At 56.5% G+C, this 113,655-nt stretch carries 113 protein-coding genes, 1 tRNA gene, 1 pseudogene, 1 CRISPR repeat array, 1 riboswitch and 1 other annotated feature (2 of these 118 running past the window's edge); of the genes and pseudogenes, 38 read left to right on the plus strand and 77 right to left on the minus strand.

Annotated elements, in window-relative coordinates:
- The 7 genes in view from accC to QOX26_RS00610 are tightly spaced (at most 44 nt apart) and all read right to left on the minus strand, a layout consistent with a single transcriptional unit that may run on beyond the window.
- Positions 1-97: the 5' end (the start) of an acetyl-CoA carboxylase biotin carboxylase subunit gene (gene accC, locus QOX26_RS00580; RefSeq protein ID WP_283672944.1), read on the minus strand. It extends 1,250 nt beyond the left edge of the window; 97 of the gene's 1,347 nt are visible here — the first part of the coding sequence; the start codon lies at positions 95-97; the stop codon falls past the left edge of the window.
- A 13-nt stretch (positions 98-110) separates the two neighbouring features.
- The gene (gene fabZ, locus QOX26_RS00585; RefSeq protein ID WP_283672945.1) at positions 111-536 is read right to left on the minus strand and encodes a 3-hydroxyacyl-ACP dehydratase FabZ; all 426 of its coding nucleotides are present in this window, start codon (positions 534-536) and stop codon (positions 111-113) included.
- Positions 537-551: 15 nt separating this feature from the next.
- Positions 552-1,004, minus strand: a complete 453-nt coding sequence (locus QOX26_RS00590) for an acetyl-CoA carboxylase biotin carboxyl carrier protein (protein WP_283672946.1) — start codon at positions 1,002-1,004, stop codon at positions 552-554.
- A 4-nt stretch (positions 1,005-1,008) separates the two neighbouring features.
- Positions 1,009-2,238 (minus strand): beta-ketoacyl-ACP synthase II, encoded by a 1,230-nt coding sequence (gene fabF / locus QOX26_RS00595; RefSeq protein ID WP_283672947.1) that lies wholly within the window; start codon positions 2,236-2,238, stop codon positions 1,009-1,011.
- A 44-nt stretch (positions 2,239-2,282) separates the two neighbouring features.
- On the minus strand, positions 2,283-3,011 hold the full coding sequence (gene fabG, locus QOX26_RS00600) for a 3-oxoacyl-[acyl-carrier-protein] reductase (protein WP_283672948.1): 729 nt from the start codon (positions 3,009-3,011) through the stop codon (positions 2,283-2,285).
- Positions 3,012-3,023: 12 nt separating this feature from the next.
- On the minus strand, positions 3,024-3,971 hold the full coding sequence (fabK, locus tag QOX26_RS00605) for an enoyl-[acyl-carrier-protein] reductase FabK (RefSeq protein WP_283672949.1): 948 nt from the start codon (positions 3,969-3,971) through the stop codon (positions 3,024-3,026).
- Positions 3,972-3,987: 16 nt separating this feature from the next.
- The gene (locus tag QOX26_RS00610; RefSeq protein WP_283672950.1) at positions 3,988-4,971 is read right to left on the minus strand and encodes a beta-ketoacyl-ACP synthase III; all 984 of its coding nucleotides are present in this window, start codon (positions 4,969-4,971) and stop codon (positions 3,988-3,990) included.
- Between the two features lie 155 nt (positions 4,972-5,126).
- On the opposite strand from QOX26_RS00610, the gene fabD reads away from it, so the two are divergent.
- Positions 5,127-6,044, plus strand: a complete 918-nt coding sequence (gene fabD, locus QOX26_RS00615; protein WP_283672951.1) for an ACP S-malonyltransferase — start codon at positions 5,127-5,129, stop codon at positions 6,042-6,044.
- Positions 6,045-6,093: 49 nt separating this feature from the next.
- Here fabD and QOX26_RS00620 read toward each other — a convergent pair whose 3' ends face one another.
- The 33 genes from QOX26_RS00620 to QOX26_RS00780 form a co-directional block, all read right to left on the minus strand.
- Positions 6,094-6,936, minus strand: coding sequence for a MetQ/NlpA family ABC transporter substrate-binding protein (locus tag QOX26_RS00620; protein WP_283672952.1), 843 nt, complete (start codon positions 6,934-6,936; stop codon positions 6,094-6,096).
- Between the two features lie 50 nt (positions 6,937-6,986).
- Entirely contained in the window at positions 6,987-7,649 is a 663-nt protein-coding gene (locus QOX26_RS00625) for a methionine ABC transporter permease (protein ID WP_283672953.1), read from the minus strand.
- The gene (locus QOX26_RS00630; protein WP_442870193.1) at positions 7,636-8,658 is read right to left on the minus strand and encodes a methionine ABC transporter ATP-binding protein; all 1,023 of its coding nucleotides are present in this window, start codon (positions 8,656-8,658) and stop codon (positions 7,636-7,638) included. The genes QOX26_RS00625 and QOX26_RS00630 overlap by 14 nt, the downstream gene beginning before the upstream one ends.
- A 285-nt stretch (positions 8,659-8,943) precedes the next feature.
- A complete protein-coding gene (nrdR, locus tag QOX26_RS00635) occupies positions 8,944-9,399 on the minus strand; it encodes a transcriptional regulator NrdR (protein ID WP_283672955.1) in 456 nt (151 codons plus the stop codon).
- Positions 9,400-9,518: 119 nt separating this feature from the next.
- Positions 9,519-10,310, minus strand: a complete 792-nt coding sequence (locus QOX26_RS00640) for a sugar phosphate isomerase/epimerase family protein (RefSeq protein ID WP_283672956.1) — start codon at positions 10,308-10,310, stop codon at positions 9,519-9,521.
- A gap of 122 nt (positions 10,311-10,432) precedes the next feature.
- Entirely contained in the window at positions 10,433-11,341 is a 909-nt protein-coding gene (secF, locus tag QOX26_RS00645; protein WP_283672957.1) for a protein translocase subunit SecF, read from the minus strand.
- An 18-nt stretch (positions 11,342-11,359) separates the two neighbouring features.
- Positions 11,360-12,685 carry a protein translocase subunit SecD gene (gene secD / locus QOX26_RS00650; RefSeq protein WP_283672958.1) on the minus strand — a complete coding sequence of 442 codons (1,326 nt, stop codon included), beginning with the start codon at positions 12,683-12,685 and terminating at the stop codon, positions 11,360-11,362.
- A 135-nt stretch (positions 12,686-12,820) separates the two neighbouring features.
- Positions 12,821-14,251 carry an adenylosuccinate lyase gene (gene purB / locus QOX26_RS00655; protein WP_283672959.1) on the minus strand — a complete coding sequence of 477 codons (1,431 nt, stop codon included), beginning with the start codon at positions 14,249-14,251 and terminating at the stop codon, positions 12,821-12,823.
- 128 nt (positions 14,252-14,379) lie between these two features.
- Entirely contained in the window at positions 14,380-15,573 is a 1,194-nt protein-coding gene (locus QOX26_RS00660; protein ID WP_283673300.1) for a pyridoxal phosphate-dependent aminotransferase, read from the minus strand.
- A gap of 161 nt (positions 15,574-15,734) precedes the next feature.
- On the minus strand, positions 15,735-16,379 hold the full coding sequence (locus QOX26_RS00665; RefSeq protein WP_283672960.1) for a thiamine diphosphokinase: 645 nt from the start codon (positions 16,377-16,379) through the stop codon (positions 15,735-15,737).
- The gene (rsgA, locus tag QOX26_RS00670) at positions 16,349-17,242 is read right to left on the minus strand and encodes a ribosome small subunit-dependent GTPase A (protein ID WP_283673301.1); all 894 of its coding nucleotides are present in this window, start codon (positions 17,240-17,242) and stop codon (positions 16,349-16,351) included. The genes QOX26_RS00665 and rsgA overlap by 31 nt, the downstream gene beginning before the upstream one ends.
- Before the next feature lie 22 nt (positions 17,243-17,264).
- Entirely contained in the window at positions 17,265-19,307 is a 2,043-nt protein-coding gene (pknB, locus tag QOX26_RS00675; RefSeq protein WP_283672961.1) for a Stk1 family PASTA domain-containing Ser/Thr kinase, read from the minus strand.
- Positions 19,308-19,313: 6 nt separating this feature from the next.
- Positions 19,314-20,075 (minus strand): Stp1/IreP family PP2C-type Ser/Thr phosphatase, encoded by a 762-nt coding sequence (locus QOX26_RS00680; RefSeq protein WP_283672962.1) that lies wholly within the window; start codon positions 20,073-20,075, stop codon positions 19,314-19,316.
- Between the two features lie 16 nt (positions 20,076-20,091).
- Positions 20,092-21,123: a 23S rRNA (adenine(2503)-C(2))-methyltransferase RlmN gene (gene rlmN / locus QOX26_RS00685; protein ID WP_283672963.1), complete on the minus strand. Its 1,032-nt coding sequence runs from the start codon at positions 21,121-21,123 to the stop codon at positions 20,092-20,094.
- Positions 21,120-22,469, minus strand: a complete 1,350-nt coding sequence (gene rsmB, locus QOX26_RS00690) for a 16S rRNA (cytosine(967)-C(5))-methyltransferase RsmB (protein ID WP_283672964.1) — start codon at positions 22,467-22,469, stop codon at positions 21,120-21,122. The genes rlmN and rsmB overlap by 4 nt, the downstream gene beginning before the upstream one ends.
- The gene (locus QOX26_RS00695; RefSeq protein ID WP_283672965.1) at positions 22,462-23,169 is read right to left on the minus strand and encodes a zinc metallopeptidase; all 708 of its coding nucleotides are present in this window, start codon (positions 23,167-23,169) and stop codon (positions 22,462-22,464) included. Before QOX26_RS00695 ends, rsmB begins: the two co-directional genes overlap by 8 nt.
- 13 nt (positions 23,170-23,182) lie before the next feature.
- Positions 23,183-24,106, minus strand: coding sequence for a methionyl-tRNA formyltransferase (gene fmt / locus QOX26_RS00700; protein ID WP_283672966.1), 924 nt, complete (start codon positions 24,104-24,106; stop codon positions 23,183-23,185).
- Entirely contained in the window at positions 24,103-24,603 is a 501-nt protein-coding gene (def, locus tag QOX26_RS00705) for a peptide deformylase (protein WP_283672967.1), read from the minus strand. Before def ends, fmt begins: the two co-directional genes overlap by 4 nt.
- A gap of 50 nt (positions 24,604-24,653) precedes the next feature.
- The gene (gene priA, locus QOX26_RS00710; RefSeq protein ID WP_283672968.1) at positions 24,654-27,110 is read right to left on the minus strand and encodes a replication restart helicase PriA; all 2,457 of its coding nucleotides are present in this window, start codon (positions 27,108-27,110) and stop codon (positions 24,654-24,656) included.
- Positions 27,111-27,135: 25 nt separating this feature from the next.
- Positions 27,136-28,341 carry a bifunctional phosphopantothenoylcysteine decarboxylase/phosphopantothenate--cysteine ligase CoaBC gene (gene coaBC / locus QOX26_RS00715; protein WP_283672969.1) on the minus strand — a complete coding sequence of 402 codons (1,206 nt, stop codon included), beginning with the start codon at positions 28,339-28,341 and terminating at the stop codon, positions 27,136-27,138.
- A 3-nt stretch (positions 28,342-28,344) separates the two neighbouring features.
- Positions 28,345-28,707 carry a DNA-directed RNA polymerase subunit omega gene (gene rpoZ, locus QOX26_RS00720; RefSeq protein WP_283672970.1) on the minus strand — a complete coding sequence of 121 codons (363 nt, stop codon included), beginning with the start codon at positions 28,705-28,707 and terminating at the stop codon, positions 28,345-28,347.
- 47 nt (positions 28,708-28,754) lie between these two features.
- Entirely contained in the window at positions 28,755-29,315 is a 561-nt protein-coding gene (gene gmk, locus QOX26_RS00725) for a guanylate kinase (RefSeq protein ID WP_283672971.1), read from the minus strand.
- Positions 29,308-29,571 (minus strand): extracellular matrix/biofilm regulator RemA, encoded by a 264-nt coding sequence (gene remA, locus QOX26_RS00730; protein WP_283672972.1) that lies wholly within the window; start codon positions 29,569-29,571, stop codon positions 29,308-29,310. The genes gmk and remA overlap by 8 nt, the downstream gene beginning before the upstream one ends.
- A 30-nt stretch (positions 29,572-29,601) precedes the next feature.
- Positions 29,602-30,477, minus strand: coding sequence for a YicC/YloC family endoribonuclease (locus tag QOX26_RS00735; RefSeq protein ID WP_283672973.1), 876 nt, complete (start codon positions 30,475-30,477; stop codon positions 29,602-29,604).
- A 16-nt stretch (positions 30,478-30,493) separates the two neighbouring features.
- Complete coding sequence (locus tag QOX26_RS00740; RefSeq protein ID WP_283672974.1) at positions 30,494-31,030, minus strand: hypothetical protein; 537 nt, start codon at positions 31,028-31,030, stop codon at positions 30,494-30,496.
- Positions 31,031-31,645 (minus strand): J domain-containing protein, encoded by a 615-nt coding sequence (locus tag QOX26_RS00745; protein WP_283672975.1) that lies wholly within the window; start codon positions 31,643-31,645, stop codon positions 31,031-31,033.
- Positions 31,632-32,516, minus strand: a complete 885-nt coding sequence (locus QOX26_RS00750) for a DUF5685 family protein (protein ID WP_283672976.1) — start codon at positions 32,514-32,516, stop codon at positions 31,632-31,634. Before QOX26_RS00750 ends, QOX26_RS00745 begins: the two co-directional genes overlap by 14 nt.
- Before the next feature lie 140 nt (positions 32,517-32,656).
- On the minus strand, positions 32,657-33,070 hold the full coding sequence (locus QOX26_RS00755; RefSeq protein ID WP_283672977.1) for a SoxR reducing system RseC family protein: 414 nt from the start codon (positions 33,068-33,070) through the stop codon (positions 32,657-32,659).
- 15 nt (positions 33,071-33,085) lie between these two features.
- Entirely contained in the window at positions 33,086-34,675 is a 1,590-nt protein-coding gene (locus tag QOX26_RS00760) for an NAD(P)/FAD-dependent oxidoreductase (RefSeq protein WP_283672978.1), read from the minus strand.
- Entirely contained in the window at positions 34,672-35,979 is a 1,308-nt protein-coding gene (locus QOX26_RS00765; protein WP_283672979.1) for a CdaR family protein, read from the minus strand. The genes QOX26_RS00760 and QOX26_RS00765 overlap by 4 nt, the downstream gene beginning before the upstream one ends.
- A gap of 8 nt (positions 35,980-35,987) precedes the next feature.
- Entirely contained in the window at positions 35,988-36,878 is an 891-nt protein-coding gene (cdaA, locus tag QOX26_RS00770; RefSeq protein ID WP_283672980.1) for a diadenylate cyclase CdaA, read from the minus strand.
- A gap of 96 nt (positions 36,879-36,974) precedes the next feature.
- Positions 36,975-38,102, minus strand: coding sequence for an aminotransferase class V-fold PLP-dependent enzyme (locus QOX26_RS00775; protein WP_283672981.1), 1,128 nt, complete (start codon positions 38,100-38,102; stop codon positions 36,975-36,977).
- Entirely contained in the window at positions 38,099-38,332 is a 234-nt protein-coding gene (locus tag QOX26_RS00780; protein WP_283672982.1) for a DUF3343 domain-containing protein, read from the minus strand. The genes QOX26_RS00775 and QOX26_RS00780 overlap by 4 nt, the downstream gene beginning before the upstream one ends.
- A 64-nt stretch (positions 38,333-38,396) precedes the next feature.
- On the opposite strand from QOX26_RS00780, the gene QOX26_RS00785 reads away from it, so the two are divergent.
- Complete coding sequence (locus QOX26_RS00785; protein ID WP_283672983.1) at positions 38,397-39,647, plus strand: ATP-binding protein; 1,251 nt, start codon at positions 38,397-38,399, stop codon at positions 39,645-39,647.
- Positions 39,648-40,242: 595 nt separating this feature from the next.
- On the opposite strand, the gene ispF is transcribed toward QOX26_RS00785, so the two are convergent.
- The 8 genes from ispF to QOX26_RS00825 all read right to left on the minus strand — a co-directional run bounded on the left by ispF (position 40,243) and on the right by QOX26_RS00825 (position 45,720).
- Positions 40,243-40,716 (minus strand): 2-C-methyl-D-erythritol 2,4-cyclodiphosphate synthase, encoded by a 474-nt coding sequence (ispF, locus tag QOX26_RS00790; RefSeq protein ID WP_283672984.1) that lies wholly within the window; start codon positions 40,714-40,716, stop codon positions 40,243-40,245.
- Complete coding sequence (gene ispD, locus QOX26_RS00795) at positions 40,713-41,435, minus strand: 2-C-methyl-D-erythritol 4-phosphate cytidylyltransferase (RefSeq protein WP_283672985.1); 723 nt, start codon at positions 41,433-41,435, stop codon at positions 40,713-40,715. The genes ispF and ispD overlap by 4 nt, the downstream gene beginning before the upstream one ends.
- A 39-nt stretch (positions 41,436-41,474) precedes the next feature.
- The gene (locus QOX26_RS00800; protein ID WP_283672986.1) at positions 41,475-41,954 is read right to left on the minus strand and encodes a CarD family transcriptional regulator; all 480 of its coding nucleotides are present in this window, start codon (positions 41,952-41,954) and stop codon (positions 41,475-41,477) included.
- 41 nt (positions 41,955-41,995) lie between these two features.
- Entirely contained in the window at positions 41,996-42,544 is a 549-nt protein-coding gene (locus tag QOX26_RS00805; protein ID WP_283672987.1) for a peptidase M50, read from the minus strand.
- Positions 42,545-42,555: 11 nt separating this feature from the next.
- Positions 42,556-43,308, minus strand: coding sequence for a M23 family metallopeptidase (locus QOX26_RS00810; RefSeq protein WP_283672988.1), 753 nt, complete (start codon positions 43,306-43,308; stop codon positions 42,556-42,558).
- 95 nt (positions 43,309-43,403) lie between these two features.
- Positions 43,404-44,771 (minus strand): MATE family efflux transporter, encoded by a 1,368-nt coding sequence (locus QOX26_RS00815; protein ID WP_283672989.1) that lies wholly within the window; start codon positions 44,769-44,771, stop codon positions 43,404-43,406.
- Complete coding sequence (gene udp, locus QOX26_RS00820) at positions 44,768-45,532, minus strand: uridine phosphorylase (protein ID WP_283672990.1); 765 nt, start codon at positions 45,530-45,532, stop codon at positions 44,768-44,770. Before udp ends, QOX26_RS00815 begins: the two co-directional genes overlap by 4 nt.
- On the minus strand, positions 45,529-45,720 hold the full coding sequence (locus QOX26_RS00825) for a DUF951 domain-containing protein (protein ID WP_283672991.1): 192 nt from the start codon (positions 45,718-45,720) through the stop codon (positions 45,529-45,531). The genes udp and QOX26_RS00825 overlap by 4 nt, the downstream gene beginning before the upstream one ends.
- 140 nt (positions 45,721-45,860) lie before the next feature.
- On the opposite strand from QOX26_RS00825, the gene QOX26_RS00830 reads away from it, so the two are divergent.
- Both QOX26_RS00830 and QOX26_RS00835 read left to right on the plus strand, forming a co-directional pair.
- Positions 45,861-46,796, plus strand: a complete 936-nt coding sequence (locus QOX26_RS00830) for a S1 RNA-binding domain-containing protein (RefSeq protein WP_283672992.1) — start codon at positions 45,861-45,863, stop codon at positions 46,794-46,796.
- 222 nt (positions 46,797-47,018) lie between these two features.
- Positions 47,019-47,933, plus strand: a complete 915-nt coding sequence (locus tag QOX26_RS00835; protein ID WP_283672993.1) for a class I SAM-dependent methyltransferase — start codon at positions 47,019-47,021, stop codon at positions 47,931-47,933.
- Between the two features lie 7 nt (positions 47,934-47,940).
- Here the strand turns inward: QOX26_RS00835 and QOX26_RS00840 are convergent, their stop codons facing one another.
- Positions 47,941-49,191, minus strand: a complete 1,251-nt coding sequence (locus QOX26_RS00840; RefSeq protein ID WP_283672994.1) for a replication-associated recombination protein A — start codon at positions 49,189-49,191, stop codon at positions 47,941-47,943.
- A 152-nt stretch (positions 49,192-49,343) separates the two neighbouring features.
- On the opposite strand from QOX26_RS00840, the gene hisC reads away from it, so the two are divergent.
- On the plus strand, positions 49,344-50,399 hold the full coding sequence (hisC, locus tag QOX26_RS00845; RefSeq protein ID WP_283672995.1) for a histidinol-phosphate transaminase: 1,056 nt from the start codon (positions 49,344-49,346) through the stop codon (positions 50,397-50,399).
- 40 nt (positions 50,400-50,439) lie between these two features.
- On the opposite strand, the gene QOX26_RS00850 is transcribed toward hisC, so the two are convergent.
- The 6 genes from QOX26_RS00850 to metK all read right to left on the minus strand — a co-directional run bounded on the left by QOX26_RS00850 (position 50,440) and on the right by metK (position 57,525).
- A complete protein-coding gene (locus QOX26_RS00850) occupies positions 50,440-51,087 on the minus strand; it encodes a pentapeptide repeat-containing protein (protein ID WP_283672996.1) in 648 nt (215 codons plus the stop codon).
- Entirely contained in the window at positions 51,087-51,353 is a 267-nt protein-coding gene (locus tag QOX26_RS00855) for a metal-sensing transcriptional repressor (protein WP_283672997.1), read from the minus strand. Before QOX26_RS00855 ends, QOX26_RS00850 begins: the two co-directional genes overlap by 1 nt.
- Positions 51,350-53,854 carry a heavy metal translocating P-type ATPase gene (locus QOX26_RS00860; RefSeq protein ID WP_283672998.1) on the minus strand — a complete coding sequence of 835 codons (2,505 nt, stop codon included), beginning with the start codon at positions 53,852-53,854 and terminating at the stop codon, positions 51,350-51,352. The genes QOX26_RS00855 and QOX26_RS00860 overlap by 4 nt, the downstream gene beginning before the upstream one ends.
- A 152-nt stretch (positions 53,855-54,006) precedes the next feature.
- Complete coding sequence (locus QOX26_RS00865) at positions 54,007-55,170, minus strand: MFS transporter (RefSeq protein ID WP_283672999.1); 1,164 nt, start codon at positions 55,168-55,170, stop codon at positions 54,007-54,009.
- Between the two features lie 19 nt (positions 55,171-55,189).
- Complete coding sequence (locus QOX26_RS00870) at positions 55,190-56,071, minus strand: aldose 1-epimerase family protein (RefSeq protein WP_283673000.1); 882 nt, start codon at positions 56,069-56,071, stop codon at positions 55,190-55,192.
- A gap of 269 nt (positions 56,072-56,340) precedes the next feature.
- Positions 56,341-57,525, minus strand: coding sequence for a methionine adenosyltransferase (gene metK, locus QOX26_RS00875; RefSeq protein WP_283673001.1), 1,185 nt, complete (start codon positions 57,523-57,525; stop codon positions 56,341-56,343).
- A 74-nt stretch (positions 57,526-57,599) separates the two neighbouring features.
- A riboswitch (SAM riboswitch) is annotated at positions 57,600-57,702 on the minus strand.
- A 177-nt stretch (positions 57,703-57,879) separates the two neighbouring features.
- Between metK and QOX26_RS00880 the strand changes: the two genes are divergently transcribed.
- Positions 57,880-60,834, plus strand: a complete 2,955-nt coding sequence (locus QOX26_RS00880) for an acyl-CoA dehydratase activase (RefSeq protein WP_283673002.1) — start codon at positions 57,880-57,882, stop codon at positions 60,832-60,834.
- Entirely contained in the window at positions 60,815-62,074 is a 1,260-nt protein-coding gene (locus tag QOX26_RS00885; RefSeq protein WP_331488458.1) for a 2-hydroxyglutaryl-CoA dehydratase, read from the plus strand. Before QOX26_RS00880 ends, QOX26_RS00885 begins: the two co-directional genes overlap by 20 nt.
- 44 nt (positions 62,075-62,118) lie before the next feature.
- On the opposite strand, the gene QOX26_RS00890 is transcribed toward QOX26_RS00885, so the two are convergent.
- Complete coding sequence (locus tag QOX26_RS00890) at positions 62,119-64,518, minus strand: ATP-dependent helicase (protein ID WP_283673003.1); 2,400 nt, start codon at positions 64,516-64,518, stop codon at positions 62,119-62,121.
- Between the two features lie 121 nt (positions 64,519-64,639).
- Between QOX26_RS00890 and QOX26_RS00895 the strand changes: the two genes are divergently transcribed.
- Entirely contained in the window at positions 64,640-65,476 is an 837-nt protein-coding gene (locus QOX26_RS00895) for an MBL fold metallo-hydrolase (protein ID WP_283673004.1), read from the plus strand.
- 56 nt (positions 65,477-65,532) lie between these two features.
- Here the strand turns inward: QOX26_RS00895 and QOX26_RS00900 are convergent, their stop codons facing one another.
- The 5 genes from QOX26_RS00900 to QOX26_RS00920 form a co-directional block, all read right to left on the minus strand.
- Positions 65,533-66,243, minus strand: a complete 711-nt coding sequence (locus tag QOX26_RS00900; protein WP_283673005.1) for a sigma-70 family RNA polymerase sigma factor — start codon at positions 66,241-66,243, stop codon at positions 65,533-65,535.
- Positions 66,240-66,677 (minus strand): anti-sigma F factor, encoded by a 438-nt coding sequence (gene spoIIAB, locus QOX26_RS00905; protein WP_283673006.1) that lies wholly within the window; start codon positions 66,675-66,677, stop codon positions 66,240-66,242. Before spoIIAB ends, QOX26_RS00900 begins: the two co-directional genes overlap by 4 nt.
- 2 nt (positions 66,678-66,679) lie before the next feature.
- A complete protein-coding gene (locus QOX26_RS00910) occupies positions 66,680-67,000 on the minus strand; it encodes an anti-sigma factor antagonist (RefSeq protein WP_283673007.1) in 321 nt (106 codons plus the stop codon).
- 76 nt (positions 67,001-67,076) lie between these two features.
- Complete coding sequence (locus tag QOX26_RS00915; RefSeq protein ID WP_283673008.1) at positions 67,077-68,381, minus strand: bifunctional folylpolyglutamate synthase/dihydrofolate synthase; 1,305 nt, start codon at positions 68,379-68,381, stop codon at positions 67,077-67,079.
- Between the two features lie 96 nt (positions 68,382-68,477).
- Positions 68,478-71,090: a valine--tRNA ligase gene (locus QOX26_RS00920; RefSeq protein WP_283673009.1), complete on the minus strand. Its 2,613-nt coding sequence runs from the start codon at positions 71,088-71,090 to the stop codon at positions 68,478-68,480.
- 73 nt (positions 71,091-71,163) lie between these two features.
- Positions 71,164-71,407 (minus strand) — a binding site (T-box leader).
- Positions 71,408-71,569: 162 nt separating this feature from the next.
- On the opposite strand from QOX26_RS00920, the gene QOX26_RS00925 reads away from it, so the two are divergent.
- From QOX26_RS00925 to QOX26_RS00970, 10 genes are all read left to right on the plus strand, one after another.
- On the plus strand, positions 71,570-72,400 hold the full coding sequence (locus QOX26_RS00925; protein WP_442870198.1) for a transporter substrate-binding domain-containing protein: 831 nt from the start codon (positions 71,570-71,572) through the stop codon (positions 72,398-72,400).
- An 84-nt stretch (positions 72,401-72,484) separates the two neighbouring features.
- Entirely contained in the window at positions 72,485-73,129 is a 645-nt protein-coding gene (locus QOX26_RS00930) for an amino acid ABC transporter permease (protein WP_283673011.1), read from the plus strand.
- A gap of 13 nt (positions 73,130-73,142) precedes the next feature.
- Positions 73,143-73,931 carry an amino acid ABC transporter ATP-binding protein gene (locus QOX26_RS00935; protein WP_283673012.1) on the plus strand — a complete coding sequence of 263 codons (789 nt, stop codon included), beginning with the start codon at positions 73,143-73,145 and terminating at the stop codon, positions 73,929-73,931.
- Positions 73,932-74,223: 292 nt separating this feature from the next.
- Positions 74,224-75,405: a 4-hydroxybutyrate dehydrogenase gene (locus QOX26_RS00940; RefSeq protein WP_283673013.1), complete on the plus strand. Its 1,182-nt coding sequence runs from the start codon at positions 74,224-74,226 to the stop codon at positions 75,403-75,405.
- A gap of 145 nt (positions 75,406-75,550) precedes the next feature.
- Positions 75,551-76,996, plus strand: a complete 1,446-nt coding sequence (locus tag QOX26_RS00945) for a 4-hydroxyphenylacetate 3-hydroxylase family protein (RefSeq protein ID WP_442870194.1) — start codon at positions 75,551-75,553, stop codon at positions 76,994-76,996.
- An 83-nt stretch (positions 76,997-77,079) separates the two neighbouring features.
- Positions 77,080-77,355: a hypothetical protein gene (locus QOX26_RS00950; protein WP_283673014.1), complete on the plus strand. Its 276-nt coding sequence runs from the start codon at positions 77,080-77,082 to the stop codon at positions 77,353-77,355.
- Between the two features lie 18 nt (positions 77,356-77,373).
- Complete coding sequence (locus QOX26_RS00955; protein WP_283673015.1) at positions 77,374-78,942, plus strand: acyl CoA:acetate/3-ketoacid CoA transferase; 1,569 nt, start codon at positions 77,374-77,376, stop codon at positions 78,940-78,942.
- A gap of 105 nt (positions 78,943-79,047) precedes the next feature.
- Positions 79,048-80,262 (plus strand): acetyl-CoA C-acetyltransferase, encoded by a 1,215-nt coding sequence (locus QOX26_RS00960; protein ID WP_283673016.1) that lies wholly within the window; start codon positions 79,048-79,050, stop codon positions 80,260-80,262.
- An 88-nt stretch (positions 80,263-80,350) separates the two neighbouring features.
- Positions 80,351-81,166, plus strand: coding sequence for an enoyl-CoA hydratase-related protein (locus QOX26_RS00965; protein ID WP_283673017.1), 816 nt, complete (start codon positions 80,351-80,353; stop codon positions 81,164-81,166).
- A gap of 34 nt (positions 81,167-81,200) precedes the next feature.
- On the plus strand, positions 81,201-82,076 hold the full coding sequence (locus QOX26_RS00970) for a 3-hydroxyacyl-CoA dehydrogenase family protein (RefSeq protein ID WP_283673304.1): 876 nt from the start codon (positions 81,201-81,203) through the stop codon (positions 82,074-82,076).
- Positions 82,077-82,231: 155 nt separating this feature from the next.
- Here QOX26_RS00970 and QOX26_RS00975 read toward each other — a convergent pair whose 3' ends face one another.
- Complete coding sequence (locus QOX26_RS00975) at positions 82,232-82,750, minus strand: nucleoside recognition domain-containing protein (RefSeq protein ID WP_283673018.1); 519 nt, start codon at positions 82,748-82,750, stop codon at positions 82,232-82,234.
- 139 nt (positions 82,751-82,889) lie between these two features.
- Positions 82,890-83,474: a nucleoside recognition domain-containing protein gene (locus QOX26_RS00980; protein WP_283673019.1), complete on the minus strand. Its 585-nt coding sequence runs from the start codon at positions 83,472-83,474 to the stop codon at positions 82,890-82,892.
- 88 nt (positions 83,475-83,562) lie between these two features.
- Between QOX26_RS00980 and QOX26_RS00985 the strand changes: the two genes are divergently transcribed.
- Complete coding sequence (locus QOX26_RS00985) at positions 83,563-83,805, plus strand: AbrB/MazE/SpoVT family DNA-binding domain-containing protein (protein ID WP_283673020.1); 243 nt, start codon at positions 83,563-83,565, stop codon at positions 83,803-83,805.
- A gap of 56 nt (positions 83,806-83,861) precedes the next feature.
- Here the strand turns inward: QOX26_RS00985 and QOX26_RS00990 are convergent, their stop codons facing one another.
- The 5 genes from QOX26_RS00990 to QOX26_RS01010 all read right to left on the minus strand — a co-directional run bounded on the left by QOX26_RS00990 (position 83,862) and on the right by QOX26_RS01010 (position 87,528).
- Positions 83,862-84,119: a sporulation transcriptional regulator SpoIIID gene (locus tag QOX26_RS00990; RefSeq protein WP_283673021.1), complete on the minus strand. Its 258-nt coding sequence runs from the start codon at positions 84,117-84,119 to the stop codon at positions 83,862-83,864.
- A gap of 131 nt (positions 84,120-84,250) precedes the next feature.
- Complete coding sequence (locus tag QOX26_RS00995) at positions 84,251-85,420, minus strand: sodium ion-translocating decarboxylase subunit beta (protein WP_283673022.1); 1,170 nt, start codon at positions 85,418-85,420, stop codon at positions 84,251-84,253.
- Between the two features lie 15 nt (positions 85,421-85,435).
- The gene (locus tag QOX26_RS01000) at positions 85,436-85,816 is read right to left on the minus strand and encodes a biotin/lipoyl-containing protein (RefSeq protein WP_283673023.1); all 381 of its coding nucleotides are present in this window, start codon (positions 85,814-85,816) and stop codon (positions 85,436-85,438) included.
- Positions 85,817-85,830: 14 nt separating this feature from the next.
- A complete protein-coding gene (locus QOX26_RS01005) occupies positions 85,831-86,148 on the minus strand; it encodes an OadG family transporter subunit (RefSeq protein ID WP_283673024.1) in 318 nt (105 codons plus the stop codon).
- 3 nt (positions 86,149-86,151) lie between these two features.
- Entirely contained in the window at positions 86,152-87,528 is a 1,377-nt protein-coding gene (locus tag QOX26_RS01010; RefSeq protein ID WP_283673025.1) for a pyruvate carboxylase subunit B, read from the minus strand.
- Between the two features lie 221 nt (positions 87,529-87,749).
- Between QOX26_RS01010 and QOX26_RS01015 the strand changes: the two genes are divergently transcribed.
- From QOX26_RS01015 to mscL, 3 genes are all read left to right on the plus strand, one after another.
- Positions 87,750-87,826: transfer RNA gene (locus tag QOX26_RS01015), tRNA-Arg, on the plus strand.
- 67 nt (positions 87,827-87,893) lie between these two features.
- Positions 87,894-88,571 carry a 4'-phosphopantetheinyl transferase family protein gene (locus QOX26_RS01020; RefSeq protein WP_283673026.1) on the plus strand — a complete coding sequence of 226 codons (678 nt, stop codon included), beginning with the start codon at positions 87,894-87,896 and terminating at the stop codon, positions 88,569-88,571.
- Between the two features lie 41 nt (positions 88,572-88,612).
- Positions 88,613-89,026: a large conductance mechanosensitive channel protein MscL gene (mscL, locus tag QOX26_RS01025; protein WP_283673027.1), complete on the plus strand. Its 414-nt coding sequence runs from the start codon at positions 88,613-88,615 to the stop codon at positions 89,024-89,026.
- Positions 89,027-89,067: 41 nt separating this feature from the next.
- On the opposite strand, the gene QOX26_RS01030 is transcribed toward mscL, so the two are convergent.
- Genes QOX26_RS01030 through QOX26_RS01040 form a run of 3 tightly spaced genes read right to left on the minus strand, consistent with a single transcriptional unit; the run spans position 89,068 to position 90,615 of the window.
- Positions 89,068-89,325, minus strand: coding sequence for a TIGR03905 family TSCPD domain-containing protein (locus tag QOX26_RS01030; RefSeq protein ID WP_283673028.1), 258 nt, complete (start codon positions 89,323-89,325; stop codon positions 89,068-89,070).
- A gap of 5 nt (positions 89,326-89,330) precedes the next feature.
- Complete coding sequence (locus tag QOX26_RS01035; protein ID WP_283673029.1) at positions 89,331-90,047, minus strand: HAD family hydrolase; 717 nt, start codon at positions 90,045-90,047, stop codon at positions 89,331-89,333.
- Positions 90,048-90,054: 7 nt separating this feature from the next.
- Positions 90,055-90,615 carry a TIGR01440 family protein gene (locus QOX26_RS01040; protein ID WP_283673030.1) on the minus strand — a complete coding sequence of 187 codons (561 nt, stop codon included), beginning with the start codon at positions 90,613-90,615 and terminating at the stop codon, positions 90,055-90,057.
- A 312-nt stretch (positions 90,616-90,927) separates the two neighbouring features.
- Here QOX26_RS01040 and QOX26_RS01045 point away from each other — a divergent pair, with 312 nt between their 5' ends.
- The 5 genes and pseudogenes from QOX26_RS01045 to QOX26_RS01065 all read left to right on the plus strand — a co-directional run bounded on the left by QOX26_RS01045 (position 90,928) and on the right by QOX26_RS01065 (position 93,307).
- Positions 90,928-91,125 (plus strand): spore coat associated protein CotJA, encoded by a 198-nt coding sequence (locus QOX26_RS01045; RefSeq protein WP_283673031.1) that lies wholly within the window; start codon positions 90,928-90,930, stop codon positions 91,123-91,125.
- Entirely contained in the window at positions 91,122-91,379 is a 258-nt protein-coding gene (locus QOX26_RS01050; RefSeq protein WP_283673032.1) for a spore coat protein CotJB, read from the plus strand. Before QOX26_RS01045 ends, QOX26_RS01050 begins: the two co-directional genes overlap by 4 nt.
- A pseudogene (locus QOX26_RS14315) lies at positions 91,379-91,435 on the plus strand (manganese catalase family protein); the annotation flags it as partial. The gene QOX26_RS01050 and the pseudogene QOX26_RS14315, both read left to right, overlap by 1 nt.
- A gap of 40 nt (positions 91,436-91,475) precedes the next feature.
- Entirely contained in the window at positions 91,476-91,715 is a 240-nt protein-coding gene (locus tag QOX26_RS01060; protein ID WP_283673315.1) for a hypothetical protein, read from the plus strand.
- Between the two features lie 68 nt (positions 91,716-91,783).
- The gene (locus QOX26_RS01065; RefSeq protein ID WP_283673033.1) at positions 91,784-93,307 is read left to right on the plus strand and encodes a 4Fe-4S dicluster domain-containing protein; all 1,524 of its coding nucleotides are present in this window, start codon (positions 91,784-91,786) and stop codon (positions 93,305-93,307) included.
- A gap of 61 nt (positions 93,308-93,368) precedes the next feature.
- Here QOX26_RS01065 and QOX26_RS01070 read toward each other — a convergent pair whose 3' ends face one another.
- From QOX26_RS01070 to QOX26_RS01085, 4 genes are all read right to left on the minus strand, one after another.
- Positions 93,369-94,442, minus strand: coding sequence for a M23 family metallopeptidase (locus QOX26_RS01070; protein ID WP_442870195.1), 1,074 nt, complete (start codon positions 94,440-94,442; stop codon positions 93,369-93,371).
- Positions 94,443-94,601: 159 nt separating this feature from the next.
- A complete protein-coding gene (locus QOX26_RS01075) occupies positions 94,602-95,345 on the minus strand; it encodes an N-acetylmuramoyl-L-alanine amidase family protein (RefSeq protein ID WP_283673034.1) in 744 nt (247 codons plus the stop codon).
- A 74-nt stretch (positions 95,346-95,419) separates the two neighbouring features.
- The gene (locus tag QOX26_RS01080; protein ID WP_283673035.1) at positions 95,420-95,827 is read right to left on the minus strand and encodes a phage holin family protein; all 408 of its coding nucleotides are present in this window, start codon (positions 95,825-95,827) and stop codon (positions 95,420-95,422) included.
- A gap of 73 nt (positions 95,828-95,900) precedes the next feature.
- Positions 95,901-96,317 carry a putative ABC transporter permease gene (locus QOX26_RS01085; RefSeq protein ID WP_283673036.1) on the minus strand — a complete coding sequence of 139 codons (417 nt, stop codon included), beginning with the start codon at positions 96,315-96,317 and terminating at the stop codon, positions 95,901-95,903.
- Positions 96,318-96,491: 174 nt separating this feature from the next.
- On the opposite strand from QOX26_RS01085, the gene QOX26_RS01090 reads away from it, so the two are divergent.
- A complete protein-coding gene (locus QOX26_RS01090; protein ID WP_283673037.1) occupies positions 96,492-96,650 on the plus strand; it encodes a rubredoxin in 159 nt (52 codons plus the stop codon).
- 94 nt (positions 96,651-96,744) lie between these two features.
- Positions 96,745-96,906, plus strand: a complete 162-nt coding sequence (locus QOX26_RS01095) for a DUF6774 domain-containing protein (RefSeq protein WP_283673038.1) — start codon at positions 96,745-96,747, stop codon at positions 96,904-96,906.
- Between the two features lie 17 nt (positions 96,907-96,923).
- On the opposite strand, the gene QOX26_RS01100 is transcribed toward QOX26_RS01095, so the two are convergent.
- The gene (locus QOX26_RS01100; protein ID WP_283673039.1) at positions 96,924-97,190 is read right to left on the minus strand and encodes a hypothetical protein; all 267 of its coding nucleotides are present in this window, start codon (positions 97,188-97,190) and stop codon (positions 96,924-96,926) included.
- A gap of 102 nt (positions 97,191-97,292) precedes the next feature.
- Between QOX26_RS01100 and QOX26_RS01105 the strand changes: the two genes are divergently transcribed.
- Both QOX26_RS01105 and QOX26_RS14355 read left to right on the plus strand, forming a co-directional pair.
- Positions 97,293-98,723 carry a recombinase family protein gene (locus QOX26_RS01105; protein WP_283673040.1) on the plus strand — a complete coding sequence of 477 codons (1,431 nt, stop codon included), beginning with the start codon at positions 97,293-97,295 and terminating at the stop codon, positions 98,721-98,723.
- Positions 98,724-98,804: 81 nt separating this feature from the next.
- Positions 98,805-98,969: a hypothetical protein gene (locus QOX26_RS14355; protein WP_442870199.1), complete on the plus strand. Its 165-nt coding sequence runs from the start codon at positions 98,805-98,807 to the stop codon at positions 98,967-98,969.
- Here the strand turns inward: QOX26_RS14355 and QOX26_RS01115 are convergent.
- The gene (locus QOX26_RS01115) at positions 98,893-100,479 is read right to left on the minus strand and encodes a recombinase family protein (protein ID WP_283673041.1); all 1,587 of its coding nucleotides are present in this window, start codon (positions 100,477-100,479) and stop codon (positions 98,893-98,895) included. The two genes, QOX26_RS14355 and QOX26_RS01115, sit on opposite strands and share 77 nt — an antisense overlap.
- 225 nt (positions 100,480-100,704) lie before the next feature.
- On the opposite strand from QOX26_RS01115, the gene cas3 reads away from it, so the two are divergent.
- From cas3 to cas2, 7 genes are read left to right on the plus strand one after another with little or no spacing between them, the layout of a single operon-like run.
- Positions 100,705-103,095 (plus strand): CRISPR-associated helicase Cas3', encoded by a 2,391-nt coding sequence (gene cas3 / locus QOX26_RS01120; protein WP_283673042.1) that lies wholly within the window; start codon positions 100,705-100,707, stop codon positions 103,093-103,095.
- A 2-nt stretch (positions 103,096-103,097) separates the two neighbouring features.
- Positions 103,098-103,826 (plus strand): type I-C CRISPR-associated protein Cas5c, encoded by a 729-nt coding sequence (cas5c, locus tag QOX26_RS01125; protein ID WP_283673043.1) that lies wholly within the window; start codon positions 103,098-103,100, stop codon positions 103,824-103,826.
- 3 nt (positions 103,827-103,829) lie between these two features.
- Entirely contained in the window at positions 103,830-105,668 is a 1,839-nt protein-coding gene (cas8c, locus tag QOX26_RS01130) for a type I-C CRISPR-associated protein Cas8c/Csd1 (protein WP_283673044.1), read from the plus strand.
- Between the two features lie 2 nt (positions 105,669-105,670).
- On the plus strand, positions 105,671-106,507 hold the full coding sequence (gene cas7c, locus QOX26_RS01135; protein WP_283673045.1) for a type I-C CRISPR-associated protein Cas7/Csd2: 837 nt from the start codon (positions 105,671-105,673) through the stop codon (positions 106,505-106,507).
- A complete protein-coding gene (gene cas4, locus QOX26_RS01140; protein WP_283673046.1) occupies positions 106,497-107,171 on the plus strand; it encodes a CRISPR-associated protein Cas4 in 675 nt (224 codons plus the stop codon). The genes cas7c and cas4 overlap by 11 nt, the downstream gene beginning before the upstream one ends.
- Positions 107,155-108,186, plus strand: a complete 1,032-nt coding sequence (gene cas1c, locus QOX26_RS01145) for a type I-C CRISPR-associated endonuclease Cas1c (RefSeq protein WP_283673047.1) — start codon at positions 107,155-107,157, stop codon at positions 108,184-108,186. Before cas4 ends, cas1c begins: the two co-directional genes overlap by 17 nt.
- Before the next feature lie 12 nt (positions 108,187-108,198).
- On the plus strand, positions 108,199-108,489 hold the full coding sequence (gene cas2, locus QOX26_RS01150) for a CRISPR-associated endonuclease Cas2 (protein ID WP_283673048.1): 291 nt from the start codon (positions 108,199-108,201) through the stop codon (positions 108,487-108,489).
- Between the two features lie 184 nt (positions 108,490-108,673).
- Positions 108,674-113,655: direct repeats of the CRISPR family, unit length 32 nt; unit sequence GTCGCACCCTTCACGGGTGCGTGAGTTGAAAT; it runs 281 nt beyond the window's last position.

Raw genomic sequence — 113,655 nt, forward strand, 5'->3', positions numbered from 1 at the left:
AATAAACAGCGACCGAAACGATGCCCATATCGCGGCAGGCCTGAATCACGCGCACCGCGATTTCGCCGCGGTTTGCGATTAATACCTTTTGAAACATTGTCTCTCCTGCCTCAGTCCATGATGACCATGCACTTGATCTCGGCCTCGGCGGCCTTCTGGTCGCCCACCCAAGCGATGCCTTCCGCAACCGCCATCGGGCCGCGGCGCTTGGTAAAGGTAATCTCCATGCGCAGGGTGTCACCCGGCTTTGCCATCGCGCGGAATTTCGCCTTGTCAATGCCGGTGTAGACCGCCGTCTTGCCCTTATATTCAGGGATGGACAGCAATGCAACCGCGCCGACCTGTGCCAGCGCTTCCAGACGGAACACGGCGGGCATGATTGGGTTTCCGGGAAAGTGTCCCTGGAAAAAGAACTCGTCGCCCGTCAGGTGCAGCGTGCCGACCGCGTGCGTCTCGTCCATTTCGATAATCTCATCGACCAGCAGCATCGGTGCACGGTGCGGGATGATCTCCATGATCTGTTCCTTGTTCAGCATTTTGATCTTCCTTCCTTATTCCTCGATCACAACGACCGTCTGCTTATATTCCACCATATCGCCGGGCTGCGCAAGAATGCGCACGACTGTGCCGTCGCAGGGCGATTTGATTTCGTTCATTGTCTTCATAGCTTCGATGATGAACAGGGTATCGCCCTTTTTCACCTTCTGCCCGACCAGCACAAACGGAGGTGCATCCGGCGATGCAGACGAGTAAAACACACCGACCAGCGGCGCTTCCACCGCCCGACCCGCAGGCAGTTCCGCCGCCTGCGCGGCCGCGGTCTCGATATTCGGCACTGCTGTCGGTGCAGCGGACACAGTTGCCGCAGGAGCTACCGTGGCAGACTCGGCCGCGCGAACCTTAATCTTCACGTCCTCCGCCTCAATCACAACCTCGCCCAGTCCTCTGGCCTTCAGCGCGTCCATCAGCTCGATGGCGGCCTGCTTCAGTTCGTTGATATCCATGCCCTTACACCTTCTTAATCAGCACGGTCGCATTGTGACCGCCAAAACCCAGAGAGTTGGAGATCGCAACGCGAATCGGCATTTCGACCGCCTTGTTGGGCGTGATGTCAAGGTCGCACTCAGGGTCTGCTTCCTTGTAGCCGATAGTCGGCGGGACAACGCCCTCTTCGATGGCCTTGACGCAGGCGATTGCTTCAATTGCAGCCGCGCCGCCGAGCAGATGGCCGGTCATCGACTTGGTCGAAGAGACCTTGACCTTATATGCATGGTCACCGAGCGCTTTTTTGAGAGCAATGGTCTCATACTTCTCATTAAGCGGCGTCGACGTACCGTGAGCATTCACATAATCCACATCGGCAGGTGTAAGACCGGCATCGGTAATCGCGCCCAGAATGGCGCGGGAAGCCGCTTCGCCCGACGGGTCGGGGCTTGTAATGTGATACGCGTCGCCCGATGCGCCGTAGCCCGCGACCTCCGCCAGAATGGCAGCGCCGCGCGCCTGTGCGTGCGACAGGCTCTCGAGCACGAGACAACCCGCACCCTCACCCATGACAAATCCGGAGCGGCGTGCGTCAAACGGGATGGAGGCCGCTGCGGGATCGTCGCCCGTGTGCAGTGCCTTCATATTCTGGAAACCGGCGACCGCAATCGGGATGATGCCGTTTTCCGTGCCGCCGCAGACCACGATGTCCTGATAGCCGTGGCGAATGGCACGCATGGCCTCACCGATGGCGTGATTGCTCGACGCACAAGCCGAAACCGGGCAGAAATTTTCGCCCTTAAAGCCAAAGCGCATCGAAATGTGTGCCGCGGCCATGTTGACAATCATTTCAGGGATGCAGACCGGCGAAACACGACCCGGCCCTTTTTCATTGAGCTTTGCGCTCTCGATTTCCACAACATGCAGACCGCCCACACCCGCGCCAAAAATCACGCCGGTACGGTAGGGATCGAAGTTGCCCTCGGTCAGTCCTGCTTGCTCGACCGCCTGCTGCGCGGCGGCAAGCGCGAAGTGACAGTTTTGATCCATGCGGCGCGCTTCCCGCTTGTCCACATACTGCTCCACGTCAAAATCCTTGACCTCCGCGGCCAGTTTTACTTTATAATCAGAAGGGTCAAACTTGGTGAGCGGCCCAATGCCGCACTTGCCCGCCTTGAGCGAGGCCCAAAAGCTGTCCACATCGTTGCCGACAGGCGTGATTGCGCCCATACCGGTGATAACTACTCGTTCCATAAGCATTTTTCCTTTCCTGTGTCGTTCCCTCTGCCGATTGCGTGTTAAATCATGCCGCCGTCCGCGACAATCACCTGTCCGGTGATGTAGGACGCCGCGTCGGACGTGAGGAAGGACGCGATGCTCGCGATTTCCTCCGGCTTGCCGCAGCGCTTCATGGCAATTTGGCTCAGCATGGCATTTTTCACATCCTCGGGCAGCACATCGGTCATGTCGCTCTCGATGAAGCCCGGTGCAATCGCATTGACGCGCACGCCGCGCGCGCCAAGCTCCTTGGCGGCCGACTTGGTCAGACCGATTACACCTGCCTTGGAGGCCGAATAGTTGGCCTGTCCCGCGTTGCCCGAAATACCAACGACCGAGCTTAAATTGACAATGCTGCCCGCCTTGGCGCGCATCATCATGGCGCCGACCAGCTGGAGCATGTTGAACGTGCCCTTGAGGTTGACCGACAGCACAGCGTCAAACTGGTCAGGCTTCATGCGGACGAGCAGACCGTCGCGCGTAATGCCGGCATTATTAATCAGGATGGTCGGCACGCCGAGCTCCTCCTTGATTTCCTTCACCGCCTTATCGCACGCGTCATAATCGGCAACGTCCCACTGCTTGGCAAGCACCCGAACGCCGTGCGCCCGGCACTGATCCGCGACCGCCGCGGCCTTTTCGACCGAGGACGCGCAGTTGATGACGATATCATGACCATCCGCGGCCAGTTTCTCGGCGATCGCCGCGCCAATGCCGCGCGAAGCGCCGGTTATAATTGCAATTCCCATCAAACGATCTCCTTATTCAAAGCGTGCAAAGCCTGCGCGAAGCAGCGCTTCCGCATCCGCGGTCATAGATTTAAGCACGTCCTCGCACGAGCGCAGCTCCCGCAGCATGCCCGCAATCTGGCCGGACATAAAGGTGCCCTCTTCGTAGTTGCCATCCTGCACGGCCTTCCGCAGCGAACCCGCGGTTGCGGCTTCGATCTCCTCGAGCGACTGATCGGTCACTTCCTTCTCAAGCTCCAGACACTTGCGCGTCAGCGGCGTCTTGAGTGCGCGCACCGGATGTCCCGACGGGCGGCCGGTCACAACGGTGGAAATATCGCTGGCTTTCAGCACCAGCTCCTTGTACTTTTCGGAAATTTGGCACTCGGGCGTGGCGAGAAACACCGTGCCGCACTGCACGCCTTCTGCGCCCATAAGGAGCGCCGCCGCCATGCCGCGACCGTCTGCAATGCCGCCTGCGCCGATGACCGGAATATCCAACGCATCTACCACCTGCGGCAGAAGCGCCATAGTGGTCAGCTCGCCGATGTGTCCGCCGCCCTCCATGCCTTCCGCGATGACGGCATCCGCGCCCGCGCGCTCCATGCGCTTAGCAAGCGCGACAGAGGCGACTACCGGCATTACCTTAATACCCGCCTGTTTCCAGTTTTCCATATATTTTCCCGGATTACCCGCACCAGTGGTTAAAACCTCAATTTTTTCATCAATTGCGAGCTGTGCAAGGTCGTCCGCATTGGGAGAGAGCAGCATGATGTTCATACCAAGCGGCTTGTCCGTAATTTCGCGTGCACGGCGGATTTCCTGACGAATCACATCGACCGGCGCTGCGCCGCCCGCGATGATGCCAAGACCGCCCGCTTTGGAGACCGCCGCCGCCAGATGGTGCTCTGCAATCCAAGCCATCGCGCCCTGTACAATCGGATATTCAATGCCCAGTAATTCGGTAATTTTCGTTTTCATATCACTCATGCTCCTTTTACAGTCTGACCACAAAGGCACCATAGGTCAGGCCGCCACCAAAACCGGTGCATACAACGGTCTGTCCCTCGTGCAGCAGACCCTTCTGCCGCATCTCGTCCATGCACAGCGGAATACTGGCCGACGAGGTGTTGCCGAAGCGATCCAGATTGACATAAATTTTTTCCTTGGGCAGGTTATACTTTTTTGCAATGACGTCCAAAATACGCAGGTTGGCCTGATGCGGCACTACCCAGTCGATGTCCGCCGCGGTAAGACCCGCACGGCTGAGCGCCTCATCAATCGCGCTGGGCACAGCCGTGGCGGTAAAGCGCACAACCGGCGCACCCTGCATCTTGAGAAAACGCGCGGTGTGGTCGAAGGTGCGATCCGAATGCAGAGGATCTTCCTCCAACGGCAGCGCCTCCATATAAAGGTACTCTGCACCCGAGCCGTCCGCTGCGATATAAGAGGACAAAATGCCCTTATCCGCCTCTTCGGTCGCGGTGTAAACCGCAGCACCTGCCGCGTCGCCAAACAGCACGCAGGTGCCGCGATCGGTATAATCGGTGATGCGGGACAGGGTTTCCGCCGATACAACCAGCACGGTCTTGGCCTTGCCACACTTAATATAGCTGTCCGCAATGTCGGAAGCGTTGATAAAGCCGGTGCAGCAGGTGTTCACGTCCATCGCCGCACACTTTGCGCCCAGCTTGTCCTGGATGACACTGGCTTCAATCGGCGAATACGTATCCGGCGTGCAGGTGCTGACGATAATCAGGTCGATCTCATCTACCGAAACGCCCGCATCCTCCAGCGCACGCTCGGCAGCCTTCAGTCCGAGTTCCCACGTGTGCATGCCCTTGGCAATGCGGCGCTCGCGTATGCCGGTGCGCTTGACGATCCATTCGTCGTTCGTATCGACCAGCTGCTCCAACATTTCGTTGGTCAGCACGAAATCAGGCACATACGAACCTGTTCCGATCATCTTGCAGTTCATCATATCCACACTCCCTAAAGTTCAAATCGCTTCTCCCGTTGATTCGTGGAAAAGCGACAATAGTTTGATTGACAAAGTAATACTTGTCTATTATAATGAATACCAATGGAATTGTCAACCTTTTCCCACGGCTGACGAATTTGGGAGGCAAAAGAAGAATGAATTACGGCTTTGCATTTTTCCCCGGTCAGGGCGCACAGGCACCCGGCATGGGCAAGGAACTATACGAAGGCAGCGCCGCGGCGCGTCTGATTTTTGAAGAAGCGAGCGACAGCGCTAACATGGATGTTGCACGGCTTTGCTTCGAGAGCGACAAGGACATGCTTTCCCGCACGGAAAACAGCCAAATCGCTATTTTCACGCACTCAATGGCTGCTCTCGCTGCCCTAAAGGAAGCAGGCGTGACCTTTTCGGCATGTGCCGGTTTTTCTCTCGGCGAGTACACCGCTTTGGCTGCGGCAGGCGTGGTTTCGCTTGCGGATGGCGTTAAAATCGTCTCAATGCGCGGCAAGCTGATGCAGCAGGCGGCGGACAGCTCCGACGGCGGCATGGCGGCCGTTCTTGGACTGGACGACGCACTGGTCGAAGAGGCCTGCGCCAAGGTGACGAGCGGCGTTGTGCTGCCCGTTAACTACAACTGTCCGGGACAGCTCGTCATTGCGGGCGAGCGCGCGGCGCTGAACGAGGCGATTGAAAACTGCAAGGCCGCAGGCGCGCGCCGTGCACTGCCGCTCGCGGTTTCGGGCGCATTTCATACGCCGCTGATGGCAAAGGCAGCCGCAGAACTGCGTGCCTTCCTGTCCGATTTCACATTCGCACAGCCATCTATGGCGCTTTACTCCAACCTCGACGGCAAGGTGCTCGAAACAGCTGATATGCCCGCGCATCTTGAGCAGCATATGATTTCTCCTGTACGCTGGAAGGCGCTTGTCGTAAACGGCATGTCCAATGGGCTCACCAGTGCGTGCGAGGTCGGCCCCGGCAAAACGCTGACCGGCTTTGCGGGAAAAATCAGCAAAGACCTTGTCTGTAAGCCTGTGTTTGACATGGCCGGCGTGCTGGCCGCAGCGGAGTAAATCAAATAAAGCATAAAAAAGGAAGCCTTACGGCTTCCTTTTTTCATTCTTAGAACGTGGGAACAACAGCGCCCTGATAGGTGTCCTCAATAAACTTCTTGACCGTATCAGAGTGCAGCGCGTCGACCAGCGCCTTAATCTTCTCCGAGTTCTCCTCGCCCTCGCGCACGGCGATGACGTTGACGTAAACCGAACCGTACTGCTCGGACTCGGCGGCAACCGCATCATCGTTGACGTTCAGGTCAAACTGCAGCGCGTAGTTGCCGTTAATGACCGCCATGTCAACATCCTGCAGCGAACGCGGAATCTGCTCGGCAGCCAGCTCCTTGATGCTCAGGTTCTTCGGGTTCTCCACGATGTCGAGCACAGTGGCGGACTTGGTCGCGTCGATGCCGTCCTTGAGCTTAATCAGGCCCTGATCCTGCAGCAGCAGCAGTGCGCGGGTCTCGTTTGTGTCGTCGTTCGGCACAGCGATGGTGCCGCCTTCCGGAATGTCCGCAATCGCTGCGGTCTTTCCGGGATACAGGCCGTACGGCTCATAGTGCATCTCGGCCGCGCTGACCAGCTTATAGCCCTCCTCCTGGCACTTCTTCTCCAGATAGGGCAGGTGCTGGAAGTAGTTTGCGTCCAGTTCGCCGTCGTTCAGCGCCACGTTGGGCTGAATGTAATCGGTGAACTCAACTACCTTGAGCTCGTAGCCCTGCTCGGCAAGGACGTCCTTCGCAGCGTTCAGGATTTCCGCGTGGGGTGTGGGCGAAGCGCCGACCGTGATGGTCTTGTCCGCAGCGTCGCCGCCGTTTGCGGCCGTCTGCCCATCGTTCTTTGCGCCGCAGGCCGTCAGTGCGGTCAGGCACAGTGCACCGGCAAGCAGTGCTGCAATTTTCTTCTTCATGTCAATCTCTCCTTTTTGATATTTATCAATATAATATAATGATAACAGGGTTAACGGTTGCGCTTATCCAGCTTCTTGGCCAATCGCAGGCCGATGGTCTGGAAAATCTGCACAATGATGACGAGCAGCACAACGGTGACAATCATCGGTGGGGTTTGGTTTCGGTTATAGCCGTAGTTCTGTGCAATCGTGCCCAGACCGCCGCCACCGATAAAGCCGGCCATCGCCGAGTAACCGAGAATGGTGACGATCGAAATCGCCGCACCGACCAGAAGCGAGGGTTTCGCCTCCGGCACAAGCACCTTGGTCACAATCTGCCACGGCGATGCGCCCATCGACTGCGCCGCCTCAATCACGCCGAAGCCGACCTCCTTAATGGATGATTCGACCATGCGCGCCACATAGGGTGCAGCTGCAATAATCAGCGGTACGACCGTCGCGGTCGAACCGATTGTCGTACCGATAATAGCACGTGTGACCGGCATGACCAGCACGGCCAGAATCAGGAACGGAATCGAGCGCAGAATGTTGACAATGACGCCGACAACGGCGTTGAGCGCGCGCATTGGCCGCACGCCGTCTTTATCCGTTGCCACGAGCAGCAGGCCGAGCGGCAGGCCGATCACATATGAGCCGACCGTCGACAGGATGACCATGTAAAGCGTTTCGAGGATGCCCTGGCCAATCAGGCCCCATAATTCAGGTGAAATCATCTGACAGCCCCTCCTCTACATGCACATTCTGGGTTTCAAGATACGCAAGCGCGCGGCTTGCGGCGCGTTCATCATCCGGCAGCTGCAAAATCATCTGGCCATAGGCCTTGCCGTCCATATCCTTGGTATCGGCAAACATGATGTTCACAGGCGCCTTGCATTCGAGCACCATATTAGAAACCACCGGTTCGAAGGACGAATTGCCGTCAAACACGATGCGACAGTAGCGCTTGCCGGTCGCAAGACGCTCACGCTGCTTGCCATCCGGATAAATCAGCTGCTTTGCCATCGTGGACTGCGGGCGGGTAAACACCTGATCGACCGCGCCGATTTCGGCGATATGGCTCGCGTCAATGATGGCGACGCGCTGACAGATTTCTTCAATGACCGCCATTTCATGCGTAATCACGATAATCGTAATACCCAGTTTGCGGTTGATTTCCTTGAGCAGCGACAAAATAGAGCGCGTGGTCGTCGGGTCGAGCGCACTGGTTGCTTCATCGCACAGCAGGATTTTCGGATTGGTAGCCAGTGCACGCGCGATTGCGACGCGCTGCTGCTGCCCGCCCGACATCTGGGACGGATAGGCGTTTGCGCGGTCGCTCAGACCGACAATGCCGAGCAGCTCCTCTGCCCGCTTTTCCGCCTCCGCCTTTGGCGTTCCCGCAATTTCAAGCGGAAAGCAGATGTTCTGCAGCGCGGTGCGCTGCTGCAGCAGGTTGAACTGCTGAAAAATCATGCCCATCGAACGGCGCGCATCCAGCAAGTCGCGTTTGGAGAGCTTGCCGAGCTCCTCTCCATCGACCGTGACCGTGCCTGCGGTCGGCACTTCCAGAAAGTTGATGCAGCGCACCAGTGTGGACTTGCCTGCGCCCGACAAACCAATGATACCGAAAATCTCGCCGCGCATGATATCCAAACTAATATCATCCAGTGCAACCACCGTACCTGCGCGCCCGCGGAAGGTCTTATTCAGATTACGAATTTGTACAATAGCATCCTGTCCCAAAATCATTCCCCCTAAAATTTCAAAATAAAAGCGGAAAGCATACACGCTTTCCGCTCGTTTTCTGCAAATTTGCGCAAAACCGCATCACAAGCGGCCCGCGCTATGTGTTCAAGGTTACACCTGTCCCTGAACCGTAGCAAAACGAGCAAAACCACACATCTCACACATGTACATTCGCATGATCATCATGTCGGTCTTCCTCCTTTTCCTACAATTTCGATAGAATATCACTCAGTGGTTCTAGTTTAGACCAGAGCGCACGGTTTGTCAAGGTTTTTTTATCGGTTACTTTTCCCGAATCAATGTATTGAGCTCTTCCATGAAGGTATTGATGTCCTTAAACTGTCGGTACACCGAGGCAAAACGCACATAGGCGACCTCATCCACCTTGCGGAGCTGATCCATGACCAATTCACCGATTACCTTGCTCGATACCTCGCTTTCCAGCGAGCCAAACACCTTTTGCTCTACGCGATCGACCATCTGCTCGAGCTGAAGCAGTGACACCGGGCGTTTTTCACAGGCCTTAATCAGGCCGCTCAGCAGCTTCTGACGATCATAAGCCTGACGGGTACCATCGCGCTTAATCAGCATCAGCGGCATACGCTCGACAGTTTCATAGGTGGTAAAACGCTTGAGACATTTGAGGCATTCCCGACGGCGTCGGATGCTGGTTCCCTCGTCGGTAGGACGGGAGTCGACAACCTTACTGTCCTCAAAACCGCAAAACGGACATTTCATCCGAACTTCACCCTCACATTCATAGTTTTACAAGCCGAGGCAGTTTGATACAACGCCTCAATGGCATCATTATACCATGTCTTGTGGCTGGAAGTCAACGCCGCACCATATATTTTGCATCAAATCGGTGCATATCTGCCGAGTACACGCAGGGCACGCGACATATCCTCCGGGGCACCGAAATTCGATCGGTAAACCTCAATCAGCGCCTGCCCCTGATAGCCGAGCGCATGCATACGATGAAAAAAGTCATCATAGTCCATATCACCCTCCCCCGGCAGCAGGCAGCTGTGCGCGGCGGAATAATCGTTAATATGCACATTCACGATGCGGTCGCCGACGACATCGACAAAATCGCGCCAATACCGTCCTGCGCGGCCCGCCTGTTTGATGTCCAGCGTATAGCGCAGCTCGGGCACATTGTCGTATAACCAGCGCAGGTAGGCCGGGTTTTCCGATTTGCACCATGCCACATTCTCCTGCGCAAGCGTCACGCCGCATGAGCCAGCCAGACTACACAGCCGGCGGTATGCCTTCAGCTTGCGCTCAGCACGCGCCGGATCATCAACACCGCCCAGATTGCGTTCTCCGTGAAAGGTGAAAAAGCGTGCCCCAACAGACGCTGTAAACTCAAAATACCGCTGATACTGCGCCATACCGTCTTCGGTGCGGCGGGGGTAATCCGAAAGCAGCATCATCCCCTCCATCAGCGAGGTGTACGGATGAACGGACACAATATCGACCCCGCAGCTGTTGGCAATGCTCGACAGCTGTCTGGCAAAAGCGGGCGAAAACTCACTTTCCGTGTTGACAAACACCTCGATCGCACGCACGCCGAGCCCCGCAAGGAGCGGCACGACCTCCTCAACCGGCTGCGGATAAAAGCAGGCGGTTGAAACACCGATGCGCATAAAAACCCTCCTTCATTTGAAAACGAGGATGCCCGAAAGCATCCTCGTTTTATTCTGTGCAGATTTACGCAAATTTGTGCGTCAAACATTGGTTTTCTGTTTGCATCTGCGCGGTATCTCACTTAAGCGTGCTTCTTGCGAAACACCTTGCGGAAGAAGTTCCACAGCGATGCCGACAGGAAGATAGACGAGTATGCGCCTGCCAGAATGCCGATAATCAGCGGCAGCGTGAACTCCTTGAGCGAGCTGACACCCAGAATGAAAATCATGCCGATGGTGAACAGCGTGGTCAGCGTGGTATTGATGGTACGACCCATGGTCTGCCAAACGCTGCGCTCTGCGATTTCTTCAAACGGTTCCTTGCGCGCAGCACGCAGGTTTTCACGAATGCGGTCGAATACGATAATCGACGCATTGATGGAATAACCAAGAATGGTCAGCGCTGCGGCAATAAAGTTTGTGTTGAGCGGAAGCTGGAAAATGATATAGCACGACAGCATAATCAGCAAATCGTGTACCAGGCAGCAGACTGCCGCCATGCCCGAGGTCAGCTCAAAGCGGAACGTGATATAAATCATCATCAGGATGATTGCAACAATCGCGCAAATAAAGGCTGCTGCCTTCAGGTCGTTGCCGACAGATGCGGACACGTCCTCGTTGGCGTAAAGATCATCGTCAGTCAAGCTGTACTTGCTCTTCATCGCCTCAATGACCTTGGAACGGGTTTCGGAATCAATTGACTTGGAGCGAATCAGAACCTGCTGATTATTATCGCCCGCAGAGGTAACCGACGAAGCCGACTGGCCCGTCGTTTCTGCAAACAGTGCGCCGACTTCATTCTGAATGTCCTGCGTCACGGTCTGCTTCATGTTGAACTCCATCTCGGTGCCGCCTGCGAAATCGATGTCCAGATTGAACAGATTCACACCAAACGGCAGTGCCAGCAGGCCAACCAGGCCAACCGCACACAGCAGGACGGAGATAATGCCGAAAATTTTAAAATTCTTTAATACAGGAAACTTGGGATTCATAATTTATCTCCTCCTTTCTTATGCGCCGTAAGCCTTGGGGTTGCGGATGTGGAAATCAACCATACGATTGAGCAGGAAGTGCGTAATCGTCAGCGCGGTGAACATCGACACCAGAACGCCGATGCCGAGCGTGGTCGCAAAGCCGACAATCGTGCCGGTGCCCTTCCAGAGCAGCACAGCGGCAGCAATCAGCGTGGTCACGTTGGAGTCCAGAATTGCGGAGAACGCACGCTTGAAGCCGGAATCGATGGCGCTCTTAACCGTCTTGCCCGCGCGCAGCTCTTCCTTGATGCGCTCGAAGATGACGACGTTGGCGTCAACCGCCATACCGATTGACAATATGATGCCGGCGATGCCGGGCAGCGACAGGTTGACGCGAACCCAGCTGAAAATGATGCATTCAATCACAATGTAGAAGCCGAGCGCCATGCAGGCAACCAGACCGGGAATGCGGTAAACGATCAGCATGAACAGGCAGACCAGCATAATACCAATCAGGCCTGCAATCAGGCTGGTGCGCATTGCGTTTGCGCCCAGCTGCGGGCCGACCGAACGCAGCTCCGCCTGCTTGAGGTCGAACGGCATCTGACCGACATTAATCAGGTCTGCCAGTTCGTTGGCACTTTCATTGGTGAAGTTGCCGCCCTCAATGACACAGGTCTTTTCATTGAGCTGGCTCGAAACCGTCGGCATCGAAATGACAGAGTTGTCCATGATGATGCCGAGAACATTCGTGCCGTCGGTACGTGCTGCGATAGAAGCCGTTGCCTCGGAGAATTTCTTGACGCCCTCGTCGGTGAACTCAATCTGTACATAGTACGAGCTGCCCAGCGAGGAGTTGGTCTTGCCATACATCGCGGTTGCGCGCTCGATGTCCTTGCCGGTCAGCCATTCCTTGCCGTCCGCGTCGACAAATGTCAGCTGAGCGGTCGTGCCGAGCGTCTGCACGGCTTCTTCGGGGTTCGTAATTTCGGGGATTTCAACCGTGATGCGGTTTTCATCGCGCAGTGCGACGGTCGCTTCGGTAAAGCCCTTGTTGGTCAGTCGCTGACGAATCATCGACTGGGCGATCTTCATGTCGTCCGCAAGGTTGGCGTGGTCGTAGCCCTCAGGCAGTACGGCCTCATACGTGATAGACGAGCCGCCGACCAAATCAAGGCCAAGGCGGATACCGTTTTCCGAGTCGGTTACGGCCGGAATGAGTGCGCGCACCTGCGTGGTGTCGTCCTCAGCCAGCTCCGGCTTGCTAAAGCCCCCCGGAATATACAGTCCCGTTATCGCTGTCACGCCCAGAAAGACGATCACGAGCATGACCGCGATAAAGGAAATCACACTCTTCTTCAATGTTTTACAGCCTCCTTTTTTTCTTACACAACTGCTAGTTAGTATAGTCTTTTCAAGTGACAAAGTCAATGCTAAAGCTCCTTAAAACAGACACACTTCGCCCCTTGCAGGAATGGAGTTCTCCTTCAAAGCACCTTACAAGTTGATTTCCACCGTAACATCCGTGCCATCGAGATACTTGTCGATTTTTGGGTGTACACACTCGGTCAGGAAATCGGTGACCTGCGCCGGGCTGCGGCCGATATAGGCCGACGGATCAAGGTGCTCCAGAATCTGCTCGCGGGTCATGCCGAACATCGGGTCGGCAGCGATCCGGTCAATCAAATCATTGTCAAGGCCGTCCTCCTTGATGCGCTTTCCGGCAGCCATCGAATGCTCGCGGATGCGCTCGTGCAGCTCCTGACGGTCGCCGCCGCGCTTGACCGCGCTCATCATAATGTTTTCGGTCGCCATGAAGGGCAGCTCGTTCATCACGCGCTGACGGATGACCTTGGGGTAAACGACCAGTCCGGAAACCACATTAATCATGATGTTCAGGATTGCGTCCACCGCGAGAAAGGCCTCGGGCACGGAAATTCGCTTGTTGGCCGAGTCGTCGAGCGTACGCTCGAACCACTGAGTCGCCGAAGTGAACGCCGGGTTCAGGCTGTCGCAGATCACATAGCGCGAAAGCGCACAGATGCGCTCCGAACGCATCGGATTGCGCTTATAGGGCATCGCGGAAGAACCGATCTGGTTCTTTTCAAACGGCTCTTCGACTTCCTTGAGGTGCTGGAGCAGACGCAAATCGGTGGCAAACTTGGAGGCCGACTGGGCAATGCCCGACAGCGTCGCAAGCGCCTGCGCGTCAATCTTGCGCGAATAGGTCTGGCCGGAAACCGGAACCACGCCCGCAAAGCCGAAATCATCCGCAATACGGCGTTCGAGCTCCTTCACCTTGCTGTCGTCGCCGTCAAACAGCTCGACAAAGGATGCCTGCGTGCCGGTTGTGCCCTTCGACCCGAGCATCTGGAGGTTGGCGATGCGGTACTCGACCTCGTCCAAATCCATCAGCAGCTCGTTCATCCAAAGCGTCGCGCGCTTGCCGACCGTGGTAAGCTGCGCAGGCTGGAAATGGGTAAAGCCGAGCGTTGGCTGTGCCTTATGCTCGTCCGCAAACTTGCCCAGACGGTCGAGCACGGTGACCAGCTTCTGGCGAACGATCTTCAGACCTTCGCGCAGCTGGATGATATCGGTATTATCGCCCACGTAAGCGCTCGTCGCGCCGAGGTGGATGATACCGGCGGCTGACGGTGCAGCCTTGCCGTAAGTGTACACATGTGCCATGACGTCATGGCGGACTTCCTTCTCACGCTTGCGGGCGGTCTCATAGTCGATATCGTCGATATGAGCCTCCATTTCGGCGACCTGCTCCGGGGTAATCGGCAGACCAAGCGCCAGTTCGGCCTTGGCCAGCGAGACCCAAAGGCGGCGCCAGGTCGTAAATTTCATGTCGGGTGAGAAAACGTACAGCATCTCCTCCGAAGCGTAGCGCGCGGAGAACGGGCTTTCGTACACGTTGTTCATGCGGTTCTTCCTTTCGATGTTCTCTATTTTCCTCTTTCCAAAGACAAAAGAACGGACCGTGACAGTCCGTTCTTAGTTTATCACTTTACGCTGTTTTTTTCAAGAAAATCCGGCGCATGAGGTCGTTTTTACGCGTTTTTTATGAACTGCTCCAAACGGTCGAGTCCTTTGTCAATCTCCTGAAGCGAAGTTGCATAACTCCAACGCAGGAAACCCGGAGCAGCAAAGGCCGTGCAGGGCACGGTCGCAACCAAGCCCTTTTCGAGAAACAGCTGCGCAAACTCCTCAGCCGACTGAATCATCCGGCCGTACATGCTTTTTCCAATGAAGTTCTGCATATTCATCATGACATAGAACGCACCCTGCGGCTTGATGCAGGAAACGCCGTCAATATGGTTCATTCGCTCTACCAAATGATCGCGTCGAGCCTCAAACGCGCGGCACATCTCATGAATATCCTCCTGCGGGCCGACCAATGCGGTAATAGCCGCCTGCTGCGAAATGGTAGACGGCGCCGAGGTCGAGTGGCTCAAGTAGTTGGACATGACCTTGGCAAGCTCGCGGTTGGAGGCGGTGTAGCCAATGCGCCAACCGGTCATGGCATAGGACTTGGACACGCCGTTGACGACAATCGTGCGCTCCTTAATATCCGCACCGAGCGACGCGAAGGAGACGAATTCCAGATTGTCATACACCAGATTGCAGTAAATTTCGTCCGCAATTACGTAAACATTGCGGCGGCAGCAAACCTCTGCAATGGACTCCAGCTCTGCACGGGTATAGACCATGCCGGTCGGGTTCGAGGGCGAGTTGAGCATGAACACCTTTGTGTTATCCGTAATCGCAGCATCCAGCTGTTCGGCGGTGATTTTAAAATCCTGCGCCTCGGTGGCCGAAACAATCACCGGAATCGCGCCCGCCTGCTTAACCATCTCGCTGTACGACACCCAATAGGGCGCGGCAATGACAACCTCGTCCCCCGGGTTGCACAGCGTCATCAGCGCAATATAAACAGAGTGCTTTGCGCCGGAAGCCACAACAATCTCCTCCGGCTCGTAATCCAAACCGCAGTCCGCTTTCAGACGGTAGCACGCGGCGCGGCGCAGCTCCATCAATCCGGCTGCCGGGGTGTAGCGGGTCAGGTTATTGTCAATCGCGTCAATACCCGCCTGCTTGATGTGCATCGGCGTGGGAAAATCAGGCTCGCCCGCGCCAAAGCCGACAACATCCAGTCCATCCGCCTTCATTTGCTTGAACATGGAATCAATTACGAGCGTGGTCGATGCCTGTACGCCCGCGGCAATCTTAGAAATCGGTTTCAGTGCCACCGGTTTTCACTCCTTACATCTCTCTTGCTACCTTATTATATGCTCCCTTTGCCGACTTTGCAAGTCCGAGGTAGGAAAATTGCAAAATTCACAAGGTAGAAAAAAGCCGCCCCTCAGGGCGGCTCTCGTGTCGAATTTTCACAAAAAGGAGGTGCTCAATCGTGTGTAAAGACGATGAGTGCACGTCCCTGCTCGATTTCCACCACAAACTCGGGTGCGGTTGCTTCATTTGAGATCGTAATCATACCCGCGCGGGTTACCGTGACGGAATGCAGCGGATACTTGGCATTTTCTATCGTTACGCCTTTCAGTACCGAGTCAAGCGGCACGATGGAGAAGTAATGATAGTTTTCCGTCATTTTGAATTTCTGATGACCGCCTTCATGCAAAACGATTTTATTCTGCCTGTCGAGCACGGTCAACTGTCCGCCCATGGCGTACGCTTCCTCCAAAAGGGAGAGGTTTGCAAGCATATGATCGATTCGTCCGCCCGTCGCGCAGACCAGCGTCACCTCGGTACACCCGCGGCGAAACACCTCGCGCAGACAGGACTGCGTGTCGGTATCGTCCTTCTCCGGCTTAAGCCGCAGCACCTCTGTCCCCTCGGTCTCACTCAGCGAATCGCAGTCGCTGACCATGAAATCCGGGTGCAAACCGAGCTTTCGCGCATGCCGCAGTCCGCCGTCGGCGCACACAATTATCGCATGCGGATGCTCACGCAGAAAATCCCTGATGTAGTCATATTCAGTTTCGGGTGCAGCCGCAAAAATCAGCGCGTGCCGCCCTTGGAAAGTTCCCATTCTTTTAAATCCTTTACGCTTTCATAGAGCTTCACATAGCTGTCATGCCGGCTTTTCGCAATTTCACCCGCTTCGACTGCCGCAATGACGGCGCAGCCCTTTTCCTTGACATGTGCACAGCCGGTAAACTTACACTGCCCGATATACGGCGCAAACTCACGGAACGCATATTGCAGCTCGTCCGCGAGCACCAAGTCCATCTGCTCGGTGTCAAACGAGGAAAAGCCGGGCGTGTCCGCAATGTAGCCGCCGCACGCCAGCTTCATCAGCTCGACGTGGCGGGTGGTGTGCCGTCCGCGGCCGATGCGGTCGGAAATTGTGCCGACCTCGGCCTCGAACCGATTGTCCAGACGGTTGAGTACGCTCGACTTCCCCACGCCCGAATTGCCTGCGAAAGCCGCGACCTTACCTGCGAGATGCGCCCGCAGCTCGTCGATACCCTCACCGGTCAGTGCGGAAACGCGCATGGTTTCAATACCGCTTTTGCAGTAGGTTTCGTACAGTTCATCGCCCGCATTCTCATCGGTCTTGTTGATGACGACCAATACGTCCATGCCCTTATGCTCCGCAATCGCCGTAACCTTGTCAATCAGGAACGGGTCGGTGACCGGCGGCGCAGCCGAAGCCACAGCGACCAGCAAATCGATATTCGCAACCGCCGGACGCACTAGCGTATTGCGCCGCTCGGCGATTTCCTGCAGATAGCCCGTGCCTTCCGGCTGCAGGTCAAGCTCTACCCGATCGCCCACAATCGGCTTGCCGACTGTCTTGCGGAATTTGCCGCGCGCTTTACACTCGATTACACCCTGCGGCGTATCCACGTAGTAAAATCCGCCGATGCCCTTTAAAATGATGCCCTGAATCAAAAAGCGTATCTCCTTTTCGTCAGTTGAACGTATACGTGCCGCCGCCGGCTGACTGGCCGTCGACCGTAATCGTCACCTCGTGCGAACCGGCAGGGCCGGTAATGGGAATGGTGACCGTGCTGTTTGCCGTGGCGTGATCGCCCTCATACAGCGTCTGCCCGCCCGACGAGATGACAACGTGCGCCGTCTCAATATCAGTCGGCAGTACGACGGTCACACTGGCTGTGCCGGTTGTCGGTGTCGTCGGTTGCTCCTCCCCGCCGGACGGCTGCTCGCCATCCCCGCTGCCGGATCCCGGGGGTTCGGTCGTCGGCGGTGTGACCGTCGCCGGCCCCTTCGACACCTTCAAATCGATTGCGGTACCCTTACTCACCTCGTCGCCGGTCTTGACCGACTGTTCGACAATCGTATCAATTGCCATATTGCTTTCAACCGGCTCGACCGTGCCCATCTTCAGGCCGTTGCTCTCCAGAATCTGTCGAGCTTCGTCCTGCGAGCGTCCGGTAAGGCCTGGCATTTTGATCTTTTCCTGTCCCTTGCTGACCCAGACGACCAGCGTTTGTCCCTCTGCAAGGCTTGCGCCCGCAGCAGGTTCGGTGCGGGTGACACTGCCGGATTCCACGTCCGCAGAGTCCTCCTGCTCCACGCGGAACAGAACTCCCTTTTGTCCCAGCACCGTGGTGACATAATCAATTTTTTCGCCCTTGAAATCCTGAATCGGATAGCTATTGTCCACATCAGGCCCGCCTGCGGACACCGTAAGGACAATATTTGTGCCCTTTTTCACCTGTTTGCCCGCGTCGACGCTCTGTTTAATGACCGTACCCTCAGGCTTGTCCGACTCTACCCGCTTATCGGCTTCACTGACGTTGAAGTTGTCCTTCCACGAATCGTCCGCCATGACAGCGGAAATATCTTGAAACACAAAGTTCGGCACTTCGACCTTGTCATTGCCCGAACCGCCGGTCAGCACCAATGCCCCGACTACAATCAGCGCAATCACCGCAACGACAACAACCGAGATGATTGCCGCGACCGCCGGACGTTCACCGATGCGCTCGAGCAGCGTCTCCGGCTCATGAACAGCCACCGCTTTTCGCTCCTTGGGCGCCGTGGCACGGTCACGCTCGGGCGAAACAGGCGTCCGCCGTGCAGCCATCTGCACCTCGCGGTCAAGCACCTGCGTTTCACCTTCGTCCTGCTGCATGGTGCATTCATAGCCAAACCGTACCTCGGGATTGGCCTTGATGCGCTCCAAATCGGTACAAAGCTGTTCTGCCGATGCATAGCGCTTATTAATGTTGGCGCACATTGCGTGCATGACGATGTCATCCATGCCGCGCGGCACGCCCGCCTGTATTTCGCTGGGCAGCAGCGGCACGGCGTTGAGGTGCTGCATGACGACCTGCAAAGCAGTTTCTCCCTCAAAGGGCAGCTTGCCGGTCAGCATTTCGTAAAGCACCACGCCGAGCGAGTAAATATCGGTGCGGAAATCAATCGTCGAGCCCTTGGCCTGCTCCGGCGAAATATAGTGCACCGAGCCAATGGCCTCCTGCACCACCCGGGTTTCCTGCGTCGTCGCAAAGGAGGCGATGCCGAAGTCGGTCAGCTTGGCCGAACCGTCGCGCAGGATGATGACGTTCTGAGGCTTAATGTCCTGATGAATGACGCCGCGCGAATGCGCATGCATCAGCGCGCGGGAGATTTGCTGGGCAAAGAACAACGCCTCCTGCCACGACAGATTTCCCTTCTTCTGCATATATTCCTTGAGCGTAATGCCCTCAATCAGCTCCATCACGATATAGTCCACGCCGTTATCATTGCCAACGTCGTACACCGACACGATATTGTGATGGCTCAGCTTGGCAACCGCCTGCGACTCAATCGAGAAGCGGCGGCGGATATCCGGATCCTTGGCAAATTCGTCCTTCAGGATCTTAACCGCGACAAAACGGTTGAGTACATGACAGCGCGCACGGTAGACCACAGCCATACCGCCAACGCCGACCACGTCGATAATCTCATACCGACCGCCGAGCAGCTTTCCTATGTATTTGTCCATATGGGGTTACGCCTCCTCTTCTGCCGTTGTCCCGCCGCGGCAAAACAGTGCGACTGTAATGTTATCCCGTCCACCCGCCTCCAGCGCCAGGTTCAGCAGTGCATCCCCAGCGATTGCGAGCGTTTTTGAAGTATGCAGTGTCTGTGCAATTTGATCGTCTTCCACCATACCGGTGAGGCCGTCTGTACATAGAAGCAGGATTTCCTCTGGATTCAGATGCACCTCAAACAAATCTCCGTCCACCGTCGGATCGACGCCGACCGCACGGGTAATCAGGTTTTTCTGCGGATGCGTGCGCGCCGCGGCCTCGGTAATTCGGCCCTGCCGGCGCATTTCCTCCACATAGGAATGGTCCTCGGTCAACTGGTGCAGCGTTTCGCCGTCAAATAGATAGGCGCGGCTGTCGCCGACATTGATAATCGTGACCTCCTCGCCCTTGACGAGCGCGGCGACCAGTGTTGTACCCATGCCACGGAATTCCGGCTGACGCTTGGCCAGCATAAATACTGTGTCATTGGCACCGGTAAGCGCTTCGCTGAGCAGCTGCCGGCGTTTTTCACTTGCCAACTCGTCCGCCAGCGCCTCGCGGATGATTGCAACAAACGAGTCGGCGGCAAAGCGACTGGCCACGTTTCCCGCGTTGGCTCCGCCCATGCCATCGCACACAATCAGCAGTGCGGCAGCGTTTTTCTCGTTCGTCTCGATACGGTAAATGTCCTGATTGGTCGGGCGCACACGGCCCTTATCGGTCATACCGAACCATTCCATCTTGTCTTTCACCTCATTACGGCGTTTGATTTAACTCTCTTCTTCGCAGCTGTCCACAGGCCGCATCAATATCCGGCCCGAGTTTGCGGCGCACAGTCGCGGTCACACCGCGTTTTTCGAGCGCCTGCTGAAACCGCCGCACACTCTCCTTAGTCGATGGCTGCAGCGGACTTTCCGCCACTTCATTGAGCGGAATCAGGTTGACATGCGACGGACGTCCCCGCAGCAGCTTTGCCAGTTTTTCGGCCTGCCACGGTTGATCGGTTTTATCGCGCGCCATCATGTACTCATATGAAATGCGGCGGCCGGTGGTATCGAAATAGTAATTGCAGGCTCGCATCAGCCGCTCGACGGGATACGCATCGTTAACCGGCATGATTGAGGAGCGTGTCTCATCGTCTGGTGCGTGCAGGGAAACAGATAAGGTAATCTGCAATTTTTCGCCTGCTAACTTTTCTATTTTATCAGCAATTCCACTCGTTGACAAGGAAATATGGCGCTGACCAATACAGATACCTTCTGGGCGAGTTACCAGATTTAGGAATTTGAGAACATTATCATAGTTATCAAGCGGCTCACCTGTGCCCATGAGCACAATATTGTTGATTTTTTCACCGCTGTCGCGCTGCATAAATAAAACTTCATCCAAAATTTCTCCGGCCGATAGATGGCGTTTAAGCCCGCCAAGTCCCGATGCGCAGAATTTACAGCCCATGCGGCAGCCTACCTGTGTGGAAACGCAGGCCGTGTTGCCGTGCTCATAGTGCATCAGCACCGACTCAACACAGTCTCCATCCCGCATTTTCCAGAGGTATTTGACTGTACCGTCAACCTGAGATACCTGCTTGCACGCCACCTCGGGCACGGTCAGTAAAAAGTGCTCCGCCAGCTTTGCACGCAGCTCCTTCGAAATATTGGACATCTCTTCAAAGGACTGCACGCCCTCGTGCAGCCATTTGAAGATCTGTCCGGCGCGGAAGGGCTTTTCGCCCATATCCTTCAGCGCGCTTTTCAGTTCTTCCAGCGTCAGGGATTTGATTTCTGTCATGCCTTTTTCCTCATTTTTGCGATAAAAAATCCATCCGTGCCGTGCAGGTGCGGCAACAGCGTCACCATGCCGTTTTCACGCGTTCCGCAGACCGGATGCGACCACGAAACCGCTTCAAAATCATCGTGCTCCGCAAGGAAGGCACGGACAACATCCTCATTTTCGCGCGCCAGAATCGTGCAGGTCGAGTAGACCAGCGTGCCGCCTGCTTTGACGTACTGCGCGCAGTTTTGCAGGATGGCTGACTGGATTACGGGCAGTCCCTCGATCTCGTGTTCGTCTTTGAAACGGATCTCAGGCTTTTTGCGGATGATGCCAAGACCCGAGCACGGCACGTCGCACAGCATAAAGTCGGCCTTGCCCTGCCATTCGGCGTTTGGTTTGGACGCATCAGCCAGTGTGGGCCGCACATTGGTCAGCCCCAGACGCTGTGCACCGTCCGCGATTTTTTGCAGCTTGTGCTCATAAATATCGCACGAAATCACCGTGCCGGTGTTCCGCATCCGCTCCGCCATGGCAAAGCTCTTGCCGCCCGGCGCGGCGCAGCAGTCAAGCACGAAGCTGTTTTCCGTGGGATCAACGACCGCCGCCGCGAGTGCGCTCGCCGCGTCCTGCACAGTCACACGTCCCTCGATAAACGCGGGAAGCGCCGCCACATCGCCGCCCGAAACAAGCAGAATCTCCGCAAAGGACGGATGCACCTCGACAGTCAGACCTGCCTGCACCAGCTCTGCCTGCGCATCGGCAGGTGTGGTTTTCAGCAGATTGACCCGTACCGAGGTCGGCGCGTCGGCATTGTTCGCCTGACAAATGCGCTCCGTTTCCTTTTGGCCGTACTGCGCGGACAGCAGCCGCACCAGCCACTCCGGATGGCTGTATTTGAGGGAGTAATAGCTTTCCTTGTCCGGGCAGTCAAGCACAGGCAGCGTGCCCTGCTGTACGGCTGCCGCGGCGCTGCGCAGCACACCATTGGCGAAGGATACGGTGCGCTCGTTTGCATGGCACCGGCGGCGCACCAGCTCGACGGTTTCAGAAACCGCCGCGTGTGAAGGTATTTTATCCATCAGCACCAGCTGATAAACGCCAAGCCGCAGGCAGGCCAGCACGCGCGGTGCAATCTTTTTGAGCCGCACCGAGGAAAAGCGACGCAAATAATAATCGCACAGCAGCTCGTTTTGCACCGTGCCATACAGCATGCGTGTAGCAAGTGCCGCATCGCGCGAATCGAGCTTTGCGCGGTTCAAATAATAATGCAGCGCTCCGTCCGACCACGCGCCCTCTTCGGCCATGGAAAACAGAGAAAACGCCGCAACCTCGCGCGGGGTGCGCGGACGAACATCAATCATCGCGTCTCCGTCCTCCGAAAAGCAGCAGCAGACGCAGCAGCTGCGCGAGCGAGGTTGCCAATGCGGCAACATAGGTCATCGCGGCGGCGGACAGCGTCTTTTTCGCCATCGGGTACTCGTCCGCCGTGAGCAGGCCGCCCTGCTCGATTGCGGACAACGCCCGATTGGAAGCGTTCAGCTCCACCGGCAGTGTGACCAGCTGAAAGATGGTCGACAACGCAAACGCCCAAATGCCGAGCTGAATAAACAGGTCGTTCGACAGGAAAATGCCGAGCAGCAGCAGCGGCCACGAAGCGGTTGAGCCGAACTGCGTCAGCGGTACAATCGCCGAGCGGATACGGATGGGCACATAGCCGACCGCGTACTGCACAGCGTGCCCTGCTTCATGCGCGGCAACGCCGATTGACGCGACCGAGGTCGAGTCATACACCGAGTCTGATAAGCGGATCACATTGCTTCGCGGGTCAAAGTGGTCGGTCAGATTGCCATGTACACGCTCAATGCGCACGTCACTGACACCGTTCTGACGCAGCACGGCAGCGGCGGCCTGCGCCCCGGTCAGTCCGCGCATGCTTCGCACGCCCGAATACTGGCGGAACGTCGAGCCGACCTTCATCTGCGCCCATGCCGCCAGAATGATGCAGGGCACAATCAGCACCAGATAGTACATGTCGATTCCGTAAAAACCATAATAAGGCATAACTTATCTCCTTTTATTCTCCGAGAACCGTTCCGGCTGCGACCGCGTGACCGCGCAGGAAGGCCGCACTATCCATCCGCTTGCCGCCGACCAGCTGAATATCGTCCAGACGGAGCGCACCCTCGCCGCAGGCAACAACCAGCCCGGACTTGGGATCGCTCTTCAGCACCTCGCCCGGTGTGCCGCGCCCCTCGCACGGGGTAGCGGAGTAGAGCTTGATGCGCTCGCCCGTGAGCATGCTCAGCGCCACCGGCCAGGGGTTCAGGCCTCGAATCAGGCAGTCAATCTCCCGCGCGGTTTTTGACCAATCGACCACGGCAAGCTCCTTATTGAGCATGCTCGCGTAACAGCTTTGGCTGTCGTCCTGCGGCTGCGGGGTAATGGTATCGAGTTTGACGATGGTATCGGTCAGAAGTTCCGCACCCGCCGCCGCCAGACGGTCGAACAGCTCGCCTGCCGTCTCCCGCGCGCCGATTTCGGTTTCAAACTTCAGCAGCATATCGCCCGTATCCAGTCCCTCGGTCATCTGCATCGTCGTCACGCCGGCTGTTTTGTCGCCTGCAATGACCGCCCATTGGATGGGCGCCGCCCCGCGCCAGCGCGGCAGGAGCGAGCCGTGCACGTTGATGCAACCGCGCGGCGGAATTTCAAGCACCGCCTTCGGCAGCAGCTTTCCATAGGCCACAACGACGATTAGTTCCGGGGCGAGCGTGCGAAGCTGCGCCTGCTCGTCCTCGTTTTTCAGTGTATTCGGCTGAAATACCGGAATGCCCTGCGCAAGCGCCAACGCCTTGACGGGTGGCGCGGTCAGCACCTGCTTGCGTCCCTGCGGCTTGTCGGGCTGGGTGTAAACCGCGCAGACCTCGTGCCCTGCGTCAATCAGCGCCTGCAGGCTCGGCACGGCAAAATCCGGCGTGCCCATGAAAACGATTCTCATTCGCCGTCCGCCTCGTCTTCTGCCTGCAAGGCATCCATGTCGACATATTCCTCCACCTTTTCGGTGAACAGGTGGCCGTCGAGATGCTCGGTCTCATGGCAGAAGCACTGTGCTACCATGCCCTCGCCCTCGCGCTCAAACCAGTTGCCGTCGCGATCCTGCGCGCGAATCTTTGCCCATGTTGGGCGCGTGACATAGCCGTAAACGCCGGGAACGGACAGGCAGCCTTCGATGACCCGCTCTTCATCGCGCTTTTCGATGACTTCAGGATTGACAAGCTCAATCAGCTCTTCCGGCTCGGTATTGACGTCGAGCAGTACAACCACGCGGCGCAGCACACCGACCTGCGGCGCGGCCAGGCCAACACCGCCCGAATTTTCGAGTGTCTCGCGCATGTCGTCAATCAGCTGGTGCAGGCGATCGTCAAACTTTTCTACCTTGCGGCTGCGCTTGAGCAGCTGCTCATCACCCTGCGTTAAAATCTTGCGAAGTGCCATAATCGTGTTCTCCTTTTATCTAAAAAATGCAGTGTTTTCCGGATGTATTCCTATAAATCGGGGTTGCAGTCAGCAAAAAGTGTCACGCCGCGGTTCTTGCTGTCGGTCATGAACTCGCGAATCACGCCCGCAATCAGCTGTCTGCGCCGTGCGTTCTCCACGCCGCGCAGAGTCAAATGATAGCGATACCGCCCCATCACGCGCACGACCTGCGCCGCCGCCGGTCCCAACACCGGCGCCTTCACGTCGGCATACTGACCCGCCATCAGGCTTTGCAGCCTTGTTTTGAGCGCGAGCAGTGAGGACAGCACCTGCTGCTCAACCTCGCCCACCGCGGTCAGCACGAGCAAATCGGCCACCGGCGGACAACATAGCGCCTGCCGTGTTTCCAGTTCGGTTTCAAAGAATTTTTCATAATCCTGCCGCGCCGCAGTCAAAATCACCGAATGAGTCGGGCTGTATGTCTGGATAATCGCACGGCCTTCGTCAAACCGCCGCCCCGCGCGGCCGACTACCTGTGTGATGAGCGAAAAGGTGCGCTCCCGCGCACGGTAATCCTGCGCATATAGGCTTTGATCCGCGTCCAGCACGCCGACCAGCGTGACGTTTTCAAAATCCAGCCCCTTGGTTACCATCTGTGTGCCGAGCAGGATGTCTGCCCCGCCCCGCCCAAACTGGCTGAGCAGCTTTTCATGGGCGTTTTTGGTGTTCATCGTGTCTGCATCCATACGCAGCACGCGGGCGTGCGGGAACTTCTCATGCAGTTCCTCCTCCACCTTCTGCGTGCCCGGTGTTTCGGTGAACAGCTCGCTGCCGCCGCACTGGGGACACGCGCCCGTCACCTTGACCGAAGCGCCGCAATAGTGGCACATCGCGCGACCGGACGCCGAATGGTAGGTCATTGTCGTCGAGCAGGAGGGGCACTCTGGCACCCACCCGCAGATTGCGCAGCCGATGACCCGGCTGTTGCCGCGGCGGTTGAGAAAGAGGATGGTCTGCTTGTGCGCTTCTAAGGTCCGCTCAATCTCCTCGGCGAGCTGCGAGCCAATCATGCCGGAATAGCCTTCTCGAGTCAGACCGCGCATGTCCGAAATCACAACCTCGGGCAGTGACGCGCCCATGAAACGCTCGGTCAGACGAAAAACAGGATATTTGCCCTGCTGCGCACCGTAATAGGTTTCCACCGATGGAGTTGCCGAACCCAGAACGAGCAGTGCTCCGTGTTGAGCAACGCGGTATTTCGCTATGTCCCGCGCGTGATAGCGCGGAGACTGCTCAGATTTATATGCGCCATCCTGCTCCTCGTCCACGATGAGCACACCGAGATTCTGAACCGGCGCGAAAACAGCCGACCGCGTGCCGATCACGACACGGGCGCGACCTGATTTAATCTTTTTAAAGCTGTCATACCGCTCGCCCACCGAAAGTGCTGAGTGTAAGACCGCAACCTCATCCCCAAACAGGCCGACGAACTGGCGCAGCACCTGCGGGGTCAGACCTATTTCCGGCACGAGCACAATCGCGCTTTTGCCGTCTGCCAATGCCTTCTCAATGAGCTTCAGGTACACCTGCGTCTTTCCGCTGCCGGTCACGCCGAATAACAGGGCGGCGCGGGGCGCGTTTTCGTCCATCAGCGGGGCAATCCCGTCGAACACCTCCTGCTGCGCATTGGACAGCACAGACGACGCGGCACGCGGAATTTCCGAAAAGTCAGGTGCACGCAGCCGTTCCTCATACCGCACGCACAGAAATCCCTTTTTTATCATATCTCGCACGGTCGCGTCCGACGCGCCGGTCATATAGCAAAGTTCCTTCTGGCTCATCTGCCCGCCGTCGCCCAAAACGGATATAATATCTGCCCGCACCGCACTTCGACCCGCGGCAACCCGCGCCATCGCCTGCTCGTATTCCATGTCAAGAGCAAGCATTTTTTCGGTCGCATCATTAGATTTGCGCGTGGTGTTGCTGTGATACGACAATACTCCCTCGGCGGTCAGTTCATCGAGCACGCGGGTCATGCTTTTGCCGCCGCTTCTGGCACGGATGTCCTCAAGCGCAAGCGTCTGTCCGGGTTCGGAAAAGAGCCGCAGCACCTCGCCGTGCACGCCCTCTCGGGCATGCAGCGCGGCAAGGTCGGCCGTTTGACTGAGCGTATAGGTTTCCCGCCGTTTAAACCACAAACCGGCGGGCAGCATGATGCGCACGCAGTCGAAGAACGTGCAGTACAGCCGCTCCCGCATCCATGCAGCAAGCTTTAGCTGCTCGCCCGTCAGAATCGGTTCATCATCGAGCACCTCAACGACAGGCTTTAGCTTTCGGTCGGGTGCGCCGTCCTTAAACGCCAGCACCACGCCTTCCGCCCGTTTATTGCCAAAGCCGAACGGCACGAGGACGCGGCTTCCGATTTTGGCCTGTCCCCGCAGCTCGTCCGGCACACGGTAAGAATATAATTTGTCGATTGCATAGGTCGCCGCGTCCACGGCGACCGCACATATGGTATCCGCCACAGAACCCCTCCCTATACGGATTTGGTTATTGTACGCTTTCGCGCAGCACGAGCAGACGGTCAAGGATGCAGTCTGCCAGCTCCTCTTTCTGCATCAGCGGCACGGTTTCCTGCCGGCCGTCGGCAAACAGCAGGGTCGCGGCGTTGGTGTCATGCTGAAAGCCCGCCCCCGCTTCGCGCAGGGAGTTGGCAACCAGCATATCGCAGTTTTTGCGCCGCAGCTTATCGGCGGCGTTTTGCAGCAGATTCTGTGTCTCCATCGCAAAGCCGCACAGCAGCTGCCCCGGACGCTTTTTCCGTCCCAGCTCGGCCAGAATATCGGGGTTTCGCGTCAGCGCGATATTCATCTCGTCGTTGCTCTTTTTAAGTTTGTCCTGCGCTTCGGTTTCCGGACGATAATCCCCCACGGCAGCCGCCTTGATAATTATATCCTGACGATCCGCACGAGATACGACCGCGTCAAACATCTCACGCGCCGAGGTGATATCGACCCGCGTGACCCCCGCCGGAGTGGCGAGCGCGGTCGGACCGGAAACCAACGTCACCTTCGCGCCGCGAAGCGCGGCACGGGCAGCGATCGCATAGCCCATCTTGCCGGAGGAGTGGTTGCTCAGAAACCGAACCGGATCGAGCGCTTCCTGCGTCGGCCCTGCGGTGACCAGCAGGCTCAAATCCGCCAAATCCTGCACTGTGAGCGCCTGCTCGATTGCATGCAGGATTTCGTTGGTGTCGGCCAGCTTGCCGCGGCCGGTGTCGCCGCAGGCGAGGCGACCGCAGGCAGGCTCTACCATGTGAACGCCGCGCCCGCGCAATGTCTCCAGATTCTGGCCGGTGACCGGGTTATCGTACATACCCGTATTCATCGCGGGCGCGATAACCACGGGCGCACGGGTTGCAAGCAAAGTGGTAGACACCATATCATCCGCAATGCCGTGCGCGGCTTTTGCAATGATATTTGCGGTCGCAGGTGCGATGACGAACACATCAGCCGCTTTGGCCAGCGAAACATGCTCCACTTCCCACGAAAAATTGCGGTCAAACGTGTCCACAACCGCACGGTATCCCGAAAGCACCTCAAAGGTCATGGGCGTGATGAACTGCGTGGCCGATTCGGTCATCAACACGCGCACCTGTGCGCCTGCCCCCCGCAGCTTCGAGGTTAAATCAGCGGCTTTATAGGCCGCGATGCCGCCCGTCACGCAAAGGACAATGGTTTTTCCGCCGAGATTCATGACTTATTGGTCCTCGTCCGACATATCGCCGTCATCGAGTTCGTCGGCATATTCGTCCTCGACGCGCTCTTCCTCGTCCTCAAACGCTTCTTCCTCTTCATCCAAGTCAAGTGAATCCACGTCGACCATAGCAACGGCAATCGGATGATTTTGCGGCAGCACCGGCTCAACGCGCGGGCCGGGACGGTACACGATAGATCCGTCAGCAATTTCGTCGAGCGCCAGCTTGACGGCTTTATCCGTAAGCGGATCGCCGTTTTCCTCAGCCTGATCGGCCAAATCGCGGGCACGCTGTGCGGCCAGATTGACCAACAGATAGCGGTTTCCTACTCGTTTCATCAGTTCCTGCATAGACGGTTTCAGCATAATAATTTCTCCTTATATCTCCATGAAATGTGTCTGCTAAGTAAAATTCAGGCGCGGCGTGCATCAATAATCGCACGAAGCTCGCGCGCGGCACGCTCAATTTCATCGTTTACGACGACAAAATCAAAGCGGTCAATGCTTTTCAGCTCCTGCTGCGCGATCGACAGGCGCTTCTGCACCTTTTCTTCGTCCTCCGTGCCGCGTCCGCGCAGACGCGCGGCCAGCTCCTCAAACGACGGCGGTGCGATGAATACCATCACGGCATCCGGTCGCTTGGTTTTGACCTGCATCGCGCCCTGTACCTCAATTTCGAGAATGACATCCTTGCCGTCCTCAAGCATGCGGTCGACCGGCGCGGCCAGCGTACCATAGTAATTATCCACGTATCCGGCATATTCCAAAAAAGCATTTTCCGAAATTTTATTCTCAAAATCAGCCTTTTTCAGAAAATAGTAATGCACGCCGTCAATCTCGCCCGGACGCGGCGCGCGCGTGGTGGCCGAAATGGAGAGAAACAGTCGGTCGTCTCCCTTACGGATTTCGGACAGCAGTGTGCCCTTGCCCGCGCCCGACGGCCCGGTAAATACATACAGCGTTCCCTTACGCATCCTCGGCTCCCCCTTCTTCTGCGCCGCCCTCAAAGCGGGCGGCTACGGTTTCCGGCTGCAGCGCACTGAGCACGACGTGATCGCTGTCCGTAATCAGCACGGCGCGGGTACGGCGGCCGTAAGTGCCGTCAATCAGCACACCGCGGTCGCGCGCTTCCTGCACGATACGCTTAATCGGCGCGGACTCCGGACTGACGATTGCAATCAGCCTTCCGGCTGCAACCATATTGCCAAAACCGATATTAATCAGCTTCACAGCAAATCTTCCCCCTTCGCGGTAAAGCGTTTATTCGATGTTCTGAATCTGCTCGCGGATTTTCTCGATTTCGCTCTTGATGTCCACCACAGTGCGCGCCATTTCCACATCGTTCGCCTTAGAGCCGATGGTGTTGGCCTCGCGGTTCATCTCCTGCACGAGAAAATCAATTTTGCGGCCGATTGCCTGTTTTTCTGCCAACATAAGCTCGAGCTGATGCAAATGGCTGCGCAGACGAACGGTTTCCTCATCCACCGCGGTCTTATCCGCAAAAATAGCGGCTTCGGTCAGGATGCGCTGCTCATCGATTGAGGTATCGGCCAGTACTTCATGCATACGGGCAAGCAGCTTTTCGCGGTGCTCGCGCACGCGCTCGGGCGAGCGCTTTTCCACCTCAGCCACCATGCCTTCGATTGCCTCGCATCGGCTGCGCACGTCGGCGGCGAGCTTTTCGCCCTCTCTCACGCGCATTTCATCAAAGCTGTCTACTGCTTTTTGAAACACGGCCAGTACGTCGCGTGTGACCTCGTCTGCGTCCTGCTCAACACGGTCGGAACCGAGTACATCGGGCAGTCTGGCAAGGCTCATCGTGGTCACATCATCGGCAAGGCCGTATCGGTCGCGCAAATCGTTCAGTGCGGCCAGATAGTGGTCTGCCAGTGCATGATTGACGGTGACCGAGATGTCGCCCGCCTCCTGCACCTCAACGGCGATATAGACTTCAACCTTACCGCGCGCAATGCGTGCGGCGGCGGCCTTTTTCACCGCTTCTTCCAAAAATCCGTACATGCGCGGCGCTTTTACCGTGCAGTCCAAATAGCGGTGATTGACCGCGCGCAGTTCAACCGTGATTGTGCGCTCGCCAATCAGTTCCTTGCATCGGCCGTAGCCAGTCATACTCTTCATCGTTTATTATTCCCCTTTATTGCATCGGCGGCAGTGTTCTGCGCAGTGTCGCGATCAGGCGCGACAGGCCGATGTCGTAAATCGCAAAAATCAGGTTGGCCGGAAGCAGCATACCGAGCCACTGCACGGCAGCACGTACCGAATCGGGCAGCGCGCCAAAATAGGGTTCTGCGCTCGGCAGAAAGACGAAATACGCGAGCATTGCGCCCACCGCAAACACCACGTTAAAATACAGAAGCTTTAGCAGCCACTCCGTCCTGCGGCGAAAGCGGTACTCCACACCGTACTTAATGATGGGGTAGAGTCCGGTAAAGCCAACATAGCACACAGCCATGCCCTTGCGTGGCACAATCAGCATCGCAAGCACGGCAGCCGCCAGATAAAGCGCGATTGCAACCTTGACCCGGCCGCCGCGCAGCAGCGGCACCGCCGAGCATACGCCTGCCGCAATGCAGGCTGCAAGACCAATCCAAGGCGTCAGCCCGCCAAGATAGAGCAGTGCGACCGCTGCCGCCGCAAGCAGTCCGCCCCGTGCAATTTCACGCGATTTCACTTAGCATCCGCCTCCGCAGCAGGCATTCATGCAGCAATTGAGGCAGGCCATCTGGACACAGCAGTCACACATGCTGGCCTGCGCCATCGGCCGATAGCCGCCGTAGCCGCCGGAAAGGTTGAGATTGTTCAGCGCCGTGCGGTATTCGGCATTGTTCGGGTCCATCTGACAGGCCTGCGTATAGGCGCGGCCGGCTTCGTCGTACCAACCCTTGCGGTAATAGACTGTACCCATCAGGTAAAACCATTCCGCGTCGCGCGTCGACACGCGCTGCAGAAGCGATTCGGCCAGACCGAGGTTTCCCTGGTTGACTGCCTGCCGCACCTGACTGTAAACCGAGGCATTCGGGCCGGAATAGGCGCCCTGCTGCGAGCCGTACGAGCCATAGCTGCCCGCACTTCCCTGCTGAGACGCACCCGCGGTCTTGCCCGAGCGCTCGTTCATAATCATATCATAAGCCTCGTTGATCTCCTTCATACGAGTCTCGGCCAGATCAGCGAGCGGATTGTTGATGTAATTATCGGGATGGTATTTGCGCGCCAACTCTCGGTAAGCGCGTTTTACGTCATCATCGCTCGTTTGCGGTGTGACGCCCAGTACTTTATAGGGATCCATGTTTGCCCCATCCTCCGTTCGTTTGGTAAGTTCCGTCGAGCACCTGACGGGTGACGAGCGGCATGCCGAGAAATATGATATTCCGAATCAGATCCGCGTCCCGCGCGGCATCGAGCAGGTCGAAGCACATGCATACATCGGCGAGCGAGCGTTCCAGCGTGCGCTCGAGCGGCTCACTGATTTCATCGATTGACGGCGTGGTCAGTCCGTAACGGCGCACCACCGGATTATAGTTGCCGTCCGCCATATCCTCGGAAACGTCGGCGCAGGCGTCGAGCAGATAAACCCAACGGCCGACGTGGTAAAACAGCTGGTAGAGCACACGCTCCCGGTCGTCTCCCGTTTGGGGAACGACCGCGGCGGTCAGCCGTGCGGAAGCATCCGCGGCGCGATCCATCGAATCGCAGTTTTCCCGCTCGAGTACCTGCAAATCGTCCAGTGCGGCGACCATTGCCAAATCGGCTTCCGGCAGTCGCTCCCGCGCCTTTTGGTAGCCGCGTTTGCCGATTGCGCACAAAAGCTTCGCTGCGAGACGTTTGAGTCCCCTGTCGTCCTGCACCGTGTCGCGTAGCTTGTGATAGCTGAGCAGCACGGATAAATCGGCGGCACGCTCGGTTGCTTCATCCGGTGCGGCGCATGCTCGCTTGAACAGCGGATGGGCATCGCATCGTTTGCGGCAGGGCGGCTCCGTCTCGGTCTGATCGCAGCCCTGCACCAGTGCATAAAAAGTCATGTCATAGCTGAGAAAAAAAGTGTAAAACCGGCCGTACCGTGCGCGAATCGCATGACACAGGCCGCAATAGACCTGCTGGAAGCGGTCAGCCTCCTTGACACGCAGCTCGGGTTTGACCGGTCGGATAAAGCCAAACATTGCAAAATCCTCTCGTCGCCGCCCGGCAAATCGCGCGGCGCATAACCGTATTCAATATATTCTACCGAATATTCTGCCATAAGACAAGAGAAATCCCGCCGTTTGGTTTGAAAATTAACAGAATGTTCAGGAGCGCCGGGTCAGATCAGGCCGGTAATGGTAAATGTAACCTTATTCTGATGCTTCATATGACGACTGTAAGCGATGGCCAGCAGAATGCCCGCCACAAACAGCACGCCGCCGATGAGCGCGGCCGTGCCTTCGCCAAGCCGCATGCTTGCGCCAAGCGCATAACCGATGAAAAACAGCACAATCGGAAGCGCATAAACCAATGCGGCAAGACCAAGCACCTGGCGGGTTTCTCCCTCGATGCTGACCTGATCGCCGGGCTGTGCCCCTGCCGTGTTGCGCGCGGTGACGGTAATCAGCTGTGTTTCCATGCCGCCGCAGCCGCCGCATTTTTTGCAATCGTGTCCGCAGGCCGAACGCCGCGTGACCTCGACCTCAGCCATATTATGCGTCAGCAGACGCTTGACCGTTGCTTGTTGGGTCATTTTTGTCTATCTCCTTTATCCTTCAAGGGGTGAAAATTCTTCCATGATGCGGTATGCCGCGCGAATGCCGTCAACCGCGGCCGACATGATGCCGCCCGCGTAACCTGCACCCTCGCCGCAGGGAATCAGTCCCGCGCTTGACAGACCGAACAAATCCTCGCCGCGTTTCATGCGCACCGGCGAGGAGGTGCGGGTCTCCGGGCCGGTAAGCAGTGCATCCGCCGCGTCAAAGCCGCGAATTTTGCGGCCAAAGTACGGCAGGCTGTCCCGCAGCATATCCTGCACGAATACAGGCAGACACGCTGCCGCTTCGCCAAACTCCACGCCAATCGGGTAGCTTGGCTGCACCGTTCCCGGCGCTTTACTCGGCAGCCCCTGCAAAAAATCGCCCACGCGCTGACAAGGTGCGCGGTACGAGCCGGACTGCGCAAAGGCAGCATGCTCAATCTGCCGCTGCAGCGCGACGCCGCCAAAGGGTGTGCCGTTTGCGAAATCCTCCGGATCAACTGAAACTGCAAGCGCGGAATTCGCATTTTTGCCGTCCCGCGCGTGATAGCTCATGCCGTTGACCACGACCGTGTCCTGCTCGCTCTGCGCCGCGACGACCACGCCGCCCGGACACATGCAGAACGAATAGCAGGCTCGTCCCCCTTCTCGGCGGGACAGATTATATTCCGCGGGCGGAAGCAGCGGATGACCGCTGAACTTGCCGTACAGGGCATGATCGAGCTCACTTTGCAGATGCTCGATGCGCACGCCGATCGAAAACGCTTTCGGTTCGAAGTATACCCCGTTTTCATGCAGGGCAAAAAAGGTGTCTCGCGCCGAATGGCCGACCGCGAGCACCGCGCGCTCACACGCAAACGCACCCGCATCCGTCCGCACCGCGCACAGTGTTCCGTTTTGCAACTGCACGCCGGAAAGTGCAGTGTCAAAATGCACCTCGCCGCCGTTTTTGACAATTTGCCTGCGCATGTCGCGCACCACGCCCTTGAGCACGTCGGTGCCGACGTGCGGCTTGGCCTTTTGCAGGATATCATGTGGTGCGCCGTGTGCCGTGAGCGTTTCCAAAACGATTTCACACAGTGGGTCGCCGATGCGAGTGGTCAGCTTGCCGTCGGAATATGCGCCCGCGCCGCCTTCTCCGAACTGAATATTGCACGCGGTATCGAGCACGCCACCTGCCCAGAAGGCTTCCACCTTGCGGTCGCGCGTATCCAAATCGCTGCCGCGCTCTAGTACGATGGGGGCATAGCCATGCTGCGCGAGCACATAGGCCGCAAACAAGCCGGCAGGCCCCAATCCGACCACGACCGGCCGGTGTTCCATGCGCCGCGCACCGCGCGGAACAGGTGCGACGGCATTGGGTTTAAAACGCACGAAGGGCATTTGCAGAGATTCTGCAAATGCCTTTTCGTCAAACGGCGCGTCAATGCGCACCGAATACACCCTGTCAATTTTACCGCGGCGTGCATCCAGACTGGAGCGATAAACCGCGGCAGAGACCTCATCTTCGGTAAAGCCGCAAAGGCGCAGCGCCTTGTCAACCGCAGACTGCTCCGCCTCATCAAACGGCTGGCGGATATTGCTGATCATCAAGCTCATTGTGCCGCCTCGCTTCCCGCTATAACGCCTTCCGCGTCCTGTATGCCGCCGGGTTCAAAGGCCGCGCCCGATTCAATCAGCACCTGCACCTCAACCTTATCTTCAATCAGCATCACGTCTTCCGGCAGGCCGTTTGCCGTAACCAGTCCGGTTACGGTATGCGTTCCCTCGCCCAGAGCGGACGAGTCAACTGCGATTGCGACCGTGAACATCGATGCTTTGATTTGATCCAAATCCGTTCGGCTGCCGCGCAACTGGATTTCCACGTTTTCACTCATGACGCGGACGTTCAGCCGCGGTTCATCCGCCGTATCGGTCACGATGATATCGTCCTTGGCGATTTTAAGCGCCTGCGTATCCACGCCGTCAATCGTGACGGTAACGAGTGCTGTGACCGGCTGCCCGGTCTCCAGTTCCACGCCCTTGGGCAGGCGCGAGGAAATGCTCAGCGATTTTGCCGATCCCGTTTCCACACTGGCCAGATCGATGTCACCGAGATTAATCTCCGTCAAGGTGGCAAGCTGATTCTGGTCGCCATATACACGGACGCTTTCCGGCTCGATGCGCACCTGCGCCATATCGGCCTTGACCGTATCGGATTCCTTCAAGGTGACCTTGAGCGGCACCGTACCGCGCTGGTAGACGCCAAGCGTTACGCTGACCGTCTTGGTCTGGCTGCGGATATGGGTCGACTCGACCGGCTCGCCGGCCTCGTTATACAGCACAACTTCACAGTCCTGTTTGACCGCACTGGAAACACCCGCGACCTCAATCACTGCGTATGCATAAGCGACCTGATCCAGTTCACTTTCCGGGCCTTCGACAACAACCTTGGTTGTCGGCGAGGTGGGATCCTTGAGCAGATAATCCGCCGCCGCCGTACTGCCGCCCTTACCCAGACGAACCTCAACCTCCTTGGTCGCCAATCGGTCAATGCGGACATGTATCGTAGCGTTGCGCCCCGGTGACAGCACCTGTACCGTGCCGGGCGCGCTGACCACCACAGGCACGTCGTATTCACCGGGATTCGTGCAGGAGGACACGTCGGCCGTCACCGTAATGTTTTTCCGCAGTGATGCGACGATGCTTCGCTGACCGTTGACCGTGACATTGACCAGCTGATCCATGCCCTCAATCACGCTCAGCCCGAGATCCTCTTTGAGTATCAGTTCTCCCGTCAGCGTGACGGGAACATCGTTATAGGTGTAGGACTTATTGGGGTCCTCCTGATCCATGACCACGGCCCACAGCACGACAGCCAGCACCAGCGAAAGCAGGCGCAGCCAAACGTCGTGTTTTTTCATAAACTCTCTCACTTGCTGCCTCCCTTCCAGATATTGCGCAGGGCGGCAACACGGCTCTTATCGGCAGCCGGTTCGGTGAGCAATTCGTTTTCCAGTACCTTTTGCAGCATTTCAGCCGACAGATGCCGCTTGAGCATGCCGCCGATTGCGACCGAAATCGCACCTGTCTCTTCCGAGACGACGACGAGCACACTGTCCGCCGATTCACTCATGCCGACGGCGGCACGGTGGCGCGTGCCCAAATCACGCGACAGGTTCTGGCTGCCCGATAGCGGCAGCACGCAGCCTGCGGCGTAAACGCGGCCGCCGCGCGAAATCATCGCACCGTCATGCAGCGGACTGTTGTGGAAAAAGACGTTTTTAATCAGCTCTGCCGAGGGTGCGGCATCGACCAGCGTGCCGGTTTTGATGACTTCCCCCAGCTTTTCGGTGCGTTCAAACACAATCAGCGCACCGGTTTTGGTTTTGGACATGTCGGCGCAGGCAGAAACCGTCGCGCCAATCATGGCCTCGATAGAATCAGGATCGCTCGCAGTGACAAAAAAACGACTGACGCTGCCCTGACCAAGCTGCTCCAGAATACGGCGCAGCTCCGGTTGGAAGATGACCACCAGCGCAAATACGCCGTAGAAGAACGCGTTGCGCAGAATATAGCTGATTACCGTCAACTGCAGCTGCGCCGCAAGCAGTAAAATCAGCGCGAGCACCAGTACGCCCTTGACCAGACGTTCGGCGCTCGTGTCCTTCAGCAGCTTCATCACCCGGTACAGCACATAGGCGACGATCAAAATATCAATCACGTCGGTCAGCGTAGCCGTTTTAAAATAATCGAAGCTTGATATGATGTTGCTCCAGTTAAACGTCCAGTCGGACGTTAAAATATTTTGGAAATTCGTCATTTCTCTCCCTGTCCCATCTTAACGCGCAGAATGCCGCAGCGGCACGTGTTCATATGAAATAATATTACCACAATGTGCCCATTCTGTATAGCGTATTCACAGATTTTTCACATATTCTTTGAGCATTTCGCTGCATCGCTCCACCTGCCGGCTCGTGTTGTAAAATGAGAAGGAAAACCGGACGGTGCCCGTATCCTCCGTGCCCGCTGTGCGATGCGCAAGCGGTGCGCAGTGCAGACCGGCCCGCACCGCCACATCGCGCTCTGCAAGGAACTCGGCCGTGGTTTCGCTGGGCACGCCGTCAACGCGGACCGACAGCACGCCCGCCTGATTTTTTCCGGTGAAGCACTCGATATGCGGCAGCGGCTCCAGGGCACGCACGAATTCCGTCAACAGGCTCTGCTCGTGCCGCAGCATCTGGGTCGGATCAATCGCACGGACAAACTGCAGTCCCGCCGCAAGACCTGCGATGCCGGGTACGTTGGGCGTGCCGCTCTCCTGCGCATCGGGCAGGAAATCCGGCTGCGTCAGCTCCTCCGACAGGCTGCCTGTGCCGCCCGCAAGCAGCGGATGCTCTGCGATTCGGTCATCAAGTGCGAGCAGCATGCCGGTTCCCTGAGGCCCGTACAGCGCCTTGTGTCCGGGCATGCACACCGCCGCGCAGCAGGGGTACCGCCGCACATCAATCGGAATGACACCCGCCGACTGCGAAGCATCGAGAATCAGCGGCACACCCCGCTCGGTCAGCAGCGCTGCCAGCTCATCGAGCGGCGCAATAAATCCAAATACATTGGATACATGGTTTATGATAAACAGCTCGGCACCCGCGTCAAGCGCCTGCTTTGCCTTTTCGACCATCGCTTTGCCGTTCCAGAGCGGACTGTCCAACACGATCGGGTCGATGCCGCGAAGCTTGAGCGGCCGCATCACCGCATTGTGTTCATATCCGCTGACTGCAACGCGTGTTCCGGGCGGAACCAGCGCGTGAATTGCAAGATTGAGTGCATGCGTGGCATTCATTGTGAATACAACGCGCGCCGGATCGTCCAATCCGAAAAAATCGGCCGCCAATTCACGACAGGCATATACGGTTTCTCCCGCCCGCACCGCCGCCGCGTGGCCGCCGCGTGCATAACCCGCCGCCTGCCGCATCGCGCGCGTGACCGCCTCGAACACAGCACGCGGCTTGACCAGCGTGGTCGCCGCATTGTCCAGATAAATCATACACTTCCTCCATCCTCGGCGACACGGCACGGACTGATTCCCAGCTTACGCAGGTACCGCACCGCGTCCTCCGCCTGGTCGGACGGCACACGCACCGCAAACGAGCAGGACTCGGTACGTTCCTTTCGCGGCGGGCGTGTTACCTCTGCAGTAATTCCCATTCCCAACAAATGGCGCCGCAGTCCCATTGCTTCGGTCTGGCTGCGGCATATCAATAAAGCATTGCGCATTACTTGTCTCCTCCTATTTCCATGTGTAGTTCATGTTATGTTGAAAAGAGGTATCAAGTGTGTTATGCTGAAACGGAACAAAAAACGACAACTGGAGCTGATACAAATGGAGCTTTCCGCCCTTTCTTTGCGCTTGCACGCGCTTTCCGTACTGCGCGGACTGAAAAACAATCCGCTCATCAAGGCCTATGGCAGCACAATTGACGCCCTGCGCAGCGATGCGCATACGTTTGCCGACTGCTACGGCGCACTGTGCGAACAGGTGTTTTCCTGCGCCGACACACACGATGCGCTGCTGCGCGCGGTGCACTTCGACGTAAACACCCTGACCGATTCCATTCACGCGCCCTCCGCCGTCGTACTCAGCGCAGCGACACGCGATTTGGAAACGCTTGGTGCCCTGCTTACCTTGGACGGTGCGACGCTCAAAAACGAGGCGCGTGTGCGTTTTTCGGCCGATGCACTCGCTTCACTTGCTGATTTTCCTGCCGCTGCCCCGCTTCCGTTCCAAAACGGCGGCGAGCTGGCCAGCTACTACCGCGCACAAGGCTACGGTTTCTTCGCCCAGTCTTCCGCTTTTGCGGTGGAGGACGACGGAACGATTACGCCTATCGTTCATCCGGATACCATCCGCCTGTCCGAGCTGCCGGGCTATACCCATCAGAAAAATCAGATTCTGAAAAATACCCGCGCCTTTCTCGACGGGCGGGATGCGAATAATATTTTACTCTACGGTGATAAGGGTACGGGAAAATCCTCAACGGTGAAGGCCGTTGTCAACGAATACGCGGGCCGCGGACTGAAGATTATTGAAATGTCCCCACGACACATCACGCTCTTCCCGCGTATCTTTGCCGAAACACTGCGCTCCCCCTTCCGCTTTATCGTATTCCTGGACGACTTGTCCTTTAACCGCGAGGATGATAATTTTGCTGCGCTCAAGGCGTTCATTGAAGGCGGCCTTGCCGGCAAACCCGAAAATCTCGTGCTTTATGCAACCTCCAACCGCCGCCATCTCGTCCGCGAGAGCTTTGCAGACCGTCAGGGCGACGAGGTCAGCATTCGGGACGCACTCGAAACCTCAACCTCGCTTTCCGACCGGTTTGGTCTGGAAATCACCTTTTCTGTGCCTGACCGCGACGAGTATCTCTACATCGTTGACCGCCTGGCCGAGGAAAACGCGCTGACTTTGCCCGCAGAGCAGCTGCATCTGCTTGCCGAACGCTTTGCGCTGCGCCGGAACGGCCGCTCGCCGCGCACCGCGCGCCAGTTTATCAGCCAACAGCTGGCAGAACGCTACGACAATCAAGCCTGACAGAAAACAAAAAGGACACATACACAATTGTGTATGCGTCCTTTTCTTTTTTCTGATGTATATCCTTTTTTCATGACGTTTTGAATTTCGACAGCATTCGTCAAAATATTTAAAATGCTTCTATGACACCAAAACCGTCTCAAAGTTGCGTAAAAACCGCTCGCGCAATTCATCATGGCATTTTATTGACATCTTAATGCAACCATTAACTGCTACATTCCTCTTGCAAAGGTACGCTTCATCCGTTATAATTATTTCCAGAGAAGCATAAATGCGGCAGGCGCGGAGTGCGGGAACACCCCACGCCCTGCATATGAGACAGCACCTCATACGCAGCGGTTCAAAACCACACCGATAAACTCAGTATAGCAGATTTGAAACCTTTCTACAAGCGCTCTATTTGCCTGCTATCGCGTGGTTCGCTGTATGCATGAATTCGATTATCATGCGATGTATGAGCATTTCTTCATGCATCGCATTTGTGTTTCTCAAACACGTCTGCCGCGCGGCCACCACCGCGCGGTGATGGTTTGAGATTCCATAACAAAAAGGCCGCACCTGAATGCGGCCTTTTTGCGTATCTGTCCGATTGGACTTAGATTTTCTCAAGCAGGCACACGCAGTGCGCGGCAATGCCTTCCTTAGCTCCGGTAAAGCCCAGTTTTTCCTCCGTCGTCGCCTTGACGGACACGCGCGATACCTCGCAATTTAGCGCCGCGGCAAGGTTTTCCCGCATCTGTCCGATGTACGGTGCAAGCTTGGGCGCCTGCGCCAGCAGTGTCGCATCCAAATTGCCAAGCCGATACCCCTGCGCCGTTATCAGACCCGCCACGTGGCGCAGCAGAGCGATGCTGTCCGCACCTGCGTAGCGCGCGTCCGTATCCGGAAAGTGCTTGCCGATGTCGCCCAGCGCCAATGCACCAAGCAGCGCATCCATGACCGCATGGGTCAGCACATCCGCATCCGAATGACCAAGCAGTCCCACGTCATGCGGAACATCCACACCGCCCAGAATCAGCTTTCTGCCCGCGGTCAGGCGATGCACATCGTAGCCGTGTCCAATCCTCATTCGTATTCCCTCCCCTGTAAAAAGGCCTCGCCCACCAGAAGATCTTCGGGCGTGGTGATTTTAATATTCTCGTAGCTGCCCGTCGTCGCACGCACGCTTTTCCCAAAGTCCTCAACCGCCGCGCAGTCGTCGGTAAAGGTTTTGCCGTCGCGCTCGGCGGTGCGCAGCGCACGGTCAATCAGCTCAATCTGGAACACCTGCGGCGTCTGCACCGCGGCAATCTTCTCACGCGGCACATCGGCTGCGATAAAGCCGTTATCAATCCGCTTGATGCTGTCCTTCATCGCCACGACCGGCGCGGCGGCGCCATGCTGCATGGCGGTCTCCACCGCCTCCGCGATGACCGCAACCGGCACAAGCGGACGCGCGCCGTCATGGATGGCAACGATGCCCGTGCCCTCCGGGCAGGCATGCACGCCGGCAAGCACCGAAGCGGTCCGGCTGTCGCCGCCGCGAACGGCTGTGCGCAGCTTGCTCACCGCAAAATCCTGCGCGAGCTGGCTGTAGGGCACGATGTCCTCTTCGCGGCAGACGAGCACAATATCGTCTATCACATCGCAGCGCTCAAACGCCATGAGCGTGTGTGCGAGCACCGGAATGCCGCCGAGCTCCATCATCAGCTTATTTTCTCCGCCCATGCGCCGCGACGAACCCGCCGCAACCAACACCGCGCACACACGCGGCCGCTCCGCCCCGCTGTTTTTCTTTTTTCCGAACATATTCAGCATTCCTCCAATCGAAAAAGGCTTTGCGTCGTTTCAGATGCAAAGCCTTTCGTTAATCAATTTTCCGGCCTGTTCCGTGGTTTTTCCCAGTGCGAACGCCACCTCGGATTCAATAATCTGTCTGGCGGACAGCAGCATTTTCTTTTCGCCCGTCGACAAACCGCGCTCTTTTTCGCGCTCTGCCAAGTTTTTAATCACCTGCGCAACCTCGACCAAATCGCCCGAGCGGATGCGCAACATATTTTCACGATAACGCTGATTCCAACCCTTATCCTCGCTGCGTGCGAGTTCATCAAGCTGGTTCAGCAGCTCTTCCGCCTGTTTTTTACTGCACACAGGGCGTATGCCAAGTGTTTCACAATTGTCCACAGGCAAAAAAAGTACAACATCATCAAGCGCCAGCTTGAGGGCATAATACTTTGCGCTTTCTCCGTCAATGGTACGCTCAACTATTTCCTCAATAACGCCCGCGCCATGCAGGGGATGAACAATCTTATCGCCAGCACGAAACATGTAGCCTCCGATCCCGCATTACATCTGTTGTCATTTTTAGTTTACACCCGATTCCGGCTTTTTGCAAGGGCTTTCCCCTCCTGTCCTGCAGTCAGCGCACCAATCAGCAGCAGCCAGATACCCCCGCCCTGCCACGCAAGCCACGCGCCGCCGCCGAACAGCAGCAGCGCCGTACCCGCGCCGAACAGGCCGCGCAGCAGAACAAGCCCGCCGTCCGCCAGATGGTACAGTGCCATTCCGCCGTCAAGCGGCTGCATCGGCAGCAGATTAAACGCTCCAAGCAGCACGCTGGCACCGGCCAGTGTAAAAAAGCCCCCCTTCATGGCGCCGGCGGCGAGCAGAAAGCTCGCCGCCGGCCCGGCCAAACACACTGCTGCCCGCGCACATCTGCCCTCCGGCAGCGTGCAGCGGATGACTGCGCCGCAGAGAGTAAGTGTCAGCCGGTGCAGCCGTCCGCCCGACAGATGCAGCACCAGCAGATGCCCCCCCTCATGCACAGCCGCAGCCAGCAGGAACAACGGCATGACGCCTGCCTCGTCCACAAACCACAGTGCGGCAATCAGCACCAGAAAGCCGTCCCGTACCTCCAACCGCCCGCAACTCATGCCGCAGTCAGATATTCTGACGGATTTAATGCCGCGCCATCCTTCCACAGCTCCAAATGCAGGTGGGGGCCGGTCGCATTGCCCGTCTGTCCGACGCGCGCAATCTCATCCCCACACTTGACCTTATCGCCCACCTTGGCCGAAATGCTGCTGCAATGGGCATACAGCGTTGCAAAGCCATCGTCGTGGTCGACGATTAGATATTTGCCGTAGCTGCTTTCGCCAACCTCACGCACCGCGCCGTCCGCGAACGCACCGATGACCACGCCCTCGTCCGCTGCGATATCCAGTCCGTAATGGAAGCCGGGCTGACCCGTAATCGGACTGAGCCGGCTGCCGAAGGACGAGGTCAGCGTTCCCTCTGTCGGCTGCTTGTGGTCAAACTCCATTGGGTAGACCGTCTCGTCCACCTTGTCGGGAAAGAGTGTTTGTTCACGACCCAGAATGTCGTCCGCGCCGCCGGACGAAGCTGCATACTCGCCATCCGCCAGCATGGGTTGACTTTCCGATGCCGTGCCTGTCTGCGGCGAAAACACCTCGCTCACGCCGTCATCTCCTCCGCCGATTGCCGTCAACACGCGGTCCAGTCCCAGTGTTTCACCAAACACCGCTGTCACTTTTTCCCGTGCCGTCCGTGCAAAGGGCGTATCCGCGTATTTGAGTGCGAACAAACCGACGATGAGCAGTACACAGAGCAAAAGCCCTATACCGCCCCCGCTTTTTTTGCGCACCGGCCTTCTTACCGCCATGCACACCGCCTCCTTTTTTCACTCGATAAACGGTATGCGGAGGCGGACAAAAAAAGACCTCCCAACAAGGGAGGTCTTCTGCGATTTTGCTTAGATTACTCGGGCTCGTTTTGTTCCATTTTTCGAGTGATTTGCCGGAAACGGAGCAAAAACAGCACGGTCGTCGTCGCCGCGGCGAGAAAATCCGCTACCGGCTCGGCAAAGAACACGGCAAACAGCTGATCTTCCATAAACTGCGGCAGAATCAGAATCAGCGGAATCAGCAGGATAACCTTGCGCTCCAACGCCAGAAAGAGCGAAATCTTCGCCTCGCCCAGTGCCACAAAGGACTGTTGAAAACCGGTTTGGAAGGCCATGACAAAGCCGGCGGCCAGATAAATCCGCAGCGCCCAGGACGCAAGCTGCACCAGCTCCGGATTGCGATTGAACATCCGCACAATCAGCTCGGGCGACAGCATGACGAGCAGCCAGACCGCCGCCGCATAGACCGCTGCAATCAGAATGTTGTACCGCACAACCTGCTTCATGCGATCGACCCGACCTGCGCCGTAGTTGTAGCTCAGAATCGGCTGCGCGCCCTGCGCCAGACCGAACAGCGGCATCTGAATCATCTGCGCAACCGACACCAGAATCGTCATTGCGCCGACCGCAAGGTCGCCGCCGTAGGTGAGCAGCGAGCGGTTGAAGGTGATGGTCAGCAGACTCTCTGTGGCCTGCATGACAAACGGCGCCGCACCCAGCGCAATCGCGGGCAGCAGCAGCTCTTTGCGCGGCTTGAGATGTTCGCGGCGCAGGCGCAGCTCGCTTTTGGGACTTGCCAGAAAACGAACCACCCACAGCGCCGAAACTGCCTGTGAAATGACCGTCGCAACCGCCGCGCCGCGCACGCCCATGCCGAATACAAAGATAAAAACAGGGTCGAGCACCACGTTCAGTCCCGCGCCGATCAGCACCGTTTTCATGGCGACCGACGATTTTCCCTGCGCGGTGATAAAGCCGTTAAGCCCCAGTGCGGTCATGACAAAAATGGTGCCGAGCACATAGATATTCAGGTAATCCATCGCATAGGGCAGTGTGTTTTCCGATGCACCGAACAACATCAGCAGCGGCTCCTGCCACAGCAGGAACGCGCCGGTCAGCACCAGTGCCAGAATCCACAGTGCGCCGGTGCAGGAGCCGAGCGTACGCTCCGCCTTGTCATGCTCCCCCGCTCCCATCGCGATTGACGCACGCGGCGCGCCACCCATGCCAATCAGCGCGGCAAAGGCTGAAATCAGCGTGATGACCGGAAAAGTAACGCCCATGCCGGTCAACGCCGCCGTATCCGGCAGCTGACCGATATAGATGCGGTCGACGATACTGTACAGGAGGTTTACCACCTGTGCGCAGATGGTCGGCAGCGCCAAACGCATCAGCAGAGGGCCGATCGGATCGCGCCCCAAATCATTTTGCTTGTGACTCATTTTGCTGCGGCATCCTCCCGAATCAGGATACGCAGCGCTTCAACCGCCGTCCTGACGCCGCGCTCCGCCGCGTCGGGCGGGATGCTGGGCGCTTCATCGTTATCGGCGTTCCACAGCACATTGAGCACCGCGCCGCAGCGCACGTGCAGCACCTGTGCCGCAATAAAGAGAGCGGCCGTCTCCATCTCACTGGTCAGCGCGCCCGCAGCCTTCCACGCCTTCCATTTGGCGAGCAGTTCGTCGGCAATCGCCTGCGCCGCAGGACGAATTTCGCCATAAAAACTATCCTTAGACTGAATAACGCCTATGTGGTGGCGCAAACCAAGCGTGACCGCTGCATCCCGCAGCGCGGAGACCACCGGAAAGCTTGCCGCCGCCGGAAACTCGATGGGCAGGTATTCGCGGCTCGTGCCCTCCTGCCGGATGGCCGCCGTTGCGATGACAACATCGCCGCCGGAAACCTCATCCACAATGCCGCCCGATGTGCCGACGCGGATAAAGGTATCCGCTCCGCACTCGACCAGCTCCTCCAGCGCAATTGCCGCCGACGGGCCGCCGATGCCGGTCGAGCATACCGCGACGGGCACGCCGTCCAACGTGCCTGTGAATACCGTATATTCCCGGTTGGACGCGATTTTCTGCGGCTGATCGAAATAAGCTGCGATTTTCTCGCACCGGCCGGGGTCGCCCGGCAGAATCACATATCGGCCGATATCGCCCTTTTTAATATGCAGATGCATCTGCTTGCCGTCGATTATCATAGCACTTTGCCCTCCCGTTCGATTTGTCTGATATTTTTCTCCGCTTTGCTGCGCGGCACCATGATTTCATGTCCGCAGCCCTCACACCGCAGCCGAAAATCCATGCCGATGCGCAGTACCTTCCAGCATTTCGAGCCGCAGGGATGTGGTTTTTTCATGGTCAAAACATCGCCTAGCTGTATATCCATCGTTCCATAAACTCCTTTCAGGAGCCGACTTACCGGCTGCCGCACTACTCTTTTCCGTTTCCATGATACCACATTTGGAGTGCTATTCATAGCCGATTTTTCATATAGTGGCAATGATCCCAAAGGAGGCTCGGCTATTTATGAAAACAAGCGAATGCTATCTGCCCGAGGGCAGCAACGGAACGCTGACTGCATCCCGCGCGGCGTTTCAAACCCTTGACGCGCTCAGCCGGGCGCAGTCAGAGGGCTCGATTCTGGAGGCCGTCGCCGAACGCTGTACAGCGGCGCACGACCTGCTGTTCGATCTGGGTGCGGCACAAGGGGTGATGCCGCGCGCGGAATGTGCGCTCGGCATTGCCGAGGGCGAAACAAGGGAAATCGCCATTTTATCCCGCGTCGGCAAATCCACATGCTTTGTCATCACCGAGATTGACGAGACGACCGACCCGCCGACCGCTTATCTGTCCCGCAGCCGCGTGCAAAAGCGTGCGCAGGACGATTTGCTCGACTCTCTCGAACCGGGGGATGTGATCCCCGCCCGCGTGACTCATCTGGAGCCCTTCGGCGCCTTCGTCGATATCGGCTGCGGCGTGGTATCGCTCATCGGCATTGAGAATCTGTCGGTCTCCCGCATTTATCATCCGCGAGACCGCCTGTGCGTCGGGCAGGACATTTTTGCCGCCGTGCGCGCAATCGACATGGATGCCAAACGCATCACCCTGACCCACCGCGAGCTGCTCGGCACATGGGAGCAAAATGCCGCACTCTTTTCTCCTGGCGAAACGGTGCGCGGCGTCGTCCGGTCGATTGAGCCGTACGGCGTATTCATCGAGCTTGCGCCCAATCTGTCCGGTCTGGCTGAACCGCGCCGCGATCTTGCGGTCGGTGAGGTGGTTTCGGTTTACATCAAATCCATTTTACCCGCTCGCATGAAAATCAAACTGACCGTCATTGATGTGCTGGCGGAGCACGAGGCACCGCCGCCGCCCCACTATTTCATCACCGACGGCCGCATCATCGAATGGATCTACACACCGGAGGCCTGCGAACATAAGTATATCGCAACGGAGTTTTAGCAGACTTTTCCCTCATGTTACCAATGCAAACCGCCACAGGCTGCTTTTCAGCATCCTGTGGCTTTTGTCTGTCGGTAAGTAATAAAAAAACCGTCACAGCATTTGTGACGGAATTGTTAATTTTCACTTTTCTGTCGTCTATTATACCACAAATCGCGTCAAAAATCAAGTCTCGCTATTTTCTTTGTTTCGGTGTATGAACTATAGTGAGGTGATAAAAAAATGGAACAAACCAGCATGACTGCCCGCATCAGCGCGTTTGCGCGAGCCTATCATTCCGAAAACAACACGGTCAAAATTTTTGACGACAGTGTGGCACGGAGACTCCTAACCGACGCTGAGTACGAACAAATCTCGCGCAATATGACAGACGGCATCGCTTTTTTCAACCCATCCTTCGTCGGCAGCGGAGCAGATGCGCTGCGATGGGTGGTTGACCATCAGCTGTCTCCCTCCCCGCTCGGCAGAGCCGCCTTTGCAGAGCGTGCACTGGAAAACGCGGTTTGCATCGGAGCCGCGCAGTATTTGATTCTGGGGGCAGGATGCGATACCTTTGCCCTCCGTCAGCCCCAATGGGCGGACAAGCTGCAAATCTTCGAGCTCGACCATCCGGCCACAGCAAGCGACAAGCGCCTGCGGCTCCAACGCGCAGGGCTGGCATTTCCTGCAAATGTTCATACAGTCGAGGCTGACTTTACTTCTGCGCACTGGCTGACGGCGCTCACCCAAACTTCCGCGTTTGACAGCAGCCGCATCAGCTTTTGCAGCGCGCTAGGACTGACCTACTACCTTGCCGCGCACACGTTTGACGCACTGCTCTGCGCCCTTTCCTCTGTTTTGCCCATAGGAAGTGCTCTTGTGTTTGATTACCCGGACGAAAGCACGGGAACGGAGCAATCAGGCGAACGCGCACGAAAGCAGTCGATGTTGGCAAAGGCCGCAAACGAGCAGATGCTTGCCGGCTACTCCTGCCGCGATATCGAGCAGCTGCTCGCCGCGCACGGTTTTCTGGTTTATGAGCATCTGACCCCGCCCGAAATAACGAGTCAGTATTTCAGCGTCTACAATCAAGCCAATCCTGCGCATCCGATGACCGCGTTTGACCATGTAAACTACTGTCTCGCGGTCAAGCAATAAGCAGCGCTCACTTGCCTTTGACCTTGTCCCAGTAGGCCTTGGCCGCCTGCTCAGTCTTATTCGGGCCATAGTCGTAATAATGTGCGTTTTTAATCGCATCCGGCAGGTACTGCTGCTCGGTCCAGTGATTGGGGAAATCGTGCGGGTACCGATAGGTGAGCCCGCGCCCCATCTTGGACGCACCGCCATAATGCGCGTCCTTAATATGCGCCGGTATATCACCGATGTCCTGCCCCGCGCGCACGTCTGCCATCGCGGCGTCAATGGCCATCGCAGCGCTGTTAGACTTGGGCGCGGTCGCCATGAGCAGAACGGCCTCCGCCAATGGAATGCGTGCCTCGGGCAGGCCAAGCTGGAACGCGCTGTCAACACAGGCTTTGACGATAGCCATGCACTGCGGATAGGCCAGACCTACATCCTCCGCCGCGATGACCAGCATCCGGCGCGCCGCCGAAATCATGTCCCCCGCTTCGAGCAGCCGCGCAAGATAGTGCAGCGCTGCGTCCGGGTCGGAGCCGCGGATGGACTTCTGCAGGGCGGACAGAATATCGTAATGGCTGTCGCCGTCCCGGTCGTAGCGCATGTTGGAGCGCTGCGCCACCTGTTCCGCATCCGCGAGCGTCAGCCCATCCTTGCCCGCACCGAGCGCGAGCAGCTCGACCGCGCTCAACGCCTTGCGCACGTCCCCGCCGCACGAGCGGGCGATATAAGCTGCCACGCCGTCCTCAACAGGCGCGCCGCTTTCGCCGACCGTCAGCCCCAGCGCACGCTCAACTGCTTTTTCGATTTCGGCTGCTTCGACCGGCTTGAACTCGAACACCGTGCAGCGGCTCAGAATAGCATTGTAAATATAGAAATACGGATTTTCGGTCGTAGACGCAATCAGCGTCATTTTGCCGGTCTCAATAAATTCGAGCAGACTTTGCTGCTGCTTTTTATTGAAATACTGAATCTCGTCGAGATAAACAAGCGCCCCCTTCGGCGCGAGAAAGGTGTCCAGCTCGTCGATGATCGCCTTGATGTCGGCGATGCCCGCCGTGGTCGCGTTCAGACGATACAGCTTGCGTTCGGTCTGCTGGGCGATGATCGAGGCAACCGTCGTCTTGCCGACACCCGAAGGGCCGTAGAAAATCATATTAGGGATGCTGCCACTTTCGATGACGCGGCGCAGCATGCCGTTTTTGCGCAGCAAATGCGTCTGCCCGACGACCTCGTCGAGCGTTTTAGGGCGGATACGATCCGCCAAAGGCTGGTACATTTCGCCCGCCCTCCCTGTCTTTTCGAATGTGCTTGTTCGTTTCACACGTATTTGCTAAAATGATACCATACTTTTTTACAGAAAACAATTGACTTCACCGGTTTATCGTGTTAAACTATGAAACATCCAATAACAACAAGGTGGTCTTTCCGATGAACAAGCCCTTTTTGAATAAGCTGCGCAAAATCGACCCCTATGTGCCGGGCGAGCAGTCGCAGGCGGCAAATCTGGTCAAATTAAACGCCAATGAGAACCCCTATCCGCCGTCCCCGCGCGTGACCGAGGTGCTCCGCACGTTTGATGCCGCGAAACTCGCGCTTTATCCGGATGCCAACGGCCTGCGCCTGAAAAACGCGCTGGCGGCACGCTTTTCCGTCAAAAACACACAGGTTTTCCTCGGAAACGGCTCGGATGATGTGCTCGCGCTTGCGTTCCAGTCTTTTTTCTGCTCCGACCTGCCCATTTTGTACCCGGACATCACCTATTCGTTTTATCCGGTCTGGTGCGATTTGCTGCGCGTGCCGTATGAAACCGTGCCGCTCGACGACGATTTTTGCGTCAACGTCCGCGATTACGATAAGCCGAACGGCGGCGTCATTCTGCCCAATCCCAACGCGCCGACCGGACAGGGCGTGACGCTTGATTTCATCGAAGATTTGCTGCAGCACAATGCGGATTCCGTCGTCATTATTGACGAAGCCTATGTGGATTTCGGCGCGCAAAGCGCAGTGGCGCTGATTGACAAATATGAAAACCTGCTCGTCGTGCAAACGATGAGCAAGTCGCGGTCGCTCGCGGGACAGCGCATCGGCTACGCGCTCGGCTCGGAAACACTGATTTCAACCCTTGAAGCGGTCAAAAACTCCTACAATTCCTACACGATGGACATGATTGCGCTGGAAACCGGCGCCGCTTCGGTTGAAGATGAGACGTATTTCCGGCAAACCTGCGATCAGGTCATCGCGACCCGCACGCGTTCCGCAAAGGCGCTTGCGGCGCTTGGCTTTACCGTGCTGCCCTCTCAGTCGAACTTTCTTTTCGTCACGCATCCGAACAAGGCCGCCAAGGCGATTTTCGAGGCACTGCGTAAGCAGAATATCTTCATTCGCTACTTCAGTCTGCCGCGCATCGACAATTACCTGCGCATCACCATCGGCACGGATGAGCAGATGGACAAACTCTTTTCCGCATTAAAAAGCATTCTTTAACATAGAAACCGCCCCGAGCAGACTGCCCGGGGCGGTTTTTTCATTCTTTTATCACAATGCCGAGTCGTTTTGCCAGTCCCACCGCCTGCATCGGCGACACAATCGCACCGCGCAGCTCGGTGTTGAAATCAGACACGACAATACCCTCTAAATCACATCCGGTCAGGTCGATTCCGGCAAGCATCGTCTGAAACAGACTCGCCCCGCACAGCCTGACCTCGGACAAAACAACGTGCTTCCATGTACACTCGGTCAGCGACGCATGGGAAAAATCAGTGTTTGACGCCGCTATGTCACGCAGATCCGCGCGGTCGAAGCCCGCGTAATCGAAGCGGCTGTCGCGCAATGCGCACTGCCGCCAACGGCTCTCCGGGAAATTCGCACCAACCGCCTTGCTCGCGTCAAAGCCAACGCGCTCAAAATACCCGTCTCGCCAGTCGCTGCCCGACAGGTCGCAGCTGCGAAACACCACGTCCGCACAGTCAGCACGCTGCCAGCGGCATTCGGTCATGCGGCAGTTTTCAAACAGCACCCCTCTGAGCCGCAGCCCGTCAAAGCGCGTGTCCGATAGATCGGCGCCGCGAATTGCAACGCCCTCAACCGTGCGCTCTTCCCGCTCGGCCAGCGCAAACAGCTCGGCCGCGTCCGGTGCATCCGGCATACTGTGCGGCAGTTTAATCTCTTTCATCACTTTTTCTCCAACAGACGCATGATTTCGTCTATTTTTTCGTCTCGCGCCAGTCCGTCGTCCGTCTCAAATGCCTGCTGCACGCAGCCTGCTAAATGCGCGCGCAGCACCTCGCGCTGGGCCTTGTGCACCAAGGATTCAACCGCCTGCAATTGTGTGGCAATGTCCATGCAGTAGCGGTCGTCCTCAATCATTTTGAGCACGCCGTCGAGCTGCCCCCGCGCGGTGCGCAGGAGCGGCTCGACCTTCTTTTTGTCCGCTCTCATTGAAAACCGACCACCTTATAGCCGGCTTTTTCCACGGCTTCGGTCAGCTTTGCTTCGTCCGGCAGAGCGCCCTGTACGATGGCCTTGCCGTTCTCCAGGTCGATTACCGCGCTCACGCCCGGGAACGCCTGCAGCGCCTGCTGCACATGGTCGGCGCAATGCGCGCACATCATACCTTCGATTTGAATGGTCTTGGTCATAGTCGGTTCCTCCTTCGGTACCACAATCACAGGTTTGGACTTCACTTCGGGTTTCGGGGTCGGTGCAAAAAATTTCAAACGCAATGCGTTGGAAACCACACAAACAGAGCTAAGGCTCATCGCCGCCGCGGCGAACATCGGGTTGAGCCGCAGTCCGAACACGCCTGCTGCAAGCGGAATGCCGATGCAGTTATAGAAGAACGCCCAGAACAGATTCTGACGGATGTTGCGCATAGTCTGGCGCGACAGACGAATCGCGTCCACCGCGTCCATCAGGTCGCTCTTCATCAGCACCACGTCAGCCGACGAAATGGCGACATCGGTGCCCGCACCGATTGCAATGCCCACGTCCGCACGCGCCAGCGCCGGCGCATCGTTAATGCCATCGCCGATCATGGCGACCTTTTTGCCCTGCTCCTGCTTTTCGCGCACCGCACGTTCCTTGTCCTGCGGCAGCACCTCGGCCACAACGTTGTCGATGCCCAGTTCCTGCGCAATCGACTCAGCGGTCGCGCGGTTGTCGCCCGTCAGCAGTGTCACCTCAAGGCCAAGTGCGCGCAGGGCGGCAACCGCCGCACTGCTTGTCGGCTTGACCACGTCGGCGATTGCGAACACGCCGACCACCTGCCGACTCGCCGCAAAGAACAGCGGCGTTTTGCCCTCGGCTGCGAAGCGCTCGCCTACCTGCTTGGCCTTAGGCGAGAGCGCAAGACCGTTTTTCAGCAGCATCCGGCGGTTGCCCGCCATGCAGGGAATCCCATCAACCGATGCGGACACGCCCTGTCCCTCTGCCGCCTGAAAATCGGTCGCGCGGCGCACTGTGGCATCCCGCTCGCGGGCATAGCGCACGACCGCGTCCGCCAGCGGATGATCGCTCATCTGCTCGAGCGATACCGCGAGCGAGAGCAAATCCTCCTGCTCCACGCCCAGCGGCATAATGTCGGTCACGACCGGGCGACCCTCGGTCACTGTGCCCGTTTTATCCAGAATGACCGCCTGCACGCCGTGCAGGTTTTCCAGTGCTTCGGCCGACTGGAACAGCACGCCGTTGCGTGCGCCCACACCAGTGCCGACCATGATAGCGACCGGCGTTGCAAGGCCGAGTGCGCACGGGCAGGAAATGACCAGAACCGTGATTGCGCGCGTCAGCGCGAAACCGACGGTCTGCCCCAGCAGCAGCCAGATCACCGCGGTCACCGCCGCGATAATCAGCACGACCGGCACGAATACACCGGCCACCTTATCGGCCAGCTTTGCGATGGGCGCCTTGCTCGCGCCCGCTTCCTCAACCAGATGAATAATCTGACTGAGCGTTGTATCATCCCCCACGCGGGATGCTTTCAGGATAAAATAGCCGTTTTTGCTCACCGTTGCGCCGATGACCGTGTCGCCCACGACCTTTTCCACCGGCATGCTTTCTCCGGTCAGCGCACTCTCGTCCACCGAAGCACGGCCTTCGACGATTTCGCCGTCCACCGGCACCGACTGTCCGCCACGCACGACAACCAAATCACCCAGCTGCACGTTTTCAATCGGAATGGTGAATTCTTCGCCGCCGCGCACGACGGTCGCCGTCTGCGGCCGCAAATCCATCAGCGCCGCGATGGCCTCGCCTGTTTTGCGCTTGGCGCGTGCTTCAAAGAACTTACCAAGCGTTACGAGTGTCAGAATCATGCCCGCCGATTCAAAATACAGGTCGTGCATGAAGGCATGTACGGTTTCGGTATCGCCCGCTGCGGATGCAAAGCCAATCTGCGCCAGTGCGTACACGCCGTAAATCAGCGCCGCGCCCGAACCGACCGCAATGAGCGCGTCCATCGTCGGCGCGCCGCGCAGCAGGGTCTTGATGCCGTTGGTAAAGTATTTGTGGTTAATCACAACGATGGGCAGTGTCAGCACGAGCTGCACGACGGTCAGCATCAGTGCGCCCTCCGTGCCGCTCAGCAGCGCGGGCAGCGGCAGGCCAAGCATCGGCCCCATCGAAAAGTACATCAAAATTAACAGAAATGCAGCGGATACGATGATTCGCCGTTTCATTTCACTCAAATCATCATCAGCTTCTTTGGTGCCGGCCGGCGTATCGTTTCGTCCGTCGCTCACCGCCGCTGTGTAGCCGCCCTGCTCGACCGCGTGGATGATATCCTCCTCACCGCAGACGACCTCGTCATAGTCGACCATCATGCTGCCCGCGAGCAGGTTTACCTGCACCCCGAACACGCCCGGCAGTGCGCCGACCGCCTTCTCCACATGCGACGAGCACGACGCACAGCTCATGCCGCCGACTCGAAATTGTTTCTTCATACCTTCGCTCCTTATCCTCACCCTCCCCCGGGGAGGGGTGTCTTTCTGCCATCAGTATAGCCTGCAACAAAAGCTTTGTCAAGTAGCGTTTACGAAAAAATCAATTCATATTCAAAAAGCGCCCTCTCCACGGTCGGAAAGGACGCTTTTTCTTATTCGGTGCGTCGTTCAGAAACCTCGCGCGGAATCAGCCGTGCGACAGTTAAGCCCATCAGCGCAAACACCGCCGCGGTTGCGAAAATCGCGTAGGACATGCCGCAGCGCTCGCCAATCTGACCGACGGCATAGGGGATAATGGACGAGCCGAAATAGCCGAACATCAAGATAATCGACAAAATCGTGCCGCCATTCTCATTCACACCGAGGCCGGTGGACGCAATCAGCGGCCACATGCCCGAAATACCCGCGCCGATGCCAATGAGTGCAAGCCATAGCGACCACTGCCACGGCAGCAGCACAGCGGCAAAAATTGAAACAATACAAATAACCGCCAGCGTGCAAACGATGCGCCGCACGGTGTAGCGCAGAACCAACCGCGCGCAAAGCATGCGGCCGACCGTGACCATCGCCCAAATGAGCGCAGTGCCGAGTGAGGCGGTCAGTGCCGAATAGCCGACGCGATCGGTCATGTAGGTGGCCATCCATCCGGTGACGCCGGCCTCCGCGCCGACATACAAAAATAGTGCCAGAAAAGTTGGATATAAGGTGCGATTGCGCAGAATACCCGTTACTTCGTGCAGACTGCCGGAGGATTTCGTCTCCATTTTGGGAAACCGTGTCAGGCAGAACGCCAGTGTGACCGCAGCAACCGCAAACGACAGCACGGTGTAAATCATCCGCCAATCGTAGCCGAGCGCGAGCATCACGCCCGAATAGGTCACACCGAGCACCGAGCCTACGCCCGCAAAGCCATGCGTCACCGCGAGGTTTGAGGCGGCCGCATCCGCGGCGAGCGTGTCGACAATGTCCATGCCAACGGCTTCAATGAAGGTCGCCAGCGCACCCATGCAGGAAATCAGCACGCAGGCGAGCCAGAACGAGTGCGCATGTGCAAACGCAAAGGTCACGACGGCGTACAGTCCGACACCGCCCGCCATTGCGGCGCGCTTTCCCATCAGGCCAATAATTTTGCCCGAAACCAGACAGAAAAACAGATTCGAGATGTAGTACGCGGTAAACAGCAGCCCGGATGCCCCCAATCCACGGTCAAAGTCCGCGCCGATTAAGGTAATCAGCGGAGCGAGCATGGTCATGGATACGGCAAATATGCATACCGCAATGCGGGTGACAAAGATGGGCAGGGTGTTTTTCTGCATGGCTGTCGGTTTCTCCTGTTCAGTCCGTAATAGTCACGGAAAATACTAAATTTTCGGTTTCGCCGGGCGCGAGTTTGCGCACGCCGACCTTGTTTTCAATCGCGTGATCGAGATAGCTGCCGTCGGGCAGCGTGCTCCACGGCTCGAGGCAGACATAGGGCACATCAAAGTCCTTATAAGCGCTCCAAAGCGCAAAATACGGCCAATCGGCAAAGTCCATCGTGATGCGCTTTGCATTTTTGACAGAGCCGATGGTCGCACGGCGCACCGGCAGATCGTCGAGAATGATGGCGTCGTCCTTGAAGGTCTCGCGTGTGATGGCCAGGCGGCCGTTTTGCAGCGCGATTTCTCCGTGCTCCTGCGAGAGCATGACCGTTTCATCGGTCAGAATGGGATGCAGCGCCTGCGTTCCCTCAAACTCCACGTAGTAGTCGGTAATCTGCTCTCCTGGGCACAGGCACAGGTTGTATGCATCGTGCCCGCCGACCTCGTAATACAGGTCGGATATATCGGTATTGTGGGTGATATGTTCCTTTTTGAGCGTTGCACCGTCCAGTGTATAGCGCACGGTGAAGTTGAAATCCCACGGGTACATGCCCTTGGTGTACGCACTTTGGACGAGCGTAAATTCCGCGCACGCCGCATGCAGGCGATTCACCGTAAATTCCAAATCGCGGCCAAAGCCGTGCTGGGTAATCTCATACGCCTTGCCGCCGACGGTGTAGGTTTTGTCCTTCAGCCGCCCGACAATCGGGAACAGAATCGGCGCGTGCCGCTTCCAGACGGCAGGGTCGGCCTGCCAGACATACTCGGTGCCGTCTTTTTTGCTCACCCAGGAGCTGAGCTCAGCGCCCATTTCATTGATTTCCACGCGAACCAGTTCGTTTTCCAGTACCTGCATTTTGCAATCCTCCTGCTGATTTTTGGTATCTTCAGCATAGCGGTTTTCATGTGCAAAGTCAACCGAACGCCGGTGTTTTGAGCCGTTAACAGCATACCGCAAAATCCGATTGCACGCATTCACTTTCTTGCGCTGTCTTTTTATGGATGTTGACAGCCTGCTTGGTAATAGCGTACAAAATAAATCCTCTGTTTTTTACATCTTCGTATTCTTGCGGTCAACGAAAAAAGCACCGCCCTCTCGGGCGGCGCTTTGGGTTTCAACGATGCTTATCGGACTGCGTCGCGGAGCGCATCGACCTTATCGGTCTGCTCCCACTTGACGCCCAGCTCTTCGCGGCCCATGTGGCCATAGGCGGCGAGCTGACGGTAAATCGGGCGGCGCAGGTCGAGCGCCTCGATGATTGCGGCGGGACGCAGGTCAAACACGTGCTTGACCGCATCGGCCAGCTTGTCCTCCGCAACAACGCCGGTGCCGAAGGTCTCTACCATGATAGAAACCGGCTCTGCCACACCGATGGCGTAAGCCAGCTGTACCTCACAGCGATTTGCAAGTCCTGCGGCGACAATGTTCTTAGCGACCCAGCGCGCGGCATAGGCCGCCGAACGGTCCACCTTGGTCGGGTCCTTGCCGGAGAACGCACCGCCGCCGTGACGGCCGATGCCGCCGTAGGTATCGACGATAATCTTGCGGCCGGTCAAACCGGAATCACCCTGCGGGCCGCCGATAACGAAGCGTCCCGTGGGGTTGATGAAATACTTGGTCTGCTCGTCGAGCAGGTGTGCGGGCACAACCGGACGCACGACCTGATCGATCATATCCTGACGAATCTGCTGCAGCGAAACCTCGGGGCTGTGCTGGGTGGAGAGCACGACCGTGTCGATACGGACGGGCTGGTTCATCTCGTCATACTCAACGGTGACCTGCGTCTTGCCGTCCGGACGAAGATAATCAAACATACCGTTCTTGCGCACCTCGGACAGGCGCTTTGCCATCTTATGTGCTAGCGAAACGGGCAGCGGCATCAGTTCGGGCGTTTCATCGCACGCATAGCCGAACATCATGCCCTGATCGCCCGCGCCAATCGCGAGATCGGCCTCGGACGCGCCTTCCTTGCGCTCGAGAGAATTGTCAACGCCGAGCGCAATGTCGGCGGACTGCTCATCAATCGAGGTCAGCACCGCGCAGGTGTCGCAGTCAAAGCCGTACTTGGCGCGGTCATAGCCGATTTCGCGCACGGTGTCGCGCACAACCTTCGGAATGTCCACATAGCAGGAGGTGGAGATTTCACCCATGACCGAAACCATGCCGGTCGTACAGGTGGTTTCGCACGCGACGCGCGCAAACGGGTCGTTGGTCAGCATCGCATCGAGGATTGCGTCCGAAATCTGGTCGCAGATTTTATCGGGATGTCCCTCGGTGACGGATTCAGAGGTAAACAAGTGTCTTGCCATGTACTTTATGTTCCTTTCTGTTTCTTTGGGGCAATAAAAAAGCTCCCACATTGGGAGCGCACTATTTTTTTGCTCCCTCATCTTTCGTGTTCCTACGCCGGATTTGGCACCTTGCGCGTTTAAAACGTAGGTTGCCGGGTTTCATCGGGCCGTTCCCTCCACCGCTCTGGATAAGGTCATATTCACTTTACGCGATTTATTCTATATAAAAAACGAGCCTTTGTCAAGGGACAATTTCAGTAAATTGTGCATCGTTTTGCAGATTGACAATTGACACACGCGCGTATATATTAAATAGGTAAGATTTTACGCGCATGAAGGCATGCGGTTTTTTAGCGGAGTATAAAGGATAATATGAACGTTAATTTAGGAATCGACATCGGATCGACTACCGTCAAGGCTGTTGCCGTTCGCGATGGAGAGATTATTTACAAACGATATGAGCGCCACTTTTCCAAGGTGCGCGAAAAAGCGGTCGAACTGGTGCGGGATGCAAAGAACGTCATCGGCGACGCCATTGTGCGCTGCGCGATTACAGGCTCGGCCGGTCTGGGCGTTGCCAAGGCGGCGGACATCGACTTCGTGCAGGAGGTGTTCGCGACCCGCAAGGCCGTTGGCGTGCATGTGCCGCAGGCCGATGTGGTCATCGAACTGGGCGGCGAGGACGCGAAAATCGTCTTTCTTTCCGGTCAGCTGGAGGAGCGCATGAACGGCTCCTGCGCCGGCGGAACGGGTGCGTTTATCGACCAGATGGCCGTGCTGCTCGACGTGACCCCGGCCGAGCTCGATCAGCTCAGCCGCGGGTCAGAGCGCATTTACACCATTGCTTCGCGCTGTGGTGTGTTTGCCAAATCAGACATTCAGCCGCTCCTCAACGAAGGCGCGCGCAAGGAAGATGTGGCAGCGTCGATTTTTCAGGCTGTTGTCAACCAGACGCTGACCGGCCTTGCACAAGGCCGCGAAATCCGAGGCGACGTGCTGTTCCTCGGCGGGCCGCTGTTCTTCTTCAAGGGTCTGCAAAAGCAGTTTCAGCAGACACTGGGGCTGGATGCCGAGCACGCGCACTTCCCCGACCTCGCCCCTTACGCCATCGCGGCGGGCGCGGCCGAATATGCGCGGGGCACGCAGGACAGCTACACGCTGGACGGTCTAATTGCGATTCTCGAAAAAGCTGCGGATATGCCGGTCATCGCGCAATATCTGCCGCCGCTGTTTGAAAACCAGCAGCAGTATGACGAGTTCAAGACCCGCCACGGCGTGCACGATGTGATGACCGAGAATGTCACGGTCTATGAGGGCAACGCGTATCTGGGCATCGACTGCGGCTCAACGACTACCAAACTGGTGCTGATTGGCGAAAATCATCAAATTCTCTTCCATCATTATCAGCCGAACAAGGGCAATCCTGCCGATGTCATCCGCGAGCAGCTCACCAAGCTCTACGAGTTGTGCGGCGACAGGGTACATATCATCTCCTCGGCGGTCACCGGCTACGGCGAGGCGCTCATCCAGAACGCCTTCGGCGTGGACTTCGGTCTGGTCGAGACCGTCGCGCACTTCCGCGCGGCGCGCCACTTCTGCCCCGACGTGGACTTTATTATCGACATCGGCGGGCAGGACATCAAGTGCTTCAAAATCCGCAACAAATGCATTGATAATATCTCGCTCAACGAAGCCTGCTCCTCGGGATGCGGTTCGTTTATCGAGACCTTCGCCCGCTCGATGGGTTATTCGATTGAGGAGTTCTGCAAGCTCGGTTTGTTTGCCGCGCATCCGATTGACCTCGGCTCGCGCTGTACGGTGTTCATGAACTCCTCGGTCAAGCAGGCGCAGAAGGACGGCGCGGGAATCGACGCAATTTCGGCGGGTCTTTCGGTGTCGGTGGTCAAAAACGCGCTGTACAAGGTCATCCGCGCCCACTCGCCGGACGACCTCGGCAAGAATATCGTCGTACAGGGCGGTACCTTCTTGAACGACGCGATTTTGCGCTCGTTTGAGCAGGAAATCGGCCGAAATGTCACCCGTCCGGCCATTTCCGGCCTGATGGGCGCCTACGGCGCGGCACTGCACGCGATGGACAACACGCCCGCGCACAGCACCTTGCTGACGCCCGATGATCTGTCCGCGTTCTCACACACGGTGAAATCCGTGCGCTGCGGCCTGTGCGAAAACCATTGCAGTCTGACCATCAACAGCTTTTCGGGCGGCCGCCGCTTCATTTCAGGCAACCGCTGCGAGCGTCCGCTCGGCAAGGGCGACCACCGCGAGCTGCCCGATTTGTACAAATGGAAGCTGGAAAAGCTCAAAAGCTACGCCGAACCGACCGGTCAGCCTGCCCCGTTGGGCAAGGTCGGCCTGCCGTTCGGCCTGAATAACTTTGAGCTGCTCCCCTTCTGGTCGGTTTTCCTCCGAACGCTCGGCTTTGACATCGTACTTTCCGATGTGTCTACCCGTGATTTGTACCAAAAGGGCCAGCATTCCATCCCGTCGGACACCGTGTGCTATCCGGCCAAGCTGATGCACGGGCACATAGAAAACCTGCTTACTAAGGGTGTCACCTCAATTTTCTATCCCTGCATGACCTATAATCTGGATGAGGGCCGCGCCTCGAACTGCTACAACTGCCCGGTTGTCGCCTACTATCCCGAGCTGCTGAAGGCAAACGTCGGCGCACTGCAGAATTTCGACTTCATGATGCCCTATTTTGAGCTGACCGAGAAAAAGCGGTTCATTCAGCAGGCGGTAAAATTCTTCTGCGCCAAATATAAATCCATCCGCAAAAAGACCGTCGCGCAGGCGGCCGATGCTGCCTATTTTGCGCTTGACGAATACTACGCCGCCATCCGCGCCCAGGGGCAAAAGGCCATCGCCTATGCCGATGAGCACGGACTGGAAATTGCGGTCATCGTCGGCCGTCCATACCACATCGACCCTGAAATCAACCACGGCATCAACCAGCTGATTGCATCCTACGGCATGGTCATCGTCAGCGAGGATGCTGTCTGGCAGCTCGCCGAGGTGCCGGAGGTGCATGTTCTGAACCAATGGACCTATCATTCGCGCATGTACGGCGCGGCGCAGTATGTCACCGGTAAGAAAAATGCACAGCTGATTCAGCTGGTTTCGTTCGGCTGCGGCATTGACGCAATCACAACGGACGAGGTGCGCTCGATTTGCGAAACCGGCGGAAAAATCTATACACAGCTTAAAATTGATGAAATATCCAACCTTGGCGCAGCCAAGATCCGCGTGCGCAGCATGCTCGCCGCGGTAGAGGAGGGCAGAAAACTTGCAAACCAACGCAACTAGCCGGCAGCCGGCACACGTGCCGTTTACAGAGGAAATGCGCAAAACGTATAAAATCCTCGTGCCCAATATGCTGCCCGTACAGCTCGGCCTAATCTGCCGCCTGCTCAAGAATTACGGCTACGACATGGAGCTGCTTTATACCGAAGGCCCCGCCATCGTTGAGCAGGGTCTGCGCAACGTGCACAACGACACCTGCTACCCCGCCCTGCTGGTCATCGGCCAGCTGATGGACGCCATCCAGTCCGGCAAATATGATGTGCACAAGCTTGCGCTCATCATGCCGCAGACCGGCGGCGGCTGCCGTGCGTCCAACTACATCCACCTGCTTCGAAAAGCGCTCGAAAAGAACGGATATGGCTTTATCCCGGTCATTTCGCTGAACTTTTCCGGTCTGGAGGACAATCCCGGATTTGAAGTGACCGGTAAAATGATGATTCAGATTGCCTATGCGATGCTGATCGGCGATCTGATTATGATGGTTGCCAACCAGTGCCGTCCTTACGAGGTCGTCGCCGGCAGCACCGACAAGGCCATTCACATCTGCATGGACGCGGTTGCCTCACGTTTTACCGACAACCGCCTTGTGCGCTACGGCGAGGTCAAGCACCTATACCGCTTCGTGCTGGATGCGTTCGGCAAGGTGCGCCTCGACAAGTCCACTCCCAAGAAAAAAGTCGGCATTGTCGGCGAGATTTACGTCAAATTTTCGCCGCTCGGCAACAATAATCTGGAACGCTTCCTGCTCAGCGAGGGCTGTGAACCTGTGCTGCCCGGTTTGATGGATTTCTGCCTGTACTGCATCTATAACTCGGTCATTGACAACGATTTGTACGGACGCAAGCCGAAAACGGCGGCGATGTATCAGCTCGTTTACAACTTTGTGCTTGGCAAACAGGGCGATATCATCAAGATGATGAAAAAGGACGGCAATTTCCGTCCCCCCATGCCGTTTGACGCAGTGCGCAAAAAGGCGCAGGAAATCATCGGCCCCGGCGTGAAGATGGGTGAAGGCTGGCTGCTGCCCGCCGAAATGATTGAGCTGATCAGCGAGGGCGTGGGCAATATCGTCTGCACCCAGCCCTTCGGCTGCCTGCCCAACCACATCGCGGGCAAGGGCATGATTCGCAAAATCCGCGAAAAGTACCCGGAAGCGAATATCGTCGCGGTCGATTACGACCCCGGCGCATCCAAAATCAATCAGGAGAACCGCATTAAGCTGATGCTGTCCTCCGCGGAATAACAGAAAGCCCGATACAGTTTTAACCGTATCGGGCTTTTTTCTGTTTAAATGCGCTCCATAAACTGCGCGGCGCTCTTGGCCATCAGACGCTTGGTGCCCTTCTGGTCAAAGGCGATTTCAAGCAGGCTGTCACCGCCCATGGGCTTGGACGAAGTGACCATACCCTCGCCGAACGCCCGGTGTGAAACGCGGCAGCCGACCGGAAAGTCCGGCGCGGCGGCAGCAGTTGCCGCTGCTGCTGCACGCGGTTTGGGCGGCTGTGCTGCGGAAAAGCTGCGTGCGGACTCAATGCCCAGCTGGCAGGGCTTATCCTCTACCGGCGGACGCAGCTGTTCGGCAGATACGTTGCTGTCAAACAGCTCGGACGGCATCTCCTCAATAAAGCGGGAGGGACGCGCGTACTGTGTGCGTCCGTACAGCATGCGGCGCTCGGCACAGGTCAGATACAGCTGTTCCCGCGCACGGGTGACCGCGACATAGCACAGGCGGCGCTCCTCCTCCATGTCCTCATCCCGTTCGGACGCACGGAAGCCGGGGAATAAACCGTCCTCCATGCCCGCAAGAAACACCACCGGAAATTCCAATCCCTTGGCTGAGTGCATCGTCATCATGACGACCGCGTCCTCTTCCTCCCCGGTGTGATCGGCGTCGGTATAGAGCGCCATTTCTTCCAAAAAGTTTGCCAAGGTCGGCGTTTCGGTGCGTTCTTCATACTCGACAATGTTGGACTTGAGTTCCTCGATATGCTCAAGCCGACCCTTGGACTCCATGTCGTTTTTGGCCATCAGCGCGGACACGTAACCCGAGCTTTCGAGCAGCGCGTCGTACAGCTCGGTCAGGCTCAGGAATTCCCGCTGCTGCCGCAGATTTTCAATCATCTGTCCGAACTTCTCCATCGCACCCGCACCGCGTGACAGCGCCGGATACTGCGACGCGTTTCGCACCACATCATAGAGCAGCACGCCCTCGTCCAGCGCAATCTGGCTTGCGGTTTCGACCGAGCGGTCGCCGATTTTGCGCGCGGGCACGTTGATGATGCGCCGCAGGCGCAGCTCGTCGGCCGGATTCTCAATCACCCACAGATAAGCGAACATATCCTTGATTTCGGCGCGCGAGAAGAAGTCGCGCCCCTTGTAAATGCGGTACGGAATGGCATTGCGGATAAAGGCTGATACAATGTTGTTCGACAGCACGTTGTTGCGGTACAAAATCGCAAAATCGCCCCATTTGTGTCCCTCACGCACACCTTCGACGATGGTATCCGCAATGTACGCGGCCTCGGAATCCTGATTGTCCGAGCGGTGCAGCTTGATTTTTGCGCCGCCCTGCTGATCGGTCCACAGCTCCTTGCCCTTGCGCTGCGCGTTGTTGCGAATCAGCTCGTTGGCGGCGTTCAGGATATTGCCCGTCGAGCGGTAATTCTGCTCCAGCCGGATGGTTTTCGCATCCTGAAACTGCTTTTCAAACTCCAGAATATTGGTAATCGTCGCACCGCGGAATTTGTAGATGGACTGGTCGTCGTCACCGACAACGCAGATGTTCTCATAATAACCCGCCAACAGGCTGGACAGGACGTACTGCGCATGGTTGGTGTCCTGATATTCGTCCACCAGTACATAGCGGAATTTGTGCTGATAGTATTCGAGCACATCGGGATTTTGCTGCAAGAGCAGTACGGTTTTCATAATAATATCGTCAAAATCGAGCGCGCAGGCCTTCTTCATTTCCTTTTCGTAGCGCTCGTACACGTCGGCAACCTTTTCGCGTACATAATCGCCGTGCGCGTCCACGCGGAACTGTTTGGGCGTCATCAGCTTGTCCTTGGCGCGCGAAATCTGCCCCATGACCATGCGGGGATCATAGATTTTCTCATCCAGATTCAGCTGACGCAGGATGCCGATGATGACGCGCTTCTTATCATCCTCATCATAAATGGTAAATGCCTTTTCAAACCCCAGCAAGTCAACATGACGGCGCAGGATGCGCAGACAGGCGGTGTGGAAGGTGTGCGCCCAAATCGCGCCCGCGTCCTCTTCGCCCACCGCAAGGGTCAGACGCTCGCGCAGTTCGCGGGCGGCCTTGTTGGTGAAGGTGATCGCAATGATTTCCCACGGCTTGACCGGCTGCATGCTGCACAGTAATTCGGCTCGCTCACGCTGCTCCTCCTGCGGGTCGGTCAGGTACTGCGTCAGGAACAGCAGCTCCTCCTCGGTTGCGCCTGCCGGTGCGAACTGGCTGGTCAGTCCCTGACCGTAGCGCAGAATGGCGGTGATGCGGTTGATGAGCACGGTCGTCTTGCCGCTTCCCGCACCCGCCAGAATGAGCAGCGGACCATCGGTCGAGAACACGGCCTCGCGCTGCATATCATTTAAATGCGCAAACCGCTGCTCGATGATGGCACGGCGGACGGCTGCATATTTCAAATCGAATTTGGTCGGTTCCATAAATCGGTATCCTCGTTTCCGTAAATCGCTGTATGGTAGTAGTATACCATACCGACTATGATAAAACAAATGTTCTCTTTTCACAAAAACGTGTTATACTGGACGCAGAAGGAGGTGCAAAATGAAGCTGACCTTTTTGGGTACAGGCGCAGCAACAGGTGTGCCGCTTCCCTTTTGCCGCTGTGCGGTATGCCGTTCGGCGCGCGCAAACGGCGGACGTGATGTGCGCCTACGCGCTTCCCTCCTGATGAACGACGATCTGCTGATTGACCTCGGCCCGGATGCGCCGGGCGCGATGCTGCGGTTCGGGTGCGACCTGACGCGCGTGCGTCACATTTTGCAGACCCACGCACACGCCGATCACTTTGACGCGGGACATTTTATCACCTGTGACCCCGCCTACGCAACGGTTGCCCCTCCCCCGATCGACCTTGTGTGCTCACCCGAGACCGCAGCCGCGCTGAATTTCAAGCTCAAGCTTGAGGACGAGCAGGCCGATTTGTTTTCTCCGGATTGGCGCGACCGATGCCGTGTGACGCTGCATCTGCCGCGTCACGGCGATACGATTGCCTTAGGCAGGTATGCTGTGACAGCAATTGAGTCGATGCACGGCGAAAACGGTATGATTTATCGCATTGCGCAGGGCGAGACCGCCGTGCTTTACGCCACCGATCTCGACCATTTGACTGCGTGCGCATGGAAGGAGCTGCGCCGTCTGCCGCTCAGTGCGACTATTCTCGACTGCACCTATGGCGCGGGCATCAACGGTGACGGCCATCTGAACGCCAATCAGGTAACCACGATTGTCCACCGCATGCGACAGGACGGCATCCTGCGTGCGGATGCTTCGGTTTACGCGACGCACATTTCACATGAGGGCAACGCACCACACGGCGAGATGGAAAAACAGGCTGACGGCTACCACATTGCTTACGACGGACTGACAATCGAGTCATAAACACAAAAAAGCGGAAGAACATCACGTTCTTCCGCTTTTTTGTCCCTCTTCTCTTCCTATGGATCGCTGAGCTGCCCGCGCAGCTGCTCAATTGCCCGTTTCTCGATACGCGACACCTGTACCTGAGACACGCCGATGATTTTGGAAACCTGCTGCTGCGTCAAATCGCGCGAAAACCGCAGCGCCAACACCTGCTGCTCCCGCTCGGACAGCGTTCCAATTGCCTCGCGCAACGACAGATAAAGGCACGTTCTCTCCTCCATGCCCTCGTCGCCGATGAGGTCGCTCAATCGCCCGCCGCCCGATAATTCGCGCTCAAACGAATCGACTGTCACATCAGCTTGCTCACAGGCCGCGACCTCTTCAATCGTCAGACCGGTTTCCGCCGCGAGCTCCGAAACCGTCGCCGCACGCCCGTTTTTGGCTTCGAGCGCGGTCTGTATCCGCCGCACCTTAACCGAACGCTCCTTGATGGCACGGCTGACCTTGACCGCACCGTCATCCCGCAGAAATCTCCGGATTTCACCCGTGATTTTGGGCACCGCATAGGTCGAAAACGCCGTTCCCATCGTCAAGTCAAACCCGCGCACTGCCTTGATAAAGCCGACGCAGGCCAGCTGATACAGGTCATCCGGCTCGACCCCGCGGCCGTAAAACCGCCGCGTGATGCTCCAAATCAGGCCGCTGTTCTGTTCGAGCAGCGTTTCTTCCGCTCCTCGTTCGCCCGCTGCCGCGCGTTCGAGCAGACCGGTCATTTCAGTCGTCACGCCTCGCGCTCCCGAAGCGTTTTTACCATGGTCACGATTGTGCCCCTGCCCTCCGCCGAGCGCACGCGCAGCTTGTCCGTGAAGGTCTCCATGATGGTAAAGCCCATGCCCGAGCGCGTGTCGTCACCCGTGGTGAACATCGGCTGACGCGCCTGCTGCACATCTGCAATGCCGCGGCCGCTGTCCTTGACCTTCAGCTCGAGCGCTCGCCCCTCAAATAGGCGGACTGAAACCGTGATAAAACCCATTTTATCCGCATAACCGTGCACAATGGCATTGGTGACCGCCTCGGATACGACGGTCTTGATGTCACCGAGCTCATCCATCGTCGGGTCAAGCTGTGCGACGAACGCACCGACCGCCTGACGCGCAAAGGCTTCGTTGACCGAGCGGCTTTCAAATTTAACGCTCATTTTGTTGATTGCCTTGAGCATGCTCAGTCCCCCTTTTTCTCAAAAATCATGATGGACGGCAGTCCGGCCGCTTCAAACACCCGCATGGGCTGCGGCGGTGTGCCGCGCACGGCAAATTCCCGCTTGGTGCGCGCACAGGTTCGGAACAGGTTCATCACGACGGCTAACCCCGAGCTGTCCATAAACGTAAGTCCGGACAGCTCGAGCGCCAGCCGATCGCAGGGGAACAGTACAAGCAAATCTTCTGTTTTTTCGATCGCATTTCTGGCCTCATGGTGATCCAGTTCGCCGGAAAAGTGCACGATCAGCTCAGTTTCTTTTGTTTCTTGTTGAATATGTAGCATCTCTCGTCACCTCAAACATGCAAAAAGGGCTTGTACCCTTTCGCGGTACAAGCCCAATTTACCATATATTTCCGTTTTATTCTGCCGTTTTCTGTCGTGTGCGCAGGATTTTTTCAGCTTCTCCGATTAAAAACAGCGATCCGCAGATCAGCACGCAGTCATTTGGCTGCGCGTGCTGAATTGCAAGCGCAATTGCCTGCTCAGCCGTGCCGCAGTCGTACACCTCGCTGCACTCCTGCTCGGCGATGGCGGCAAGCGCCTGCGCACAGAGCGCGCGGTCGTTATCGCTCGGCTCACAGGCATACAGCACGTCCGCCCGTTTGGCCACCATGCGGATGCACGGCTCATACTCCTTGTCGCGCACCATGCCCATGACGACCAGCAGCCGGCGCATTTTGAGCATTTCATCCACCGTATTGCACAGCGCGGTCACGCCCGCCATGTTGTGCGCACCGTCGAGCAGCACAAGCGGTGCTTCGCGCAGACGTTCGAGCCGTCCCTGCATGCGTGCGGCGGCAAGACCATGCACCGCGGCGGGCACCGGAATATCCCATCCTCGCTCACGCAGGGCGGCAATCGTGTGCAGCGCGGTCATCGCGTTCTGCAGCTGATGATAGCCCGGCATCGCAAGGGTGTAACCCTGCCCTTCATACACAAAAGCAGAGCCGGTGATGTCGCAGCGGAGCAGCTTGATATCGTTCTCGTAGCTGCACCAAACGCCGCCCGCCGCATCACACGCGCGCAAAAGAACGGTCATTGCCTCGGTGGTTTGGCCGGGGGCACAGATTACTGCGGTCGCGTGCTTGATGATGGCAGCCTTCTCACCCGCAATCTCTGTAATTGTGTCGCCGAGCACCGACATATGGTCGCGCGAAATCGGCGTCAGCACAACAGCCTCGGGCGAGTCGATGACGTTGGTTGCGTCGCACCGGCCGCCAAGACCGGTTTCGAGCACAACGATATCGCATTCCTGCTCCAAAAAATAGAGGAACGCCAATGCGGTCGTAAATTCAAACTCGCCGATGGATTCGCCTTCGGGCAGTGCCAGACTCTCCGCCGCGAGCGCCACGCGCTCGGCCAATCGGGTTAAATTATCGTCCCCGATCATCTTGCCGTCCACGCGGATGCGCTCATAAAACTGCACCAGATAGGGTGAGGTGTACAGGCCGGTACGGTACCCTGCTTTTTGCAGCACGGACGCGAGCATACAGGCGGTCGAGCCCTTGCCGTTCGTGCCCGCGATATGCACAAATTTCAGCTTCTTCTGCGGGTCGCCCAGCGCCGCGCACAGCGCACGGATGCGGTGCAGACCGGGTGCGCCGGAAAAGCGGCCAAGCGAATGGATGTATTGTATGGCTGTTTTGGGAATGTCGGTATCCATGATAAACCTCTTTTTATGCAATATTTCTTCTATTATAGCACGTTTCTATCAAAAGAAAAGGAGAAACCGAAGTTTCTCCTTTTCCTGTATTTTGGTTTATCCCAGCGCGGCGATGGATTCCTCCAGCTTTGCGAGATGCTCGCGCAGCTTGTCGGCCTTCTCACGCTCCACGGCAACGACCTTCTCAGGCGCCTTGTCGACGAAGCCGGGGTTGTTGAGCTTCTTCATGACGAACTCGATGTCGTCCTCAACCTTGGTCTTCTCTTTCTGAAGACGCTGACGCTCTGCCTCAAAGTCGATCAGATCGCCCATCGGCATATAAAGCTGTGCATCCTCGGTAACGACGGAGGCCATCTTGGCGGCGTCCGCGGGTACTGCGTCAATCAGCTCAATATCGGACGCATACGCAAGCTTGGGGAAGAAGACGCTGCCTGCTTCAAAGGTTGCCTTTTTCTCGGTCAGCACCAGCACCTTGGCCTTTTTGGAAGGCGGTACGTTCATTTCCGCGCGGCGGTTGCGGATGGCGCGTACGGCGTTCATCAGCGTTTCCATCTGCGCTTCCTCAGCGGCAAAGTTCAGCGCTTCCTTGTACTCCGGCCAATGGGATACCATGATGCTCTCGCCCTCATGCGGCAGCGCCTGCCAGATCGTCTCGGTCAGGAAAGGCATGAACGGGTGCAGCAGCTGCATCGCGCCGGACAGCACGTAGCACAGCACCTTCTGCACGTTTTCGTCCTTATTCTGCAGGCGGGTCTTGGCGATTTCGATATACCAGTCGCAGAAGTTCTCCCAGATGAAGTCGTTGAGCTTGGTAGCCGCAAGGCCCAACTCGTACTTGTCGATATTATTCGTCACATCGCGCACAAGCGTGTTGAACTTGGATACGATCCACTTGTCCTCCAACGCGAGTGTCTCAGGCAGCTCGGCCTTGTCGATGGTCAGGTTCATCTGGATAAAGCGGGACGCGTTCCAAATCTTGTTGCAGAAATTGCGGCTCGACTCCACGCGCTCGGTCGAGAAACGCATGTCGTTTCCGGGGCTGTTGCCCGTCGCGAGGGTGAAGCGCAGCGCGTCCGCGCCGTACTGGTCGATGACCTCAAGCGGGTCAATGCCGTTGCCGAGCGACTTGGACATTTTTCTGCCCTGCGCATCGCGCACCAGGCCGTGGATATAAACGGTGTCAAACGGCGTTTCGCCCATGTGCTCCACGCCGGAGAAAATCATGCGCGCAACCCAGAAGAAGATGATGTCATAACCGGTGACCAGCACCGAGGTCGGATAGAAATAATCAAGCTCCGGGGTCTTTTCCGGCCAGCCGAGCGTCGAGAACGGCCACAGCGCGGAAGAGAACCACGTATCGAGCACGTCCTCCTCCTGACGGACATTCTTGCTGCCGCACTTCGGGCAAACGTGAATATCGTCCTTGGAAACGACCATCTCGCCGCAGTCGTCGCAGTAGAAGGCGGGAATGCGATGACCCCACCAGAGCTGACGGGAGATGCACCAGTCGTGCACGTTTTCCATCCAGCGCAGATAGGTCTTGGAGAAGCGGTCGGGAACGAATTTGGTCTCGCCGTCGTTGACGACCTTCATCGCGGGATCGGCCAGCGGCGCCATCTTGACAAACCACTGTGCCGAGGTCATCGGCTCAACGGTGGTCGAGCAGCGGTAGCAGGTGCCCACGTTGTGCTCATGCTCCTCAATCTTGACGAGGAAGCCGCCCTCTTCCAAATCCTTGACAACTGCCTTACGGCACTCGTAGCGATCCATACCCTGGTACTTGCCGCCGTTTTCGTTGACGGTTGCATCCTCGTTGAAAATGAGAATCTGCTCGAGGTTGTGGCGCTGACCCATGTCAAAGTCGTTCGGGTCATGGCAGGGCGTGACCTTAACACAGCCTGTGCCGAACTCCATATCAACATATTCGTCACCGAAAATCGGAATTTCACGGTTCATAATCGGCAGCATGCAGGTCTTTCCGATCAAGTGCTTGTAGCGCTCATCGTTCGGGTTGACGGCAACGCCGGTATCGCCCATGAAGGTCTCGGGACGGGTGGTCGCCACAATCAGCTCACCCGAGCCGTCCGTCAGCGGATAGCGCAGATGCCACAGCTTGCCGGGCTGGGTTTCATACTCAACCTCAGCGTCCGACAGCGCGGTCGCGCAGTGCGGGCACCAGTTGATAATGCGGTGTCCCTTGTAAATCAGTCCCTTGTCATAGAGGTTGACAAACACCTCGCGCACAGCCTTGGAGCAGCCTTCGTCCATCGTGAAGCGCTCGCGCTCCCAGTCGCAGGATGAGCCGAGCTTCTTGAGCTGGTCGATAATGCGGTTGCCGTACTGGTGCTTCCAGTCCCACACGCGCTCCAAAAACTTCTCGCGGCCGAGGTCGTAGCGCGACAGCCCCTCCTCCTTGCGGAGGTTCTCCTCAACCTTAATCTGGGTCGCGATGCCCGCATGGTCGGTGCCCGGCACCCACAGCGCCTCAAAGCCCTGCATGCGCTTGGTGCGAATCAGGATGTCCTGCAGGGTTTCGTCAAACGCGTGACCCATGTGCAGCTGACCGGTGACGTTCGGGGGCGGAATGACGATGGTGAATGGCTTCTTATCGGGATTGACCTCGGCATGAAAGTAGCCGTGATCGTTCCAGAAGCTGTACAGCTTGTCCTCGACCGCTTTCGGGTCGTAGACCTTGGGTAGTTCGTTCATTGAAAAAGCTCCTTTTCAAGATGATTGACAGTTTTGACGGCGGGATAACAAAAAAAAACGGTTTTCGTCCTCAAACTAGGACGAAAACCGTATGTTTCCGTGGTACCACCTAAGATTCGCAGCTTGTGCCGCGCACTCAAAGCCCCTAACGCGGGCGAGACGAAACGACTTACTGTTTTGGCATGCCGACTTGCATGCGCTGTTCTGCCGTTTTGCTCCAAAGCGACCTTCTTTTCCGTGCACTGAGAACTTGCACCCACCGTTCTCTCTCTAAAAGCTGCAAGGCGGAAAATACTCCTCTTTCTCTTCGCAGTTCCTATATAACGTTGTTATTATAGGATAAGCATATCCGTTTGTCAAGGTTTTCACGCATACGTGCTTAAAAATGAATTAAAAATTGCACTTGATTTTCTTAAATAAAGTGGTACAATGGTAAATGACTTTTGTACGGAATTAGGATGAGGAGGACCCCCATGAAGATGAAAAAGTATTTGAGCCTGCTGCTTGCGGGCGCAATGTGCGCCACGCTTTTGGCCGGCTGCGGCGGCGGCACCGCTGATAAGTCGGACACGCCCGCTGACAATGCCTCGGCCGCCAGCGATCTGCAGTACGTAACGGATAAGGGCAAGATGGTCATCGGCTACACGGTTTACGAGCCGATGAACTACACCGACGCAAACGGCGAATTCACCGGTTTTGACACCGAGTTTGCCAAGGCAGTCTGCGAAAAGCTGGGCGTTGAGCCGGAATTCGTGGAAATCAACTGGGATACCAAGGTTGTAGAGCTCAATGCCAAGAGCATTGACTGCATCTGGAACGGCATGACCATTACCGACGACCTCAAGCAGAACATTTCTGTTTCCGACCCCTATGTTAAGAACATGCAGGTTGTCGTCATCAAGGACACCAACAAGGACAAGTTCGTCGATACCGCTTCGCTCGCTTCCGCGAACCTTGTTGCCGAAGCAGGTTCTGCCGGTCAGGCCGCGATTGAGGCTGACGCAAGCCTTTCTTCCGCCACGCTGACCACGGTCACCAAGCAGACCGATGCGCTGCTCGAGATTAAGTCCGGCGCTTCTGATGCCGCCGTGCTCGACTGGACACTGGCCAAGAGCATGATTGGCGAAGGCACCGATTTTGCCGACCTGATGATGATTGACGGCGCCGAGCTCTCCGTTGAGGAATACGGCATCGGCTTCCGCAAGGACAGCGATCTGTGCACCAAGGTCAACGAAGTCATGGCTGAACTCATCAGCGAGGGCACGCTGCCTTCTCTGGCTGAGAAATATGGCCTGAGCCTTGCGGCATAATTTATCACTACAATAGAAAACGTCGGACGGGACAGCATTTTTTGTGCTGCCCCGCTTGACTTTGTTTGGGGAAAGGAACTGCCAATGAACATTTCGGTCATTTTTTCCAGTTTGGCCGTAAGCTTTGGAATTAATTTCAAGATTTTCATTATCACGTTATTGCTTGCGCTTCCGTTCGGCCTGCTGATTTCCTTTGGCGCGATGAGCCGCTTCCGGCCGCTGCGCTATCTGATTAAAACACTGGTTTGGGTCATTCGCGGCACGCCGCTGATGCTGCAGATTATCGTGATATTTTACGGCCCCGGCCTGCTCTGGGACGGCGATTTGCTGCCGCGCCTGACGGCAACATACGTGGCGTTTTCCGTCAACTACGCCTGCTATTTTTCCGAAATTTTCCGCGGCGGCATTCAGTCGATTCCGCGCGGTCAGTATGAAGCCGGTCAGGTGCTCGGCATGACCAAGAGCCAGATTTTCTTCAAGGTCACGCTTTTGCAGGTCATCAAGCGTGTCATCCCGCCGATGGGCAACGAATTCATGACGCTCATCAAGGACACCGCGCTGGCAAACATCATTGCAACCAAAGAAATCATCATGATGAGCAAGGAATTTGCGACCAAGGGTCTAATTTGGCCGCTGTTTTCCACCGCCCTCTTCTTCCTCGCCTTCTGTGGCATCCTGACGTTGCTGTTTAACTGGCTGGAAAAGAAGATGGACTATTTCCGCGTATAAAGGAGGAGATTTCATGCCGATCCTAGAGGTACAGCACATTAATAAAAGCTTCGGCCAAACGCAGGTGCTTAACGATATCAGTTTTTCGCTTGAGCGCGGCGAAGCGATGGCCATTATCGGCTCGTCCGGTTCGGGCAAGACCACGCTACTTCGCTGCCTGAATTTCCTCGAAACGCCCAACTCGGGAAAAATCATTGTCAACGAGGAAACACTGTTTGACGGCAGCCGTCCAACACAGCCGAGCGATGCGGAGATTCGTAAAAAGCGTCTTCATTTTGGAATGGTTTTCCAATCATTTCATTTGTTTCCGCAGTATACCGCACTGGAAAACGTCATGCTTGCCAGCCTGCTGCTCGCCAAGGAGCGGCCGGACTACAAGCAGAACAAGCGTGTCATTCATGAAGAGATCGAGCACCACGCCATCGCACTGCTCGAGCAGATGAGTCTGAACGGGCGCATGACGCACTATCCGCACCAGCTGTCCGGCGGTCAGCAGCAGCGTGTTGCCATCGCCCGCGCGCTTGCGCTGAAACCCGACATTCTCTGCTTCGACGAGCCGACCTCGGCGCTCGACCCCGAGCTGACCGATGAGGTTCTGCGCGTCATCCGCGGACTGGCGGACAAGCACACCACCATGATTATCGTTACCCACGAGATGGCGTTCGCCCGCGATGTGGCCGACCACGTGGTATTTATGGACGACGGCGTCGTTGTGGAAGAAGGTCGTCCGCAGGATGTGTTTGAGAACACACAAAACGAACGAACAAAGGCATTTTTGCATCGTTTTTCACAAAACAGCTAAAGAACGGAAAAGCACCTAAAAACTTTTCGTCTGAATTGCCTAAAACACGGTTTACAAACCCAAAAGAATGCGTTAAAATAGTCACGTGGTAAGGAAATCACGTGACTTTTTCGTATATTTGTACAGCCTTCCGTGGTTAATTTTTGGTGATTTTTTTGTGCATTTCTGTTGAAGTTATGTAATGAATTTGTTACAATAAGCATGAGGGCGCACAGCCTTGCGCCAAAGGACACGATAAAAAGCCTGGCGGCCTTTTATACAATTAAAATTTTTGAAATGGAGATGTTCAATTATGGCTATGGATTCTTTCAGCGCATCCCTGATGAAGGATAAGAGAGAGATTGTTATCGCTCCCACGATTTACAAGTTTGCGAACTTCGGTGAGTTTGCTCAGGAGTTCTCGCTCGGCGAGCGCGACGTTGTCCTAACCAACGAATTCATTTATAAGCCCTTTATGGAGCAGTACAATCTGGCCTGCACCTACGTCTTCCAGGAGAAGTTTGGCGTTGGCGAGCCGTCCGAGGCTATGATCCAGACCATGTACGATGCCATTCCCTACGAGTCCTACGACCGCGTTATCGCCATCGGCGGCGGCGCTATCATGGACCTGTGCAAGCTGCTCGGCTGCAAGCGCCCGGACACGGTACATAACCTGTTCTTCAAGCGCTTCCCGGTTGAGCACGAAAAGGAAGTTATCGCAATCCCGACCACCTGCGGCACCGGCTCTGAAGTTACCAACATCTCCGTTGCAATCGTTAAGGACGAGAAGAACGGCGAGCTGACCGGCGGCGAGACCAAGCTTGGCCTGGTTTCCGATGCGATCATCCCGAACAAGGTCTGCCTGATCCCCGATCTGCTCAAGACCCTGCCGATGAAGCCGTTCGCTGCTTCCGCAATCGACGCGCTGATTCACGCAACCGAGTCCTACCTGTCCCCCATGCGTAAGACGATGACCTCCGAGATGTACTCCATCAAGGCGATGGAGCTGATCCTCGAGGGCTTCCGCCGCATCGGTGAAGGCGGCCCCGACGCTCGCCTGGACTACCTCGACGAGTTCGTTACCGCTTCCATGTATGCAGGCATTGCCTTCCTGAAGGCCGGCTGCGCTACCGTTCACGCAATGTCCTTCCCGCTCGGCGGCACCTACCACGTACCGCACGGCGAGTCCAACTACGCGCTGTTCGGCAAGATCCTCGAGATCTACGACGAGCAGAAGCCGGACGGCGAGCTGGCAAAGTTCAAGGCTCTGGTTGCCCGCATCCTCGGCTGCGACGCTTCCGAGGCGCTCAAGGAACTGGCTGCTCTGGAAGAAAAGATTCTGCCGCTTAAGCCCCTGCGCGAGTATGGCTTCAAGGAATCCGACATCGTCGACTTCCCGGTTTCCGTACAGGCTAACCAGCAGCGCCTGATCACCAACTCCTACGTCCCGATGACCAAGGAGCTGATGGAGCGCATTTACCGCGAGTGCTTCTAAGCCGCAACGCTTTTAAGTAAACTCAGGCGGGGAACACCCCGTTCCCCGCCTGTTTTTATAAATAAACCATTTCCAACAGAAGAGAATCTAGGATAGTACGGCGTTTCGCCGCACATGTTCCCAAAAGAAAGGATATTTGATCACTATGATGACCAAAGACCAATATATTGAATCCCTTCGCAAGCTGCACCTGAACCTCTGGATGTTCGGTGAGAAGATTGAAAACCCGGTAGACGATCCGATCATCCGTCCGTCGCTCAACTCCTTTGCCGCAACCTACGAGCTGGCTGAGGACCCGCAGTACCAGGATCTGATGACTGCTACCAGCCACATTTCCGGCAAGAAGGTCAACCGCTTCACCCACATGCACCAGTCCACCGACGACCTCATCAAGAAGGTCAAGATGCAGCGTCTGCTCGGCCAGAAGACGGCCGCTTGCTTCCAGCGCTGCGTAGGCATGGACGCAATGAACGCCGTATTCTCCTCGACCTTTGAGATTGACGAGACCTGCGGCACCAAGTACCACGAGAATTTCGTCAAGTTCCTGTCCCGCGTGCAGGACGAAGACCTTGCTGTTGACGGCGCTATGACCGACGTCAAGGGCGACCGTAGCCTGGCTCCTTCCAAGCAGGCTGACCCGGACATGTTCCTGCACGTTGTCGAGCGTACCGCTGACGGTGTTTACGTGACCGGCGCCAAGGCGCACCAGACCGGTTTTGTCAACTCCCACGAAGTGCTCGTTATGCCGACCATCGCAATGCGCGAGGGCGACGAGGATTACGCGATTGCATTCGCTGTTCCGACCGATTCCGACGGCATCACGCTGATTTACGGCCGTCAGTCCTGCGACACCCGCAAGACTGAGGAGCATAACGACATTGACGTTGGCAATAAGATGTACGGCGGCCACGAAGTGCTTGTCATTTTCGACCGCGTGTTCGTTCCGAACGACCGCATCTTCCTCAACGGCGAAGTTCAGTTCGCCGGCATGATCGTTGAGCGCTTCGCAGGCTACCACCGCCAGTCCTACGGCGGCTGCAAGGTCGGCGTTGGCGACGTTCTGATCGGCGCAACCGCGCTGGCAGGCGACATGGCAGGCTCTGCCAAGGCTTCTCACGTTAAGGATAAGCTGATTGAGATGACCCATCTCAACGAGACCCTGTACTGCTGCGGTATCGCGTGCTCCTCGCAGGGCACCAAGACCAAGGCCGGCAACTACCTGATTGACCTGCTGCTCGCAAACGTCTGCAAGCAGAACGTCACCCGTTTCCCGTACGAGATCGCGCGTCTGGCGCAGGATCTGGCGGGTGGCGCAATGGTAACCCTGCCCTCCGAGGCTGACCTGCGCAATCCGGAAACCCGCGACTATATCCTGAAGTACTTCCAGGGTGTCAACGGCGTTCCGACCGAGGATCGCATGCGCGTACTCCGTCTGATCGAGAATATGACCATGGGCACTGCCGCTGTCGGCTACCTGCCCGAGTCCATGCACGGCGCAGGTTCGCCGCAGGCTCAGCGCATCATGATTGCCCGTCAGTCTAACCTTGAAATGAAGAAGGATCTGGCTAAGAAGATCGCTCGAATCGACTGATTTTAAGCAAGTATGATAGGCACTCATGGAGCACTCTGTGAGTGCCTATGCTTGCGATTATGCGAAAATAGGAGGAATTTGGCGTGCTGCGATGCACTGTAAAATTTTGCGGCGGGTGCAATCCGCGGTTCGACCGGGGCGCGGCTTATGAAACCGTCCGTTCTTCCCTCGCGGGTCTTGCGGAGTTTGCACTCCCGCAGGAGGGCACGCATTATGACGTGCTCCTGATTATCCGCGGCTGCACCGGCTGTCCCTACCTCTATGAGGAGGTCGACGCCGACCACCGTTTCATCATCACCGAAGCGGAGCAGATTCCGGAAATCATACGCAATATAAAAATTATCTGTCATGAAAACTGACAGAGGAGGATGATAAAGATGAAGAAAGTAAGCATCATCACGGCTGAGGAGGCTGCCCTGAAGGTTCAGGACGGCGACACCATTGCCACTGGCGGCTTTGTAAGCTGCGCCTGCCCGGAGGCTCTGTCCACCGCGCTTGAAAAGCGCTTTTTGGAGACCGGCCACCCGCAGAACCTGACCCTGTTCTTTGCAGCCGGTCAGGGACACCGCGACGGCACCGGCGGCGACCACTACGGCCATGAGGGCATGGTCAAGCGTGTCATCGGCGGCCACTGGGACCGTGCACCCAAGCTGGGCGAGCTCGCGCTGAGCAATAAGATTGAAGCTTACAACCTGCCCCAGGGCGTTATCTCCCACATGTACCGTGATATTGCTGCTCATAACATCGGCACCATCACGCACGTCGGTCTTTACACCTTTGCCGACCCCCGCAACGGCGGCGGCAAGCTCAACGACTGCACCAAGGAAGACCTCGTCAAGATTGTCAACATCGAAGGCGAAGAGCGTCTGCTGTACAAGGGTTTCCCGATCAACGTCGTGTTCCTGCGTGGTTCCTACTGCGACGAATACGGCAACTGCACCGTGCATAGAGAAATCGGCCCGCTGGACGTCACCGCAATGGCGCAGGCGTGCAAGAACTCGGGCGGCAAGGTCATCGTGCAGGTCGAAAAGATCGTGCAGGGCGGCACGCTGGATCCCAAGCTGGTTGCGATTCCCGGCATTTATGTTGACTCGGTCGTTGTCGGCTCGGATGAGGATAACATGCAGTGCCTCGGTATGCCGTATGACGGCGCGCTGACCGGCGAATTCCGCATTCCGGTTGATGCAATCCCCCCCATTCCGATGGATGCAAAGAAGATTCTTGCCCGCCGTGCTGCGATGGAGCTGCCCCATGACGCCATCGTAAACCTTGGCACCGGCGCACCCGAGAAGATTGCAAACGTTGCGGCTGAGGAAGGCATTTCCGATAACATGACGCTGACCGTTGAGGCCGGCTCGATTGCAGGCGTTCCCTATGGCGGCACCCAGTTTGGTGCTGCTGCAAACGCAATGTGCATCATCCCCCACAACGTACAGTTTGACTTCTATCAGGGCGGCGGTCTGGACATCGCGTTCCTCGGCCTTGCTGAAACCGCTCCGAACGGCGACCTGAACGTTTCCAAGTTCGGCACCCGTCTGGCCGGTGCCGGCGGATTCATTGATATCACCCAGAACTCCAAGAAGGTCTGCTACTGCGGCACCTTTACGGCCAAGGGCCTCAAGACCGACTGCGTAGACGGCAAGCTCGTCATCACGCAGGAAGGCGCGAAGAAGAAGTTCGTCAAGGAAGTTGAGCACATCACCTTCTCCGGCACCTATGCGAACAAGGTTGGCCAGCCCGTTCTGTACATCACCGAGCGCGCTGTGTTCGAGCTGCGTCCCGAGGGCGTTACCCTGATTGAAATTGCGCCCGGCATCGATCTGCAGACGCAGGTACTCGATCAGATGGACTTCGATCCGAAGATTGCCTATCAGGCGGACGGCACTGTCAAGCTGATGGATGCACGCATCTTCCGCGATGAGCTGATGGGTCTGGCAAACGACTAAGGCATCCCCCATGTATGTGCTGGCTGCTCTGTGCCCTATGCACCGGGCAGCTGCTCATAGAGTAGTATCCCACCTGTGTTATCCGGCCGAATCAGTCGGCGGGATGTGAGAGAAGAAAAGGAGAAAAAACCAATGAACGTCTACATTTGCTCCGCTGCCCGTACCGCAATCGGTTCTTACGGCGGCACCCTGCGCGATGTACATTCTTCCAAGCTGGGCATCGCTGCAGCAAAGGGCGCTGTTGAGCGCGCCGGCATCGAACTTTCCGCGATTGACGAAGTGCTGTTCGGTCAGGTGCTGCAGGGCGGCGTCGGCCAGAACGTTGCTCGTCAGGTATCCCTCGGCATCGGTATGCCGCTCGAGACCCCCGCAATGACCGTTAACAAGGTTTGCGGCTCCTCGATGCGCGCACTCTCCCTTGCAGGTCAGGTCATCCGTTCGGGTGACGACCAGTGCATTCTGGCCGGCGGCTGCGAGTCCATGTCCGGTGCTCCCTACATTTCCCACAACACCCGTTGGGGCGCACGTATGGGCGACATCAAGATGGTCGACATGATGGTTTACGACGGCGTGTTCGACGTATTCAATCAGTACCACATGGGTATCACCGCGGAAAACGTTGCTGAGAAGTACGGTATCACCCGCGAGATGCAGGACGCCATCGCACTGGCATCCCAGCAGAAGGCTGCAGCCGCAATTGCTTCCGGCCGTTTCAAGGACGAAATCGTCCCCATGACCGTCAAGCAGAAGAAGAACGAGATCGTGTTTGACACCGACGAGTACGTCAAGGCCAACACCACGCTCGAAATCCTGTCCAAGCTGCGCCCCGCGTTCAAGAAGGACGGCACAGTAACCGCAGGCAACGCTTCCGGCATCAACGATGCAGGCGCTGCAATGATCGTTGCTTCCGAGGACTTTGTTAAGGCGCACGGCATTAAGCCCCTCGCTAAGATTCGTTCGCACGGCTCTGTCGGCTGCGATCCCTCCATCATGGGCGTAGGCCCGATTGAGTCTACCAAGCAGGCGCTCGCGCGTGCCGGCCTGACCGTTGCCGACCTCGACCTGATCGAGTCCAACGAGGCATTTGCCGCACAGGCTGCCGCAGTGAATGCAACCCTTGGCTTTGACATGGATAAGGTCAACGTCAACGGCGGCGCAATTGCACTGGGTCACCCGATCGGTGCAGCAGGCTGCCGAATCACCACCACCCTGATCTATGAAATGATCAAGCGCGACCTGACCATCGGTCTGGCCACCATGTGCATCGGCGGCGGTATGGGCGAAGCCATCATCGTAGAGCGTGACGAGCTCTGCAAGTAATTTCAATATCTGTGGGGGCTTCCAAAGCCCCCATACATATAAACAATTCAATTCATATTGACAACTATTTTGAAGGGAAGTCTTACCAATGTCTGATGTTGTAGTTGAGAAAAAGGGCCATGTAGCCGTCGTTAAGATTGAGCACATGCAGGCAATGAATGCCCTTTCCACTGACATGTACGCCCAGCTCGAAGAGGCATTTGACTCTGTCGCAGCGATGGATGACGTATACTGTGTCGTACTTACCGGTTCTTCCATCGTAAACAAGAAGGGCAAGACCGTTAACTCCTTCGTTGCAGGCGCTGATATCTCCGAGATGGCCACCAAGACCTGCGCGGAAGGCAAGCTGTTCGGCAATGAGTCCAACCGTGTCTGCTGGAAGATTGAAAACTTCAAGCGCCCGGTTATCGCTGCCATCAACGGCTTCTGCCTGGGCGGCGGCTGCGAGCTGGCAATGTCCTGCGACATCCGCCTTGCTTCCGAAAACGCGAACTTCGGTCAGCCCGAAGTTGGTCTGGGCATTACCCCGGGCTGCGGCGGCACCCAGCGTCTGGCTCGTTTTGTCGGCATCGGCAAGGCTAAGGAGATGCTGTACACCGCACGTGCAAACTACTCTGCACAGGACGCACTGGACATGGGTCTGGTCAACTACGTTTATCCGCTCGAGAACCTGATGGACGAAGCCATGAAGCTGGCAGAAGAGATTGCAGCACAGGCTCCCATCGCCGTTTCTCTGGTAAAGGAAGCGGTAAACGTCGGCATGCAGACCGATCTGAACTCCGCCCTGAAGTTCGAGGGCAACTGCTTTGGCCAGTGCTTCGCGACCGAGGATCAGAAGTACGGCATGGCATGGTTCCTGGATAAGAACCGCGACAAGCCGGCCAAGGAATTCCAGAACAAGTAATTCCCCCATCGGAGTGAGAGAAGAGAGGAAATTTATCATGAAAGTATGTGTATTCGGCGCTGGTAACATGGGTGCTCGTATCGCAGAAGTTTTTCTGAACGGCGGACACACTGTCAAGCTGTTTGATATTAAGCAGGAGTTCATCGACCGTGGTATTTCGATTATCGACAGCGACCTGTCCTTCCTGGTCAGCAAGGGTAAGCTAACGGCTGAGGACAAGGCGGATCGTATGTCCCGTCTGTCGACCGCTGTTGACCGCAAGGAAGCAAACGATGCCGACTTCGTTATGGAGGTCATTCTGGAGCGCATGGACCTCAAGAAGGATCTGCTGCGCGAGCTGGACGGCATCTGCCCCGCTCATACGATCTTTGCATCCAACACCTCGGGTCTGTCCATCACCGAGATGGCAGCCTCCATCCCGCATCGTGCTGATAAGTTCATCGGCTGCCACTTCTTTAACCCCGCTCAGATCATGAAGCTGGTTGAAGTCGTTCGTGCAATTCAGACTTCGGATGAAACCTTCCAGTTTGCGTTTGATCTGATGACCGCACTCGGCAAGACGCCGGTCGCTGTACATGAAGGCCCCGGCTTTGTTGTAAACCGTATGTTAATCCCGATGATTAACGAGGCCATCGGCATTTATGCAGACGGCATCGCATCTCCCGCCGACATCGATCTTGCGATGCAGAACGGCGCCAGCATGCGTTCCGGCCCGCTCCACACCGCCGACCTGGTCGGCCATGATGTAAACCTCGCAATCATGGAAAACCTGTATTACGAAACCGGTGATACCAAGTACCGTCCGCATCCGCTGCTGCGTAAAATGGTGCGTGCAGGCTGGCTTGGCGTTAAGACCGGCAAGGGCTTCTTTGATTATGACGGTCCTTTCGGCAAGGAAATTGTTAAGTAATCTCGCAAAATAAAAAAGAACCGGGCTGCAAAACAAGAGTTTTGCAGCCCGGTTTTCTTTTATGCACAATTCCTAGCTTTTTTATTTGTTTATTCCAACGAATTTTATGTCATTCTATGGATTTTGTCGAATGAACGCGATATAATGGATAAGTATCAGAATAAGATGCGAACCATAGCCGCGGACACCACAAACGCTGTTAAATCAGCACAAAGGGCTGCGACAATGGCATATCTCATACGGCTGAGCCCTATATGACCCCCGTATACGCTCAGCGTGTACAGGCTGGTCTCTGAAGCGCCCAACATTACCGCCGCGACACGGCCGGCATAGCTGTCCGGCCCGAAGCGCTGCATAATTTCACTGCCGAGCGCCAGACCCCCGCCGCCGCTGATTGGCTTGAGCAGGGTCAGCGCTGCACATTCCTGCGGAATGCCAAAAAATTGCAGTGCCGGCGCAAGTGCCGCTGCCGCCAGATCAATCGCGCCCGAGGCGCGCAGCATATAAACGACCGTCAGCATCCCAATCATCGTCGGCAGAATGCTGACAGCGGTCTTTAAGCCGCTTTTCGCACCGCGCAAAAAGGTTGGAAACACATCCACACCATTATACAACGCGTATACTGCAACCGCTGCAAGCAGGAGCGGCACCAGTGCGCTTTGCCATATTGCCATAATATGCGCATCTTCCCTTCCGGTCGTTTTTTGTCACCTAAAAAATGTAAAGGAATTTTTGGTAATTCCCGTAAATTCGACATATTTCACATACTGCCTATGCAATAATACAAATTGTAATAGCGCGGCGCATTTCCCGCTAATTTTCGTCAGGAAAGAACGGCCGCAGCAACCGCCCGCTAAGCAGCACGACGGCCACCGAAGCGATTGAGGCAACCCAAACCGCCGGCATAATATCAAACGGCGTGGGCGAGCCACTGGCCGCACGTACTGCGGCAACGGTTGAGGGGATGATTTGAATCGAGGCAGTATTCAGTGTAATCAATGTTAATACCGCGTCCGGCGAGCCGTGCCGCCCTTCGACCGTATACAGTCGGTCGACAGCCTTTAGGCCAAGGGGCGTTGCCGCGTTGGACAGGCCAAGGAGATTCGCTGTTACGTTTGCGCTGACGGCTTCCATGGCTTCGCGGTCTTTTGATGCCGCGCCGAATAATGGTCGCAGCACCGGCTGCAGCAACCGCGCCAGCTTTTCCGCAAGCCCGGAAGCGCTGATGAGTTCCATCATGCCGCTCCAAAAGCACATCAAACCTGTAATGCTGATTGCAAGCGTTACCGCTTCCGCCGCACCTGAGCTGACGGCCGCAGTAACTGCGTCCAATCGGCCGGTGGCTGCGCCGCACACTAACGCGAGCACAAGAAAAGCTACCCAAACTGCGGAAAGCATAGGCTTTCCCCTCCCCTCTGTTGGCACTTTTACCCAAAAATGGGTTTAGTGATATAGGAATCAAGGAAATGAAGGAGTGTTCAAACACATGAAGTCAACTGGTATTGTAAGAAAGGTCGATGAACTGGGACGTATTGTATTGCCGATCGAGCTTCGCAGAACCCTGGATATCGAGGTAAAGGATGCCCTCGAAATCTATGTGGATGGTAATCAAATCGTGCTGAAAAAGTACGAGCCCGCCTGCGTATTCTGCGGCAACGCAAAGGACGTTACCCACTACAAGGGTAAAAACGTATGCGCTAACTGCATCCGTGAAATCGGTGGTTTATAAAATACCTCGTGTACTTACAGCGGCCGCTCTCGTTTGAGAGCGGCCGCTGTTTTTCCTCACTCCGCCTTGGCTGCACGATATTTCTCACGCGTTGCCATGCCGCCGCGGATATGGCGTTCGCTTTTGTTTTTGCGCAGCACATCCTGCACCCTGTCATACAGCGGTCGGTTGAGCTGGCGCAGCCGCGTTGTAATATCCTTATGTACGGTCGATTTGGAAATTCCAAACCTCGCTGCGGTCTGCCGTACGGTTGCTCCGGTCTCAATCATATACTGCGCGAGCTGTACCGCGCGTTCTTCGGGTAACCCTTTCACAGTCGTCCCCCCTGCCATTTCACGCTCAAGTTGTTAACAGTCTATGCAGGGACAAAGGCGGATAGAACGAGCTGCAAAGCGCAAAAAAATCCCGGTGCATATGCACCGGGATTGCTCTTTTGGGAACGGAATCAACCGCCGAATACCTTAATCATAAAGCCGGCTGCGACAGCAGAGCCGATAACGCCCGCCACGTTCGGACCCATGGCATGCATCAGCAGGAAGTTGGCCGGGTTTGCCTTCTGTCCTTCCACCTGCGCCACACGTGCAGCCATCGGTACTGCGGATACGCCTGCAGAGCCGATCAGCGGGTTAATCTTGCCGCCAGACAGCTTGCACATGATTTTGCCGAACAGCAGACCGCCGACGGTCGACAGCATGAAGGCAAGCAGGCCGAGCAGGATGATTTTAATGGTCTCAAACGTCAGGAAGTTCTCTGCAATCGCCTTGCAGCCGACCGACAGTCCGAGGAAAATGGTCACGATATTGCAAAGCGCATTCTGCGCGGTGTCCGACAGACGGTCTACCACGCCGCACTCGCGGAACAGGTTGCCGAGCATCAGCATGCCAATCAGCGGCGCAGTTTCCGGAATCAGTCCGATGACAATAATCGCAACCGCAATCGGGAACACGATCTTTTCTGCCTTGGAAACCGGACGCAGCTGCTCCATCTTGATTTCGCGCTCCTTCTGCGTGGTCATCAGACGCATCAGCGGCGGCTGAATCATGGGAATGAGCGCCATGTAGGAATACGCCGCAATGGCGATGGCAGGCAGATAAGACGGTGCGAGCTTGGACGCTGTAAGGATTGCTGTCGGGCCGTCCGCGCCGCCAATAACACCGATGGCCGCCGCGACATTGCCCGGAAAGCCCAGCGCCAATGCCAGCAGAAATGCCGAAAAAATACCGAACTGCGCCGCAGCGCCGAGCAACATCGACGAGGGGCGGGCAATCAGCGGGCCGAAGTCGGTCATCGCGCCGATGCCCAGAAAGATGATAGACGGGTAAATCGCGTGCTGCACACCCTGATAAAACACCCAGAGCATGCCGGGACTGGTCATGCTGCCGTCCGCCGCAACGGCAGGGCCGTTCAGCAGGCCGGTCAACGGGAAGTTTGCAAGCAGAATGCCGAACGCAATCGGCACAAGCAGCAGCGGTTCAAATTTCTTGCCGATGCCCAGGTACAGCAGCACGCAGGCAATGACAATCATAATCAGCGATCGGGGGTCCTTGATCATTGCCGCAAAGCCGGACTCGCTCAGGATTTTCCCCATGATTTCTACGAAGGAAAAGTCACCCATGCCCTTTGCCTCCCATTACATTGTGCAAAGGGTAGCGCCGGTATCGACCGCTGCACCCTTCTGCACGCTGACTGCGGAGACCACGCCGTCATGCGGCGCACAGATCTCATTTTCCATTTTCATCGCTTCCAGAATGAATAGCACATCACCCGACTTAACTGCCTGACCCGCGGCACAGCGCACATCCAAAATGGTGCCGGGCATGGGAGCCGCAACCGTCTCTCCGCCGGCCGCAGGCGCCGCTGCGGGCGCAGGTGCCGCTGCTGCTGCCGGAGTAGCTGCCGGTGCAGGTGCAGCCGCTGCTGCCGGTGCATTGCCTTGCAGCACGGCAGTTGCCTGCCCCTTTTCCACTTCAACCTCATACTGTTTGCCATTGAGCGTTACAATATATTTCATGATATTTTTCCCCCTTACAATGCCTTGATTGAACGAAAGACAAGCTGATCGGGCGTAGTGCCCAGCTCATCGCTGACAATTGCCATGATGCAGGCTGCGGTCAAATCGCTCACACCCGAGAGCTGCACGGGTGCAGGCGCAGCCGGCGCAGCTGCCGGTGCCGGACGCGGTGCAGGTGCAGGTGCGGGTGCGGCCGCCGCCGGCTTATTCCCCGCCAGCGAACCGACGATACGGGAAAGGCCGACAATCAACAGCGACAGTGCGGCCAGCATGATAAATACAATCACAATGCCTGAAAGGGCAACAAGTAATGATTCCGTTGAGATGCTCATCTCTTATGCCTCCTTAATGCTGAACTGCACAACAAGCGGCTTTTTGGCTGCCCGCTGCTCAAAATACTGCTCCGCTTGCTGCGGGAAGGCGATGTAGGAAAGTACATCCTCCTCGCTCTCCGCGCGGTCTCCGAGATAGGCCTTCGCCTTCTCAAACTCAGGCTCCATAGTATCCGCAAAGCGGCCGGTCATCGGCTGCTCGTCTCCAAGCACCTGCTTTGCAAGCGCAGGATCAATCGTTCCCGGCGCCTTGCCGTATTCGCCGCGGATATAGTTCTTAATCTCCTTGCCAACCGTCTTGTAGCGGCCGAAGAGCACGTTCACCGTCGCCTGTACGCCGACCATCTGGGACAGCGGCGTGACGAGCGGCGGATAGCCGAGATCCGCACGCACGCGCGGCGTCTCTTCGAGCACTGCGTCGAGCTTGTCAATCGCGTTCTGTGCCTTGAGCTGTGCGACCAGGTTAGACAGCATACCGCCCGGAATCTGGTAGACCAGTGCATCTGCCTTGGTCGACAGCACATAGGGGTCGAATACACCCGAGTCGGCGAACTTCTGCTCAACCGGCAGGAAGAAATCATTCACTTTTTTCAGCGCTGCCGTTTTTACGCCACAGTCAAATCCCATCTGCGTCAGCGCATAAACGAGCGACTCGGTCGCAGGCTGGCTGGTGCCGCCCGAGAAACACGAGGTTGCGCAGTCAATGCCCGCAGCGCCCGCCTCGGCGGCCTTGAGATAGGTCATATAGCCAAGACCTGTGGTCGCATGGGTGTGCACGTAAATCGGCAGCGAGATATTCTCCCGCAGCGCAGTGACCAGATCGAAGCACTCCTGCGGCGACATGATGCCCGCCATATCCTTAATACACAGGCTGTTGCAGCCCATTTTCTCAATTTCACGGCCGAGTGCCACAAACATATCGAGGTTGTGAATCGGGCTGAGCGTATAGCAGATACAGCCCTGCGCATGACCGCCCGCCTTCAGGCATTCGTCCACCGCGGTTTCAATGTTGCGCAGATCGTTGAGCGCATCAAAAATGCGGATGATATCCATGCCGTTCTCGATGGATTTGCGCACAAAACGGCGCACGGTGTCATCCGAATAGTGATGATAGCCGAGCAGGTTTTGACCGCGCAGCAGCATCTGCAGCTTGGTGTTCTTCATGTGTGACTTGATGTTGCGCAGGCGCTCCCACGGATCTTCGTTCAGATAACGCAGGCAGGAATCGAACGTTGCACCACCCCAGCACTCAATAGAATGATAGCCGGCCTTGTCCATATCATCAAGCACGGGTGCGAAATCTTCAAACGGCATGCGGGTCGCAATCAGCGACTGCTGCGCATCGCGCAAAACCGTTTCTGTGATGTGCATTTGCTTCACGGAATTTGACCTCCTTTATTCGTGAACGAGGGATTTCGGGAAAAACAATCCCTTTTCCCCCATTCTAACTAATGATATCATAACACTTTCCGGTCACGCTTTGCAATGGTTATTCTTTTACGAATTTAGCAGATAAAATTCTCCAAGCCCCGCCCTCCCTATTCGCCGCGGTAAGGTTGACTTTTGGCATCTCATGCGGTATGATGGTTCGAGCGGGATATGCCCTTGTAGCTCACCTGGATAGAGCGTTCGCCTCCTAAGCGAAAGGTAGTGAGTTCGAGTCTCGCCAAGGGTGCCAGCGTGGCCGCTTACGGAACGTAAGCGGCTGTCTTTTTATCCCGACTTTCGCCTGAGAAGGTTGTTTTGTGACCGCTGTTTATGCCATGCGCATCTGCGCTGTAAGTCCGGATGAGCCGACGCTTCGTGCCTTGCTTTCGCCTGACCGGCTTGCCTACATTGACCGCCTGCACGGTTCCGGCCGCGCGCAGTCATTTGCCGCGTCGGTACTGCTGAGCCGCGCAGTCGCTCTGCACGTTCCGGCGCTGACACAGCCGCTTGAAATTTCAATTGCCCCGCAGGGAAAACCGTATTTCGCCCATCATCCGGGCTGCTGCTTCAGCCTGTCCCACGCGGGCGAGTGGGCGGTATGTGCCCTGTCTGACCATCCGGTCGGTGTTGATATTGAGCGCTGCACGGACGGACGTCGCGATATCGCCGCACGCTTTTTTCACGAGGAGGAAGTACGGTTACTCCGCAGCTTGCCCGCAACGCAGCATGACAATGCGTTTTACGCGCTCTGGGTACTCAAGGAGGCCTTTGTCAAGGCGACCGGACAGGGACTTGCCCTGCCGCTGCGCAGCTTTTGGATTGAGCTTGGCGCTCCCCCGGTGCTGCACGCGGACAAGCCCGTTGTCCCCTACACCCTCACCCTGCTCCCCTTTGCGGCGGCTGACGGCTATTGTGTCGGGTTATGTGAGCAGCAAGCCCATGCATCCGCGCCGACGCTTACGATTTTAGACGAACCGCTTGCTTTTTCGACATAATGATGATATAATCTCCAAAAATTACGAAAGGTGTACATAATATGAAAAAATTTGTGCAGGAATTCAAGACCTTTGCCCTGCGCGGCAATGTGATGGATATGGCCATCGGCGTGATTATCGGCGGTGCATTCTCCTCCATCGTCACCTCTTTTACCGAGAACCTGATTTCTCCGATTATCGGCATGCTGGGCGGTGCAAATTTCGACCAGTATTCCGTCACGCTGCTTGGTGCTACTTTCAAATACGGTGCGTTTTTAACGACGGTCGTCAACTTTATTATCATGGCCTTTGTACTGTTCTGCATGATTAAAGTGGTTAACCGCATGACGATGCTAGGCAAAAAGTCCGAACCGGCTGCCGCACCGACCACCAAAACCTGCCCCTATTGCCTGAGCGAAATCAACATCAAAGCAACACGCTGCCCGCACTGCACGTCCGAGCAGCCGACTGAATAAAAAAAGAAGCTCTCCTGAACATCAGGAGAGCTTCTTTGCTCTCATTCGTCTTGATCAAGTGCAGTGCGTACGGCTGTCGCCAGCTGATCGGAACAGCTGGTGCCGCGCCCGCCGCACGAAATCCCCTTGAAGTACCCTTCGACCTGATCTACGGTCATTCCCTCTACCACTCGGCTGATTGCCTGCAAATTGCCATTGCAGCCGCCGGCAAAGGATACGTTATGCACGGTATCACCCTCGAGATCAAACGAGATCTTCATCGGGCATACGCCGCGCGGTTTATAGTCATAGTGCTGCATCTATCTCATCCTCCTGATGCGAGACGGCCGCGTACCTGGGCGGCCACCTGCGCAAACGTCTTTACTTCAGTGTATGCACGGCGATCCGTCGGCTGCGGCTGATCGTTCCAGTTGAGCCAAATCCCCGGAATGCCGCAGTCGAGTGCGCCCTGCACATCATGTACAAAATTATCGCCCACCATGACCGCCTCTTCGGGCAGGCAGCCGCATTTTTGCAGCGCTAGCCAGAAAATCTGCGGTGCAGGCTTATCCTGTCCCGCCTGCTCGCTTGAGACCAGATAGTCCACCTCGTCCGCCAGTCCCAGCAGTTCAAGCTTTTCCATCTGGATGTCCGACAGCATATCGGTCACGACCGCGGTCTTGATGCCCGCCGTGCGCAGTTCGCGCAGCAGTTCGGGCACGCCCTCGCGCAACTCCATCGTATCGAACACACCCTGCCAGTACGCACGGTGCACGGCGCGCGCATGGCGCACCGCGTTCAGACCCAAGCTTTCCAACGCCCCCTGTGCCACAACCACGCGGTCATGGATTGGCGGCTTACCGGGCTGCATCCGTGCAATTTGTGCACGGTAATCGGCAAATGCCTGTAACATCATCTCTCCCGATACGCCCAACTCGCGTTCGGCATAGGCTGCAATGTACGCGTAACCCTGCCGGTCACACGCCTTGAAGCTGCCGTACAGCGTATCGTCCAAATCAAAAAATACTGCCTTTAAACTCATTTTATCCTCACATTAATGTTTCATCATAGACCGCACGGCTTCCGCCGACAAACTTCGGTCGCATCCGCGCACAAATCAGCGTTGCTTCGCCGATTTTTTGATATCCGATGCGCAGCGGTACGACCACCGGATGAATGTGCATGCCAATCAGCGTGCCGCCGATGTCCATACCGGCCTTGGCGGACTGCCGCAGTGTCTCGACCGCAACCGGATCGGCAAACCGCCGATAGGCTGTCGTTGCAAACGAACCGCCCGCCTTGGGTTGCGGGATTGCATTGACCTGATCGAGGCCAAACCGCTCAAACACGGCTCGTTCTACAATCAGTGCGCGATTGAGATGCTCACAGCACTGCGCGGCAAGGAAAACATTGCGCTCCCGCAGTGTTTGTTCAATGCCCTCAAAGACGGCTTCCGCCACCTCGACGCTCGAATGTGTGCCGATTTTCTCACCGGTGATTTCGCTCGACGAACAGCCGACAACAAACAAATCGCCCGCACGCAGACCGGCCGCGTCACAGACCTGTGCCGCTGCTGCGGCGCATTGTTCTTTAATCTCAGAAAGTTCCATTCTTCTGCGCTCCTTTTGCTGACTTCTGCGGTGGCAGGCGTATACTTCATACCGCCGCAAACCGTCCTTTTGATGAAACCATGTTCTAACTGCTGTGACCATTATACCACAGCGGCACGAAAAACTTAATAGCAATCACAGGCGATACGCCGCTGATGGTATAATCATAAAATAAATCGTATAATAGCCACTTTACGGCTATTATATCACAGCGGCGCCGTTTTGGCACGGGGTAACCGCATATTTACCTGCGGCATAGACTGGAATGAGGTTCAACCTCAACCAGTAACTATCAACAAGGAGCAACCGCCTATGAATATGCAATCCAAAGACATGGGTCAGGCGCTGCCGGCAGACAGCATTGATCCGCGTCTGCTCTCACTCGCGATGGGTTTTGTGCCCGCGCAGAGCTTTGAGACCCCATATGATCCTTCGCTCGCGCTCGCGCGCGGCACAATCTTCCCTTCGCTTGATAAACCCTTCCTCGGAGAGGAGGCGCTGCCGCGATGAACGAACGCGAAAAACTACTCAACCGCGTGCGCATGTATGACCTTGCCTTGGTCGACGTCATTGAATACCTCGACGGCCATCCCAAGAACAGCGCAGCGCTGGCGTACTATAACAAAATGCGTGAGGCCTTCGACAAGGCTGCGGCCGAATACGAGGACGCCTTCGGTCCGCTGACCGCCCGCGAAACCGATACGCGAAGCGGTGTGTGGCACTGGATCGACGATCCGTGGCCTTGGGAAGGAGCTGACAACTGATGTGGTCGTACGATAAGAGACTTCAATTCCCCGTTAAAATTAAAAATCCCGATCCGGCAGCTGCAAAGATTGTAATCACGCAGCTTGGTGGTGCAAATGGTAAAAGGAGATACTTTTCCGGTGCATTTCATCCCCGGCAGGCCGCAGCCTTTGGCGGTTGGAGATTGCGGCAAAACCTGCGTCCGAATGAGGTGCGATTTTACGGCAATACTTGATGTATGGCAGGAACTTGCAGCGCAATTGCGAAACCCATTTTCTGCAACACACCAAAGTCGCAAAAATACGATGTTTGGTTTGTTAATTTTTCTACAACTTGCCGCTTTACAAGGCGGCTGATTTACGATATCCTAATAGTATCATATCGCAATTTCAACCCAATTATCATTAAGAGGGAGACACGATCAATGAGAGGCGTAGAGACTCGTATTCAGGAAATCCGGCATCGGATTTTCACCGAAGTGGCCCGTATGGCCTATGACACCGAGCATCCGGCTGAGAGCCGCATCGAAGCACTTCCTTACGAAATCATCCCGGGCGAGGTTGGCAATTTCCGCAATGATATTTTTCTGGAGCGCGCCATTGTGGGCGAGCGACTCCGGCTTGCCATGGGACTGCCCTGCCGCAACGCTGCGGAGCATGCTCCTCTGTCCGACAACATCACGGCGGCGGACAAGCCCGAAACTTATTATACCCCGCCGCTGATTAATGTGATAAAATTCGCCTGCAACGGCTGCAAGGAAAATCATGTATTCGTCACCGACGGCTGCCAGGGCTGTTTGGCACACCCCTGTGTTGAGGTCTGCCCCAAGGATGCCATCACGCTTGACCGTTACAGCGGCCGGTCGCATATCGATCAGGAAAAGTGCATCAAGTGCGGCCGCTGTGTCGATGTGTGCGCGTACCACGCCATCATCCGGCAGGAACGCCCCTGTGCTGCTGCCTGCGGCATGGACGCCATCCAAAACGACAAGAACGGCAAAGCGCATATCGATTACGATAAGTGTGTGTCCTGCGGCATGTGTCTGGTCAACTGTCCCTTTGGCGCAATCGCGGATAAGTCGCAGATTTTTCAGGTCATCCGCGCCATGCAGTCGGGTGAGCGTGTATATGCGGCGGTCGCGCCGGCCTTCGTCGGCCAGTTTGGCCCCAAGGTGACCCCGGGCAAGCTGCGCGCCGCGATGATGCAGCTCGGCTTTGCCGATATTATCGAGGTTGCGGTCGGCGCAGACCTGTGCGCAACGCAGGAAGCCGAGGATTTTGTCAAGGAAGTGCCCGAAAAGCTGCCCTTTATGGCAACCTCCTGTTGTCCCGCCTGGTCGGTGATGGCGAAAAAGCTGTTCCCCGATTACGCACACTGCGTTTCGATGGCGCTCACGCCCATGACGCTGACCGCACGGCTCATCAAGCGCGAGCATCCCAACGCCAAGGTGGTCTTCATCGGCCCATGCGCCGCCAAAAAGCTTGAGGCCATGCGCCGGAGCGTGCGCAGCGAAGTGGACTTCGTGCTGACCTTTGAGGAGATGTCGGGCATTTTTGCGGCAAGAGATCTTGACCTGACCACCATCGAGGAAGATCCGCACGGCGTCAACGACGCTTCGACCGACGGACGCAATTTCGCGGTTTCCGGCGGCGTGGCACAGGCGGTTGTCAATGTCATCCGCGACCGCTTCCCCGACCGTGAGATTCAGGTTGCCAGCGCGGAGGGTCTGCGCGAGTGCCGCAAGCTGCTGACCGCTGCCAAGGCGGGCAAGTATGACGGATACCTGCTGGAAGGCATGGCCTGTCCTGGCGGGTGTGTCGCAGGCGCGGGCACGATGCAGCCGGTCAAAAAATCGCAGGTGGCTGTTGGTCTTTATGCCAAGCAGGCCGAGCACCGAACCTCGAACGAAACCGAGCATATCAAGGAGCTAGACAAGCTGGTTGACTGATTCACCCGTTTATCCTGCACGTAAAAAGTCCCTGACCAGATTGGTCAGGGACTTTTTTGTACTACTGTTGCGGCGATCCGCTTTTCTCCGCCTCGCCGGACGGAAGCTGCACGCTGAGGGGTGACAAATCGTGATAGCCGTATACGCGGCTGTAATCCTTTGTTTCCTCATTTTTCACCACTTCGGAACGTTTTCCATCCAACAGACGGATGATTTCATATACATTAATCCAAATTTCGCTGTTGCATTCCTTCTGCGACTCATCGAAAATCAGCTGCATGCCAAAATGCAGATGCGGCGTCTCAATATTGTTCACATTTTCCTCAGTACTGTAGCCCGAACGGCCCAGATAACCGATGACATCGCCCGCAGCCACTGCCGTGCCGACTTCTAAATCCTTTCGGTACGGGAAATTCTTGCGCAGATGGGCATAGTAGTAGTACCGCTGTCCATCCAGCGAGCGAATGCCGATGCGCCAGCCGCCATACTGGTTCCAACCCAGCGCCTCAATCACGCCGCTTTCAACCGCGATGATCGGCGTGCCCACCTGCCCCATGAGGTCATTGCCCAGATGGGTACGCTCAAAACCGTAGGAGCGTCGATTTCCAAAGTCATCATAGTGGGTATATGGAAAATTTTTCGCAATGGGCGAATACGCCTTGATGCCATAACGTTTTTCCCAGTGCGTTCCCTCCGCGCCCTCGTTCGGCACCTCCACCTCATATGTGCCGACCAGACCGGACAGCACAGCCGAATAGGCCTGATGATAGTAGGCATAGTATTTTGAGTCCTTTGTCAGCTCGTCCATAGTCGTGCCGGAGGTTAGGGTTTCGGCAATTTTATCAAGCTGTTTATCCTTGTAACCGCTGAAATCATTCCCGTTCTGCGTCGCCAGATAGGCGAGCAGTTCGATGAAATTCAGTTTGACCGGCTGCTCCTGCGATTCCACATCCAGTGCGATGGCCTTCTTCATCGCATCACAGGGCACATTGAAATCGACCCATTTAATCAGGCTGTCCTGCTTAGTACTCTGTTCCGTGCTTTCTGCCGCGGCCGGCACAAACGCATCTTCCGTCATTGATACCCATACTGCCGAAAGCGCCATGCCAAACGCCAGCACACAGAACCAGAGCAATGTTTTTTTCTTTCCGGATGACAATTTCCTGTACACCCCCATTTTGATTGAGTTTCACAGCAGTAGTATTGCTTGCTGATTTTTTTGTTATCCCAAGAATCATTTTACAGTAGAAAAAAGCAGCCCCAACCAAGCGGTTGAGACTGCTTCTGCGGTTTGTTACGCCTGCTCGGCAAGTGCGATATCGGTATAGCGTTTGGCGACAATCATGCAGCGCGCCATATCCTCTGTAATATCCAGACCGCCTGCTCCGACGCCCTTCAGCGCGCCGCAGTCTACCAGTGCCTGAATCTCCGAACGAAGACCCTCGGGCAGCTCTTCCACCGTGCGGTAACGTTTCATTTCATTCTGCTCCTCTTCTTTCAATTCCTTGAATTCAATCCCGAGCGTTTTCAGCACACCCTTTGCATAAGCTCTGCCAAGGGCGTACTGCTTCTCCAGCGTGTTAAACTTGGTGTGATCGGGCCCATCCACAAAAAAGCCTTCGCACAGCACGGCAGGCGCGATCGTCGACCGCACCCACATAAACGTAGTAGAGGTTTTAATGCCCCGACTGCTCTGTCCGATTGCCTTAACCTCGGTTTCGATATGTTCGGCAAGCGTCCGCGCAATTTGGCCGCCGGGATAGATATAAACCTCAAATCCACTGCCGCCGCCCGCGTTGGTGTGCACTTCGACCGCAAGATCGGGCGCATAGGCATTGCACTCGGCCACCTCCTGCTGGATGGTATCATCCTCATCGGTTTCGCGGCTCATACGCACGGCTACATCGTGGCGCTCCAGTTCGTCTCGCAGCGCCTTGGCCACAACGAGATTCACCGTTTTTTCGGTCAGGCCGTTGCCTGCCGCACCGGGATCGCTGCCGCCGTGACCGACGCCGATAAATACTTTCTTATAGCTCAACGGTTTGTCCTCCTCCATTCTTTTGGCTCTGCTACATGCTACGCAGTGCAGCGGTTCGGTGTTCGCGATTTAATTTACCTCTCGTCCTCCTTATCCCGCAGCTGCGCCAGTACGGCGCGCAGAGCCTCGGGATACGGAACGCCCAGGCTGCCCGCGTTTTCCAAAATGCTCAGTCCTTCGTTTGCCAAATAAAACGCGATGACCGCGCTGCGCATGATCGCGCCACCGCCGAGCACCTGCACATCGAGCACGTTGCCGACGACGACGAGCAGCAGCATCAGCACTTTTTTGGCAAGTCCGGCAAAGCCGACCTCGCTCGACAGTGTTTTTTCCCGGCACGCGACCAAAATCCCGGTCAGATAATCGACCGCCATAAACGCGAGCAGGGCGAACAGCAATCCGTCCGCCTTGCCAAGCAGCAGTCCTGCGACGCTGCCGACTGCCGCCGCTGCCCATTTAATTGCAGAGATGATATGTTCCATTGATTTTCCTTTCCTGACGCGCTTCCCCATCCTCCGGCGCATCCATGTGGAAAATCACCCCCATTCGGTCAACCTATGCAATTCGATAGTGCGGTTTTTTTCCGTCAAACCACCAGTAGTGCATATAATCCTCCAGAATGACCGCCGGAGCGCTCAGCAAAAACCACAGGGCCGCATACGGCACGCATACCTGCCCCCACAGGTTGCACGGCATCCGGCTGTAATCCCAGATTGCCAGGCCGAGCCACCGGTTGAGCACCAGCCCGAGCATCAGCTCAGCGATCGTCACAATCAGCGCGCCGAACAGCATTTGCTCTATCAGCGGCGTATCGGCAGGCAGCACTTCGTTGATGATGCCGATGAGGACAAAGCACACGCCGCCCAACAGGAACATCGTCCAGTGGGAATGACCGCGCCACGCAAATTCAATGCCTAGGTAAATAAGTCCGCCAAGGAGTCCTAACACGCCATGAACGAGAAATTTGCGCATTTTCACACCACCTCCGCCAGATTTTCCGTTCGTGTTCTCATATGGCTACCATATGCCGCCCCTCGTCTCTTATGCGGTGAACGCGGCATATTTTGTCCACAGCATGTGGATAAATCCGCTCCGTGCATCATATCCGATGCTTCCTCTCATACTAGCTGCAGGGAGGTGATTGCGGTGAAAAAGTATGTTTGTGAAATATGCCGCTATATTTACGATGAAAAAACCGGTGACCCCCGCCGCGGCGTTGCACCCTCTACCCGCTGGGAGGATGTGCCCGAAGATTGGGACTGTCCGGTCTGCCACGCCGGAAAAGACCGTTTTCAAAAGCAGTGATTGCCCGCTCCGCCCTTTTTCAAAGGGCGGTTTTGTTTTGCCGCGCATCGTCTAACCGTTCATCCATCCCGCATACCCTGTATGGGGTGATTTTATGGATGCCAATCAACTTGCTGCAGCAGTGACTGCGCTCGCTATCGCCATCTCGAACGCCAACACGGTGTCGGACACCGCGCTGCTCGGTATTTTGTTTACACAGCTCGGGGATACGCTGACAACACTATCCACGCAGCGCGGCGCTTCGGAAAATACCTGAGCCGTTCGGCGGCGGTATTATTTTGCCTTGTCCGTCGCGCCGAGCAGCTCACGCAGGGAGAGGGTTCTTTCTCGCTCTCCCTGCGTGGAGCCAAATGCCGCCGCGCGGGCGGAATCCTGCGCGATACGCGCGCCGACCTGATGCCCCACCCGCTCGAGCAGCATGGATCTGCAGCGCGCCCACTCCTCTGCGGGCAGCTGCAGGCTGCCGTCCTGCGCCCGCAGGGGCGTTACCGTACCGTCCGGCAGGAGCAGTTCGCTGCGGCCGGATAGTTTTTGTGCCATTGCACCTCACCTCTGTTTCGTGTAATACCGCATAATGCTGTTACCTTACTGTATTCGCACAGGCTTGACCATCATTCCGTGCCATTAGGAGGGGATTACAGAATGACAAAAACAGCCCCCGCCAGCAACCGGCGTGTGGCAGCCGCCTATATCCGCGTATCGACTGACGATCAGCTGGAGTATTCGCCGGACAGCCAGCTTGCCAAAATCCGCAGCTATGCCGATGCAAACGACATGGAGCTGCCGGAGTCCTTTATTTTTATGGACGAAGGCATTTCCGGCCGCACGGCAGACAAGCGTCCCGCCTTTCAGGCGCTGATTGGCACCGCCAAATGCCGCCCGCGCCCGTTTGATGTCGTTCTGCTCTGGAAATTCAGCCGCTTCGCCCGTTCGCGTGAGGACAGTATCGTCTATAAATCCATGCTCCGCAAGCAGCTTGGCATCGAGGTCATATCCGTCAGCGAAAACATCGGGGACGATAAACTGTCTGTTCTCATTGAGGCCATGATTGAAGCCATGGACGAATATTACAGCATCAACCTCGCGGAAGAGGTGCGCCGCGGGATGACGCAGCGTGCGGAGCAGGGCAAGTACAACACCTACGCGCCCTTTGGCTATCGCATTGAGCGCGGGCAGTATGTGCCCGATACGGCTGCCGCACCCGTCGTGCGCAAAATCTTCGCGGACTATCTTGCCGGTATCCCGCTGCTGCGAATCGCCAGGGAAGTCTCCGCCATGGGCGTGTGCACCCGGTTCGGCAACGCCTTTGACAGCCGGCAGGTGGAATACATCCTGCGCAATCCGGTCTACATCGGCAAAGTGCGCTTTACCCCCACGGGACGCGTTCCGCGCGGCCAGCACAATCCCGATACGCTGACCGTTGACAGCCGACACGAACCGCTCGTTGATTTATCCGTCTATCAGGCGGTACAGCGCAGGCTTGATGAGCAAAAGCGGCTCTACGCCCCATACAGCCGCACGGCAGGCTCCGCCTTTCTCTTAAAGGGTTTGGTCAAATGCAGCGCCTGCGGCGGTACGCTGACACAGGCGGTGCGCGGCGAAAGCCTGCAATGCCATAACTATGCCAAAGGGCGGTGTACGGTTTCGCACTCGGTGCGCATCAGCTTACTGACGAGCGCCGTACTGGAACAAATCGAGCGGGATTTTGCGGGACAGGAGGTTACGATTACCGTTCCCGACCAAACGCCCTCACGCAGTACACCGGAGGATGATCTGCTCTCGCATCAGCTTGCGCGTGAATGGGGCAAGCTTCGGCGCATCCGCATGGCTTATGAGTCCGGCATTGACACGCTTGCCGAATATCAAGCGGGCAAAGCGCGTATCACCGCACAAATTGAGCAGTTGGAGCGCGAAATGCAGCATGCGGAACGCGCCGCACTCGCACAGGCACGCAAAACCGTGCAGGACCGCTCGGCCTGCGCAGAGGAGCAAAATATTGCTCTGCGCAGCTTTGTTCGCAAAATCGTGTTTGACCGCACGCACAATTCGTTTTCCATTCAGTATTACATATAAAAAAGAGGAGACAGTTCGGCCGCTGCGCCCAACTGTCTCCTTTTGTCATTTGGCGGTCCCGATGGTGAGGTAGGCGCGGCAATGCGCTATCTCAATCAGCGCTATACGATGCCCTACAAGGAATGCAAGGGTATTCTGACCGACGTAGGTACCGAAGCGTTGTTATGGGTCAGAATGGGGGCTTTGTTTTCTGCGCCGGCTTGCGCTGCACAAAAATCCATTTGCGGGACAATCCGTTTAGGCTAATTTCAACTCTGCCGTCCCCGTAAACCACCATTTTATCAAGCAGGTTTTTGCAGAACAGTTCACTCTGCTCGGCGCAGGTGATGATGTCCGTCACCTGCTGCCGCACGCGCTCCGCCTGACCGACCGCATCCCATGCGGCGCTCTGCCGCCCGCGCACCGCATCGAGCCGCTCCTGCACCACCTTCAGCTCCCGATCATAGCGGTCATTGAGCAGCCGCATTTCCTCCGCCGTAAGGGAATGCGAAACAAAGGCATCCAGTGCCGCTTCCTTTTTCGCCGTCAGCTTCTCTCGCTCGCTTTCGAGCCGGTCTGTGCTGTCTGCCGCCGCCTGTTCACCGACAGAGGCGGCTTCGATAACGAGTGCCGTCACTCTATGGATCATTTGCTCCGTGTCCATCGGAAGCGACCTGAGCACGGTTTGGAGCATTTCCATCGCGCGCTCATCCCGCAGCTGCCTGCCGACCGCGCAGCCAATTTCATTCCCCTGCGCATCCTGCCTTCTGCGCCCCTCGGTCGCGGCGGTATAGCAGCCCCATCGTCTGCCCGGCGTCCCATCCGCACGCTTTTTGGTTCTGGAAACAAAGCTTGCACCGCACTCGCCGCATTGAATCTTGCCGGAAAACACATAGCGTCTGCTGTGTCCCTCTCCGTATTCTCCGCGCCGATTGCGCTGCTTCAGCTCGGACTGCACCAGATTCCACAACGTCCGATCCACAATCGGTTCATGGTGATTCGGAATCACCACGAGCTGCTCCTCACCATGATTATACTTTTTATCGTGGGACAGGTAATCCGGTGTAATGGTCTTTTTCTGCACCAAATCGCCCGCATACTTCTCGTTTTTCAGCATTTTTACAATCTGACTGGCCGACCATTTGACGCCGCCGCTGTAAGTACGAATGCCCTGCTCCCGCAGCTCCCGTGCAATGACCGATACTCCCTTTTTCTCCACCCCGTATTGATGAAAAATGCGCCGCACAATCTCCGCCCCCGCCGGATTCACCGTCATGCACCCATCCTTCACATCATAACCGAGCATTGATCGTCCAAACACCACCCCCTGCTCCATGCGGCGGGTCTGCCCCCATTTCACGCGGGACGAGGTTTTGCGGCTCTCCTCCTGCGCGATTGAGCCCATGATGGAAAGCCGCAGCTCCGCATCGGGATCCAGCGTATTGATGCCATCGTTCAGAAACAGCACGCCTACGCCCAGTGCCTTGAGTTCGCGGGTAAACGAAATCGTATCCAGAATATTGCGTGAAAAACGGCTGACCTCTTTGGTCAAAATCAGGCTGAATCGCCCCAAATGCGCGTCATGAATCATGCGGTTAAACGCTGCCCGCTTGCGGGTAGATGTGCCGGTGACGCCCTCATCCGCATAAATTTCATGCAGCTGCCAGTCGGGTTGGCGGCCAATATACTCCCGAAAATAACGCTGCTGACTTGCAAAGGAGTTCGCCTGATCCTCCTGATCGGTCGAAACCCGGCAATAGGACGCAACTCGAATCATGCAAAGCACCCCCCTTGTTGATAGGCTATGCGGCAGGCCTGCCTCGCTTTCCTGATGTCCTTGTCGAAAAAGGTAAATATTTACCATATCGGTATTGCCTTTCACTTCACAATCCTGTAATATATATAACAATAAGGAATTTATAGGACGTATTTCCATTATCCGTTTTATGGTACACCTTCTTTGTTATCCTACTGTTAAGCACTCAGATAGGAGATGAAACTAATGATACAGTTCCCCGCCCATATCCGCATGACGGATGCCGATGAACCCCAAATACAGACCGTAACCGAGCATTGCCGCAACGTTTCCGCCTACTGCTCCAACGCGCTGCGGCAGCCGGGGCTGAGCAGCACCGGACGGCTCGCGGGACTCGTGCACGACAGCGGCAAATTTACGGCAGCCTTTTCCAATTATATCACTCGGGCTGCCCGCGGTGAGGCGGTGCGCCGCGGCAGCGTCAACCACACCTTTGCCGGCGTTCGCCTGCTGCTTGAGCGGTATGCCGATCCCGCCGCTTCTTCCTATCGCAACCTCGCCTGCGAAATGCTTGCCTTTGCCGCCGGTTCGCACCACGGACAGTTTGACAGCGTCGACCCGGAGGGGCAGGATGGCTTTGCACACCGCACGCAGGCGCAGAACATATTTTACGAGGAAGTAAAGGCCAATTTTCTCTCGGAATGCGCGGAGCAGACCGAATTGGATGCGCTGTTCGATGCATCTGTTTCAGAAATCGAACATGCTGTTTCTCAGTGCAAAACCGTCTGCCAAACGCAGGACGAGTTGTTTTTTTGCTTTTTTCTACTGAGCCGACTGCTTTTGTCCGCTTTAATTGATGCGGACAGGCAGGATACCGCCGAATTTATGTGCGATATGCCGTTCCCATCCCCGCCGGAGGACATGCGCCCCATCTGGGATGCGCGGCTTAAAGCGGTTGAGCGCAGGCTGTCCCAATTCCCTGCCGACCGGCCGATAGATCAGGCACGGTGGGCCATTTCCGAGCAATGCCGTGCCTTTTCCGCGCGGGAATGCGGCATCTACCGTCTGTCTGTCCCCACCGGTGGCGGCAAGACACTGGCAAGTCTGCGCGCGGCACTCGCACACGCCGCGGCGCACGGCAAGCAGCGCATCTTTTTCCTCACCCCCCTGCTTTCCGTTTTGGAACAGAACGCGCACGTCATCCGCACCTATCTGGAGGACGACAGTCTGGTGCTTGAGCATCATTCCAACGTCGTGCGGGAGGAAAACACGGTCGACGAACTGGATTACAACGAGCTGCTGACGGAAAACTGGCACGCACCCGTGGTCATCACCACGCTTGTGCAGTTTCTCAACACCCTGTTTGACGGCGGCAACGCGTGTATCCGCCGCATGCACGCGCTGTGCAACAGTGTGATTGTTCTGGATGAAATACAGTCTGTTCCCCGTCATATGCTCTCTCCGTTTAATCTGGCGGTCAATTTTCTGTCGGGCATGTGTGGGGCGACTGTCATCCTGTGTTCTGCCACGCAGCCCTGTTTGGAGACAGCCGTGCATCCCTTGCTCAAGCCGCACGATTTGATTCCCTATGATCCCGCGCTCTGGACACCCTTCCGCCGCACCGAGATTGTCGATCAGTGCCAAACCGGCAGCTACACGCCCGAAACCCTGGCTGACTTTGCTCTGGAACAGCTGACGGAAGCCGGCAGTCTGCTGCTCATCTGCAATACCAAGGCGCAGGCCGCTACTATGTATGAGCAGCTGCGCCACGCCGATGCACAGGTTTTTCATTTGTCCACAGCCATGTGCATGGCGCACCGCATTCTATCGCTCGAACAAATCAATGCCTACCTTGAGCAGCGCACTCCTGTGGTCTGCGTCTCTACGCAGCTGGTCGAAGCGGGTGTGGACTTTTCCTTCGGCTGCGTGATTCGGCTGTTTGCCGGCATGGACAATGTTGTGCAGGCCGCCGGACGCTGCAACCGCAGCGGTGAATACGGTGCGCTGCGCCCGGTGTTTATCGTCAAGCTACAGGGCGAAACACTGACCCATCTGCGCGAGATTCAGCAGGCGCAGGATGCGTCGGAAGAGCTGCTGGGAAGCTTCCGGCAGAACAGCGCCGCCTATCAAAACGATTTGCAGTCCGATTCGGCCATCACGTACTACTATCGTCGGCTGTTTTTTAACATGCCGCGTCTCGCGCAGGACTATCCGGTTCCCCAGCATAAGACTACGCTGTTTCAAATGCTGTCCCTGAACAGCGATTTCCGCCTCAAAAGCAACGCGCCGCCCCCTGCTCATCTGCTCGGGCAAGCCTTTCGCACCGCCGGTGAGGCATTCAAGGTCTTTGACAACAGCACAACAGACGTTTTAGTCCCTTTTGATGCGGGAACGGAACTCATTACCGCCCTGAACTCCGCCAAAGCACAGCATGACCTTCTTTATCGCAAGTCGCTGCTCGATCAGGCAAAACACTATTCCGTTTCGCTTTTCGAGTATCAGCTCAAGCAGCTGCAGGCGTGCGGCGGACTTCTTCCCCTATGCGGCAACACGGTCTTCGCGGTTCAGCCGCCGTTTTACAGTTTGGAAACCGGCGTGACCATCAAGGGCAGTGAATCACTCTTTCTGGAGGTATGATAATGGAACATAGAAACACGGTGGAATTTGAGGTCACCGGCAGCTATGCGCTTTTTTCCGACCCGATTATGCGGGTTGGCGGCGAAAAATGCTCTCTGCAGGTACCAACCTATGAAGCGCTCAAGGGAATCCTCTCCTCTGTCTACTGGAAGCCGACCTTTGTCTGGGTCATTGACGCGGTGCGGATTATGAATCCCATCCAAACCGAAGTCAAAGGCATTCGACCGATTAAATACAGCGGCGGCAACGATTTGTCCTACTACACCTATCTCAAGGACTGCCGCTATCAGGTGCGCGCGCACTTTATCTGGAACGAGAACCGTCCCGAGCTTGCGGCCGATCGCAATGAGCACAAGCACCACAACATTGCCCGCCGGATGATCGACAGAGGCGGTCGGAGAGATATCTTTCTGGGCACGCGGGAATGTCAAGGCTATGTAGAACCCTGCGTGTTTGGCGAGGGCACGAGTTGCTATGACGATATTTCTTCCCTCGCCTTCGGCCTGATGTACCACGGTATCACCTATGCCGATGAAGCGTATTCCTTGGATACGCAGGGTAAAATGACGACTCGCTACTGGTATCCCGTGATGGAGCGGGGCGTGATTGAATTTTTGCCGCCCGAGTCGTGCCCCATCCTGCATACGGCACGGGAAATGCCCATGACGCCGTTCAGTCCATCCCTGAGCAACTTTTCGGGACTTTTAGAATTTGAGCACGAGGAGGAATGATACGTGGGACTTCTGCAAGCAGCTTACCGCACCTACGAGACGCAGGCGCACCTCGCGGGCATTCCTGTTGAAAATCAGGATACGCTGACGCCGGTATCCCATATGGTGCAAAACGCGCACATAGAAATCACCCTCAGCGACAGCGGCGCCTTTCAATCGGCGCGTCCGCTTGCCAAGGGCGAAGCCAAAACTATTATCCCGGTTACAGAGGAATCCGCCAGCCGTGCCGGCAAGGTCATCCGACCGCATCCGCTGTGCGATCAACTGGGGTTCCTCGCTTCCTTTGACGAGGAAAAGCATGCGGCCTATCTGGCACAGCTGACCGCCTGGGCGGAATCTGACTGCTCCCACAGCAAGGTGCGCGCTGTGCTCCGCTATATTCAGGGGGACACGATTCTGTCAGATTTGGCGGCCACAGGTATTTTGACGCTCAACGAGGCGGGACTGCCCGCAGGCGGCAAGATCGAGGGCATCGAATATGCAAAATGTCTGGTTCGCTGGCGCATCGTCCCACCGCCGTCTGACGCTTCGTCCGCCTGTTGGGAAGATTCCTCGCTGTTTGACGCGTTTATCCGCTTTAACGGTAAGCAGCGTGGGGAGATCGCGCGCTGCCTGTGTGCAATTTCCGGAGAGCAGGACGTGCCCGCCGCGCTCCATCCCAAGGGCATTATCGCGGCAGACTTTGGCGCGAAACTGATTTCTTCCAATGATGACAGCGGTTTTACTTATCGCGGTCGATTTAACAATCCTGTGGAGGCCGTTACCATCGGCTACACCGCGTCGCAGAAGGCGCATAGCGCACTGCGCTGGCTTGCCGCAAATCACGGCATTGTCATAGGCGATTCCAAGGCCCACCGCACCTTTCTCTGGTGGAATCCGAACGGCAAAGCGCTGCCTTCGTTCGACTCTTTCGGTATGAAACCGTCGGGTGAGCAGCGAATCAACTTCCCCAATTACCAAAAACAGCTGTTGGAAACACTGGGTGGCTACCGGCAGACACTGACTAGCACCGATGACGTTGTGGTCACAGCGCTTGATGCCGCCACCACCGGACGGCTGTCCGTTACGTATTACAGCGAAATGCCGGCCAATGATTTTCTCGACCGGCTGGAAAGCTGGTATCAAACCTGCTGCTGGGACAGCCGGTATTTCGGCGTGCAGTCACCCTCGCTCAAGCGCATTGCACAGTGCGCCTTCGGCACCGAGCGCGGTACGTTCATCGAGGCGGATGGCCGGGTGCTGCGCGAACATGTGCAGCAGCTTTTGCACTGCGTCATCGACCGCACGCCGATTCCCGCCGACATCGTGCGCGCGCTGACTGTGCGGGCGGGACAGCCGTTGGCCTATAAGCCAACCAACCGCGAGACCCTGCTATCCACCGCCTGCGCGGTGATCCGAAAATACAAAAACGACAAACAGCACAAGGAGGAATGGACTTTGGCACTGGACGAAAACAACACAAACCGCAGCTATCTGTACGGCCGACTGCTCGCCATCGCCGAGCAGGTGGAACGCAGCACCTATGATTCGCAGGAGGGGCGCGAGCCCAATGCCATGCGCATGCAGGCCATCTTTTCTCAGCGGCCGATGCATACCTGGCGCATTCTGGAAGAACAGCTCAAGCCCTATTACAGCCGCCTTGCACCCGGTCTCCGTCAGTATTACCGCAGGCTTACGCAGGAAATCACGGACAAGCTGTCGGTAGAGGACACCAGCCTCAACACCCGACTGGACGACGTTTACCTGCTGGGCTATTATCATCAGCGCACTGCGTTAACCCGAAAGAAAGAGCAGCCTTCCAAGGAATCCGCTGACACCAATGTTACAACTGGAGGAAACTGAAAATGAGCGTACTGAATCATAAAATTGACTTTGCAGTTCTGGTCTCGGTCAACATGGCCAATTCCAACGGCGATCCCCTCAATGGCAACCGCCCGCGCACCGACTACAACGGCTACGGCGAAATCTCCGATGTGTGCATCAAGCGCAAAATCCGCAACCGCTTACAGGATCTCGGACAGCGTATTTTTGTCCAGTCCGACGACCGCTGCGACGACGGTTTCAAAAGCTTGAGCGACCGCGCGAGCAAAACGCTGCCCAAAACCAAGGATCGGGAGGAATATGCCCGTCTGGCCTGCGAACAATGGATGGATGTACGCACCTTCGGTCAGGTGTTTGCCTTTAAGACCGACAGTGTTTCTGTTGGCGTGCGTGGCCCTGTTTCCATTCATCAGGCGGTCAGCGTTTCTCCCATTGAAATCAACTCGATTCAGATTACCAAGAGCGTCAACAGCGAGACTTCCGATAAGCGCTCGTCCGACACCATGGGCACCAAACACATGGTTCGCTTTGGTCTGTATGTCATCAAGGGCTCCATTAACGTCCAGCTCGCCGAGAAAAGCGGTTTTACCGAAGAAGATGCCGCGCTCATCAAGGAGTGTCTGCGCACGCTGTTTGAAAACGATGCTTCCTCCGCCCGTCCCGAAGGCTCGATGGAGGTCTGTCAGGTCTACTGGTGGGAGCATAACTGCGCCGTAGGACAGTACTCCTCCGCCAAGGTGCACCGCTCGCTCAAGATAACGGCGAAGGACGGCGTTGAAATCCCTTCCAGCGCAGATGATTACTGCATCGCGCTTGAGGAGCTGCCCGGCCTGTCCTGCGAGATCATTGATGGCATTTAAGGAAGAGGACTTCCTTCAGATTTCCGGTCTGCAGCATTTTCGCTTTTGCAGAAAGCAGTGGGCGCTGATTCATGTCGAACACCAGTGGGCCGAAAACTTCCGTACAACCGACGGCGCGTTGCTGCACGAGCACGCGCACGACAAGAACTTTCAGGAGACCCGCGGCGATCGGATCATCACGCGCGGTATGAATGTCTTTTCCGCGACGCTCGGGATTTCGGGCGAATGTGATGTGCTTGAATTCCACCGTGGCACACAGGGTATTCCTCTGGCGGGACGCGAAGGGCTTTGGCAGCCCTTCCCCGTCGAATACAAGCGCGGCAAGCCGCATTCGCAAAGTGGAGATGCCTTACAGCTGTGCGCGCAGGCCCTGTGTCTGGAGGAAATGCTGTGCTGTCAAATTCCGCAGGGCGCGCTGTATTACGGCGAACTGCGCCGTAGGCAGGGCGTTGAATTTTCCGATGAGCTGCGGCAGAGTGTGCGGGATGCGCTCACCGAAATGCACGACTTTTACCGACGAGGGTATACCCCAAAAGTCAAGCCGACCAAGTCCTGCGGCGCATGCTCGCTCAAGGAGCTTTGTCTGCCGAAGCTGATGCGGACACGCGCGGCTTCCCTCTACCTCCGTCAGTCTTTAGAGGAAACAAATGAAACATCTTCTTAACACCTTGTTTGTTACATCCGAGGGCGCTTATCTGACACTGGACGGCGAAAATGTTGTGGTAAATCAGGAAAAACAGAACTTAGGACGTTTTCCGCTGCACATGCTCTCCGGCATCATTTCCTTTTCATATGCGGGCGCATCTCCCGCGCTGATGGGCGCATGCGCGAGTCGAAATATTGCACTTTCCTTCTGCACGCCGCGCGGCAGATTTCTGGCGCGCACCTGCGGCGAGAGTAATGGAAACGTGCTGTTGCGCCGCACGCAGTACCGCATTGCCGACGATCCGGTGCAAAGCTGCCGTGTCGCGCGCAGCTCAATCTTCGGAAAAGTCTACAATGCGCGTTGGAGCATCGAACGCACCCGCCGTGACCATCGACTGCGTATCAGCGATGAAAAGCTGGGCGCGGCTTCCGACAAACTAAAAGCTCTTCTGCCTTCCATACTCGAGGAAACCTCGATGGATTCGCTGCGGGGGTTGGAGGGTGTGGGCGCTGTGGCCTATTTCGGCGTGTTGGATGAAATGATTTTAAACAGCAAAACGGACTTCTTTTTCCATGAACGCAGCCGCCGTCCGCCGCTCGATCGCATGAACGCGCTGCTTTCGTTCGCTTACAGCCTGCTTGCGCATGACTGTTCATCCGCGCTCGAGGCTGTCGGACTCGATTCCTACGTGGGTTTTCTGCACCGTGACCGACCGGGACGTGCGTCACTCGCTCTGGATTTGATGGAGGAACTGCGGCCCTGCATGGCGGATCGCTTCGTGCTGACGCTCATCAACAACCGCGTCATATCTGCCTCAGACTTTATGGTGCGGGAAAGCGGTGCCGTGTTGCTAACCGATGACGCGCGACGCAGCTTTCTGAAGAGCTGGCGCGAGAAAATGCAGGAAACCATCACCCATCCCTATTTGGAGGAAAAGCTTCCCTGGGGACTGGTTCCTTATATGCAGTCCCTGCTGCTCGCCAGATATCTGCGCGGTGATTTAGATGCATATCCGCCGTTTTTATGGAAGTGAGGCAGCAGAGTCATGATGGTTCTGATTACGTATGATGTCAATACCGAAGACGCGGCGGGCAGAAAACGTCTGCGTCAAATCGCCAAGCAGTGCGTCAATTACGGACAGCGGGTGCAAAACTCTGTTTTTGAATGTCTGCTGGACGCGGCGCAATGTCGCATGTTACAGGCCAAGCTGTGCGCCATCATGGATGAGGAGCGCGATAGCCTTCGGTTTTATTATCTTGGCAACCGCTATGATACCAAAATCGAACAATTTGGATCCAAGGACACCTATCAGCCGGAGGGAGCTTTAATTATTTAATCGGTGCGAAGCGGAAGTTGCCATGAAAACCGCAGCCGGTTCGCACCTGTTTCCGCCGAAAATTTGGGTGTCCGCTTCGGAGTTTAATAAATAAATCTATTGTAAGGGTGAAATTTAAACAGAAATTTCACCCTTTGTTGTAGGAAATGATAAAACTTCCCGTGTAGTTTTGTTGTTTTTTGCCGTCGCACCCTTCACGGGTGCGTGAGTTGAAATGCGATATTGTCGATTTCCATCCATGTCGATAAGTCGCACCCTTCACGGGTGCGTGAGTTGAAATTTCGCGTGGGACGGAAATGTGTACAAGTCAGACGTCGCACCCTTCACGGGTGCGTGAGTTGAAATGGTCTGCTATACAGTCCGAACTTAAAAAACTATGCGTCGCACCCTTCACGGGTGCGTGAGTTGAAATAGGAACAGACTGAGTGCATGATTGATCTATGCGAGGTCGCACCCTTCACGGGTGCGTGAGTTGAAATGCTATATTGATCGGCACGCCTGCGGTCTGCAAGGTCGCACCCTTCACGGGTGCGTGAGTTGAAATAAAGAGACGTTTGCGGCGATCCTGCCATTTGAGCGTCGCACCCTTCACGGGTGCGTGAGTTGAAATCATGCATTTGTTATGCTTGTTTATAATCATCATAAGTCGCACCCTTCACGGGTGCGTGAGTTGAAATTCTGCTCTGTGTACTTTCTGACTGAGGAATCGGCGGTCGCACCCTTCACGGGTGCGTGAGTTGAAATGCGGTTCTGGCGGTTAGTCGTGCGCATGGTCAAGAGTCGCACCCTTCACGGGTGCGTGAGTTGAAATACATTATGCTATCGGGAAGTGGCTCGATGTATAGGTCGCACCCTTCACGGGTGCGTGAGTTGAAATACCTTCACGGCGAATTTAAAGTCAAGCCAACAGAAGTCGCACCCTTCACGGGTGCGTGAGTTGAAATAGCGCACGAAGTAAGGGGGGGGCACACATGACCGAGTCGCACCCTTCACGGGTGCGTGAGTTGAAATACAACGGCGAAATCAACCGATGGCGCGATGACGTCGCACCCTTCACGGGTGCGTGAGTTGAAATATTCCGGGCAAATCCGGATGTCGATGCCGGGGAGTCGCACCCTTCACGGGTGCGTGAGTTGAAATTTCCAAGGCATTTATCGTATCGCACAGCGAATTTGGTCGCACCCTTCACGGGTGCGTGAGTTGAAATAATGCGTCCGCATCTGTCGATGTGTATGACAGCGAGTCGCACCCTTCACGGGTGCGTGAGTTGAAATTGCTGCAAGCTTGGATGCATCTGCGGCTTCACGGTGTCGCACCCTTCACGGGTGCGTGAGTTGAAATTGGTAGTTTGCATTAAGCGTGTTGTATGTTTGGCCTGTCGCACCCTTCACGGGTGCGTGAGTTGAAATATTTTGGAAGAACCAAATCCGTATATGACAGGGCGTCGCACCCTTCACGGGTGCGTGAGTTGAAATCGGAGACATCTGTTGTCGCAGAAGACCTTGTGCCGTCGCACCCTTCACGGGTGCGTGAGTTGAAATGTAGCAAAAAGCTTGGCGCAATTAAGATCGGGAGTCGCACCCTTCACGGGTGCGTGAGTTGAAATCGACACCACCAGTCGAATAACCTGCGTGTCGATGCGTCGCACCCTTCACGGGTGCGTGAGTTGAAATAGCGCACGAAGTAAGGGGGGGGCACACATGACCGGTCGCACCCTTCACGGGTGCGTGAGTTGAAATCATACAGCAACACCATCGACAAAAGAAAACACCTGTCGCACCCTTCACGGGTGCGTGAGTTGAAATATTTTGGAAGAACCAAATCCGTATATGACAGGGCGTCGCACCCTTCACGGGTGCGTGAGTTGAAATAATTCCCACCACTGGCTCCAGCCCGAAATGGTAAGTCGCACCCTTCACGGGTGCGTGAGTTGAAATCCAAACCCCATACACCAGCCACAGCGCCCACAAGGTCGCACCCTTCACGGGTGCGTGAGTTGAAATCCTTACGGCCTTGCAGCAAAGTTGGTACGGTTGGTCGCACCCTTCACGGGTGCGTGAGTTGAAATTTAGTCCGGACACAATTATCAAAATTGCGACCGGTCGCACCCTTCACGGGTGCGTGAGTTGAAATGGATTGCATCTTGGATGATATAGGCGTTGGAAAGTCGCACCCTTCACGGGTGCGTGAGTTGAAATCGCGATGGCGGGATATACGGACACTGACAAAGGAAGTCGCACCCTTCACGGGTGCGTGAGTTGAAATACCCGGTATAAGGTGCAGTCTATCACAGACAGCGGTCGCACCCTTCACGGGTGCGTGAGTTGAAATATCCAAGCTATAAATTTTTATCTTATCCAAATGGTCGCACCCTTCACGGGTGCGTGAGTTGAAATAAAAATCCGTCGGTAGGGGAGGGCTGCGGGCGGGTCGCACCCTTCACGGGTGCGTGAGTTGAAATCTGAATGGTAACACAAATTGCTGAAATGTTAGGTATGTCGCACCCTTCACGGGTGCGTGAGTTGAAATAATGCTCATGTTGTTGTGTATGCATCATATGATTGTCGCACCCTTCACGGGTGCGTGAGTTGAAATCACAAGGCATAAACAGCAAAGGATTCATGCCCAGAGTCGCACCCTTCACGGGTGCGTGAGTTGAAATGGAACTTGTTGAGACGATGCTTACGGCATCTTACGTCGCACCCTTCACGGGTGCGTGAGTTGAAATTAAGCATCATAGATACGCACGGTAGCCATGCGACGTCGCACCCTTCACGGGTGCGTGAGTTGAAATGATACCGTGATTGATGTTCTCGTTGGTAATCCGGTCGCACCCTTCACGGGTGCGTGAGTTGAAATGTTCGCAGCTGATGGTGGATACGAGGAAATTTTTGTCGCACCCTTCACGGGTGCGTGAGTTGAAATCACTGCATTTGTGCAAAACAGCGGTGAAAATGTAGTCGCACCCTTCACGGGTGCGTGAGTTGAAATAAAACATCCGCCGAGTTTTGGAGGCAGACAGGCGGGTCGCACCCTTCACGGGTGCGTGAGTTGAAATACATAAAATCAGTCGCATTTTGATACCTCCTCCGTCGCACCCTTCACGGGTGCGTGAGTTGAAATATAACCTCAGCCATTTTCTGATAGATATTCATAGTCGCACCCTTCACGGGTGCGTGAGTTGAAATGTGTAAGCTATGACTTGATTATACTTGCACGCTCGTCGCACCCTTCACGGGTGCGTGAGTTGAAATGCACCTACTCCCCCGCAAGACAATGGACATCCTATAGTCGCACCCTTCACGGGTGCGTGAGTTGAAATTGCAGAGGTTTTAGGCAAGTGTTATATTACGATGTCGCACCCTTCACGGGTGCGTGAGTTGAAATTTAAACTTTTCCGGTCACATTGCCGAGTGTGAGGTCGCACCCTTCACGGGTGCGTGAGTTGAAATGTCTCTGGCGATGCGCGGGTCTGTGGCGGTGCGCGGGTCGCACCCTTCACGGGTGCGTGAGTTGAAATTCCACCCCTCCGCGCTTCTCTACGCGCATCAGCGTCGCACCCTTCACGGGTGCGTGAGTTGAAATCTCGCTTTCCCGCATTTCAAGCGCCATGACTTGCAGTCGCACCCTTCACGGGTGCGTGAGTTGAAATGTATCCCGGAAGTTTGCTAGACCCGGTGCGGTCGTCGCACCCTTCACGGGTGCGTGAGTTGAAATTGTTCGATAATTGTCGGTGCAACGAATAATCCGTGGTCGCACCCTTCACGGGTGCGTGAGTTGAAATCAATCCCGAATCCTGCGACGATGATTGGCGCGGCGTCGCACCCTTCACGGGTGCGTGAGTTGAAATTATCCGACCTGCAAAACATCTGGAATGTCGCGCATATGTCGCACCCTTCACGGGTGCGTGAGTTGAAATATACTGCTCCGCAATCTCCTCATATGGCATTGTGTCGCACCCTTCACGGGTGCGTGAGTTGAAATCATGTTGCTGCGCGGTTTGCGGTGTCGATTGCATGTCGCACCCTTCACGGGTGCGTGAGTTGAAATCGCTGATGCCCCGCAAGGGGCAAGCGGGCGACGGGTCGCACCCTTCACGGGTGCGTGAGTTGAAATGTTATTATCTTTATTGATATCCAAATCCGCATAGTCGCACCCTTCACGGGTGCGTGAGTTGAAATAATAAATTGTCCGGTCTTACCGTCGGTCACTGATGTCGCACCCTTCACGGGTGCGTGAGTTGAAATTTAGTGCCGATATAGACAGTGCTGCCATTGACCGTCGCACCCTTCACGGGTGCGTGAGTTGAAATTTATACTCATACATCTGCTGGTAACCGTTTAGACGTCGCACCCTTCACGGGTGCGTGAGTTGAAATGGAAAAGGTAATGTCCCCATATCTGCTTGCACCCGTCGCACCCTTCACGGGTGCGTGAGTTGAAATAATGACCGCCCAGCTGATATGAATCAGCCACCAACGTCGCACCCTTCACGGGTGCGTGAGTTGAAATATAAAAAAGCGTCCGGATTGCCCTGGGCGCTTTTTGGTCGCACCCTTCACGGGTGCGTGAGTTGAAATTCGGATGTCGTCGACCGTTGTCATTAGGATACGTACGTCGCACCCTTCACGGGTGCGTGAGTTGAAATTTGTATCATCCCCGGCACTTGGTCGGGGTCTATGTCGCACCCTTCACGGGTGCGTGAGTTGAAATTTGATGAACTTGATCGCGTAGGTGATGCCGATTGGTCGCACCCTTCACGGGTGCGTGAGTTGAAATTGTTCTACCGAACCGCACAAGGAGACGATTTGGATTGTCGCACCCTTCACGGGTGCGTGAGTTGAAATGTCCACCCGAAAGGGCGGTTTGTAACGGTTGAGTAGTCGCACCCTTCACGGGTGCGTGAGTTGAAATGAAGGCGAAGACACCGCGGTCGCGGCCATGACGGGTCGCACCCTTCACGGGTGCGTGAGTTGAAATGTCGGCATCGGCTTGATGAATCAGGTGTGGGACTGGTCGCACCCTTCACGGGTGCGTGAGTTGAAATCACGCCGGACAGCGCCTTGATGGTATCCATCACCGGTCGCACCCTTCACGGGTGCGTGAGTTGAAATAATAGCAGTCGTGGCGGTCTGTGAGGCGTAGGATCGTCGCACCCTTCACGGGT

Source organism: Butyricicoccus sp. Marseille-Q5471 (assembly GCF_951230135.1).
In the GTDB taxonomy this organism is placed as follows: Bacteria; Bacillota; Clostridia; order Oscillospirales; family Butyricicoccaceae; genus Agathobaculum.

Bases quoted from the DNA above. Each gene is read 5' to 3' on its own strand.
- fabZ (WP_283672945.1), bottom strand. From the start codon at position 536: ATGCTGAACAAGGAACAGATCATGGAGATCATCCCGCACCGTGCACCG.
- QOX26_RS00590 (WP_283672946.1), bottom strand. From the start codon at position 1,004: ATGGATATCAACGAACTGAAGCAGGCCGCCATCGAGCTGATGGACGCG.
- fabF (WP_283672947.1), bottom strand. From the start codon at position 2,238: ATGGAACGAGTAGTTATCACCGGTATGGGCGCAATCACGCCTGTCGGC.
- fabG (WP_283672948.1), bottom strand. From the start codon at position 3,011: ATGGGAATTGCAATTATAACCGGCGCTTCGCGCGGCATTGGCGCGGCG.
- fabK (WP_283672949.1), bottom strand. From the start codon at position 3,971: ATGAAAACGAAAATTACCGAATTACTGGGCATTGAATATCCGATTGTA.
- QOX26_RS00610 (WP_283672950.1), bottom strand. From the start codon at position 4,971: ATGATGAACTGCAAGATGATCGGAACAGGTTCGTATGTGCCTGATTTC.
- fabD (WP_283672951.1), top strand. From the start codon at position 5,127: ATGAATTACGGCTTTGCATTTTTCCCCGGTCAGGGCGCACAGGCACCC.
- QOX26_RS00620 (WP_283672952.1), bottom strand. From the start codon at position 6,936: ATGAAGAAGAAAATTGCAGCACTGCTTGCCGGTGCACTGTGCCTGACC.
- QOX26_RS00625 (WP_283672953.1), bottom strand. From the start codon at position 7,649: ATGATTTCACCTGAATTATGGGGCCTGATTGGCCAGGGCATCCTCGAA.
- nrdR (WP_283672955.1), bottom strand. From the start codon at position 9,399: ATGAAATGTCCGTTTTGCGGTTTTGAGGACAGTAAGGTTGTCGACTCC.
- QOX26_RS00640 (WP_283672956.1), bottom strand. From the start codon at position 10,310: ATGCGCATCGGTGTTTCAACCGCCTGCTTTTATCCGCAGCCGGTTGAG.
- secF (WP_283672957.1), bottom strand. From the start codon at position 11,341: ATGAATCCCAAGTTTCCTGTATTAAAGAATTTTAAAATTTTCGGCATT.
- purB (WP_283672959.1), bottom strand. From the start codon at position 14,251: ATGAACAACGTGTACGAAAGCCCGTTCTCCGCGCGCTACGCTTCGGAG.
- QOX26_RS00665 (WP_283672960.1), bottom strand. From the start codon at position 16,379: ATGGGAACTTTCCAAGGGCGGCACGCGCTGATTTTTGCGGCTGCACCC.
- pknB (WP_283672961.1), bottom strand. From the start codon at position 19,307: ATGGACAAATACATAGGAAAGCTGCTCGGCGGTCGGTATGAGATTATC.
- QOX26_RS00680 (WP_283672962.1), bottom strand. From the start codon at position 20,075: ATGGAATGGTTCGGTATGACCGATAAGGGCCGTGTGCGCCCGACCAAT.
- rlmN (WP_283672963.1), bottom strand. From the start codon at position 21,123: ATGACAGAAATCAAATCCCTGACGCTGGAAGAACTGAAAAGCGCGCTG.
- rsmB (WP_283672964.1), bottom strand. From the start codon at position 22,469: ATGATTGATGTTCGTCCGCGCACCCCGCGCGAGGTTGCGGCGTTTTCT.
- QOX26_RS00695 (WP_283672965.1), bottom strand. From the start codon at position 23,169: ATGCCTTATTATGGTTTTTACGGAATCGACATGTACTATCTGGTGCTG.
- fmt (WP_283672966.1), bottom strand. From the start codon at position 24,106: ATGAGAATCGTTTTCATGGGCACGCCGGATTTTGCCGTGCCGAGCCTG.
- def (WP_283672967.1), bottom strand. From the start codon at position 24,603: ATGGCACTTCGCAAGATTTTAACGCAGGGTGATGAGCAGCTGCTCAAG.
- coaBC (WP_283672969.1), bottom strand. From the start codon at position 28,341: ATGAATCTCGGCGGAAAAACCATTGTCCTTTGCGTGACGGGCGGCATC.
- rpoZ (WP_283672970.1), bottom strand. From the start codon at position 28,707: ATGCTGAAACCGTCTATGCAGGAACTGATGAAACGAGTAGGAAACCGC.
- gmk (WP_283672971.1), bottom strand. From the start codon at position 29,315: ATGCGTAAGGGAACGCTGTATGTATTTACCGGGCCGTCGGGCGCGGGC.
- QOX26_RS00735 (WP_283672973.1), bottom strand. From the start codon at position 30,477: ATGAAGAGTATGACTGGCTACGGCCGATGCAAGGAACTGATTGGCGAG.
- QOX26_RS00745 (WP_283672975.1), bottom strand. From the start codon at position 31,645: ATGGATCCCTATAAAGTACTGGGCGTCACACCGCAAACGAGCGATGAT.
- QOX26_RS00750 (WP_283672976.1), bottom strand. From the start codon at position 32,516: ATGTTTGGCTTTATCCGACCGGTCAAACCCGAGCTGCGTGTCAAGGAG.
- QOX26_RS00755 (WP_283672977.1), bottom strand. From the start codon at position 33,070: ATGACCCAACAAGCAACGGTCAAGCGTCTGCTGACGCATAATATGGCT.
- QOX26_RS00760 (WP_283672978.1), bottom strand. From the start codon at position 34,675: ATGAGCTTGATGATCAGCAATATCCGCCAGCCGTTTGATGAGGCGGAG.
- QOX26_RS00765 (WP_283672979.1), bottom strand. From the start codon at position 35,979: ATGAAAAAACACGACGTTTGGCTGCGCCTGCTTTCGCTGGTGCTGGCT.
- cdaA (WP_283672980.1), bottom strand. From the start codon at position 36,878: ATGACGAATTTCCAAAATATTTTAACGTCCGACTGGACGTTTAACTGG.
- QOX26_RS00775 (WP_283672981.1), bottom strand. From the start codon at position 38,102: ATGATTTATCTGGACAATGCGGCGACCACGCTGGTCAAGCCGCGTGCT.
- QOX26_RS00780 (WP_283672982.1), bottom strand. From the start codon at position 38,332: ATGCGCAATGCTTTATTGATATGCCGCAGCCAGACCGAAGCAATGGGA.
- QOX26_RS00785 (WP_283672983.1), top strand. From the start codon at position 38,397: ATGCTGAAACGGAACAAAAAACGACAACTGGAGCTGATACAAATGGAG.
- ispF (WP_283672984.1), bottom strand. From the start codon at position 40,716: ATGAGGATTGGACACGGCTACGATGTGCATCGCCTGACCGCGGGCAGA.
- ispD (WP_283672985.1), bottom strand. From the start codon at position 41,435: ATGTTCGGAAAAAAGAAAAACAGCGGGGCGGAGCGGCCGCGTGTGTGC.
- QOX26_RS00800 (WP_283672986.1), bottom strand. From the start codon at position 41,954: ATGTTTCGTGCTGGCGATAAGATTGTTCATCCCCTGCATGGCGCGGGC.
- QOX26_RS00810 (WP_283672988.1), bottom strand. From the start codon at position 43,308: ATGGCGGTAAGAAGGCCGGTGCGCAAAAAAAGCGGGGGCGGTATAGGG.
- QOX26_RS00815 (WP_283672989.1), bottom strand. From the start codon at position 44,771: ATGAGTCACAAGCAAAATGATTTGGGGCGCGATCCGATCGGCCCTCTG.
- udp (WP_283672990.1), bottom strand. From the start codon at position 45,532: ATGATAATCGACGGCAAGCAGATGCATCTGCATATTAAAAAGGGCGAT.
- QOX26_RS00825 (WP_283672991.1), bottom strand. From the start codon at position 45,720: ATGGATATACAGCTAGGCGATGTTTTGACCATGAAAAAACCACATCCC.
- QOX26_RS00830 (WP_283672992.1), top strand. From the start codon at position 45,861: ATGAAAACAAGCGAATGCTATCTGCCCGAGGGCAGCAACGGAACGCTG.
- QOX26_RS00835 (WP_283672993.1), top strand. From the start codon at position 47,019: ATGGAACAAACCAGCATGACTGCCCGCATCAGCGCGTTTGCGCGAGCC.
- QOX26_RS00840 (WP_283672994.1), bottom strand. From the start codon at position 49,191: ATGTACCAGCCTTTGGCGGATCGTATCCGCCCTAAAACGCTCGACGAG.
- hisC (WP_283672995.1), top strand. From the start codon at position 49,344: ATGAACAAGCCCTTTTTGAATAAGCTGCGCAAAATCGACCCCTATGTG.
- QOX26_RS00850 (WP_283672996.1), bottom strand. From the start codon at position 51,087: ATGAAAGAGATTAAACTGCCGCACAGTATGCCGGATGCACCGGACGCG.
- QOX26_RS00855 (WP_283672997.1), bottom strand. From the start codon at position 51,353: ATGAGAGCGGACAAAAAGAAGGTCGAGCCGCTCCTGCGCACCGCGCGG.
- QOX26_RS00860 (WP_283672998.1), bottom strand. From the start codon at position 53,854: ATGAAGAAACAATTTCGAGTCGGCGGCATGAGCTGTGCGTCGTGCTCG.
- QOX26_RS00865 (WP_283672999.1), bottom strand. From the start codon at position 55,170: ATGCAGAAAAACACCCTGCCCATCTTTGTCACCCGCATTGCGGTATGC.
- QOX26_RS00870 (WP_283673000.1), bottom strand. From the start codon at position 56,071: ATGCAGGTACTGGAAAACGAACTGGTTCGCGTGGAAATCAATGAAATG.
- metK (WP_283673001.1), bottom strand. From the start codon at position 57,525: ATGGCAAGACACTTGTTTACCTCTGAATCCGTCACCGAGGGACATCCC.
- QOX26_RS00880 (WP_283673002.1), top strand. From the start codon at position 57,880: ATGAACGTTAATTTAGGAATCGACATCGGATCGACTACCGTCAAGGCT.
- QOX26_RS00890 (WP_283673003.1), bottom strand. From the start codon at position 64,518: ATGGAACCGACCAAATTCGATTTGAAATATGCAGCCGTCCGCCGTGCC.
- QOX26_RS00895 (WP_283673004.1), top strand. From the start codon at position 64,640: ATGAAGCTGACCTTTTTGGGTACAGGCGCAGCAACAGGTGTGCCGCTT.
- spoIIAB (WP_283673006.1), bottom strand. From the start codon at position 66,677: ATGCTCAAGGCAATCAACAAAATGAGCGTTAAATTTGAAAGCCGCTCG.
- QOX26_RS00910 (WP_283673007.1), bottom strand. From the start codon at position 67,000: ATGCTACATATTCAACAAGAAACAAAAGAAACTGAGCTGATCGTGCAC.
- QOX26_RS00915 (WP_283673008.1), bottom strand. From the start codon at position 68,381: ATGGATACCGACATTCCCAAAACAGCCATACAATACATCCATTCGCTT.
- QOX26_RS00920 (WP_283673009.1), bottom strand. From the start codon at position 71,090: ATGAACGAACTACCCAAGGTCTACGACCCGAAAGCGGTCGAGGACAAG.
- QOX26_RS00925 (WP_442870198.1), top strand. From the start codon at position 71,570: ATGAAAAAGTATTTGAGCCTGCTGCTTGCGGGCGCAATGTGCGCCACG.
- QOX26_RS00930 (WP_283673011.1), top strand. From the start codon at position 72,485: ATGAACATTTCGGTCATTTTTTCCAGTTTGGCCGTAAGCTTTGGAATT.
- QOX26_RS00935 (WP_283673012.1), top strand. From the start codon at position 73,143: ATGCCGATCCTAGAGGTACAGCACATTAATAAAAGCTTCGGCCAAACG.
- QOX26_RS00940 (WP_283673013.1), top strand. From the start codon at position 74,224: ATGGCTATGGATTCTTTCAGCGCATCCCTGATGAAGGATAAGAGAGAG.
- QOX26_RS00945 (WP_442870194.1), top strand. From the start codon at position 75,551: ATGATGACCAAAGACCAATATATTGAATCCCTTCGCAAGCTGCACCTG.
- QOX26_RS00955 (WP_283673015.1), top strand. From the start codon at position 77,374: ATGAAGAAAGTAAGCATCATCACGGCTGAGGAGGCTGCCCTGAAGGTT.
- QOX26_RS00965 (WP_283673017.1), top strand. From the start codon at position 80,351: ATGTCTGATGTTGTAGTTGAGAAAAAGGGCCATGTAGCCGTCGTTAAG.
- QOX26_RS00975 (WP_283673018.1), bottom strand. From the start codon at position 82,750: ATGGCAATATGGCAAAGCGCACTGGTGCCGCTCCTGCTTGCAGCGGTT.
- QOX26_RS00980 (WP_283673019.1), bottom strand. From the start codon at position 83,474: ATGCTTTCCGCAGTTTGGGTAGCTTTTCTTGTGCTCGCGTTAGTGTGC.
- QOX26_RS00985 (WP_283673020.1), top strand. From the start codon at position 83,563: ATGAAGTCAACTGGTATTGTAAGAAAGGTCGATGAACTGGGACGTATT.
- QOX26_RS00995 (WP_283673022.1), bottom strand. From the start codon at position 85,420: ATGGGTGACTTTTCCTTCGTAGAAATCATGGGGAAAATCCTGAGCGAG.
- QOX26_RS01000 (WP_283673023.1), bottom strand. From the start codon at position 85,816: ATGAAATATATTGTAACGCTCAATGGCAAACAGTATGAGGTTGAAGTG.
- QOX26_RS01005 (WP_283673024.1), bottom strand. From the start codon at position 86,148: ATGAGCATCTCAACGGAATCATTACTTGTTGCCCTTTCAGGCATTGTG.
- mscL (WP_283673027.1), top strand. From the start codon at position 88,613: ATGAAAAAATTTGTGCAGGAATTCAAGACCTTTGCCCTGCGCGGCAAT.
- QOX26_RS01030 (WP_283673028.1), bottom strand. From the start codon at position 89,325: ATGCAGCACTATGACTATAAACCGCGCGGCGTATGCCCGATGAAGATC.
- QOX26_RS01035 (WP_283673029.1), bottom strand. From the start codon at position 90,047: ATGAGTTTAAAGGCAGTATTTTTTGATTTGGACGATACGCTGTACGGC.
- QOX26_RS01040 (WP_283673030.1), bottom strand. From the start codon at position 90,615: ATGGAACTTTCTGAGATTAAAGAACAATGCGCCGCAGCAGCGGCACAG.
- QOX26_RS01045 (WP_283673031.1), top strand. From the start codon at position 90,928: ATGAATATGCAATCCAAAGACATGGGTCAGGCGCTGCCGGCAGACAGC.
- QOX26_RS01050 (WP_283673032.1), top strand. From the start codon at position 91,122: ATGAACGAACGCGAAAAACTACTCAACCGCGTGCGCATGTATGACCTT.
- QOX26_RS01060 (WP_283673315.1), top strand. From the start codon at position 91,476: ATGGTAAAAGGAGATACTTTTCCGGTGCATTTCATCCCCGGCAGGCCG.
- QOX26_RS01065 (WP_283673033.1), top strand. From the start codon at position 91,784: ATGAGAGGCGTAGAGACTCGTATTCAGGAAATCCGGCATCGGATTTTC.
- QOX26_RS01080 (WP_283673035.1), bottom strand. From the start codon at position 95,827: ATGGAACATATCATCTCTGCAATTAAATGGGCAGCGGCGGCAGTCGGC.
- QOX26_RS01085 (WP_283673036.1), bottom strand. From the start codon at position 96,317: ATGCGCAAATTTCTCGTTCATGGCGTGTTAGGACTCCTTGGCGGACTT.
- QOX26_RS01095 (WP_283673038.1), top strand. From the start codon at position 96,745: ATGGATGCCAATCAACTTGCTGCAGCAGTGACTGCGCTCGCTATCGCC.
- QOX26_RS01100 (WP_283673039.1), bottom strand. From the start codon at position 97,190: ATGGCACAAAAACTATCCGGCCGCAGCGAACTGCTCCTGCCGGACGGT.
- QOX26_RS01105 (WP_283673040.1), top strand. From the start codon at position 97,293: ATGACAAAAACAGCCCCCGCCAGCAACCGGCGTGTGGCAGCCGCCTAT.
- QOX26_RS14355 (WP_442870199.1), top strand. From the start codon at position 98,805: ATGCGCTATCTCAATCAGCGCTATACGATGCCCTACAAGGAATGCAAG.
- QOX26_RS01115 (WP_283673041.1), bottom strand. From the start codon at position 100,479: ATGATTCGAGTTGCGTCCTATTGCCGGGTTTCGACCGATCAGGAGGAT.
- cas3 (WP_283673042.1), top strand. From the start codon at position 100,705: ATGATACAGTTCCCCGCCCATATCCGCATGACGGATGCCGATGAACCC.
- cas5c (WP_283673043.1), top strand. From the start codon at position 103,098: ATGGAACATAGAAACACGGTGGAATTTGAGGTCACCGGCAGCTATGCG.
- cas7c (WP_283673045.1), top strand. From the start codon at position 105,671: ATGAGCGTACTGAATCATAAAATTGACTTTGCAGTTCTGGTCTCGGTC.
- cas4 (WP_283673046.1), top strand. From the start codon at position 106,497: ATGGCATTTAAGGAAGAGGACTTCCTTCAGATTTCCGGTCTGCAGCAT.
- cas1c (WP_283673047.1), top strand. From the start codon at position 107,155: ATGAAACATCTTCTTAACACCTTGTTTGTTACATCCGAGGGCGCTTAT.
- cas2 (WP_283673048.1), top strand. From the start codon at position 108,199: ATGATGGTTCTGATTACGTATGATGTCAATACCGAAGACGCGGCGGGC.